Raw genomic sequence first — 115,343 nt, 5'->3', positions numbered from 1 at the left:
TATTTATAATAAATAAAATAAACAACACTATTACACTAAAAAAATTTATACCTGTAAAGTAAAACTCTTTTAATACAGGATTAAATGCTAAAGGTTATTGGTAAAATGTTGGTTTAATCAGTCGAAGACAGGTAAAAGCAAAGCGATTCATTTTTTCCCTACAGCAGAATGGCTAAACCGCTAACTTTTAAAACAGCATGTTAATCATTGCGAGACTCCCAGGTCGTAAGTGATTACTTGTCTGACGGTTCTAAACCGTCTGACAAGAGTTACCGCTGAAAAAAAGTTATTATCCTATGAATTAAGGCAAAGTTTCAAACTTAAAACCAATGCTACTACCGGCATATACGCCTTTGGGGAGTTCTATGCTTATTTCAGATTGATCCTCATCAACTTGGTTTTCTATGCTTACCTTGGGATGATCACTGCTATAACCATTTTGTTCGTAATCGTACTTGGTACCCCTGACCGCATTCCCAAATATTAATGAAGACAGGCTATTAGGCCGGTTGTACAATTTTGCTATCATGCAGGGACGGTCCTTTTTGGGAAGGAATCCACTGAATCCCCTGAATTCGTTCATTTTTTCAGGGATAGAATGACCGAACGCTATGATTTCTCCAGGGCAGTGACCGATGGAAAGTACTATTATATCCAATACTTTATGCCCCACAGACCCAGGGGCAGGGATTCCTGGTACGGCTACCAGGTGCAAGCCAATTGGCGGGCCTATGAGGCGGCTTATGAGGCTGGGAATACCAATGAAATTCAATCCCTATTTTACGAACCCAAACCCCTGGAACAATTCTTTGATACAGGAGCAGACCCCTGGCAGGTAGATAGCCTTGTCGAACAGTCGGCCTCCAAAGCCAGGGTGAAAAGCATGTCTGAAGAAATGGATCGCTGGATGGTGGAGACCCGGGATGTGGGACTGATTCCGGAGCTGGATTGGGCTATCCCCAGCGCATCATCGATGATGCCATTGCCCTATTTCCTAAGCGGCGAAAGGTGGGTTGAGGATGGCAAATAATGGCTGAATTTATTATATTTATTCCATGAATGCCAAAAAGGACGATACCGTCAAAGAACCGGATCTGGAATACACCAACCATTCCTATGCCGACTACTTGACCTGGCAGATGGAGGAAGTGGTAGAATTAATCAGAGGGAAAATTTTTAAAAAAGCAGCTGCTGCCCCGAAAAGGATTCACCAAAAAGTATCTGTCGAATTATCCTATCGATTGGCAGGGTTTTTAAAAGGAAAAATATGCGAGGTTTATTCCGCACCCTTTGATGTCCGATTCCCGAAAAAATCTAAAGAGGATAAGGAAATCCACGATGTGGTACAGCCGGATATCTGCGTGATTTGCGATACCGAAAAACTGGATGAGCGGGGCTGTATCGGAGCCCCCGACCTGATCGTGGAAATTCTATCCCCCGGTAATAGTAAAGTCGAACTGAAATATAAATTTAATCTCTACGAGTCCAACGGTGTCTGGGAATATTGGATCATCCACCCCGAGACGCAGGATTTGCTTATCTACAGCCTTGTCGACGGAAAATACATCCCCTCACGGCTTTTTACTTCAGGAGATGTGGTGGAATCCAAGGTGATCAAGAGGTTTAAACTGGATTTGGAGGAGTTTTTTGGGGGTATTGAGTAGTTTTTAATACCAATGCTTATATGGCTTAAGCCAAACTTGTGGATCCTGCGGAAGTTATTGACAAATCTACCAATGATAAATATATTGGCATATGACCTGGGATAAGCTGGTACCCAACCAGAAATCCAACTGGTTTTGGGTACTTATGGAGCGTAATTCCATAGATAAATGAATCCTCTATTGATTCTTGCACCATAAACATTTAGTATTGAATTTGAACCGCTAAGGTAATGCGATTTTAATTACGAGTAATTTTAAGAAAATGAAGAAACCGATTTTTAAACCCTATTTAACATTTATTTTCATCCCATTTTTTTTAGTTATCAGCCATTCGCTTTATGCACAGGATCTAATGCGTGGCGATTATTGGAAACAACAGGTAATAGACGATGTACTGGAACCCTGGACTAACTTTGCCCGGGACAAGGAATTTGGATCGTTCCACACCCTTCTCGATAAAGATTGGAAAGTAGGGGAAAAGCAGGAGAAATATCCGGGCATGATCGCGCGGCATCTTTTTTCCTATGCAGTGGGCTACCATGTAACAGGAGATGAAAATTACCTCGAACTGGCTCAGGAAACCTTTGATTATTTAATCAAACACGGCTGGGATCACCAATACGGTGGCTGGTTCCATGAACTGGATCGCTCAGGAAATGCCGTTTCTATGGACAAGGATATGTTCATGCACGCCTATGCCATTACTGGCCTGGCCATGTATTATATCGTAACCCGGGATAAAGAGGTGAAACATTACCTGGACAAAAGTATCGACATTATGGAAAACCATGCCTGGGATAATGAAAATGACGGTGGTTATTTCCGAAGATTGAATCGAGACTTCCGTATCCAAAACTCGAATAAGGTTTTTTCTCCCCAATTGGCACCTGTTTCGGGTTATTTACTCTACCTATACGCTGCTACGCGGGAGGAAAAGTACCTACAGAAAAGTGAACAACTACTGGAGATGACTTTGTCCCAGATGAAGGATAGAAAAAGCGGCTGGATTATGGAGGGCTACGATCGAAATTGGAATTCCCTTCAACAAAGGAACGAAATGATGAATACAGGCCATAATGTGGAAGTGGCCTGGATGCTTATGCGCCTGTATGCGCTTACCGGAAAAGAAAACTATAAGGAGGAGGCCTTAAGACTGAACGGGCATCTTTTAAAATACGCTTTTGACAAAGACGCTGGGATTTGGTACCATAAACTCAGAGTTGACAATCCGGAAAGTCATAGCGATGACAGCCCTTGGTGGGTGCAAGCCTATGGCAATATGTTTCAACTGTACCTTTACGCCCTTTTTGGCGAGGAAGAATCCTTGAGTAATTTTAAAAGGGGCGCTTCTTTCTGGAACAATAACTTTATTGATAAACAAAAAGGTGGAACCTATTTGAGTGTGGATAAACAAGGTAATTTTATCAACAGCAGTAAAGGGGTGGTGACAAAAACTTCCTATCATGCTGTAGAAAACGGATTCTTGAACATGCTCTACCTGGATTATTGGGTCAATGAGCAGCCTGTTACCCTGTTTTATCACATCAATTCAGCGACTACTGAAAAGCTGTTTCCCTTGTTATTGGAGGATCTCAATTACGATATAAAAAAAGTACGGATTGACGGCAAGCGCTGGAACAAAATAGATCAAGATCGAGGAAGCATCCGTTTACCAAAACGAGGAAATTATACCATGGAAGTGGTTTTGCAAAAAAAGCAGGCTAAAGCCAGGAATTAAGCGCTGCTTTTCGGAAATGCGTTGATTTTCCTTTTGCTGCACCGCTTGTAAAAATGAAACGTTGATTCGTCGAATACCGCAAATAGCCTATTTAATTCAGGTTTTTCTGGAAAATGGATTACAGGGGTCAAAGACGACCTTGCTTGTCCCAAATCTTTATCAATCCCTTGTCTTTTCCCAGCAGGGGATCGGCTTCTGGTAAAGGGACTTGCGCAATGTTTTGATCCGCTTTTGGCCGTTCTCCCTTTTCTCCTTTTAGCAGGTCCGGACTCCTGCCATTGGGATAGGCACCCACTACCGTAAATTGATTGTCGTGACTTAGGCACTTATGGCCCACACCCGCGGGAATGATGATGACATCTCCCGGTTTCACCTTCACCTTTTCACCTTTTTCTCCGCCCAGCAGAATGAGAGCCTGTCCACTATAGACTCCCAATACTTCGTGTGTATTGCTGTGGTAGTGGTGAAAATCATATACGCCCCATCGCCAGCTGTTGGTCCAATTGTTGGAAGCAAATGTTTCTTCCAGCCACCTTGCCGCTTGTTCTCCCTTTTCTTCTAACATATTCTGATAGAGTAAAAGGGGGAGCGCGCTGTTAGGGATAACACCGTCGTCTTGAAAATATAGCTTTTTTGGCGGAAACAAAGCTAGATTTTTTTAATGAAGAAATGCTTAATTTAAGATTTCAGGTACTTTTTTACAAATTCAATGCCAGTGAAAATGCATTTGAGCCTGTTTATGAAAAATTTGGGGCAATTGGTTGTTAACCCGTTGGGCGATCTTTCCTGGAATTGCAGGAAAACAAAATTAATTCCGCTATTAGCGACTTTTTTCTAGGTAATTTGTAACTTTCACTAGTGCAACTTATGCGATAATTTGCAACAGCAAGTCGGAAGAATATCCTGGAAGAGCCCGAGTGCCTTTTTTATGGGAAGGGTATTTGGCCATTGTCTTGCTATCCGGAGAAAAAAAGATACGTACCTACTGTTTGTTAAAAAAACCTGAATGAGAAAACACCACCCAAAAAGCCTGACCTTACCTTTTCTTCTTTGCTACCTGTTTTTACTCGCCTGTTCCCCAAAGGAGTCAGAAAAATCAACGCATACCCAACAGGCCAACCGCCTCAATAACCACCAGGATTGGGGCATTTACAGGGGCCATTCCTCGGGGATCCAATATTCCGACCTTGACCAAATCCATACCGGAAACGTTCAGGATCTCGAAAAAGTCTGGGAATACCAGCACGGCAATCCCGTGGGACCGGGCATGTATGCCAATCCCATCATTATAGACGGTCTGCTTTATTTCACCACGCCGGAAGTAAATGCCGTCGCATTGGATGCCACCACAGGAGAGGAAGTGTGGGTATTCCGTCCAAATCAGTACCGGGAAGACGAACGCCCCTTTCGGGGTAGAAATAGAGGCCTTACTTATTGGGAAGACGAAAAGGGAGAAAATAAACGCATCCTGAACTTCGTAAAGGACCGGGTCTACGCCATCGACCCCCTTACCGGTACCCTTATCACGACTTTTGGCGAAAACGGCTGGATTGATTTGCGCAAAAACCTGCCCCAGGACCCGGAAGAAGTAGACTTTGAGGCCACCACCCAGGGCATGGTGTATAAAGACATGCTCATCATCGGAGGAAGAACGCCCGAAGGAGCTCCCTCCACCCCCGGAGACGTGCGGGGCTACGATGCCCTTACCGGGGAGTTTCGATGGATCTTTCATACCATTCCCCAGCCGGGGGAATTTGGGTACGATACCTGGAAATTTGAAGATGGCGTAAGCTATGGCGGTACCAATCCCTGGGGCGGGCTAACCGTGGATGAGGAAAGGGGCTGGGTTTTCCTGGCCACCGGTTCCCCTGCGCCGGATTTTATCTACGGGGGCATGCGCAAGGGGGAAAACCTTTTTGCCAATTGCGTGATCGCCCTCGATGCCAGCACCGGCAAGCGCATCTGGCATTACCAAACCCTGCGTCACGACATCTGGGATTACGACCTGCCTCCAGCCCCCATATTGGCCACCGTCACGGCAGAGGGTACGGCCCGGGACATCGTGGTACAACTGACCAAGCAGGGATTTACCTTTGTTCTGGATAGGGAAACCGGCGAACCGGTGTTTCCGGTAGTTGATCTGCCCGTGCCTCCCTCGAAGGTGCCTGGGGAAGAAGCCTGGCCCACCCAACCCTTTCCGCTAAAACCACCTCCACTCAACCGGACCAGCCTTCGCGAAGCGGACCTGAGTAACATTACGCCCGAAACCCGGGAATATGTTTTAAATATCTTTCGACAGCATGAAACCGGCTCTCTGTATACCCCGGCCTCCCGGGCAGGGGTAATCACCATGCCCGGTCATCAGGGCGGTGCCGAATGGGGTGGTGCGGCTTTTGATCCGGCCACCAATGTCCTTTACGTGAATATTAACGAGGCACCCACCATCCATAGCCTGGTGCCAGTGACCGATAACCTGGATACGGCAACGGCCTCGCCGCTCCAGCGCGGAAAAATGATTTACAATACTTCCTGTACCGCCTGCCACGGGCTAAACAAGGTAGGGAATCCTCCCTTATTTCCACCTCTTCAAAACCTGGAGCTCAGCCGGGATTCCATCAAATCCGTATTGCGCTATGGCCGGGGCATGATGCCCGCTTTTGGCCAGTTTTCGGATAGGCAGCTGGATGACCTAATCGCATACCTGCAGCACAGTGCCGAAGACCCAAAAGAAACTCCGGCTGGAACCGGTACTTCCAATACCAGCCGGGCACCCCGCTACGCCAATGTAGCCCCCTTCTTTGTAGACCAGAATGGCTATCCCGCCATCGCTCCGCCTTGGGGAACCCTTAACGCCGTAGACCTGGATAAGGGTGAAATCCTGTGGAAGGTCCCGCTGGGGGAATACCCCGAATTGGTGGCCAAAGGCATTCGAAACACCGGGGCCAAAAGTTTTGGTGGTCCGGTGGCAACTGCCGGGAACCTGGTATTTATTGCAGGAACGCCCGATGAAAAGATCCGGGCCTTTGATACCTTTTCCGGTCAGGTACTCTGGGAATACCAACTCCCCGCAGGAGGCTATGCCACCCCCAGTGTCTACCAGGTAGAGGGAAAACAATACCTGGTCATTACTGCCGGCGGGGGAGGGAAAAACGGCACCCCCCACGGAGATTCGGTCATTGCCTTTGCCCTGCCCGATTGATGGACTCCCGAGGTTACTACCACCATAAACCCAAAAAAAATGATGACTATACCACGCATTGCTTCCTTCTTACTGCTCCTGTTTGCAACCGTCCTGCCTCCATTTGCCTTATTGGCTCAGGAACCGGTCTGGCAATCCCTTTTCAACGGCAAGGACCTTAGCGGCTGGACCGAATTAAATGGAGCCCATAACTGGGAGGTGAAAGAGGGGATGATTGTCGGGAGTACCGTTCCGGGCCAACCCAATGGATTTTTGTGCACCGATAAGGAATTTGGTGATTTTGTGCTCGAGCTCGAGGTATCCGTGGATACGCTGATGAACAATTCAGGCATTCAATTTCGATCTCAGAGTTATCCCGAATACAAAAACGGCCGGGTGCACGGCTATCAGATGGAAGTCGATCCCAAGCCCCAGCAGTGGAGCGGGGCCATCTACGAAGAAGGGGCCGAGCGCGGATGGATTTACCCGCCGGAAAAAATGGGCCCGGAAGCAAAGGCCGCTTTCAAACGGGACGATAAAAACGGTTACCAATGGAACCATTACCGCATAGAAGCAGTGGGCCCGATACTTCGAACATGGGTAAACGGTGTACCCGTAGCCCAGCTGGAAGACGACCGCTACCTCCGGGGCTTTATCGGTCTGCAGCTGCATGCCAACAATGAAAACGATCCGCAGGGAAGTTTTTCCATCCGGTTTCGTAACATCCGCATACAGCAGGGAAACCTGGAAATCACACCAATGGAGGGGGAGGTGCCGGTGGTCAACCTGCTGCCTTCCTCTGAGGAGCCCCGGGCCGGGAATCCCCTTTCCCTTCGTATCGAACAGGATCGGCAGCCAGGTCGTATCGCCGTCCATGCGGGAGACAAAACAGCACCCATCCTGACCCAATGGGCAAAACCGGAAGAACGGCCCTACCTGCATCCCATTCTGGTTCCGGACGGTAAGGGGGAGATGACCGAATACCGACCGGACCACCATCCCCACCAAACGGGCATTTACTGGGGCTTAAAGCGGGTAAACGAGCGCGATTTCTTTATGAACTGGAACCGGGATTATTGGCGACGGGTATCGGCAGACGTTCTTCAGGACGATGCGGAAAGGGTTCGTTGGCAAACCGTGTACGAGATGCTGGACGAGGAAGGAAACGTACTGATGGTAGAAACCCAAAACTGGTCCCTGCAGGCCTATGCCGATCGTTACCTGTTGGACCTGGAATGGCAGGGGGAGGCCAAAATGGATGTAGTGATGGGCAAATTCTATGTGGGCGGTCTTTTTGTTCGCATGCCCTGGGTGCCGGAGACGGTGGGAGAGATTGTAAGTGCCTCAGGACACGAGGGCATGGAATTGGAAGGGCAGCGGGCCATTTGGAGCGATATTGGGATAAAGTTGGACGGGCGGGAGGACTTTGCCCGGATTGCCATTTTGGATCATCCGGACAACGCCACCTTCCCCACACCCTGGCGTGTAGACAGCCAAATGGGTCTGGGACCTTCCCGGCAAATACTGGGTGACTGGGGCCTTGCCGCCGGTGAATCGGAAACCATCCGCTACCGCCTGCTGATGTATACCGGTACCGAGGACAAGGCCCTAAAGGCGGAAGTCTGGAAGGGTTTTTTTGGAGGGGAGTAATAAAGATCAGTATTCGGAGGTATTTAAAATGCTATAGCATAGTTTAAAGAGAAGTGAAAATTTCAATATTTTTTATGTAAAAATTTGATTATTATTTATTATTTTACTACTTTATTTCCATCATTTTGTCAATATAATAAACAAATTCACCATTTTATATTTATAAGGGTTTTTTAGGGTTTGCCACCCAACGTCGGCGATGTGAAAGTTAAAAACGACATAAAACAAGTGAGTAGCCAGGTAATTTACGAGCCTGATTGGTCTTATTTTTATTTAAATCTTACTAACATGAAAACTATTGTTAAACTAATCTTAGTTTTGCCTATGATGGTGTTTTGGTCTTGTGGTGATTTTATGGAAGAAGATATTAATTCTAATTTCCAAGATTCAATTGATTCTCAAAATCATGTAAAGAATTTTAAAAATCTTTCTCCAGAAGATCCTTTAGTTATTAGTGCATTAAGTTCTTTAAATCAAAAATCAAAGGATAAGAATCCGTCAAGTATATCATTGAGAGTTTCAAATAATTTAGGCGATGTTGGATTGTTTGAATATGAAAATGGTAGGTCAGCAGTCTCTTTCACCTTTAAAGACGATAATGAAGAGGTGTTCGTACAAGTCTTGGATTCCGGAAAAGAATCTGATTTTATTTTGGCTAATTTTAATGAATATAGTGCTAAAAATAAAAGTAGACCTTCAATTTCATTCAGATCATTAAATACCGGAAATCAGTTTATCTATAATTCAGAAAAGTTGGGATTAAATTCAGACGGTCCGAGTTTGAAAGGATGGGGAAATTGTATGGATAGCGCTATAGATAAGCTTTTTGATGATTGGGATAATGACCCAGTTGGAACGTTTGGGTGTTGGGTGTTAAGTCCCTTTTGTGTAGTTGGAGATGGATTAGGATGTGCCATTAAAGAAATCAGTAAATAGATTATGAAACCGTTATTAGTTACTTTGGGATTATCTGCGCTAGGAGTCATTGTTTTTGCTTCTTTAAAAGTCCTTTCTGAACACTATTTGTACGGCTGGGGAATTTTATTTAGTGCCTTTGTTTTTATAGGTACATTGATTTATTGGTTTATTTTGGTAAACAGGAAAAAGCAGCAAAGTTAATTCAAGGTTGTGCCCTAACTTGGTAATACCAAATACTAAATTTTTGGTTAAACCCCATTAGGTTGGTGGATTTAGAGCCAAAAAAATAACAGGTCCAATTTTTTGGACCTGTTATTAATGAAAATTTTTTAGATGGGATGTGAATAAACCAATTATTCAGGTTTTATTCCTGCCCATCCTGCCCAGCAACCATTTAAAGCCATAATAGCTTATATAAAACCATCCGATTCCAGCGCCTATGGAGGTATAAAAACCGATTTCAAAGGGGTTAAACGATCCGTACGATCCAAATGCCATAAATAAAAGGGCCATGCCAATACTTCCGATTATAAATCGATTTCTTAGTATTCTGTTTTTGAAGGAAATGTTCATGATTTGAGTGGGCTAGCTAAACGCTGCATGGGGCTTCCTTCCAAGTGTGAATTGTTTGGAAGGAAACTTTTATTCTTTTGATCGGTTGGTTGCTACATCCTGTCCAATTACATAGTAAATCTAATAAGCAATCACTAAAAAATTAACCCCCAATTCTGTTTATAAATGGGCCCGCTATATTGAATGTTGGTTCTAAGTTGAACCGAATTATCATTCCAGAAGCGTGCAACCATTTGTATTATTTCAGTTGGATTTCAACCCCTATCGTGCTGGATTTGCTGTGGGAAGTAGCCTTCAGGAGGCGAACCGATCTGGTAGTATCCTTTTTAGTGAAGGTTTGGCCCTCCACTTTTAGGAATGGATTAACCGCACATTGCTATTATAGCAACCGGTTTTTGACTCACTCCGAAAGGTGTTCATTTTTCGATGTATCTCCTTGATTTTATCTTAATTCACCAGGCTAATTTCCTTTTCCCTGAATCCCTACCCCTTCCTTCCCTTCATCTCCAGCTGCATGTCCCTAACCGCCCGGACCAGTTGCTGCAGGTCGGTTTCGGGCTCGGGGATTTCTTTGCTGGTGTAGGCATGAAATTTCCAGATCTCCGCTACCTCGCCCACAGGCACGGTGTAGGGCTCAAAGATCGGGTTTAGGGAGCGTAGCAGCAGCTGCCCTGCGGCCTGTACCGTCACCAACTTAAATACAAAATCCTGCTGCCCACTCAGTATCACCACGCAGGGGCTATCCGGCTTTAGGGCCGTCCAGTCGTCCTGGTACCTCGTGATGATGTCGCTTCCCCCCGGAATGGGCAACATGGAATCCCCCACGGTGGGGAAAATCCGGTAGGTACCCTGCCGGGGAAGGTTGGGTAGGGAAAATCGGGGAAGGGAGGCAATAAACTCGGGATCGTTGTATCCGGAAAGGTAGCCTGCTTTGGCTTTGATGGGCACGTATTCCACGTTTTCCTGGTTGCCTTTGTCCACGCTGATGGCCAACACCCGCAGGTTGCCGCCCCGCATGTACACGTCGTTTCCGGCTTCCAGCTCCCGCAATTTCAGCTCCCCCAGCGTACGCAGGTCTATCCTTATCAGGCTGTCGATGCTGATACCGAAATAACTGGAAATGACCAGAAAATCCTCCGGGGAGGGCGCCTTGGTCTGCCCGGATTCCAGGGCATTGAGTTTGGAACGGGTTAGTTCCAGTTCGGCTGCCAGCCCTTGCTGGGTCAAGCCCTTCCGCTCCCGGAGAAATTTCAGGTTACCTGGAAAAAAGTTTTTTGACTTTTTCATTGAAGTTTGCTAGTATTAGAGTCAACGATTTGACACGAATCGTGTCAAATATAGGCATTCTGTGAAAACGATGAAAGGAAATAGTGATAAAATGGACCGGCTGCGGGCGTTAAAGCAGGAAATCATGGCCCTGGAAGGATACCTTCCCCCAAAAGGGCAGCAACCGGATTCCAGGCTGCAGCTGGGTCCCTTGCATGCGGCTTTCCCGGGCGGAGTATTTCCCCTGGCCGCCAACCACGAATTTATCAGTCGTACCCCATCCGAGGCGGCTTCCACCCAGGGCTTTTTGGCCGTGCTTCTGGGCATGCTGCTGCAAAAAGGTGGATTTTGCCTTTGGCTGGGGACCCGCCCACAGGTCTTTCCTCCTGCCCTGAAGCGTTTTGGGGTAGCCCCCGAACGGGTAGTGTTTGTGAACGTACCCAGGGAAAAAGACCTGCTGTGGACACTGGAGCAGGCCCTCAGTTGCGAAGCCCTGGTAGCGGTGGTCGGGGAAATCAGGGAGTTGGGTTTCTCCGAATCCCAGCGCCTGCAATTGGCAGTAGAGCGGAGCCGTGTCACCGGCTTCGTGCACCGCCATCAGCCCCGTAGTCTGCATGCCCTGGCCTGTGCTACCCGCTGGAAGGTGGCCCCGGTTCCGACACCCATGCCGACGGGCATGCCGGGACTGGGCGTTCCTACCTGGAAGGTAGGCTTGATGAAGGTCCGAAACGGAAGACCGGGCGACTGGCAGCTGCAATGGGACGGGCAGGGTTTTCAGGAAGTTTTCCGGGAGGAGAAGCGGCAAGCAATTACCCAAAACAGCAGAAAGTATGCCTAAGCGTTTTCTATCCCTCTGGTTTTGTCACCTGACCACGGACCGGATGGCCATTCGACATCCGGAACTCCGGGGAAAGCCCTTCGTATTGGCCGGCAACGAACGGGGTCGGGCCATCGTGCAGGCTAGCAGTCGGGAAGCCTTTGCACGGGGCATTCGTCCGGGAAGGGCCGTGGCAGATGCCCGGGCCATTTTTCCAGATATAGTGGTCTTTCCCGACAGGCCCGGTTGGGGAAAGCGGCTCCTCTACCGGCTGGCCGAGTGGTGCTTGCGGTACACTCCGCTTCCCGCTGCCGATCCTCCTTCCGGACTGATGCTGGATATTTCGGGTTGTCCACATCTCTGGGGAGGCGAATCTGCCTACCTGAAGGACCTGGTATCCGCCCTGGAAGGCAAAGGCTACCGGGTACGGGCTGCCATCGCCGATACCATTGGGGTGGCCTGGGCATTGGCCCGGTATGGCGAGCAGGGCGGCATAGCCGAAGTGGGAGGGCAGCGGGAAGCCTTGCTGCCCTTGCCTCCGGCTGCTCTTCGCCTGGAATCGCGGATACTGGAGGGGCTGGAAAAACTGGGTTTCCGGCAAATCCAGCAGTTTATCGACCTGCCGGCGGCTACCTTGCGCAGGCGATTTGGGGAGGGGCTGCTGCTTCGGTTGGGGCAGGCCCTGGGTAGGGAAGAGGAAGCCTTTCAACCGGTACAGCCCCGGGTTCCCTTCGAAGAGCAGTTGCCCTGCCTGGAGCCCATTCGCACGGCCAAAGGCATCGAAATCGCTCTCCAAAAGTTGCTGGACACCCTCTGTCAGCGCCTGAGCAGGGAAGGGAAGGGGCTGCGCAAGGCGGTATTCAAAGGTCTGCGGGTAGACGGAAAAACGGTGGGAATCACCATTGGCACCGGCCGGGCTTCCCACAATCCGATGCACCTTTTCCGACTCTTTGCCCTGAAAATCCCCTTGTTGGAGCCAGCCTTGGGCATTGAGTTGTTTACCCTCGAAGGCTTGTTGGTAGAAAAGGTTCGGCTTCCACAGGAGCAGTTCTGGCATCGCTCGGGGGACCCGGCAGCAGTAGCAGAACTCCTGGACAGGGTAGCTGCTAAGTTGGGTTCGGGCCGCATACATCGGTACCTGCCTCAGGAGCGGCATTGGCCGGAACATTCGGTGCGGCCTGCGCTTTCCTTTGACGAAAAACCCGATACGGGCTGGCCCGATTTGGTACGTCCCCTGCACCTGCTGCCTGTACCCGAACCCATTACGGTCATGGTACCCTTGCCCGATTACCCTCCGGTGCATTTTAAGCATAAGGGCAAGCTGGTTCGCGTGGTTTGTGCCGATGGACCGGAGCGCATCGAGCAGGAATGGTGGCTGCAAACCGGGCCGCCCCGGGATTATTACTGTGTGGAAGATACGGAAGGGGGCAGGTACTGGCTTTTTCGGCTGGGACTTTACGGAAAAGGGGAACCCCAATGGTTTTTGCACGGCTATTTTTCCTGACCCGGGACAATTTATCAAACCTATTGATCCAGACAAATCATGCAAGAAACCGCCTATAGCGAATTGCAAGTGACCTCCAACTTCTCCTTTCTGCGGGGAGGATCGCATCCGGAAGAATTGGTGCAGCGGGCCATTCAGCTGGGGTACGAAGCCCTGGCCCTGACCGACAGAAACACCCTGGCGGGAATTGTCCGGGCACACGCGGCAGCCAGGGAATCCGGCCTGCGCTTCATTCCGGCCTGCCGCCTGGACTTGCTGGATGGTCCCAGCCTGTTGGCCTATCCCAAAGACCGGGACGCGTACGGGCGCCTATCTTCCCTGCTTACCCTGGGCAATCTTCGGGCAGAGAAGGGGATCTGTCACCTGTACAAAGCGGATGTATACGCCTATGCCCGGGATAGTGTTTTTATTGCAGTCCCTCCAACTAGCCTGAATGCCAACCTGGATTTTGAGCCGGCCTTTTATTCTTCCCTGGAAGAATACCGGGAGGCCCTGGGCGACAGCCTTTACCTGGCCGCCGCTTTTGCCTACAATGGCAGCGATCAGAAGCGGCTGTTTCGGATGGCGCAGCTGGAGCAAAGCCTGGGAATTCCCCTGGTGGCGGTCAACGATGTGCACTACCATGCTCCGGGCAGAAGAGCGCTGCAGGACGTGCTGACCTGCATCCGGGAAAAGTGTACCATTCAAAATGCCGGATTTCGCCTGCATCCCAATGCCGAGCGGTACTTGAAATCCCGGGAAGAAATGTACCGTCTGTTTCGGGAGTACCCGGCTGCTCTTCGCCGGGCGGTGGAAATTGCCGCCTCCTGTGAGTTTTCCCTGGATCAGTTGACCTACCAATACCCCGAGGAAATCAGCAGTGAAGGACGCAGTCCACAGGAGGAGTTGGAATTGCGTACCTGGGAGGGAGCCCGGGGCAGTTTCGGGGAGCAAATCTCCGAAGCCCTTCGGAATACCATCCGGCAGGAGTTGGAATTCATTGCACGGAAAGACTACGCCTCCTATTTTCTGACCGTATACGACCTGGTGCGTTTTGCCCGGAAGCGGGGTATCCTCTGTCAGGGGCGGGGTTCGGCAGCCAATTCGGTGGTTTGCTATTGCCTGGGCATCACTTCGGTGGACCCCTCCAAGTTCAAGTTGCTGTTTGCCCGCTTTATGTCCGATGCCCGGAACGAGCCCCCGGATATCGACGTGGATTTTGAGCACGAACGCCGGGAGGAGGTGATGCAGTACATTTACGAAAAGTACGGACGGGACCGGGCGGGCATTGTGGCCACCGTCACCCGACTGCATTGGAAGGGAGCAGTGCGGGACCTGGGCAAAGCCATGGGCTTGTCGTTGGATGCGGTGGACCGGCTTGCCAAGTCAGGGCACGAACTGACCAAAGAATGGCTGCAAGGCGAGAAAGTTTCCTCTCAGGGATTTGATCCCCGGGATTCCCATTTGCGAAAGACGCTGCTCCTCACCCGGCAGTACATGGGGTTTCCCCGGCAGTTGGGCCAGCATACCGGGGGCTTTGTGATCACCCGGGATCAGCTCTCCAACCTCTGTCCGGTACTGCATGCGAAGATGGAAAACCGGACCTGCATCGAATGGGACAAAGACGACATCGATGCCCTGGGTTTTCTGAAAGTGGACGTGCTGGCATTGGGCATGTTGACCTGCATACGCAAGGCGTTTGACCTGGTCCGGTCCCATTACGGACCACAGCTTACCCTGGCCAATATTCCACAGGACGATCCCCAGGTATATGAGATGATTAGTCATGCGGATACCCTGGGGGTTTTCCAGATTGAGAGTCGCGCGCAGATGTCCATGCTGCCTCGTTTGAGGCCCAAGACCTTTTACGATTTGGTAATTGAAGTGGCGATTGTACGGCCAGGACCAATTCAGGGAGACATGGTGCATCCCTACCTCAAACGGCGCAGGGGAGAAGAGCCGGTGGAATATCCCTCCCGGGAGTTGGAGGAAATTCTGGGCCGGACGCTTGGGGTGCCCCTGTTTCAGGAGCAGGCCATGGAGATTGCCATCGTGGCGGCAGGCTTCACCCCGGCGGAAGCAGACGGACTGCGGCGAAGCATGGCGACCTTCAAGGCGCATGGGCTGGTGAGTCAGTACGAGAAAAAGCTGGTGGGGGGCATGGTGGCCCGGGGCTACCAAGAGGATTTTGCCAGGCGGGTGTTTCGTCAGCTGGAAGGATTTGGCAGTTACGGTTTTCCTGAGAGCCATGCGGCCAGTTTTGCCCTGCTGGTGTACGTTTCCTGTTGGCTGAAGTACCACTATCCGGATGTTTTCGCTACGGCCCTGCTCAATAGCCAACCCATGGGTTTTTACCGACCGGCACAGATCGTTACCGATGCCCGCAAGCACGGAGTGGAAGTAAGGCCGGTGGATGTAAACCGCTCCTTTTGGGACCACGTGTTTGAGGAAAAATCCGGTCAGTACCTGTCCATTCGTCTGGGATTCCGGCAGGTGAAGGGATTGAATCAATCCGACATGCAGCTGCTGGTGGAGCAGCGGAAGAAACCCTATGACCATATCACCGACCTGATCAATGCCGGGGTCCCCAAGTCAGCCCTGGAGCGCCTGGCTGATGCCGATGCCTTTCGATCCCAGGGCCTCGACCGCAGGCAAGCCCTTTGGGAAGTGTTGGCCCTTCAGGGAAGGCCCATCGGTGTGTTTACGGGGCAGGTGCAGGAGACGCCCCAGGAAAAGGAGGTGTCCCTGCCAGCCATCCCCCCCATGGAGCAGGTACTTAGGGATTATGCCGCCACTACTCTTTCCCTGAAATCTCACCCCTTAAGCCTTTTGCGCGACCAATTGGATCAGTTGCGCGTAAGCCCCACGGCCCATTTGGGGAAAATGAAGGACGGGGCTTTTGTCAAGGTTTGCGGCCTGATTACCGTAAGGCAGCGACCAGGTACGGCCAAGGGGGTGCTTTTCATTACCGTTGAAGACGAGACCGGTTTTGCCAACCTGGTGGTTTGGGCCAAAACCTTTGAGAAATACCGATCCGTTATCCTGCAGTCCAAACTGCTGATGGTGTCCGGGAAACTACAAATAGAAGGAGAGGTAATCCACGTGGTGGTGCGCGCTTGTCATAACCTAAACAAGCTGCTGCAACCCAGTTCGGTGGAACAAAACCGCAGGTCGACAGGGAAGGGAGAAGCAGGCGGGGAAGTTTCCCAAACCTCTACTGGAGAAAAGGGGCAACAGGGGGAACTGTTTCCCTCCAGAGATTTCAAGTGAGGGGGGTTAATTAATCCCTTACACCCATAAGTCAGTTCTTGTTTTGGGAAATAACAAAAACTCCCTATGACAGGATATGGAGGGGTGTTTTGTTTTTTTTTTACCTGATTTTTATCATACATTGACCTGACCTTTGCAACGGCTTTTCTCAGGAAAGTTGATGAATTTGGGAGATGAAAGCAATGTATGGCACTACTGAATAAACTGAACACCCCTTTCTTTCAGGAAGTAGGAGAAATAGCCCGATTTACGGGCCGTTTTTTCCGGGAAGTCAGCAAGCCCCGGCAGGAGTGGGAGGAGTTTGTGAACCAAAGCTATTTTATTGGTTACAAGACCTTTACCCTCGTGGGTATCACCGCTTTTATCATGGGTCTGGTTTTGACCATTCAGTCACGCCCTACCTTGATGGAGTTTGGGGCGGCGTCTATGCTTCCATCCATGGTGTCTGTTTCGCTGGTCCGGGAGATCGCACCCGTAATTACAGCCTTGATTTGTGCGGGTAAAATAGGCTCTGGAATTGGGGCGGAACTGGGGTCGATGCGTGTGACCGAGCAGATAGATGCGATGGAGGTCTCGGGAACCAATCCCTTCAAATACCTGGTGGTTACCCGCGTTTTGGCCTCTACGGTCATGGTGCCCATTCTTTCCAGTTTGGCCATTGCGATTTCATTGTATGGAGGGTATTTGGGAGCGAATCTGAAAGGGGATGTCAGTTGGCCCTTGTATTGGTACCAGGCCTACAAAGTATTGATTTTTGGGGATTTTGTACCGGCTATGGTCAAGACAATCTTCTTTGGATTTGCCATTGGTATCGTCGGCTGCTACAAAGGCTATCATTCCCAAAAGGGAACCGAAGGAGTAGGACGATCTGCCACCACGGCAGTGATTGTGGCTTCGCTTTTGGTGTTTATTTTGGATTTGATCGCGGTGCAAGTTGCCGATGTCCTGGGACTTACCTGATTTTATGGCAAAGGGCGACTCCATCATCGAGGTAAATAACTTGAACAAATCCTTTGGGCAGCATCACGTGCTTCGGGATTTTTCACTTACTCTTTCTGAGGGAGAGAATCTGGTGATCCTCGGAAAGTCGGGTTCCGGGAAATCCGTTTTGATCAAATGCATTATCCGATTGATCGAACCGGACAGTGGTAGAATCACTATTCTCGATCAGGATATTAGTCTGCTGGATCAGGACGAAATGGATTTGCTTCGCGCCGATGTGGGCTTTTTATTCCAAAGCAATGCACTTTACGACTCCATGACGGTTCGAAAAAATCTCGAATTTCCTCTTCGCCGGCATTGGACGAAGGAGGAGCGTGCCAAAAACGCCGAATCGGCGGTAAAAGAAGCATTGGAGGACGTGGGTTTATTGCATACCATCGATATGATGCCTGCCGAACTCTCCGGAGGGATGCGGAAGCGGATTGCTTTGGCCCGGACAATCATTCTCAAGCCAAAGGTTATCCTATATGATGAACCGACAACAGGTTTGGACCCGATAACCGGTAGAGAAATCAGTGTATTGATGAACCGGATTCAAGAAAAGTACAATACCGCTTCCATCATCATATCGCACGACATGAATTGTATCCGAATGACTGCCAACCGAATCATCATGCTGATTGAAGGGAAAAATTATGCGGAAGGAACATTTGAAAACTTAATTAAAAACCGCGACCCCAAAGTGAGGGAATTCTTCGAAGGACTATGAGTACTGACAAAAAAATATCCAATGCAAAGCTAGGAGCTCTCGTGATTGCTGGTTTACTGTTTCTCGTCTTTTCGCTCTATATGATCGGGAGGAATCAGAACATCCTGGGAACATCCATGCACATCTATGTAGAAATGCAGGAGGTGAACGGGTTACTTCCTGGAAACAATGTGCTGTACAAGGGGATGAATGTAGGCACCGTAAGTGATATCAATGTATTGGATGAAAATACGATACAGGTGGGCCTATTGATTCGTAACAAAATGACTCCCTTCATTCTCAAAAATGCCCGAACCACCATCAATACCGACGGACTGATCGGTAACAAAATCTTGCAAATACACCCGCAGGAAGGAGATGCCTTGCCGATTGAAGAGGGAGATGTCTTGATTCCCCTGGAACAAATCGGAACAGAGGACATGCTTCGGCAACTCAATAGTTCGGGAGATTACCTGCAAAACACGCTGATGAATCTATCTGAAATCACTGAAAAGATCAATCAAAACCAGGGTCTTTGGAATACGCTTTCAGATACGCTAATGTTGGAGGAGATGAAAGGTGCTGTTCGTGCTTTCCGACGTGCAGGAGATCAGGCTACTCAGATGTCCTTGACAGGGAAGGAATTGCTGAAAAACATCGAAAATGGAGATGGATTAGCAGGTACCTTGGTTTCGGATACGGTGCTGACAGCAAGAGTGGAGCAAAGCCTGGAGCAGATCGAATCGACCACGGCTGAGACACAGGGGCTCCTTCAGCAGCTCAATCAGCTGGTCGAGGGAGTGAAAGCTGGCGAGGGAACTGCGGGCTTGATTTTGGAGGACTCGCTGTTCCGGGCTACCCTGATGCAGACACTGATCAATCTGGAGTCCAGCACCGAGAAGTTCAATACCAATATGGAAGCCATGCGGTCGAATTTTTTATTCAGAAGATACTTCAAAAAGCTGGAAAAAGAGGAGAAGAAAGCGACAATTCAGGATTGATTGGACGTCACGTTTCAGGTAGTTCGTGCCTATGTGCGCGATAATTTCCACTTGGTGCGTACTTTTTTTCCAGTAGAGCGGGTTTAAAGCAACAGGCGTAAAAGAATATCTGGTTTGATCAAATTACGATGCCCTGATTTACCATGTTTAATTAACAAATACGTTAATGGCATGGTAATTGGACCGTTTTTAGTCCTGCCCGATTGGATATTTCCAATCGGTAAGGAATGGAATCAATTATTAACCAAACTATTTTGTAACATGCCAACTTTAAATGACAAGTTCGTAGCTATTTTGACCGAAACCGGATTTGAGGAGAGTGAATTGAAAAGCCCCAAACAAGCTTTGGAGGAAGTCGGAGCTACTGTTCATGTGATTTCGCCAGCAAAGTCTATCAAAGGTTGGAAAGGCGGCAACTGGACAGAGGAAGTGAAAATAGACAAGCCATTAAGTGATGCCAACCCCGCCGATTACCATGCATTAATGATTCCCGGAGGGGTGATCAATCCCGACAAATTGCGGACCAACAAGGAAGCGATTGATTTTATTCAGTCCTTTTTTGAAGCAGGCAAGCCGATAGGTGCCATTTGCCACGGTCCACAGGTGTTGATCGAAACAGGTGCATTGGAAGGAAGGGAAATGACTTCCTGGCCCTCTATCAAAACCGACCTGATCAATGCCGGAGTAGCCTGGACAGACAGCGAATGTGTTTGCGATTCGGCCCTGGTGACTGCCCGTAAACCGGAGGACCTGCCTGCTTTCAATAAGAAGCTCATAGAAGAGATTCGTGAGGGAGTTCATGAAGAGCAGAAAACCTTGTAATCACCAGCTGGATATTAATATCAAGAGCGCCTGCCTTATTAAAACGGCAGGCGTTTTGCATTTTGAATGAAATATGAAAAATTTATTCCTATACCTGCTGGTATTTTTGTGCCTGTCCTGCCAGGGAACAAAAATAGAACAATTCCTGAGATCCGGTAGCCCCTATGACAAATACCTGCAGGACCTTAAAGCTTCAAGTCTGAAAGGCAATTCTATGGTCAGGGATTGGGAAGGAGTAGGAGTGCGGTCACTAGCTGATTCCAATAGGGTGGAACTTCCCTATAGGGAGTTGACCCAGTTTGATCCGGCTGTGCCGGAGGCAGCTTCTTTTTTGTTTTCGGCCAGTGAGGGGCAGGAAATTACGGTAGATTTGAAGTTACTTTCGGATACCACCGCTACCTGGTTTATGGATTTATTTCAGGTGAATGGAAGTGACGACCTGGAGGATTTGAAACCTGAGGGGAAAGAAAATACCATCAGGTATCCGGTAAGGTCGGAAGGGAGCTACCTGCTTCGACTACAACCCGAGTTATTGAAGGGAGGTTTGGTAGAGTTGTCCATTAGTTATGCTGCCACCCTGAGTTTTCCCTTATTGGAAAAGAGCCATTTGAATATTGCCAGTTTTTTCGGGGATCCAAGAGAGGGGGGTAGAAGAAAACATGAAGGGGTGGATGTATTCGCAAACAGAGGTACACCGGTACTGGCGGTCAGCAAGGGAAGGGTTTCCCGGGTGGGTAATAACCGATTGGGAGGAAAGACCGTAAGGATTTCATCAGGAAGGTATTCCTTTTATTATGCCCATCTTGATAGCCAGCTGGTGGCCGCAGGCACCAAGGTAAAACCTGGTGATACGCTGGGTACGGTGGGCAATACCGGCAACGCCCGCACCACGGCACCTCACCTGCATTTTGGAATTTATGCCCGGGGATGGAAGAGCATGGATCCGATTTATTTCTTTCAGGATGCACCAGAATTGCCAAAGTTACCAAAGGCTGACTCAGTATTATTCAATAATTGGGCAAGGGTAAAGGGGGAGCTGGTCAATCTGCGACAAGGCCCCAGCACCCGCAGTTTGGTTTTGGACAAGTTGGGAAAGCGAGAAGTATTTAGAATTGAGGGTAAAACCGCAGGCTGGTTAAGAATCAGGTTGCCAGATCAGCGGCAGGGCTTCCTGGCAGAAAATCTGGCAGAGGATATAGAAAGCCCCCTGGAGGAGCGGACACTTCAAGATTCGGATTGGTTAAAAGTAAATTGGAGGTCCTCAGAATTTCAACATCCCTCATTTTCAGGAAAGGCAGAAGTGTTGGGTAGCTTCGGGCAATTTGACCTGGTGACTGCCGAAAATGGTATCCAACTATGGGTTAAAAACCAAACGGCCCTGACTGATTTATAGGGGTTTTTAATTTTACCAAAACAATAATATGTAGATAAAATAGCTTGAGGCGTTTTTTCCTTTCATGGTACCTGTCATGAACAGGTGGGTTTAATTGGGAGCTTGGATTCCAAGTATTATTTTTAAATTTTCTACTATTTTGCCTATCTTCATTCCTTCAAAATGTTGATTGACATCCATTTGATAATGGTTTGGAATAGATGACTTCCTTAATCCAATGGTAAATTAAGCCCCATATGAAAACCCTTAGTTGCTACTCTTATTGCTTGCTATTACTTATTATCGCTGCGTCGGCTTGCCAGACAGAGCAGGAAGAAGAAAAATCCCCGCCCAACATCGTATTTATCATGAGCGATGACCACGCCTATCAGGCCATCAGTGCCTACAGCGATCAATTGATCCAGACGCCAAACATTGATCGGATAGCCAATGAGGGGGCGCTTTTTACAAGGGCCTCCGTCACCAATTCCATTTGTGCCCCCAGCCGGGCGGTGTTGCTTACCGGCAAACACAGTTTTGTGAATGGCAAAATAGACAATATGGCGGCTTTTAACTGGGAGCAGGACAACTTCCCCAAGTTGCTGCAGGCCAATGGTTACCAGACCGCCATGATAGGCAAGATTCATATGGATGGGATTCCCCAAGGCTTTGATTTTTCCATGGTGCTGCCGGGGCAGGGACATTATTACAACCCCGACTTTTTGATAGAAGGAGAGACGGTAAGAAAAGAAGGGTATGTGACCGATATCATCACAGATACCACCCTGGATTGGTTGCAAAATACCAGGGATCCGGAAAAGCCCTTTTGTGTGCTGTACCACCACAAGGCACCCCATCGGGAATGGGAACCCGCACCCAGGCACTATAAGGAATTTACCCAAAGGCAATTTGAGGAGCCTGCCACCTTATTCGATGATTACGAAGGCAGGGGTACGGCTGCCAAAGAAGCAGAAATGAATATTCTGGATCACATGAACTGGGCCGGAGACTCCAAACTTTACCCGGAGACCATAGAAGAATTAGGCATCAGCCCCACGGTGGTAGGTCCAAACAATAACAGTTGGGACATTCAAGCCTTTGAAAGGACCATCGGCAGGATGAACGAAGCCCAACGGGCCGAATGGGATGAGGTGTATGGGCCTATCAACGAGGATTTTAAAGAAAGGTATTCCAATATGTCCGAGGAGGAACTGATGAAATGGAGGTATCAACGGTACATGCAGGATTACCTGGGTACCATTGCAGCGGTGGATGAAGGGGTAGGCAGGGTGCTGGATTACCTGGATGAATCCGGGCTGGCCGAAAATACCATTGTGGTGTACACCTCCGATCAGGGTTTTTACCTGGGTGAACACGGTTGGTTTGACAAGCGCTTCATGTACGAAGAGTCCCTGCGCATGCCGCTGATGGTCCGTTATCCGCCAGAAATTGAGCCGGGTACGGTGATAGATGCGCTGGTGCAGAACCTCGATTTTGCGCCTACCTTTCTGGACTATACGGGGGTGGCTATTCCGGAGGACATGCAAGGGGAGTCCTTTAGGGGCTTGCTGAATGGTGAACGGGAAGATTGGCGGGATGCCGTTTATTATACCTATTACGAATACCCTTCTGTACACATGGTGAAGCGTCACTATGGAGTGGCGACAGACCGGTATAAATTGATGCATTTTTACTACGACATAGACGAATGGGAGTTATATGACCTGCAGGAGGATCCCAATGAGATGGAAAACCTCTACAACAACCCTGAATATGAAGAGGTACAAAATGAATTGCACCGCAAACTGGAAGCCTTGCGGGAGCAGTATGGCGACTCCGATGAGCTGAACCAGCAGTTTATTGACCGATACCTGAACCAATAGAATGGAAGATTGGCCATAGCTTATTTTCTTAAAAGATTAAAAATCAGTATATTAAAACCATGAATTCCAAAAAGAAGGACCCAGTCAATGAGCCGAATTTGGAATATGACAACTATTCCTATGCCGATTACCTGACTTGGCAGATGGAGGAAGTGGTGGAATCGAAGGTGATCAAAGGGTTTGCACTGGATTTGGAGGAGTTTTTTGGAGATATTGAATAATATAAATATTCAATTTCTAATCTTGTTACAATATTATTTAGTTAAGATTCATTTCGGTCAACAACTTTTCCAAAGTTAGTTCCTGACCGTCGGGAAAAATTATAATAAGTGAAAAACTTTGGAAAAGTTTCTTTGAATCCGGTTAGTAAAACCTGTTCATTCCTTGCTGAGGTTCTAGCCATAAGCCACTATATTGACCAATACATCTTATTTGATTTCCGCAAAAAATGCTTCCAGGTCCAATTCAAACTCCGGTACAGTAGAAGACTTTGCTGTATCTCCGGAAGTCATCAGACGGGAACTGTGGTATTTGCCTTGGGTCAGGGTGTAAATCAATAATGTCTGTCCGGCTGCATCCATTAGCCAATATTCCTTTACCCCGGATTCTTCGTAAACCTCGTATTTATGTTGGAGTTCTAGCTGTTTGTTTCCCGGAGAGAGTACCTCCACCACTAGATCAGGTGCACCGATGCAGCCTCTGTCATCCAATTTGTCGAGGTCACAGACCACGCAGATATCCGGTTGTACGACAGTAAATATTTTATCATCTTTTTTGGATTGGACAGGAAGCCGGACATCAAAAGGGGCAATGTAGGCCTGGCACTTTTTGCCCTTCAAAAACAGGTTTAATTCTGTATAGAGGTCTCCCGTTAGTCGTTGATGAATCCTGTTTGGAGCTGCGGAATCTTTTTTGAAAACTTTACCCTTGATCAGTTCGACCATTTCTTCTATATCCCAGGACAGGTAATCCGTATAGGTATACCGCCCATAACTTAAATCCGGTACTTTAACGGAAGGTTTGGCCTTTTCTTTTTCCATACCTGAATATAACAAATTGGAAGCAATTTTTTTCATGGATCAAAAAAATCTCGCTTACAGTTGCTGGTCTAAATGTTTCAAATAATTATATGTACTTTGAATTCCCCAATCGGATGGACGATCACCTGTCCAGGAATTGTATGAAATCTGTTCTAATAAGGGGAAGCAGGTAAAGTAGGCGAGCAGTATTTTCCTTATTGGAGATTATATCCTGTTTTCATGGCTTCGATCTATTTTTTTCTGATGGAAATGCCCTGCCAATGGCCACCTATCAACATGACCATTATGAAGCCATCACAGGAGGCCCTGATTTTATGCATGTCCTTTTGCAATTATACCATCGGTATTAAAATATCCCCACCCTAAATAAATTATCGAAATCACTGTGGCCAGGGCGCTTTTTCCGAAATCAGTTTTTTCTCTACCAACTCCTCCCAAAAGCCCTTAGGAATTTTTACTTTCATGGCTTCCACATTCGCCTTCGCCTGATCGGGATAGCGGGTCCCGGGGATGACTGCCGATACTACATCCGGGGCCGCAGAAAACTGCAAGGCGGCAGAGATCAGGTCTATCCCATGCCGTTTGGCAATTTCGGTCATCTGACGCCTTTTCTCCTTAAACCCTTCCGGCATCTCCCCCCAGTAATTGTACCGGTCTATGCCAGCCAGGAATCCGGCGTTCAAGGGAGCACCCACCACAATGTCCACTCCTTTTTCGGCACAGGCAGGAAACAAACGCTCCAGGGCATCTTCATGGTACATGAGCGAGTACTGGGTCGCAGAAAGGCAGACATCCGGATCGGCCACTTTGAGGGTTTCCAGTATGGGTTCGATGCGATTGACTCCCAGGCCCCAACCTTTGATCAGGCCTTCTTCCCGCATTTTCGTCAGTTCGGGCATAGCCCCTTCGGCAGCTACTTTGAAGTGCTCTTTCCAATTGATGTCTCCATTTTCGGGAGAAAGGTCGTGTATAAAAACAATGTCAATGCTGTTGATGCCCAGCCGCTGCAGGCTGTCTTCTACGGACCTGCGCACACCGGAAGCACTGTAGTCGTATTCGTAGTCAAAGGGCGAGGCATCTTTCCAGGAATTGTTTCCGGGTGCCTGCCTTGCGGCTTTTAATAGTCTGCCTACTTTAGTGGCCAGTATATAATCTTCCCGCTTTTGATTGTGAAGAAAACGTCCAAACCGCCTTTCGCTAAGTCCCAGTCCGTACCAGGGGGAAGTATCAAAAAACCGCACCCCGGCCTCCCAGGCACCTTCCAGCGCCAATTGGGCCTGTTCATCCGTGGTAGGTCTGAAACCATTGCCTATGGCCACACCCCCCAGGCCAAAGTTGGCCGGAAGAGGGACCTTGTCAAATTTTGCTTTCGAATTCATAGCTGCTGTCGTGTTAATATTAAATCCGGGCAAGATGGAAGCCATACCGGAGAATGCTCCCAATTGCAGGGATTTATAGATGAAATTTCTTCTGCTGTTCATAAGGTATGGTGTAAAGTCCGGCAATCCGCCGGAATTTTTGATCAGTGGCTCCTATTTGAACCCGAAATTGGCAGATTGGATGTATGTTTTCCAGTTCTTTATGGAAATCCGCATACATCCTATCGTAATTATCAGCTTAAATTTACTTGATTTTTGGTTGAAGGGCAACCTTAATCCACTCAAATGCCTGCCAATTTTCTTTGCCATTCACTAGGGAGTCGTTTTATTTGGGTGGGAATTGGATAAGATCATTAGGGAGGTGGATAAAAGCAGGGTTTATTTTTAAGAAGTAGGGAAACCTTCTGGTAGGTAAATGCTTTTGTCCAAAAAGCAGCTAATTCTTTTTATATTCACGGATTAATCCCGGGTCATTTTCAGTCCTGGCAGGTTTTTAAAACCTTCCAGGGCTTTCAAGCTATGCAAATCAATAAAAAATGAAACGAAGAGAAATGATAGCCAGAATGGGAGCGATATCCGTAGGATTGACCGCCCCCCAACTTTCCAAAGGGGAAGTTCTGGCAGCACCTTTTAAAATCAACCAGCAGAAAATTGAAACCAATGTGCTGATAGTCGGAGGAGGTACCGCCGGCGTTATTGCCGCCATACAGGCAGGCAGGGCAGGAGCCAAAACCACTCTGATTGAAAGTGGCAGTCAACTGGGAGGAACTACTACTACCGGAGGGGTATCCTTCCCTGGAATATTCCATGCCTGGGGAAAGCAGATTATCGGAGGAATAGGATGGGAACTGGTGATGGAAGCGGTAAAACTAAACGATGATATCCTGCCCAATTTCTCCATCATTCCCAACAATGATACCATTCGCCATTGGAGACATCAGGTAACTGTAAATAAAGCCCTTTATGCCCTGCTGGCAGAGGAAAAGTGCACGGAAGCTGGAGTGGACATTCACTTTTATGCAACGCCTACAACCATTAATTTCACCAACGGAAAATGGACGGTTAAAACAGTCGGAAAAGGAGTTGCCAATGAAATCATTTGTGATCAGATCATCGATTGTTCCGGTAATGCCGCCGCCGCCTCCATAGCAGGATTTGACTTATTGAGAGAGAAAGATACCCAACCAGGATCATTTATCTTTCGGATTGGGGGTTACGATTTCGATTCGCTGGACCTTTCCAAGATCCCGAAAGAATACCATGGGAGACTCAGGCAGAATATGCTCATCAACGACGAGGTGAAGGTGGATTCCTCAGTGAATAATTTCCCTCCTACTGTACCCTACAATTATGTCTATGTGCATGGGGCCGACTCGTCCACAGCGGCCTTACATACAAAAGCCAATATAGAGGGCAGGGCTTCCCTTTTGGAGCTGATCAGGACATTGAGAACTTTCCCGGGCTGTGAAAAATTAAAATTAATGGATGCCCAAACTGAAACTGCTGTGAGGGAGACCTTCAGGATAGATGGACTTTATAAGGTCACCCATGAAGACTATGTTTCTGGAAAAGTATTCCCCGATTCCTTGTCTTACTCGTTTTATCCAATAGATTTACACCGAAACGGGGAATCCATTTACCAGGAGTTTCTGAAAGAGGATGTGGTAGCTACCATACCCCTGCGGGCGTTGATTCCCAAAAGCAGCCGCAATTTCCTGGTGGCCGGGCGTTGTCTGAGTAGCGACCGGCTGGCCAATTCTGCGCTGAGGGTGCAGGCATCTTGCATGGGAATGGGACAGGTAGCGGCAGCGGCGGCTGTTTTGGCCATCAAATACCAGGTTACACCGGCTGAAGTCCCCCTGGATGCGTTAAAAAATTTACTGAGAGAACATGGGGGGATTGTGCCGGAGGCCTGAGCATTACTTACAAATCAACGATAAATGATCCATTGGATAAAGGGATTTTTGATCGGACTTTCATTGATCCTGTTTTTTTACGAAAAAGAAGAGGATATCCGGTATTTTCAACCTGCGACCATACCCATAGCGGATTCCTCCCGGTTGATCACTGTATCCATCAACGATTCCTTGTACCGGCAAGAAATGACTCCGAAAGAGGGTGCAGCAGGTATTCCCCTGAATTATTTTATGGACCTGCATACAGGGGTATGTTATGATAACACGTGCCGTCCCTTGAAAATACGGGTTTACTGGAACATCACAGGCAGGTACCTGGGTTTTGAACTGCTGGATGGGGAGTACCTGAGCAAGTACGACCATGAACCCTTCCTTCCGCCGGAATACGGGCAATTACACCGGCTGCTGGCTGACCCCTTCCTGCCCCTGGGTAATTATTCCTTTGAAAATTTGGTAACCAATACAGCTGAAACCGACAGTTCAATAGATGGTGTATCGGGTGCTACGGCAAAGGATGTGCTGGAGTATGTCGTACCCGGTGCTGCCTATACTACCCATAAACTATACCAGGTAGTCCATGGTCCGGTCCAACAGCAGGTCATGGAGCTGACAGAAAAACAACTTGATCCGTATTTGTTTACCGAAATCCTTCAAAGTACGGATCAAAGTGATCGGACCTGGGCATTGGAACGGCTTGCTTTACTTACCAAACTGGATGATTCGGTGATTGATGCCTTTATCGGAATACTCCTTGAAGAAGAATATTTCCAGTCCTACCTATTACTGAAATCACTTACTATTGAACAGTTGGAATCGGAGGATTTACAACTTCAGCTTTTCAAGCTTATTGGTGAAGTGGACGCTGGTATTGAAAACATGATTTTTGATCAATTGACAGTGGCACCCCATTTAAATCCGGTAATGGTGGAAAATTCAATTGCTTTCTTACCAAAATTGAATGGTCCGCAGCTGGTAAAGCTACTGAAGTTATATTCAGACCATGGGATTAATTCAGCCAATTTAAATGAAGCACTAGGCGGAATGATACCCCATGAAAACAGTTTTGTGGAGCGGCAGGTACTGCAGTTTCTGGAGAAGCAAGGCAGGAGTCCTGATCATTAAAGGGATACTTGTTGTATAGGGGAGACAGTTGGCTTTTTCTATTGTGGGAGTTAAATCGCTTACAGCTCCACCAATTTAAGTAAAATCCTGTTGGTCTAGATTTTTTAGAATTTTGCTTTTATTAACTGGTAAAAATACGATACTTTATCGTATATTCGTAAAAAGTTAATAATATGAAAGTTACAGCCATTATTCCTGACGAGTTGATAGCGGAAGCCATGGAATTATCCAAGGCAGATACAATCACAGAAACGGTAAAAATCGCTTTAATTGCTTACATCAGAACCCAAAAAATCAAGCAATTGGGAGCCACGGTTTTGAATGAACCATTGGCGTTTAGGTACGCTGCGAAGGAAATACGGGACTTGAATCGCGAATGAGAGGTGTTGTGTTCGATACCTCCATCTGGATTGAATACCTGAAGGGAAATCCCAGATACTTTACTGTTTGCCAGGAACTTCTTGAGCATGGCAGGGTGTTTGGCCTTGAGCTTATTTTTGCCGAACTGTTGCAAGGTGCAAAAAGCAAAAGAGAGGTAAATGTTATTCTGGAATATGCATCTTTGGTTCCTACTTTGGATGAACCTTTTTTGGTGATGGCATCAGGTTTACTTTCTTATCATTCTGGCTTGGTTCATCATGGAGTAGGAATAATCGATGCGATAATTTTTAATGCAGTACAGAAAAACGAACTCCAACTCTGGACGTTGGATAATAAATTGAAGCAAGTTGTAGGGTATGATTTGTTGTTTAATCCTTAAAGCTTATCTTCTTCAATCTGGGGACTGGGCCTGTCGAAGTCCAATCCCACTCAATCTTTTTCCTTCAATCTCTAATGAAGCTGTACGAATTATACCCGTTGGCTAACTGGTCATTTGGCCTCAAAGGAAAATACTTAAGTCATAATATAAAACTCCTTACTTGATTTTTCCGAATTTTTCATTCAATTTAAAATCATGGAAGCCAATCCACTATCCTTTTTTCATCCCAGGGAACTGCATAGCAATACGAGTGTCCTGACCATGACAGCCTATGTACTCAATGGTTTGATGGTATATTTGAACTGGCCCCACTGGGTGGGTTACCTGTCATTACTTATTTTGACTGTTAATATCATCCTGATAGGCATGCTTTTTTACCAGGTATTGAATGACGAAGAAGAAAAAAATAGGCGCAGAAATTGGTTATTTGCTATTTTAAGGACAGTTATAAACCTGGTACTCTTGTTTTTGGTGCTTTACCACATGGAATTTATCTGAATGTTGCCTGTAATGAAAAAAATCGACCCTGTTTTATCCTGTTTTATTTTCCAACTTGTTTTAAACATGGGCTTGTTACAGGCCAAGCAAGCGTCACCACCTAATATCCTGATGATTTCCGTGGACGATCTCAACGATTTTATCGGCGGTATGGGCCATCCGGATGCCCATACACCCAACCTGGACCGCCTGATAGCCCGGGGGCTGTTGTTTGCCAATGCCCAGTGTCAGGCCCCCATGTGCAGCCCGTCCAGAACGGCCATTATGACCGGTTTAAGGACTTCTACCACAGGTATTTATGGGTTTATCGGGGACAACCAAATCAAGGAAACGATACCTTTGCCAAAGTGGCACTTTGGAATAGAGCCACTCTTTCCCCATTGATCTTTGCCGGCCCCGGTATCCCAAAAAATCAGCGGGTGGATGCGCCGGTGGATTTGTTTTCCATTTATCCCACCCTTACAGACCTGGCCAAACTCCCCAATCCCCAACATATGGAAGCCAAAAGCATCTATCCCCTCTTAAAAGACCCCAAAGGTAAATGGGAAACTCCTGCCATCACCACATGGGCCCGAAACAACCATGCGGCTGTCAGCCGGGAGTATCGCTACATCCGCTATGAGGATGGTTCCGAAGAATTGTATGACCTGAATGAGGATCCAAACGAGTGGTACAATGTGGCTGGAGAAGGAAAATATTCATCCATCAAATCGGAGTTGGCGCAGTATCTCCCCCAAATAAATGTAAAATGGGTAGAGGCATCCCGCTATGACAACAATGACTATTTTCGAAAACAAAAAGCGGAGCAAAGTGAATAGGGATTCAGTAATTATAGCTTTGGAAGCAGGATATGATCTATCAGGAGTTAATGAACAGCTTGGTTTAAACCCTTTTTATACTTTCCGTTAAACCTTACTACCTGTTGCCTTAGGTCGCCGAAAGCCAATCCCGTCATCTTTCTTAATCTTCTTCAATCTCTCTGAACCCAGCACCTGCGGCACCTGAGCGGGTCAGTCTGAAAAATAGCAGCCCAAAATGGCAGCTTGTCCAAAGTCAAAACTTACAATCTGAAAAAAATAATCCAACTTTTGCTATAAAGGCAACCAAAACCAGCTATTATTTTTCCAAAAATTGGCCTAAACTTTATTTTTTAGATTAACTTGGGTCTTAAATCCTTATCCAATTATCCAAAAAACCCATGGACCTAGTCTTTTCCTTTTTCAGTAATTTTGGTGAACGATCTATTTTGGTGTATTGGATTCGGTTAGTGTTTTTAATCAATTTATTTTTAGTAACTAAACCCGAAATCCAGGCGCAACAAACCAACAAAATCAAAGTCTTAATTGTGGATGGATTTAGCAACCACGATTGGCAACAAACTTCGGCCGTTACCCGATGGATTTTGGAAGAAAGCGGTTTGTTTAAAGTTGACATCAGCACATTTCCTGAAGACAGGATGGCAAGGCAATCCTGGCTTCCAACATTTGACCAATATGCCGTGGTCATTCAAAACACCAATAATATCCACAATTCAGATTTAAGGTGGTCCATAGAAGCCGAAAAGGCTTTGGAAAAATACGTGCGGCAGGGAGGTGGATTATATATCCTTCATTCGGCCAACAATGCATTTGCCCATTGGGAAGCTTACAATGAAATGATAGGGCTGGGTTGGAGATCCCAGTCGGTGGGTATGGCATTGGAAATTGATGCTAAAGGAGATTTAAAACGATACCTTCCTGGTGAGGGAAGAGGCACCGGGCATGGTGACCGTTTTAATGCCCTTATCCAAATTTTAAACAGACACCCCATCAATCAGGGATATCCGGATACCTGGCAGACGGTAAATACTGAAGTTTATTACTTTCCCCGAGGTGATGCTAAGAATATTGAGGTACTGTCTTATGCTTATGATAGCACCAGTACCCACCAAAACTGGCCGGTAGAATGGGTGGTGGATTATGGAAAGGGAAAAGTGTATAATTCCAGTTTGGGTCATCTTTGGGAAGGGGAAACCTATCCCCCGGCTTACCGCTGCGCAGGTTATCAAACTACTCTGGTTCGGGTCACTGAATGGCTGGCAACAGGCAAGGTGGATTTTCCGATCCCCCCTGATTTTCCTACAGCTGATTCACCTAGCCTGAGGCCCCGGGAAGCCTTCCATCAAAGAAAAACAGAAACGCCATAGCAATCTTAAATCAACCCGCTAAAAATGAAGTACTTTTTATTTTCCTTGTTAAGTTTGTTGTTGTGTAACTGCATATATGCGCAGGATTTTGAAATACAGCCTACAGCCAACTTTGATCAGGTAAGAACTGGAATTCCCAAGGGAAAAATAGATACCATACAATATGCCTCAAAAACGGTGGATACCGTCCGCAGGGCTTTCGTCTACTTGCCCCCAGGTTATTCCGAAACAAGGAAATATCCTGTTTTATATTTATTGCATGGCATTGGAGGAGATGAGGAAGAGTGGCTAAGAGGAGGGAGGCCACATGTTATTTTGGATAACCTCTATGCCGATGGAAAAATAGAACCCATGATCGTAGTATTGCCCAACGGCCGGGCGATGAAGGATGATCGTGCTGCGGGAAATGTGATGGCCCCTGATAAAGTAGAGGCCTTTGCGACTTTTGAAAAAGACCTGTTGAATGATCTCATCCCTTTTATGGAAGAAAACTACCAGGCCAAAAAAGACCGGGAGAGTAGGGCCATTGCCGGTTTGTCCATGGGAGGAGGGCAATCTCTTAATTTTGGCCTTGGTAACCTGGATACTTTTGCCTGGGTAGGCAGTTTTTCAGCCGCCCCGAATACCAAAGCGCCTGATGAATTGATTCCCGACCCTGAAGCAGTTGGGGATTTAATAAAGGTTTTGTGGCTCTCCTGCGGAGATGGAGACCGGCTTTTGCGATTCAGTGAGCGCACCCATGAGTACCTTGACCAACATAATATTCCCCATATTTATTACATCGAACCCGGTGGACATGATTTTAAAGTATGGAAAAGTGGGCTCTACCTTTTTTCCCAATTGCTCTTTAAACCGGTGGCCCCATCGGTTTTCGGAAGTTATGAGGTTTCAAACTGATTTAGTTTTAATTAAGGAAGGTATCTTAACCATTAAACTCCTTCAAATTTCCTTTCAACCTATCGCCTGTGGTGCCAGAGCTCGCCGAAGGCCAATCTCCTTAAATCCTCCCCCTCAAACCGGTGCCTGAGCCTGTCGAAGGTCAATCCCCTACAACTGCTTCAGCGGATTCACCAAAGGCTTCCCCAACTCCGGAATGGATATTTCAAACCTCTACAACTGCTTTAAAGGGTTGATCAATGGTTTTCCAAATTCCGGAATCTGTATTTCGAATCGATCCTCGTCCTGCACCTCGATCCCATCGGCAAAGCTTGCCACAGCCGTACCAAAATAATGCACATGTACATCCCCGGGTTGCCGGAAAAGCTCATATTTGAAATGGTGGTGTTCCAGGTTGGCTATATTGTGACTCATGTTGGCATTTCCTGTTAGAAAATTCTTTTGCCAGACCACTTTACTTCCCCTTTTTATCGCACTTACTCCCTCCAGGTGATCCGGCAGTTCGCTAATCAGCACCTCAGGACCGTATGCACTGGCCCGGAGTTTGGAATGAGCCAGGTAAAGGTAATTGATTTTTTCCATTTTGTGGTCTGAAAACTCATTGCCCAGGGCGAAGCCCACCCGAAAAGGATTGCCATCGGGGTCAATAACGTAGAGTCCTGCCAGTTCGGGTTCTTCTCCGCCATCCAGGGCAAAGGAAGGGGAGACCAGGGGATGACCGGAGGGTACCACACATAAGCCGTTGCCCTTGTAAAACCACTCGGGTTGCACGCCGGGTTCGCCATCCACCATTTTGCCACCTTCCAGCCCCATCTGAAACATTTTCATGGAATCGGTCAGTTCATCGGGCGCTGCACTTTCCAGTTTCTGGTGCATCTTGTCCCGGGAGGCGGCAGATCCCAGGTGGGTCAGTCCTGTTCCAGTAATCCACGACCGATAAGGGTCTGGATGCGCCAGGGGCAGCAGGATTTGGTTATTGGAGATCAGGGGCTCATAGGGCACCTTTTCCTTGCCTACCAATGCTTCAACCAGTTCAATGAGGGACTTGCCCGTATCAAAGGCCTTATGGGCCAAGGCATAGGTGCTTTTAATATCCTTTAAAACACGAAGATGATCCCCGTCTACCAGTCCTACCTGGGAGGTGTTGTCCTTATTTTTAAATTGTACGATTCTCAATGTTTTATGGATTTAGGGTTAGAAAAGGGAGAAGTTAGCATGGTCAGGGATAAAAGACAAGAAAATAGGCATCTAAACGGATTTCTCAATTCGGAAAAAGGAGCGGCTGTTTCTCCTAAACAGAAATTTTCCGATTACCCAACGTCTGATTACCAAAGAAACTATTTTCGTTCCCCAGCCCATCAATCTGGTTCCTGTGGTGCCTGAGCCCGTCGAAGGCAGCCTGCCGAAGGGCAATCTAATTCAATCCCCCTTCGAATTCAACCCCTCCAAATAAGCCGTAAGATGTGCCACATCGCTTTCATTCATGTCCAATTCACCAGGTTCCGGCATGATGCTGCGGGCAAACCGCTTCCGGGAGGCAATATCTTCGGAAGGTATATTGTAGGCTTCATTTTGCATGCCTTCCAGTACCACAATGGGCCCATCTGCCTGAAGGAACCCGGCAGCTACCGTTCCATTTTTTAAGGTAATCAGCCACATTTCATAGCCAAAAGCTACCCCTGCACTGGGATGGATGATGGCATCCAATAAGCCCTCCTGGTCCAGTTTGGCTCCGATCATGCTCAGGTCAGGACCAATGTTCCGGCCTTCCTCACCAATGCGGTGACAGGTGGTGCATTTGCCCTGATAAACCAGCTTTCCTTTGGCAGGATCGCCTTCCAGGGCTGTAATTTCCGATACGGATAGCGCATCAGGTTTGGAGGCATGGGTGAAATAATCTCCCGCCAGTACCCGTGTGGCTTGCTCCGGATTTTGGAAGATATCCGGGCTGATTTCCGTTATCAGGTCTTCCGAAAGGGCCTTTTTCTCTGCCAGGGCCAGCAACATGATGCCCCCGATACGGTCACCTGCCATGGCTTTTCCTGCCTTGATTTTTTCGGCTTTGGAAGTAGTAGTATTTTCCAGAATGGCTTTTAGTGCCAGCATCTCTTCCTGAATTTCCGGGCTGAGATTGGCTTCCAGCTCCGGTATTTCCATGGCAAAGGCATTCCATTCATTGTTTCTGCGGTAGCGCAGCCACCACAAGGCCCGGTCTTTTACCCCCATCATATCAGATGCGGCTAATTCCTGCATGGCATTGACCGCTTCCTGCTCATGGATAAAACCAAGTGCAGCTACCGATTGCTGGCGCTGGGCAGCGGACAGTTCTGGGGAAAGGGCCCTTTCTTTTAAGCTTTCGATGGCTTGATTCGGATGCAGGCGCCATATCAGGTCGGCATATCCGGGTTTCCAGTTTAGGGCATCACCTCCCAATTCTTGCTGCAATACCGGGAAAATTGTTTCTTCCTTTCCCTCCATGGCCAGGCCCAGTGCTTCCACATAATACCTGTCATTGCCTTCATGTTGGGATGCCAACTCCACCAGGGTCTCTTCTACTTCATGCTGAGGCATATCCTGAAGGGCCAGCGCCACTTCACGGCGAACTGCCGGAGATGGATCGCTGCTCAATTGACGGGCATGGGGTAAAAAATCAACCTTTGCCTGACGCAAAGCACGGAAAGCGGTTATCCTTAGGTCCGGATTGTCGGCATCCAACTGACTTTCAACGGCCGCTATTCCTGCCTCACCCATCGTTGCCAACAGCCATATGGCACGCGCCCGATGGTAGGGATTTTCATCGTTCAAAATTTCCTTTACCGCATCTACAGCTGCGTCTCCTTTTTCAGCCAACAGCGCAAAACCCGCATTTCGCACATTAACGGCAGGATTCAATAGTGCTGCTATTTGCCCTTGCGTGCTGTTCAGGTCGATTTCAGGTTTGGGCAGGTTTTTACCCTTGGGGGTAATGCGGTAAATTCTTCCATAGCCGGTACTGTCGATCATGCGATGGCCTCCCACCATTCCATCGTACCAATCGGCCACATAGATGGCTCCGTCCGTGCCCACCAGCACATCACTGGGCCGAAACCATTTAGACTTATCTTCATCTGTGGACCGGCTTTGTGCTTCTTCCACCTCTTCTTCCCTGAGGGAGGTGATCAGATTATGGCGTTTTAGTTTAAATCCGGCTCCCGTTGGTTCAGGTTTGTAGGCTAAAATCACATTACGGCCGGCCTCGCCTGCAAGTAAGGTACCGCGATATTTTTCTCCCATTAAATCACTTTCGTAAAAGGTAACTCCGGTAGGCGATCCTGCACCCGTACTGTCTCCCATTGGGATGACTCCCGGATCATCCTGGTGCCAGTGAGCGGTTACGGTGGACTGACCCGGTCGGCGGTCTGCCTGCCATCGCCGTGATCCATCCGCATTGAAATAGCCCATATTGCCCCCTTCCATCAGCCAGGAAACCCGTACGCCTTTATTTCCGTCGTCGTCGTTGTCATTTTGCCACATATTCCCGTAAGAATCCAGGGCTAACTCATAGGAGTTTCGAAAATTATGGCCCAGCACTTTCATGCCGGTGCCGTCCGGATTGACCCGCAAGGCAATGCCGCCTACCCACATTTTTCCATCGTCGCTGACCATGCCCGGTTTGTTATCCTTCATATGCGGAGAACCCCCATTGTACAAGCTTCCGGAGCGGAGTGTCCAGCCGCTTTTATCCGTCACAATATGTGGCCCTGCATTGCCGGCATTGAAGTAATAGTTACCGTCGGGTCCGGCCACCACTGCATGCAGGCCGTGGTCATGGTCCAATCCCCCAAAGCCTGTTAAAAACACTTCTTTTTTATCCGGTTTATCATTCCCGTTTTCGTCGGTATAAATGATAATGGAGGGACCACTGGAAACGATGACTTTGTTGCCAATAACCGAGATGCCCAATGGGGCGGTCAGGTCCCTGTCCTGCACGAATACTTTGGAAGTTTCCGCTTTTCCATCTCCGTCTTTATCTTCCAGAATCATCACCCGATCCCCTGCTTCATGGTTTTTGAATTTTTCCGGATCATTTCGGAACAAGCGGTAATTTAACGCTTCGGTCACCCAAATTCGGCCCCGGGCATCCACATCCATATTGGTAGGATTAAAAAACTGGGGCGATTCTGCCCATAGGGTGGCTTCCAAATCTTCCGGTAAATACAATTGGGTACTGTCTGAATAATATTTTTCACTCAGGGAAAAAGGAGTTTTCGGTTCCTCTTTTTTACAGCTGAAAGTGAACAAGGAAGTGACCAGAAGGGTCATTCCATATAAGACTTTTTGAAAGATTGATGGGCTTGAAGTAAGCAAATTATTAGGCATGTTGGGTGAAATTTAATTGGCCAATTGAGGGCGTTTATACCATGATTAGTTTACAATTAGCTTTAAAAGTAACAAAAAATGAAATCAAAGGAAAGTATTGTTTTTTCAGATCGTCACGATTTTTATTCTTTTGGAAACAAATGGTAATTGAGCCCGAAAGAGATGCCCATCAGGTGATACCGATGCTCCTCGCCACCAATAGGTTGGATTCCTTTCCAATATTCCCCTTCCAGATAGGTGGAAAACCGTTTGCCTATTTCATAGCTAAAACCCAAACCACCCTGAAGATAGGACAGTTGCCAGGTATCTGGAGGAAGCGAAGTGGAAATGCCTAATGATGAGGCAAATATTGGCTTATTGTAAACAAAGTTTTGATCGCCAATATGATGGACAAGAAGTCCAACTTTGAAATTCATCCCAAAATTACCCATGATCTTTTGATGGTACTGCAGGGAAAGGGGCAAGAGCAGCTGTCTGGTTTCAATCTTTATGTTTTCAACCGTATAGGTTACCTCCGACCAATCGGGGAAATGCACCAGGTTTTCAGTCGGATAGTCCTCCCCAACCGCAATGTAATTAACGGTATTGCCACCCATCACCCCCGCAGATAAAGACCATTTTTGGTTGACCACCAGTGCTATTTTCACACCCGGGAATCGCCAGGAAAATAATTCTTCCGAATAGGGTAAGCGCGTGGAACTGAAGCCATCTACCGGATACAACCAACTGACAACCGGACCTACCGTTACATCCCAATGCAGTGGTTCTTTAATTTGGTTAAAGTCGCCTGTACCTTTTACGACGCTGGAAGGAGGGATCAATGTTTGGTCATCAATTTTCAGCAAATGGCGCATCAGCTCCGGATCGCTGTAATGATACTGGTGTCTGCTTTGGGAGTGCTGCTTCATCGCTTTCCATTTCACACCCTGCTGATCAGGGAAAATTGGAATAGGTTCTTTCCTTTCAAGAGTACTGTTTATTGTTCTGGTTTTTCCTGCCACCGGCAGGCTATTGGAATCCACCGGTTTTTCCCTTTTCTTTTTTAAGTCGGCTGGATCAGCCTGTTCCTTTTTGGCCAGTTTTTCTTTTCTGGAGCTATCCATTACCGATGGAAACCCCTTGGGTTCCGCTACCAAGGGGGAAGGTAGTGCTGGGGATTGACTTTCTGCTAATGAAAGGTTTTCCCCTGGTATTTCCGCGGTGAAGGAGGGATATAAAAGGTAAAGGCCCAGTATAACGATACCTGAAATGGCAGCAAAACCCCACCAGGATTTCCACCAGTAGTTTTTGCTTAATTGAGGAGCAAAATCAGCCCAGGCTTTTTCGGTAAACACAGGACGATAAGCTTCTAGTTTATCTTTAAATATGCGATCCATTTTATCCTTTTCCATAGGTCTGATGCGTTGAATTGGTAATAGTGGCCAATGCCTGCTGAAGTTTTAGCCTTGCCTTGGAGAGATTAGATTTGGAAGTACCGATGGAAATTCCAAGTTTTTCAGCAATTTCCTTGTGGCTGAAAGCTTCTACCACATATAGGGTAAAGACCATCCGATAGGCCGGAGGGAGGCATTGCACCAATTTAAGGATATCTTCAGCATGCAATTGGGATAGGGTCTTTTCAGCATCCGGCCGGTCTACCTCCTGCACGATTTCCACATGTTGGTCATTGTATTTTTTATTTTTCCGATAATGATCAATAGCCGTATTAATTAAGATTTTTCTTAACCAGCCGGCAAAGGATAGGTCAGGTGAATACCGCTTGATCTGCGTGAAAACTTTCAGGAACCCGTCGTTCAGAATTTCTTTGGCTTCTTCAGGACCGGATGAAAAGCGAGCGCAAATACCCATGGCGTAGGGATAGGTATGTTTGAATAGCTCATATTGTGCTTGGGATTGGCCCTGACAGCATTGGTCGATGATTTTTTTTAGTTTAGGGGAATCGTGCAGGTTCATATGTAACTACCTCACGTTAAAAAGGAATGGAGGGGTTGCCTGAGGGACAAAATAAGTTATGATTGCGCCATTGAATGCCATAGGAAGGAATAAAAGTGTTCAAGAAAATATACAGAAACATGCTATCCGTGGAAAAAGAGAAATTCTAAAATAGTTGTTTTCATTTTAAAAAATTAAAATAAATGATTATTATCCTGATCAAACAGGACTAATTACCATACCTCATGACAAAACGCAGAGAATTTTTGAAGAAAACCGCTTTTAGTTCGGCAGGAATTACCATTGGCGGTTTGGGATTCAGTGCAAAAAGTTATGCCTCCATTATAGGTTCGAATGAGCGCATTAACCTTGCCCAAATTGGAATCCGAAACCAGGGTACCGTACATATCAACAATTATTGCAACCTGAAGGACAGTCACAATGTGGTTTTAAAGGTGCTTTGCGATACTGATGAAGCACTCTTTGATTCCAAATCCAGGATAGTTGCCGATAAGACCGGTACCAGGCCTGAGCTGGAATGGGATATAAGGAAGGTGTTGGAAAACAAAGAAATCGACGCGGTATCTATGGCTACACCCAATCACTGGCATGCCTTGGGGACTGTTTGGGCCTGTCAGTCAGGAAAGCATGTCTATGTGGAAAAGCCTGCATCCCATAACCTATGGGAAGGTAGAAAGATGGTGGAAGCTGCCCAAAAGACTGGGTTGACGGTGCAGGTGGGGTTGACCAACAGGGCCTATAATAATGTAAGGGAAGCCATGCAGTTCCTTCATGAAGGAGGTATCGGAAAGCTATACATGGCCCGTGCGCTTACGTACAAATTACGCAATTCCTACGGCACCGCAAAAGATTCCAAGCCCCCGGCCAATTTCCATTACGACCTTTGGTTGGGCCCGGCACCTTACCGCCCCTACAATGAGAAGCGCAGTCACTATAACTGGCATTGGTTCTGGGATACGGGAAACGGCGATTCGGGAAACACAGGTACCCACCAGCTGGACATTGCACGTTGGGGACTTCAGAAGCATGAACATCCCGAAACCATTTATTCCATGGGAGGATTATACGGGTTCAATCAGGATGAATGCCAGCCCGACAACTGCACCCCCGGCACCATGGTTTATGGAGATGTGGAAACCTATGGGCATGACAAGAGCATGCAGGAAACCCCCAATATCCAAACTGCCTTGTTTAAATATTCAGATGGGACCCTTCTTGAATATGAGGCCCGGGGCAGGTATACCAACCAGGAGGGGAGCGACGGCAAGGAAGTGGGTAACCTCTTTTACGGATCGGAGGGTTGGCTGGAAATCGCCGGTAATAGCTGGAGAGCGTTCCATCAGGGGGAATCCCAACCATTTGCCAGCTCAAAAGACAGCAGTTCTGCGCAGGAGGCCACGCTGTTCTCCAATTTCATTGAATCAATCCGTTCCGGGAATCAAAAGCTGCTACAGTGTGATATGCGGGAAGGTTTTTACTCCAGCGCCTTGCCCTTGCTGGCCAATATTTCCTACCGGGTAAAGCGTGAACTGAAATTTATGGGAGATTATGAAAAGTTTGCCAACGATTCCGAGGCGGATACCTTACTTTCCAGGATATACCGGGAGCCTTATTCCATTCCTATTCCGCTTTGATAGATCAATCTTTACATATAGTTATTTACATTCGGAATTTTGGAGCTTTTCAATTTCGCATCATTTTCTCTGGCCGTTCCAATCGACGGTGTTGCCAATTTTAAAGTAAAAACCTTGATTTTACTCTCCTGAATTATCTGGATATAGCGTATATTTAGCTATTTGAATGATTTAATTCCAATTGAAATGTTTCTAATACAAAAAAATAAAACAATGTTAAGAAAAAAGAAAATATTTACTACCCTGTTTATCCTCCTGATGATCAGCGTGGACAGCCTCCTTGCACAAGGCAACCGACCCATTTTCGAGGAAATGCCGGGTATGGTTTCCTATACCTACCGGGATAGCTTTTCCAAAGACGTGGCTGCCACCCTGGACACCTTGCAGGCCATGGGCATCAAAGACATGGAATTTTCCAACCTCTTTGGTAAAACCGCTGCTGAATTGAGGCAATTGCTAGATGAGCGGGACATGTTTTGCTCTTCTTTTGGGGTCGGTTATCCAGACTTGGTCAATAAAACACAAGAGGTGGCGGAGAATACCAAGACCCTGGGTGCTAAATTTGTCCGTGTGGCCTGGATACCCCATGAGGCACCTTTTGGACTTTCCGATGCCGAAAAAGCCATTGCGGATTTTAACAAAGCAGGAAAAATTTTAAAGGAAGAGCATGACCTGACCTTTTGTTACCATAACCATGGATACGAATTTTATCCCCATGAAAATGGGACCCTTTTCGACTACATGATGGAGCAGACCGATCCGGAATATGTAAGCTATGAAATAGATATCCTGTGGACTTTTTTCCCCGGTGCAGACCCTGCCGCTCTGATCAATAAATACCCCGACCGCTTTAAATTGATGCATCTGAAAGACCTTAAAAAAGGCGTGGAGGGGAACATGTCAGGAGGTACCCCGAAAGAAAATGACGTGGTGCTGGGTACGGGCCAACTGGACCTTCCCGCCATACTTAAAGCAGCAAAGGAAGCGGGCATTGAGCATTTCTACATAGAAGATGAAAGCCCGATATATTACCAGCAGGTGCCCAAATCCATGGCATTTTTACAGGGTTTGAGGTATTGACTTTACCAAATTACCGTCAAGAAATCTTCTTGAATGGAAAATCCGTATTGCCTTGTGTCAATCCAGCAAACGGGACCATGACAGCCAATCTGGTTTCGCGATGGAGAAGGTTTTGATCGTGTTGATTAGCAGGGTATATCCGGACTCAAAATTTGAATGCTTGATTTTAGCCGTTTAATTGGCTAACTTCAAGAAGGTAAATTATTGGATACCATGGCAACTGAAGTAGTGAAGCGCTTGATCAATGTGGATGAATATTACAAAATGGCTGAAGTTGGGATTCTAAAGCCTGAAGACCGTGTAGAACTTATAAACGGCGAAATATTTAAAATGAGCCCAATAGGAAGCAGGCATGCAGCAATAGTTAATTATTGCGCAAAGGTAATGAATCAGCTTTTCGATGGAGAAGCTATTGTTAGAATTCAAAATCCGATTAGAATTGGTCATGACAATGAGCCTGAACCAGATATTTCCCTACTAAAATTTAGGCCGGATTATTATACTTCAGCACATCCCAGGCCTGCCGATGTATTGGTACTCATTGAAGTTGCCGGTTCTTCCATCAAGTTTGACAGGGAAGTGAAAGCTCCGCTGTATGCTGCACATGGCATTCCGGAATGCTGGATAATTGATCTGGTAAACAATCAAATCGAATTCCTTTCCAAACCACAGGGGGATACCTACACCGAAACTCGGGTTTTTGTGCCTGGTGATGAGGTATGGCTAATAGGTAAAAGATTCTCTGTGAAAGAGTTGCTTATTTTATAGTAAAGTAATATAGGATATAAATTGAAAAAGTTGAATAGGGGACTTTTTCCTTTCTGGAAAAGCTTAGGCATAAAGATTTTTATTTGGTTGGAGGTAATGCATTGTCGTTGTTGTCTGGCCATCGGGTTTCTGTGTAACTCGATTTATGCTTCGAAGATCCTTTTTAATTAAAATATTTGTGGTTCAAAAATTGCTTATATTATATCAAACTTGAACCATGAAACTTTTCCAATGCAAGCATTGCCTGAAGCCCGCCTATTTTGAGAACACAAAATGCAGCCATTGCGGAACCCTATTGGGGTTTGATCCCGAAAAATTGGATTTGGTAGCCCTTTTCGAACAGGGAGGCCGTGCTCCCTTGATTGATTCAGCAGGTAATCCGTTTAGGTATTGTCTGAATCGACAGCATGAGGGATGCAATTGGTTGATTCCAATGGCTTCCACTGACGGTTATTGCCAGGCTTGTGTCCTTAACCAGATCATTCCGGATCTTTCAAACCCAGCATACAAAAAACGGTGGCAAACCATAGAAAATGCCAAACACAGGCTCTTGTATGCGATTTTGAGGTGGAATCTACCCTTTAGTTCAAAGGCACTGAACCCTGCAAGTGGTCTGGGATTTGAATTTAAGGCAGCGGGAGAAAATGAACCGGTGATAACAGGGCATGCCTCTGGCGTTATCACCATGAATATTGCAGAGGCAGATGATGTAGAAAGAGCAATGGCCAAAAAACAAATGGATGAGGTGTACCGTACTGTTTTAGGTCATTTCCGACATGAAATCGGTCATTATTTTTGGGATATTTTGATTAGCGGATCGGATAATTTGTCTGGTTTCAGGGATTTGTTCGGGGATGAAAGGGCTTCCTATCAGCAAGCACTTGAAAAGCATTATCAAAAATCTGGTCCAAATGGTTGGCAGGAAAATTATATTTCAGCCTATGCGAGTGCTCATCCATGGGAAGATTGGGCTGAAACCTGGGCTCACTACCTCCATATAGTAGATACTTTGGAGACAGCCTACTCATTTGGTTTGACTTTAGCCCCCAGACTTTCTACAGGTGTTCCCCTTATGTCCAGTTCAATTACCAAAGACGCCTACTGTTGTTCGGATTTTGAACAAATAATTGATCAGTGGATTCCACTTTCTCTGGCATTAAATAGTTTGAATCGAAGTATGGGACTACAGGATAGCTATCCCTTTGTGATCAATCCAGAGGTAAAACTAAAATTGACATTTGTCCATCAGGTCATTCAGGGTTTGTCTCAACGTTTCAGGCTATCCTGATAATAGCCTTTTATAGGTTCATTTTTGAAAAAGGGGGTATGTTTCAGAAAGTAAAGCGTTAAATCCATTTAGAAAGTATGTAGAATCAAATGCATTTTCGCTGATACCAGTGGTAAACTGATGTATATAAAAAATTTATCTTTTATTTTTATTAAAATGATGAAATATAATTTTTAAATTCCCTGATTATTTTATTTTTACTGAATAAAATTATTTCTAAGGAATGAAGCATCTCAAATATTTTTTTCTTTGGTTCATTTTAATTTTGGTCTCCTGTATCCCGCAGGAAAATGGGCCGCAGCAACAAATAGACCTCGGTTTTAAAGCCATTTCTAATGTGGCTTATGGTGATCATGACCGGCAGGTGTATGACATTTATTTGCCCGCAAATAGAAATGAAAATACTTCTACCATTTTATTGATCCACGGTGGAGGATGGATGGAAGGAGATAAGTCCGATATGAATCCTTTCAGGGACTTTTTACGGGATCAATTGCCAGGTTATGCCGTGGTGAATATGAATTACAGGTTGGCCGATCAATTCCATTCGCCCTACCCCATGCAATTGGAGGATATTACTTCGGTGATCAGCCATTTGGAAAGTAACCGGAACGATTACCAGATTGGAGAAAAGGTGGGCTTTGTAGGAGCTAGTGCAGGGGGGCATTTGGCCCTTCTTTGGAGTTATACCCAAGATGTAAAGGAACAAGTGAAAATGGTTTGCAGCATAGTGGGCCCTACAAACCTGCAGGACGAAGCCTACCTGAATACCCAAAACCCAGAACTCAAAGAAATGCTTGACCTATTTGGCGATGATGAAGAATTGCTCAGGGCGGCAAGTCCCCTTTTTCAGCTGCATGACAAAGCTCCCCCAACCATCCTTTTTTATGGGGGGAAGGATCCCCTTATCCCTAATAGTCAGGGTATTTCTCTCAAAGAACGGCTGGAAGAATTACAGGTAATCCATGAATTTCATTTTTATCCCAATGAAGGGCATGGTTGGATTGGGCTTAACCTATTGGACGCTTCTTTAAAGCTTAAGATATTTATAGAAAAGAACTTTTAAGAAAATAGTATTTTTTTTATGTGTTTATAATTGTTTTTAGTGGCCATAACTTGTCCCGATTTATCGGGATAGCCTATCCCGACTCTAAGGTGAAACTCGCAAGCTCCCAGCACAGCTATCTGGGTTATCGTGGCATTCCACGCTTTAAAATTCTTTTCATGCCTGTTTGCCTGGGGCAGGCTCACTTTTAAATCTTGAAATTCATTTGAGTTCCCCAATGATTCTTATCCAAAATTCATTCAGTTTTGAAATTTAGATTTCTCCTGAATGATTTTTACAGGTATAGGTTGTACATCCCATGAATTAAAGCATTCATTTTATTTGAAAAAAATCACTTAAAAAATTTTGCTTGTAAATTCTTTATTCAACTTAAAATGATGGGTGGTGAAAATGATGGTTAATATTGGTTTTGAGATAAATGAATGGTCTCAAAAGTTTTTATTCCTTTTAAATTTTGATAATTTGAAATTTGAAAGAAACCAAAGGCTATCGCATGAGATACAGTTTAATCATTTTTTTATTCTTTTTTAACGCAATAAATACCATTGGTGGTGAAGATTCTTTGAGTAGAAGCAGCAATAGCATTCCCTTATATCTGGGGCATGATTACGGCAATGATAAAAGCACACTTGAACTTCTTCAACAACCGCAACAGGCATTAAAACGGGATACAACCTGGTTAAAAATTGGAGGAGCTTTTCGGTTAAACAATCTATATACCCACTATGAAGGACAGACTTTTCCGTTGGGCACCTTTCTGAGAAATGAATGGACATGGGATACCTGGAGACTCAATGTGGATGCCTATAGTGAGGGTATACAGCTTTCCTTTGAATACCGTTTTTACCCCACTTTCAATACCCATTTTTTAAAATACGGCTGGCTGGGTTATCGCTTTACAGAAAATACCCACCTTAAATTGGGTATTACTCAGGTCCCTTTTGGTTTATTGCCCTATGCCTCCCATAGCTGGTGGTTTCAGTTGCCTTACTATCTCGGGCTGGAGGATGACCACCAAATGGGATTTCATTTGTCTCATAAGGCCGATACCTGGCAACTGGATGGGGCCTATTTTTTACTATCGGAACCCAGAGGGACCAATGAAGCTACTTTTGGCGCTTTTTCTACCGCCAGGTATTCCTATGATGTGGTACCTGTTCCTGGAAATTCCAATATTGAGCGCCATCAGGTAAACCTTAGGGCAGCTAAGAATTGGTCAGATCATGAAACGGGCCTATCCGTTCAGTGGCACGAGTTGTATAACATGCAAAGCGGTCATTCCGGATCCCATTGGGCAGCTGCGGTTCACCATGATGGAAATTGGGGACCCTGGAACCTGAAGGCAGAAGCCATTTACTATACCTACAGTGATGTGAGGAACGATGCAGGAGAGGTGTTGGATGTTGTACAGATGGGGGCCTATGGTTTCGGGACTTATGACGTGGCCAACAGTGCGGCACTTTATGTCTTGGGCCTGGCCTATGACATTCCACTGGAATGGGGACCCATAAGGCATATCCAATTATACAATGATTATACCCTGATGCAAAAATTCACATCGGGACCTGCCGGGGAATACCGAAAATCGCAACAGAATGTATTTGGAGCCCTGGTATCAGCCGGTCAGGTATATGCGTATTTTGATGTGGCCATGGGCTATAATCACCCCTGGTTAACCAATGCTTTTGGAGGAAATGCATTGGGGACAGGTAGGGGAATGGATTACAGGCAACCTGTATCAGCACTCAACCCAACTGCTTCTGATCCAGGTTGGAATACACGTTTGAACATAAATATTGGTTATTATTTCTAAATAAAAGATTTTATGAAAAATAAATACTTCGACATTCATGCGCCGGTATTTTGGCCTTCGGTAGCTTTGATCATCTTGTTTATAACGGTCACGCTTTGGGTGGGAGAACCCATGGAATTGATCTTTGCCTCCAGTAAGACCTTTATTACAGATAAGACAGGCTGGATTTTTATTATCGCAGTAAATGCCTTTATAGTCTTCTGTTTTTACCTCGGATTTAGCAAGTTTGGATCCATTCGTCTGGGAGGCAAGGAAGCCCAACCGGAATTTTCTACAGGAGCCTGGTTTGCCATGCTTTTCAGTGCCGGTATGGGTATCGGGCTTTTATTTTGGGGGGTAGCCGAGCCGGTTTACCATTATGCCATACCGCCATATGGGGAGGCTTATTCATTGGAAGCCGCCAAAAGGGCAATGAATCTCACCTTCTTGCATTGGGGCTTCCATGCATGGGCCATTTACGCCGTGGTGGGCCTATCGTTGGCCTTCTTTGCCTATAACCGAAAGTTACCTCTCACCATTCGTTCTGTGTTTTACCCCTTGTTGGGAGAAAGGATGAACGGATGGATGGGCAACGTTATTGATGTTCTGGCCGTACTGGCCACGCTTTTTGGTCTGGCTACTTCTCTGGGACTGGGCGTACAACAGATCAGCGGTGGCTTATTTTACCTTTTCGATATTCCCAATACCATTACTACGCAGGTGTTGCTGATCGCAGGAATTACCTTGGTGGCTACTATTTCGGTGGTTTCGGGTATCGACAAAGGAGTGAAATTTCTTAGTCAGTGGAACGTCCGAATAGCAGCGATTTTACTGATTTTTGTTTTGATTATGGGACCTACATTGTTTGTCTTTCGTTCGTTTGTCCAGAATATGGGCAACTATTTGGGAAGCATATTGGAAGTATCTACCTGGACGGAAGCCTATCGGGATAATGGCTGGCAAGGGGATTGGACCGTGTTTTATTGGGCCTGGTGGATTTCCTGGTCTCCTTTTGTTGGCATGTTTATTGCTAGGGTTTCCCGAGGCCGGACGATTCGGGAATTTATTTTTGGGGTATTGCTAGTTCCTTCTTTATTGACCTTTTTATGGCTTACGGCGATGGGTGGAACGGCGATTTTTCTGGACATGCAGGAACAAGTGCTTTCGGGGACTCATATCTTAGCGGAAACCATTACGGGGGATGTTTCGATCGCCATGTTCGTTTTTCTTGAAAATTTCCCGTTTAGCGGAATCGGTTCTGTTATTGGCATTTTGCTGGTAACCAGTTTTTTCGTTACCTCTTCTGATTCTGGATCGTTAGTGATAGACAGCATTACTGCGGGAGGTAAACTGGATGCTCCGGTGGGACAACGAATTTTCTGGGCTACGACGGAGGGAACGGTGGCTGCGGTATTGCTTATTGGAGGCGGGCTGACAGCCCTTCAAACCGCCGCGATCACTACGGGTTTGCCGTTTTTGCTGATATTGGTTATCATGTGTTATTCTTTACAGAAGGGATTGAGTCAGGAATATGCCCGCCTCAGCCAATATGATAAAGATTTGGATCGTAAGTCTTACGAAAAAAGGTTGTCGGATGTGATTATGAAGAAACTGGAAAAAGAAAAGAAGTCATGAAAAAACTAAAGAAAATAGGGTTGTTTATTGACCTGTCCGATCTGGATGAACTGCTGTTGCAATACATCCAGCAACTGGATGAAAAATTTGATTTTGAGCAGCTGACCTTGATTCATTTTGTCGCTCTGGAAGAAATCTCCAAAGAAATAGGGGATATGTTGCCTTATTTGGATAAATCACTGGATGAAATCCTGGAAGAGGAGGCCCTGGAAAAAGTAGAAGCCGTTTTCAACGAAAGGAAAAGCAGCATCAACGTCAAAGTCTATTCCGGGGGACAACTGGATCAGCTGGTGGAATGGGTAGATGCCCAGAAATATGACCTGGTGTTATTGGGAAAAAAATCGGTACATGGAGGGACAGGTATATTTAGCAGTAAGGTGGTTCGACTAACTTCCTCCAATACCCTTTTTATTCCGGAAACTTCCAAGGCTTCCATTCAAAAAATTGTGTTGCCTCTTGATTTCTCAGATTATTCTGAAAGCCTGGCTGAAATGGTAAAAACCTTGTCTCAGCATACGGGAGCAATCGTATTGCCAATGCATGTTTTAAAAGTGGGCATGCAGTATTTTCCTTATATTCGTAAACCCTCTGAATTTCAGGAGGCGCTCGAAAAGAAAGCCATTTCAAATTATGCGAAACTTAAGAAGAAAACCGGGTTAGCCGAAGATTTGGAAATAATCAAAGGCCAGGATGTACCGGTGAGCAGAAGTATTTATGACTATGCTATACGGAAAGGAGCAGACCTGATCGTGTTGGGAAATAAAGGAAAAACAGATGACGATACCCTGTTGATTGGATCTGTGGCCGAACGTTTAATTGCCTCGGATAAGCATTTGCCGATTTTGATTGTTAAATAAAAGTACGGTTTGCAGAATAGTTTTATAGTTTTGTGTAGCAATTGAATTTTCACTTTCAAATGGACGTATGCAAGCCGATATAAAAATAGCTGTGCTGATAGACGCAGACAATGTTCCTTCCAATCAGGTAAAAGAGATGATGGAGGAAGTGGCCAAATATGGTAATCCCACCATCAAACGAATTTATGGGGACTGGACCAAGCCACAGTTGGGGAAGTGGAAGACTGTATTACTTGAAAATGCCATCAATCCCATCCAGCAATATGGCTATACTTCCGGCAAAAATGCCACCGATTCCGCCATGATCATAGATGCCATGGATATTTTGTATGCGTCAAGGGTTGACGGTTTCTGTCTCGTTTCAAGTGACAGCGATTTTACCAAGTTGGCCACCAGACTCAGAGAGGCCGGATTAATGGTGATCGGGATGGGGGAGAAGAAAACGCCTGATCCTTTTATTGTAGCCTGTGATAAATTCATTTACCTTGAAATTTTACAAAAAGATGGGGATGGTCCTGAGGACAATAAGGAAAGAACCAAGTCCAGGCCCCAGGTCGACAAAATCAATCCAAAGCTTATCCGACTGATCGCATCTACCATTTCCGATTTGGCCGATGATGACGGTTGGGCATTTATGGGAGATGTAGGCAATCTCTTGCAGAAAAAACAACCCAATTTTGATTCAAGGAATTACGGTTTTCAAAAATTGACACCACTGATAAGCTCCATCAACAAATTTGAGATAGAACAGCGGGAAAATCAAAAAGGAAAATACAAATTAATCTATGTACGAAACAAAGGCTGAGCTTATTCTTCCGGGGCCAATTTGGGTAAGGTAAACAAAAAGGTGGAACCCTCATCAGGTGTTGATTTTACCCAGATTTTACCCCCCAGGTTGGTGATGATTTTTTTCACAATCGCCAGTCCCATCCCGGTTCCCTGGTAGGTTTCCCGTTGATGCAGCCTTTGGAACAGTATGAAAATTTTTTAAAAATAGGCTTGGTCTATGCCAATACCATTGTCCTCTACCTGAAAAAGCCACTCATTTTCTTTTTCTTCAACTGAAATGTGAATTTTCGGAGGCAGGTTTGGTTTGGAATATTTCAAGGCATTGCCAATGAGATTTTGAAGCAATAGAAAATAAAAGCTGGAATGTCCTGTGATGGTGGGTAAGGGATCAGCTGTGACCACTGCCTTTAATTGCCTGATTTCAGGCTGAAAGGTTAATTTTATTTCTTCCAGTATTTTATTAAAATCCACAGACTCAGGTTTGCTGTTTACTTTGTTGACCCGGGAATAAGCCAATAAATCCAAAATCAACTGGCGCATGCGCTGCGCCCCATCTACGGCATAATGGATGTAGGTTTTAGCTTTCGGATCAAGTAGGTGTGCATATTTTTTTTCCAGCAATTGGAGAAAACCTGTTACCATGCGTAAGGGTTCCTGCAGGTCGTGGGATGCCACATAGGTGAAATGCTCCAGTTCTGCATTTTTGGTTTCCACTTCCGCCAGTGTTTCTTTTAGCTTTTCTTTTTGCCCTTTTAAGGCTGTTTCCAATAGGTATTGTTCTTCCAGGCTTTCACCTAATCCCTTAAAGAGTTTTGGTATTAAAACAGAGAATACCGCACTTAAAAAAATAAGGTTGGAAGAAATGGCGATCCAGGATTGAACGTCAACGGTTGAAGTAAAATAAGACTGCTGAATTCCTTCCTGATAGATCAACCATCCAAAGAAAATGCAGGTAAGGATATTCAGATAAAAACTGATGAAGGCATATTTTACTGGTAAAACCAATATCATAAAAACAGAAATCGCCAGCAGGTATAACAAACCAGGGCCAAAATTTCCCAAATAATAAATCAGGATGATACCAACGCCATAGGTGATGCCTATGAAGATCCATTTTCTGAGCGTCAAGGGAATTCCAGGAACATGGGCAAGGATAAGAAAGGTCAATACCGCCAGGCAATCAAAAATAAATAGTCCTTTAAATTCCGAAATATAGGTGAGGTAAAGGCCTGGAATAAGGGCAATGGCACATAAGGGAATCACCAATGCTAGTGCGTACACAAAAAGATAATCTCTCCAATAGCTTAGCGATCCGGGTTTTTGATGGGGGAAAAGACAGGTATTAAAAATATGGAGGCGATATTTTTCCCATATTTGAACCTTTGGGACTTTATCTAAAGGTTGCTTTTTTTCCATTGAAATCGCTTACCGTCATTGAAGGTAAAAAATAAAGATTCGCAGCTCTTGCAATTATTTTTTCAAAATTACCCAATTAATATGGCTTCTCTATAAAAACCCAGCCATTTCTTAATCGGAAGTCCCTTCAATGGTTTCATTTTTGCTCTTTAAATCTTTTATTAATGGCTGGCTTGTGAAAATGCTGCATTATATTTCATTTTTGTACCTTATATAAAAACAATCCTGTGAAAAGTAAAGTCGGAATCTATTCCCTTTTGTTGGCCATAGCAGGTTTTATTTCTCTGGAAATAGCCCTTCACCTGAAATGGCTGGAAGGACCATTTTGGCGGATTTTGACCACCGGCTTTGAGGCAGGGACCATAGGTGGACTGGCAGACTGGTTTGCGGTAAGTGCCTTATTCTATGAAATCAGGATACCTTATGTTCGCCGGCATACCAATATCATCGTAAAAAACAGGGAAAAATTAACAGAGGGTATTGTCGAATTGGTAACCACCAAATGGCTTTCTCCTGAGGTTCTTCAGGAGAGGTTAGCCAATGTGCAGATTGCCAACTCCCTGTTGAAGTCATTGGAAACCAGGGAAAATGTGGTCAAGCTCCTGGATTTTATCCGGCTGATATTTCTTCGGTTTGCGGGAGAATTGGATCACCCCAAATTGCCGGTTATTTTGCAAAAGTTTCTCAAGGGGCAGGTTCATAGTATCGACCTGGCAAGTCCTTTGGGAAAGTGGCTTCGCGAAGCCATCTCTGGCAACAAGCACCATGAGCTGGTGAGCATGGCGTTAAACCAGTTTTCCCTGTCCATCCATGAACCTGAGACCAGGCTGCTTGTTTTGAAAAAGCTAAAAGGAGCTCTGGAGGCTTATGCCAAAAGGGATTGGGTAAAAAAATCTGCCGTTTGGCTGGGGCAAAGAACAGGTGGAATAGACCCGGACCTGCTTACTGACAGGATTCTTGATCTCGCACTGCTGATGGTAGAGGAGACCAAGGATGATCCCCATCATCCCCTACGCCGGAAACTGGACCAGTACCTGTTGGAATTTGCACAGAATCTGGAAAATGGGGACGAACAAACCCTGGCTTATATTGCACATTTAAAGCAGAATTGGGTATTGAATGACAGGACCAAAGGTATCCTCAGTGGTATTTTGCTGCAATTGAAAGGAAATGTAGCAGATCAGTTGAAAAGTACTGATACACCTTTGATGCAATTTATTCAGAAGCAACTTATCCGTTTTTTGGAAGAACTCAGGGAGGACAAAGGAAGCCGTTTCCAATTGGACCAGTGGATCAGGGCAAGTGTAAGTCAACTGGTCCATCAATACCATCATGAACTGGGAAACATGGTCAGGAGCAGTTTGGGAAAGTTGGAAGATAAAGAAATCATGCTTCAGATTAAAGAAAAGGTAGGCAATGACCTGCAGTATATCCGATTAAACGGGGCGGTTGTAGGAGGGATGGTAGGTTTATTGATTGCTACCGTCAGGTGGCTGCTGCTCTAACTTCCATATATTGAGCTTTTAATAGATACTATGTACAGTATATTTTGAAACAATTATGGGGGTCAGATTCTGATTTGTTTTTTGATAAAGCATGAAATGCTTATTTTTATCTGTAGATATTCTTTTTTTAATCCCACATTCGCCATGAGTCAAAAAACCAATAAAATTTTAGAAATGCCGCCTGCTGCGGTGCAAACTGAAATCAACGCATTAAATCAGGTGCTGGACCTTGAACTGCCTTTTAAGAAGCTGGATCATAACGTATTGATAGCTACCTGGAATATTCGTTCTTTTGGGGATTTAACGGAAAAATGGGAGGCTGGATCGGATGATTCCCCCAAAAGAGACTTGCACTCCTTACTGGCCATTGCCCAGATCATTTCTAGATTTGATATTGTAGCCGTTCAGGAAATCAAAGGAAATATCAAGGCTTTCCGTCATATGCTTAAAGTTTTGGGAAATAACTGGAGCTTCATTCTGACCGATGTCTCAGGTGGAAGTGAAGGTAATGGGGAGCGGCTTGGTTTTCTGTTTGATACCCGAAAAGTCAAACTTTCCGGTCTGGCCTGTGAATTGGTGGTTCCTAATGAAAAGACAAATAAAATTAAAGAAGGGGCCTTTTCAAGGCAGTTTGCCAGAACACCCTATGCCGTGGGGTTCAAGGTGGAAGACAAGACCTTTGTGTTAGTGAGCATGCATGTTTTGTATGGAAAAGTCCTTTCCGCCAGGGAGGATGAATTGAAGGCCATTGCGGAATGGATGAAGGATTGGGCCACCAATATGCAGTCATTTGACCAAAGCCTGGTTTTATTGGGAGATTTCAACATAGATCGGATGGGGGATCCCCGTTATGAGGCCTTTGTTTCCACAGGTCTTACCGTTCCGGAAGACCTGAGGCAAATTCGGAGGACCCTTCTTGACAATCAGACCAAATTTTATTCCCAGATCGCCTGGTTTGAAAACCATTACCATATCCCCCAACTTTCCATCAAATATGAAGCTGGTGGTGTTTTTGATTTTGGTCCCCATTTATTGAAGGATAGGGACTTATCCCCGTTTCAAATGTCATGGAGGATTTCGGATCATTTGCCATTATGGGCGGAGTTTTCAACCAAAAGCTGAATTTTTAATAAGTTTCGATATATTTACATGAGACATACCATTGAACAGATGCATTTGTGCCATTTTATTCTTGCTGTTTTTTTGTTTATCTGCTCCTGTGGGCAAAAACCAATGGAGGACCCAGGTCCCCTTAGGATCAACCATATCCAGGTGATTGGAAGCCACAATAGCTACAAAGAAGCTATCCCTTCTGTCATTATGGAACAGATCAGTTCGGAGAATCCCAGCTTGGCCGAAGGCTTGGATTACAGCCATCCAGGTATCTGGCAGCAACTGGACATGGGATTGCGGCTGCTGGAATTGGATGTGTACCATGATCCGGAAGGAGGTAGGTTCAGTAATCCACTTGGATTGTCCATGACCGGGGATGCAATAGATCCGGATTTTGATACCCCTGGATTCAAGGTTTTTCATGTACAGGACATTGATTACAGGAGCCACTATCCTTTATTGAAAGATTACCTGGAGGAATTGAAAAACTGGTCCACACTTCATCCGAATCATTTCCCCGTTTTTATTACGCTAAATGCCAAGGATCAGAATTACCCGGAAAGAGGTTTGACAGAGACCCTGCCTTTTGACGAACAGGCCTTTCTGTCCCTGGATCAGGTTATTTTAGAACATCTGGGAGAGGAAAACCTCATCAGGCCAAAGGATGTAATCGGAAACCAAACAGATCTGAGGACGGCAATAGCCACTACAGGCTGGCCTGAATTGGAAGCCGCAAAGGGAAAATTTGTCTGGATACTCGATGAAAAGGATAAAAAGCGAAATGCCTATTTATCCAATCCTGAAACAGAAGGAAGTGGTGTTTTTTTTGTTACCGTGCCGGAAGATCATCCCATGGCAGGAATATTTATTCTCAATGACCCATTGAATCAGGAAGCTCAAATCAAGGACCTGGTGGCTAAGGGATACATTGTTAGAACCAGAGCAGATGCGGATACCAGGGAAGCAAGGGAAAATGATACCCGAAGGAGAGAAAAAGCCTTTCAGACTGGAGCCCAACTGATCAGTACCGACTACTATCTTCCTGATCAAAGGTGGGAGGGTAATTATCAGGTTGCATTTCAAAATAACACCTATAGCAGGATCAATCCTTTCAATGCGGAAACTAAACTGGAAAACCCGGCCTTCCAAGAAGAGAGCAGGCAGGTGACTGCTTTGGACCCACAGACCTTTTCATTAGCTGAGGCTCAATTAGACCCCTTGGTGATAGACGTTCGTACACAGGCAGAAGTTGATGAAGGGATGATTTCCGGAGCAAGTCACATTGATTTTCTACAGGATGACTTTCCAGAAAGAATAGAAGAGCTTGATAAAAACAGGCCTGTTCTGGTATATTGCAAAGTGGGTGGCAGATCGGCCAAAGCAGCAGAGCAGCTGATAGATGCCGGTTTTAAAAAGGTATACCACCTGGAAGGGGGAATTGATATATGGAAATCCAGGGGGTTTCCGGTGAGTCAATGAGGTGACTTACCCGAGAAAAAATTTCTAAAGAAAGCACATGAAATTAAAAATAGTTGAAGAAGATCCCTGGCTGGAGGCGTATAAGGAAGAGATATACCAAAGATGGGTAAGGTTTCAATTGGCGAAAGAAGAATTGGTAAACGTAGCCGGAAGCCTTTCAGCCTTTGCCAGCGGGCATGAATATTTTGGGATGAATTTTGATGCCCACCGGCACGGTTGGGTATACAGGGAATGGGCCCCGGAGGCCGATGGCTTGTTTTTGATCGGAGAATTTAACGGTTGGGACCGGTCTAGCCATCCACTTGAAAAGGATCAGTGGGGAGTCTGGGAGATCTTTTTGCCCTTTGAGTCTTACAAGGAGCGAATTGTCCATGAGGGCTTGATAAAAGTTCATGTGCAGGGTGGTGGTACTTCCCGTGACCGCATACCGGCATACATTCGGCGGGTAGTTCAGGATGATGTCAACAAGGACTTTTCGGGTCAACTCTGGTTTCCTGATTTGCCCTTTGAATGGACAGATCATGATTTTTTTCCGGCTTACCAAAAGGAAGGACCCCTGATTTATGAATGCCATGTTGGCATGGGACAGGAGGAGGAAGCCGTAGGTACTTACCTGGAATTTGCAGATAAAATATTGCCCCGGATAAAAAGACTGGGCTATAATGCCATTCAGTTGATGGCAGTAATGGAGCATCCCTATTACGGCTCATTTGGTTACCACGTGTCTAATTTTTTCTGTCCGTCCAGCAGGTTCGGTACTCCGGAAGCGCTGAAATACCTGGTCAATAAAGCCCATAACCTGGGGTTGGCAGTGATCATGGATGTGGTCCATTCCCATGCGGTTCAAAATGTATCCGAGGGGCTGAATGAATTTGACGGCTCGGACCATCACTATTTCCATGCCGGGCCCAGGGGTTATCATGAAGTATGGGACTCCAAGCTTTTTGACTATGGAAAATGGGAGGTAAAGCGGTTTTTACTTTCCAATCTGAAGTATTGGTTGGAGGAGTTCCATTTTGATGGGTTTCGTTTTGATGGGGTTACTTCCATGCTTTATTTCCATCACGGATTGATCACCTTCGACCATTTTGAGAAGTATTTTCATAAGGATGTGGATTGGGATGCCATCATTTATTTACAATTGGCCAATGCCTTGATTCACGAAGTGAAATCCGGTGCCATTTCCATCGCAGAGGAAGTCAGTGGCATGCCGGGATTATGCAGGGATCCGGAGGAAGGAGGAGTTGGTTTTGATTACCGCATGGCCATGGGTATTCCGGATTTTTATATCAAAACATTGAAAGAAAAGCAGGATGAAGAATGGGACATATTGGAATTCTGGAAGGAATTAAGTGACCGGAGATACAGGGAAAAAACCATAGCCTATGCAGAATCCCATGATCAGGCATTGGTGGGTGATAAATCCATCGCTTTCTGGCTGATGGATAAGGAAATGTATTTTCACATGCAGGTAGAGGATGAAAACATCATCATAGATAGGGGCATTGCCTTGCATAAGCTTTTTCGGTTGTTTACCAGTAGCCTTGGAGGGGAAGGATACCTCAACTTTATGGGAAATGAATTTGGTCATCCGGAGTGGATCGATTTCCCCAGGGAGGGCAATAACTGGAGTTACCAATACGCCCGCAGGCAGTGGAGTCTGGCCGAAGATCCTAAACTCAAGTACCGTTTTTTGGAAAATTGGGACAAAGCCATGGTCCATATGCTGAAAAAACATCAAATCCTGCCCAGCTCTTTCGCAGAACAACTCCACGCGGATCCCAAAAATAAAATTTTGATGTACCAAAGGGGAGGATTGATTTTCGCTATTTCTTTTAACCCCCAGGATTCCATACCCGATTATAAATTCAGGGCACCTTTGATGGGAAAATACCGGCTGATTTTGAATTCAGATGATGGGGAATTTGGCGGCTTTGGAAGAATTGATGGAGAGATGACCTATTTTACCGACCAAAACCAAATGCTTAGCATTTACATGACCAACCGGACCGCATTGGTTTTTGATAGGATTGATTGATTTCCAATTATTATTTGGCTGAAACACAAAAGATTGGAAAAATAGGAAATAAGTATTGGTCTTGTATCTTTTTTACCTAATATTGCGGTCAGATTGTAGAAAGGTAGCCTATGGCAATGAATATCGTGATCGCAGGAGCAGGGGATATGGGATATCACCTGGCAGAACAGCTTTGTTACGAAAACAAAAACATCATTCTGATCGATTTGGACAAAGATGTATTGGACAATATTGGTTCCCGATTAGATGTAATGACCATAGAGGGAGACTCGGCGTCAATAGAAATATTGAAAAAGGCCAATATTCACCATGCGGAGCTGATGCTGGCGGTTACTACCTCTGAGAAAACCAATATTTGTGCGGCGGTACTTGCCAAGCAATTGGGAGCCAAAAAAGTCATTGCCAGGGTCCGAAACCATGATTACCTGTATCCGGAAAACAAGGTTTATTTTGAAAACCTGGGCATTGATTCCATCATTTCTCCCTCCATGTTATGCAGTAAGGAGATTTCACGTCTGATAAAACGCTCTACTTTTTCCGATGTGATAGAATTTGAAGGGGGTAAGCTTAGTGTTGTGGGCATTACCCTGGAATACGATTCTCCCCTGGTGAATAAAAGGTTATCGGATGCTGCTACCGATCCTATTTTTCAAGATATTCGTATCATTGCCATCGTGCGTGACCACCGGACCCTCATACCAAGGGGGGATACCTACATCCGGAATAACGACCACGTCTTTTTTATTTCCAATAACAAGTCGGTAGATACGGTAAAGGATTTGGTACAGCACAAAGAGAAAGAAATTCATGATGTCATGCTGATAGGGGGAGACGACCTGGCTTATTCTACAGCAAAAGAGTTAGAACAAGATTATGGCATTACCCTTATTCATAATGACAAGGAACGCTGTAAGTGGCTGGCCGAAAGGCTGGATTCTACCTTGGTAATTCACGGAGATTACAAAAACATCAACTTACTGATTGAGGAGGGATTGGAAACCATGGATGGATTCCTGGCTTTAACCAATAGCTCCGAAACCAATATCATTACCAGCCTGAGTGCCAAAAACCATGGTGTTTATAAAACCATCGCCCATGTGGATACACGGGAATACATCCATATTTCGCATAGCATAGGGGTGGATTCCCTGATCAATAAAAAACTGGTGGCAGCCAATCACGTAAGTCGCTACCTGACTAAAGGAAAAGTGGAGGCCGTGTCTGGAATTCATGGCGTGGAAGCGGAATTTGTACAATATTTGGTTACGAAAAATAGCCGCCTGACCAGGAAAAATCTTAAATCCCTTCATTTCCCGAATTCAGCTATAGTGGCAGGAGTGATCCGTGGAGAAGAAGTGTTTATTCCTGATGGAGAATTCCAGTTGAGGCTGAATGACAAAGCCATCGTTTTGGCCCTTCCTGAAGCCAAGCCCGTTTTGGAAAAATTATTCAATTGACCATGATCCATTACAAGGCCATTTTAAAAGTAATGGGAGGACTGATGATGCTTCTTGGGGTCTTGATGTTCCCCAGTATCGCTTTTTCCTACTATTACCGTAGTGGTGATCAGATCACGCTGATAGGTTCAGCTTTGATTTGCCTCGCTGTTGGTGGCACCTTCTTTTTTTCCTTTGCCAAGCAGGATCAGAATATACGAAAGCGGGAAGGGTACATGATCGTAGCCATGAGCTGGATAATCATGTCCGTATTTGGTATGATGCCTTATATTTTCAGCGGAAGTATCCCTGTAGTATCCGATGCTATTTTTGAAACTGTTTCCGGGTTTACTACTACCGGTGCTTCGATTCTTACAGATATAGAGCGATTGCCTGCTGGAATTTTGCTTTGGAGAAGCATGACCCAATGGATCGGTGGCTTGGGAATTATCGTATTGACGGTAGCCATTTTCCCGCTTTTAGGTATTGGGGGGATAGAACTTTTTGTGGCAGAATCTCCAGGACCTACCTCGGATAAAGTACATCCCCGCATCCGGGAAACGGCCAAGCGCCTCTGGTTTATCTATGCTGGATTGACCGTAGTACTGGTATTGTTGTATTATGTGGAGGGCATGTCTTTTTTTGATGCCATGAACCATGCATTGACAACCATGTCAACGGGAGGATTTTCTACCAAAAATGCAAGTATGGCATATTTTGATAGTCCCTTGATCCAGTATACGGCCATCCTGTTTATGTTCCTGGCAGGCACCAACTTTACCCTTCTGTATTTTGCCTTCAAAGGCAGATTCAAAAGAATTTGGGGGAGTGATGAATTCAGGGCTTATTTGATTTCTCTGATCCTATTGGTAGTAGGGATCGCAGGGGCCATATACTACCTCCTGCCCGGAAATGTGGAAGAAATTTTTCGGGAAGCCATGTTTCAGGTGGTTTCCCTGATTACTACCACAGGTTATGTGACCGCTGACTACACGGCTTACAGCAACGGATTGACCATCATATTCTTCATGATGCTATTTATGGGAGCCTGCGCAGGTTCTACCAGTGGGGGGATCAAGTTTATCAGGCATTTGTCCTTTGTAAAAAACTCCACTCTTGAATTCAAGCGCATAGTACATCCCCGTGCGGTGGTGCCCTTAAAAATCAATGGAGAGCGGGTTACCGGCAAAGTTATCACACATATCATGAATTTTTTACTCCTCTACCTGATGATATTTGTCCTGGGATCCATAGTGATGTCCATAGCCGGCTACGACATGATTACTTCCTTTGGGGCAGTCGCTACTTCCCTGGGTAATGTGGGTCCGGCCATCGGTAGGGTAGGTCCCGTGGATAATTTTGCCTTTTTTTCCCCCTTTGCGAAATTATTTCTCAGTTTTTTGATGTTATTGGGTAGATTAGAATTGTTTACCATTTTGGTGCTATTTACGCCCTATTTCTGGCGAGCCAATTAAAAACCAATCGAGCTGATGAAACCTAGCATAATTGCTGTATTTACTGCCCCTGAACTGGGCTATAAAGGAAACCCTGCTGCCGTCGTTACTTCCCCATCGGCATTGAGTGAGCAGGAAATGCAGGAGCAAGCCTCAAAAATCGGTATGCCTGCTACTGCTTTCCTTTTTCAGGATACCGAAGGAAATCAGCAGGTCCGGTGGTTTGCCCCGGATGAGGAAATCGGTCTTTGTGGTCACGGGGCAGCGGCAGCGGGGGTGTATCTGGCAGGTGTAAATCAAATGGATGAAATCAGGCTTCACTACGAGGGAGGGACCATTCTGGTAAGAGTTTCAGGTGATCGGTTTTCTATGAAGTTACAGGCCATCCCAACACTTGAAAAAATAGCTCCGCCACAAGCTATACTGGATGGTCTCGGAGTGCCGGTTTTAGAAATGTACCAAACAGCCAACAAGTACCTGATCCTGGCGGATTCAGAGGCTTCGGTAGCCCAAATGCAACCAGATTTCGCCCGCCTGAGACAATCGGATATTTTTGGATATGCCGTTTCTGCTAAAGGAGAGAAAGTAGACTTTGTAAGCCGCACCCTGGTTCCCCATGTACAGCAGCTGGAAGACCATGCCACGGGTTCATCTCATGCCCTGCTTGTACCTTATTGGTCGGGTAGATTGAATAAGAATTCCCTGGTTTCCCACCAGCTAAGCCCCAGAGGAGGACGATTCTTTGCTGAGATGGCCGGGAATGAAGTTATCCTGACAGGGACGTATGAAGTAGAAAAATAGGTTTTGGCTGACAGTATGTCAGCAAATCAGACCAACTTTTGATTATTTGAATATTTGATGGAAATATTCTAATTAAATCAATTTTCCCTTGTTTTTCAATATAATTTTTTTTCCTTGGTATAATTATTGCTTTTTTATTTTGCAATGTTTTTTCAAATCGAATTTCAACCAAATTAAAATATAATGGAATACCGAAAAATTCTCATCAAATATGGTGGGAATGCAATGGTCAATGAGAAATTAAAAGCAGCCATTGCTCAAAAAATTAAATCCTTGCATGACCATGGAACCCAGGTGATTTTGGTTCATGGAGGAGGTCCTTTCATCAATAAATCTTTGGAAGAAGCGGGCATTGAATCCCAATTTTTTGATGGTCACCGCCATACCAGCCCAGAGGCTTTGGGATGCATAGAAAAAACCCTGAAAGGAGAAGTAAACAGCTCATTGGTTAATTTACTCAACAGGCAGGGCTTGCAGGCTGTAGGCCTTTCCGGAAAAGATGGTAAACTGGCGATTGCCGAGAAAAGATGGCACCAGGTACGCAATGAAGCCGGTGAAGAAAGTCAGGTAGACCTGGGGCAGGTAGGTGATGTGAAGGTGGTCAATCCTTTACTATTAAATATTTTGCTCGATAATGGCTTTACTCCAGTGGTTACCTGCATTGCCTCAGACGAGCATGGCAATGATTTCAATATCAATGGAGATGTATTTGCCGGTAAGATTGCTGCGGCTTTGGAAGTAGATGCGTATATTGTACTCACAGATGTGGATGGTCTCTATCTCGATTTTCCGGATCCAGCTTCTATTCTCAGGGAGGTAGACCTGGAAACTGTTCCCAAATATTATGGAAAAGCCATAAAGGGTGGAATGATACCTAAAATTGAATCCTGCGTGGCTGCCCTGAAAGCCGGAGTGAAGCAAGCTGTAATTTTAAATGGCACCCAACCAGATCAAATTTCAGAATATATCATCAATCAAAAAACAATAGGAACAACCATAACTCAATAAACATGCAGATTTCTAATGAATATTTATATGAGGAAGACAAAAAACATTACTTACCTACTTTTAAGCGCTTTCCTTTAGCACTTATTAAAGGTAAAGGAAGCCGGGTTTGGGATGCAGATGGGAAGGAGTATATAGACATGCTGGCAGGTATTGCCGTAAATAACCTGGGGCACTGTCATCCCAAGGTAGTGAGCGCCATTCAGGACCAGGCAGCCGAATTGATGCATATTTCCAATTTCTTCGTCAGTCCTCCTCAGGTGGCACTTAGTAAACTCCTGGTAGACCTGAGTAAGTTAGCCCATGTGTTTTTAACCAATAGTGGGGCAGAATCAGTGGAGGGAGCGATCAAGATTGCGAGAAAATACGCTTCAAAACAGAAAAAAGGAGGAGAGATCATTTCCATGAAAACCTCCTTTCATGGCCGAACCTTAGCCACCATTGCTACCGGACAGGCAAAATATCAAAAAGGTTTTGCGCCGATTCCCACAGGCTTTGTTCAGGTAGATTTCAATGACATTGAAGCCCTGGAAAAGGCCATCACTCCGGATACCGCAGCAGTTATCCTGGAACCTGTGCAAGGAGAAGGAGGAATTATACCGGCAGATAAAGCTTATCTCCAGAAAGTGAGAAAACTGTGCGATGAAAATGACATCTTATTGATTTTTGATGAAATCCAGTGTGGCATTGGCCGGACAGGTCACCTTTTTGCCAAGGATCATTTTGGGGTACAACCGGATATCATGACTTTGGCCAAAGGCCTGGGTGGAGGAATGCCGGTAGGTGCTTTCCTTTGTAACGAAAAAGTGGGAGCAGCGATAGACTATGGAGACCATGGAACCACTTTTGGAGGCAACCCCCTTGCTTCGGCTGCTGCCCTCGCTACCATCAAAACCATACTGGAAGAAAACCTTTGCCAGGCAGCAAAGGAGAAAGGTGACTGGTTAATGGGCATCGTCCGCTCCTGGTCAAAAGATCATCCCATGATCAAAGAAGTGAGAGGCATAGGGTTGATGATAGGCATTCAGCTGGACAGACCGGCAGCGCCTATTGTAAAAGCACTGATGGATGATGGGGTCATTGCCAATGCTACGGCAGAGTCTGTCTTGCGTCTGGTTCCCCCACTGAATATTCCAGAAGAAGATTTGGTGAAGGTGTTGGACAAGTTAAAAGCAATCATATTATCCATAGAGCAAGATGAAAAATAATACATACAAAGTCAGTATCATTGGTGCTTCCGGTTATACAGGTTCCGAACTGGCCCGGATACTGGTCAATCATCCGGAGGTAGAGATCATCAATATTACTTCTGAATCCCATCAAGGCAAAAAATTCTCTGATCTTCACGGACAATTTTCGGGAATTTTAGATCTGGTACTGGTCAGTGCCAACGAGGTGGATGTCGCAGGTTTAAATGTGATTTTTCTTGCCCTTCCTCATGGTGTTTCTATGGAGTTCGTAAAGAAGTGGCAAGATTCCGGAATAAAAATCATTGATTTATCAGGAGATTTCAGGCTTTCTACACCTGAAGTATATGAGGATTGGTACAAAAAAGACCATACCTTTCCGGAAGGATTTGAGCAGGCGGTATATGGCATGCCTGAATTGCATGAAGAAAGGATCAGGAAGGCATCGTTGGTGGCCAATCCAGGCTGTTACCCAACTGCCTCCATACTCGGCCTTGCACCTTTATTTCAAACAGGAAAGGTGGATCCCAAAGGAGCCATCATTGATGCCAAGTCAGGAATAACAGGGGCGGGAGTGAAAGCCAGTAATACGACCCATTTCTCAAATGTAAATGATAATTTTAAAGCTTATGGTATTGGCAATCACCGGCATACGGTGGAAATCCAGGAACAGCTTTCATTTTTACTGAAAAAATCGGTTTATTTACAGTTTACCCCGCACTTGTTACCAGTAGACCGGGGGATTTTGGCAACAGCCTACATGAGCATTGAAGGAGAGATGAGCCAGGAAAAGCTTGATAAAATGTATCAGGATTTTTACAGAAACAAGCCATTTGTGAGGCTGAGAAATCAGGCTCCTTCCATCAAGGAAGTTAGGGGTAGCAATTATGCTGATATTTATCCCTTTTGGGATGACCGGACCAAAAGAGCTATTGTAGTTACTGCGATTGATAACCTGGTGAAAGGGGCTGCCGGACAAGCCGTACACAATATGAATTTAATGTTGGGGATGGAGGAATCCACCGGTTTGAATCAGGTACCCATGCAACCATAAAAGCACAGATAAAATGATAAAAAATATTACCAGTGTAAAGGGGATTAAGTGTTGGGGAGCACACTCGGGAATTAAATCTATGAGAAGGGATTTGGCACTGATCTATTCTGAAGTTCCCGCAGCGGCGGCTGCTACCCTAACCCAAAACAAAGTGCAGGCAGAGCCCATTAAGGTGACCAAACGAAACCTGAAAAATAACAGGGCCCAGGTCATCGTCTGCAATGCAGGGAATGCCAATGCCTGTACAGGTGAACAGGGACGCAGAGGAGCAGAAGCCATGGCAAATACCCTGGCGGAGGCCCTGAATATATCACCCGAAGATGTGATTGTTGCCTCTACCGGACTGATTGGGGAGCCATTTCCAACGGAAGAAGTTGTAGAAGGCATCAAATCCACTGTTCCCAAATTATCTAATGATCCCAAAGCAGGCTCTTTTTTAGCCAACGCCATTTTGACGACCGATACCTTTGCCAAGGAAGGTTTTGTGGATTTTGACTGGGAAGGAAATACCATTGCCATTGGGGGAATAGCGAAGGGCTCGGGTATGATCCATCCAAATATGGCTACCATGCTGTGTTTTTTGGCTACAGATATTTCCATTGACGAAAAGCTGCTGCAAAAAACCCTGAAGTATTGCGTTGACCGCTCTTTCAATATGATTACGGTAGATGGAGATACTTCTACGAATGACATGGTAGCCATTCTGGCCAATGGAATGGCAGGAAATAAGAAAGTGACCAGTGAATCAGACCCATTGTTTGTGACTTTTAAGGAAAAGCTTCAGGAAATTCTAATTCACCTGGCAAAGCTAATTGTTTCTGATGGTGAGGGTGCGTCTAAATTTATTGAATACAAGGTTACCAAGGCCATTTCAGAAAATGTAGCGATGAAATTGGTAAGGGCCATTTCAGATTCAACTTTGGTGAAAACAGCCATGTTTGGCAGGGATCCCAATTGGGGAAGGATCATCGCTGCCTGTGGAAATGCAGGCATCAGCTTTAATTATAAAAAGGCTAATCTTTACCTGGGTGATGCAAATAATCAGGTTTTGGTATTGGAAAGGGGGACACCCACGTCCTTTGACAAAAACCACATGAAAAAACTGCTCAGGGAATCCCACATTAAAATTCGTCTGGAAATCAATACTGGCAAGCAGGAGGCCGTAGGTTGGGGATCTGACCTTACCACAGATTATGTGATGTTTAATTCTGTGTATACAACCTGAGATTTTAACTTTATCATGTCGTGAAATCGACACGATTAAAATCATCATTAAACATACAGGGCAATGATTATTTTAATCGTCAAAGATTCCATCTGACCATTAAAAATCCAATTATAAACAGATGAAATCGAGCATGTCGCTAGCGACACACGGAGAGATGACTGTCAACCATGCGAGATTCCATGTGACCATTAAAGAACAAATTATAGACACATGAAATACAGCGGCCGGTAGCCATATATATAGTTGCTACCGGCCGCTGTATTTTTATGACAAGCATTTTTTATCAGAGACCAAAGGGGATGATATAAGCCGCCCGTATCCCCAGGAAGGCCATCTGAAAGGGGGATGGTCCTGCATGCTGGTACCGCAAACTCAATTCGACATTGTTTAGCATATAGCCCAATTCTGCGGCAAAGGAAAACTCAATATTACTTTCTGAGTAGCTGTTGGGCTCATTTTTGTAGTGGTTGATAAACAGCGTACCGCCCACTTGGGGTTCGAAGAAAAAAGGTTCAAAATTCAACCGGTAGCCAGCCAAAACAGGGATAAGATGAAGTGACAGGTTTTCCCCGGTAGGTAAAATATAAGCCGGATCCAATGGGAAATACAGGTAGTTGCCAGTCAGGGAAACCTGCCCATTCAAACCCAGCCCATAAAGCCCTTTGATGGAGGCTCCAAATCCTGCCGGGAATTGGGTTTGGTAATATTCATTCAGGGTTATCCCTGCATCGAATCCAAGATTAATTTGGTTAACGCCTTCCTGGGCCATGCTTTTCCAGGAAAGCAACATGAAAAGGACAGCTATAAAGGTTTGTTTGATCATGTCTTAGGTATAGAATGGTAAATGATAATGATTCAAATTTAAAGATACAAAAAATTGGGTATTTGTTCCCTTGACCATGGATGATAAGGTATGTACTCCAAATGAAACCGTTTTTTTGTTAAATTGGTAAGGAGGAGAAATAATTTCAAAAAATATTTTTTATCTTAAGGGGGTTTAGTACCTGATACTCCATGCATCGAACCCGGGATACCTTAATGACCATATTGGCTGTAATTGGTTTGTTATTTTCTTGTAATCAAAAAGAAAAACAAGTCGGTTCTGAATGGGAGGTACCGGAAAGTGCGCTTATGCTTACCAACCCTTTGCCCCCTGCAGAAGCACATCTGACTGAAGGACAAGCACTTTTTCAACTGTATTGTAGCTCTTGTCATGGAGTCTCGGGAAGTGGAGATGGCCCGGCCGGTCAGGCGATGGGAAATCAACCTGCTGATTTGCGCGCTGATAATGTTCAATCTCAATCTGATGGTCAGCTGTTTTATAAGTTGACCTCAGGAAAAGGAGTCATGCCCTCCTTCAAGGAGGTTTTGTCTGAAATGCAGCGTTGGCAGTTGGTAGGGCATATCAGGAATCTTGAGCATCTGGCCAAAGTAAACGATTCCATCCATTCTCCTCAGGCTTTAGATCAGGAAATTGAGATTGACCACTGGGCAAAAGTGGCTCCGGGAGCCGTAAGGATTTGGCAAAGCCAGGGTGGTAAATACCTGTGGTACGCCACCTTGAAAGGGGAAGTTTATCGCATCGCTACGGAACTTCCTCAGGTGCCAGTAAAGGTTTTGGATCTGGAAGACCACGGAATACTTCGGTTACAGGGAGCAACCATGTGGAAAGGGCAGCTTTATTTAAGCGGAAACACCCGTGTGAATGACAATAAAGGGACCGAAGGAAGGATGGTGCGGGTGTATTGGGACGAGGAAGGTCAAAAGGTCGTAGAAGTAGTTTTTACTACGGAAGCATACGGAACCACCAATACCCCATTTGATCATGGTTGGTCGGCTTTACAGGTAAGCAGGGATGGAGGATCTATTTTTGTCGTGAGTGGAAGTCGTACCGATCATGGTGAAGTTCAGGATAACCTGGGGGCCTACCCCCATTCCAGGGATGAGGCCCTCACAGCCAAAATTTTCCGCATCCCCATTGATAGTAAGGACCTTTTTCTTCCAAACAACAGGGACGAACTGGTCCGTAGGGGCTTCCTTTTTGCAGAGGGTATACGAAATGCTTTCGACCTGGCACTGGATGGGGAGGGCCGTTTATTCGCTGTGGTAAATTCAGGAGACTACGATCAGAATGAAGATATGATTTGGGTAAGGGAAGGGCACCATTATGGCTATCCCTGGGTAATGGGAGGCATGCACACACCCCAGCAATTTGCGGATTGGGAACCTGATCCGGAAAAGGATCCCTTTTTAAACCCGGGTGCTGCTGCCTGGCCGGATGATTTTTACAATGATCCTGACTTCCCTGAAAGGCCTGCAGGTGTAATATTTAGTCCGGGCTTTGTGAATTATGGTCCGGATGCGGATAAATTCAGAGATACTCTTTCCGGAAAAATTCAGGATGCTTCTGATTTGGGGATAGGTATGACTACCTTCACTCCCCATTCTTCTCCCCTGGGTTTGGTCTTCGATACCAAAGGAGAGCTTCCGGGAAGATTTAAAAACAAAGCGCTGGTTTTGAGGTATACCAATGGGAAGCGTTCGGTCCTGATGCAGCCTTTCACAAATAACGGCGAAGACTTATTGCTGCTGGACCTGGAATACGATGATAATGAGAACAATTTTAGCCTTCACAGTTATCGGGTTGCTGAGGGTTTTTCCCAACCAGTAGATGCGGTTCTTTTGGGTGGTGCCCTGTATGTTTTGGAATATGGTGGCAGGGAAAAAGGGGGCAATATATGGAAACTTGCTTTTCATTAAATTGAAAATATTATGTTGTTACTGAAGTTATGGATTGCCTGTATAGGACTGTTTTTGACCGGCAGTCCGGTCCTTGCTCAGTCGAATGAGCCACCCAATGTGTTGTTCATTGCCGTAGATGACCTTAACGATTGGGTAGGGGCACTGAAGGGACAAGTATCCTGAGGAAGGAGACAGCGTAAGGAATGATTATAAAGTGGCCTCATGGGCAGAGAAAAAGTTGGGTAAATTGAAGCAAGATGGCGGTGGACAACCATTCTTTATGCCTGTAGGATTCTTTTTGCCCCATGTACCCTTATTTGCTACCAGAAAGTAGTTTGATTTATATCCGCTATGCCAATGGGGCTGAAGAAGTGTAGGACCATGAAAATGACCCGGAGGAACACCATAACCTGGCAGGGATGGAAGCGTATGCTGAAGTAAAGGCAGGAGATGCCAGGTGGGTCATAAAAAATGACAGTCCCCATGCACCCGGAAGCAAACACCGGAAATTAGAAAAGGTCAATGGAGAATGGTTTTGGGAAGAGAATCTGATCATTGAAGAGGAATTGATCAAGTAATTAGAAGAATATTTTTTTTGACTCTGAAATAATCTCACATACAGAATATAATATTGTTAATTGATACCGCTTTTCCAGGTATAAAATTAGATAATTCGTAATTTTTTGAGGTAAAAATTTAATTAAAATAAATTTTTATAAAAAGAACACCTTTCTTTTCTAAAATAATTTTTTTCTCTATCTTTGTATTATTAAATCAGAGGGATTTAAGACATGTAAAGCCTTTTAAAGGGTCTGGCGGTGAAGTTTTTCATGGAAGGTTCGAATCCTTCTTTTACAACTTGGTTATTTTGGGTTTATTGTTAATTGACTTAAGCTATGAAATTCTATTTCATAGCTTATTTTTTTGCGTTAGTAACTAAACAAATAATTAATTCTAACATGGCTTTTTCCTTTCCTGTGAAACGGGAGGATTAATTACTGATTCACTGGCGCGAACTAAAAGAAAAGATCATATTTTTTACTGATTTTGGTCATGTTTTTGTAAGTTGGCTCTCTATACCTTTGAGGTATCAAAATTGAAAAAAACAGTATTTTATAAACAAAATATTGTTTTTTATTGACCTAAACCACATTATTATGTATATAATCTCCAAAAAATTGGTATTGGCAGCTTTGATTTTTGTGGGGCTGTTCAGCCAACAAGCCTTTACCCAACAATCCTATAAAATTTCCGGTAAACCTGAAATGAAAGTGTCCGGCACTTCTACCCTTCATGACTGGGACATGGTGTCCTCAGATGTTCAGGGGAATGCTTCGATGAGAATTTCTGCCGGAAAGGTTACTAGCATCGGTTCGGCTAGATTTACCATGCCCGTAGCTTCTCTCAAAAGCGGTAAAAACCAAATGGACAACAATGCCTACAAGGCGCTGAATGAAGGAGATCACCCGAATATTACCTTTACCCTGCTAGAAGCCAATCAGGATGGCGGAAATGACTGGAAAGCTTCCGGGAGACTTCAGATTGCCGGAGAAACCCGTACCGTTCCTTTTCTTTTAAGCCTCTCTCCTGATGGATCCGAAGTCAAGGTAAGGGGCTCGGCAAAAATAAAACTGACTGATTTTGGTGTGGATCCACCTACCGCTGTTTTTGGAACGATCAAAACAGGCGATGACATGAGCATTACAATTGAAATGAATCTTAACCCAGTAAATTAAAACTTTTATTATCATGAAAAGCAAAATTATATTAGTAGCAGCAGCAATTTTGTGGTCCTTTACCAGCATGGCCCAGCAGCGAGACATGCAATTTTGGAGACCTTATGACCAACGAGGAATCAATGTATTTGAAACCGGGAAAGCTGATACAGTGGCTTTTGATGGGGTCAGGGTAAGAATAGGAGGGGCGTTTGCTCAGCAGTTCCAATCCCTGAGTCACGAAAACACGGCAAGTCCGGTAATGAATGAAAATGGTGTCAATACCAATCAATTGATGGATATTGGTTCTGGATTTAACCTGGCCACGGCCAATTTGAACATTGATGTGGCACTGGCAGATGGAATTCGGCTTAATCTTATTACCTACCTTTCTTCCAGACACCACCCTGAAACCTGGGTTAAAGGAGGTTACCTGCAGTTTGACAAACTCCAATTTCTAAACAGCTCCTTTTTCGATCAAGTCATGGAGAAGGTAACCATTAAGGTTGGTCATATGGAAATCAACTATGGAGATTCCCACTACAGGAGATCAGACAATGGAAATGCCGTTTACAATCCATTTGTAGGCAACTACATCATGGATGCTTTTGCTACCGAGATAGGTGCAGAGGTTATTTATCAAGACAATGGGTTTTTGGCGGTAGCCTCTATGACTGGTGGTGAGATCCAGGGAGGAGTCACCAATCCCAGCCGAAGAAAGCCTTCTTTTATAGGTAAATTGGGTTATGATAAAACCCTTGACGATGAAGTAAGGCTAAGATTAACCGGATCTGTTTATACCACTGCTGGTTCGGTAAACAATACCCTCTGGTCTGGTGACAGGGCAGGATCCAGGTATTACCTGGCCATGGAAAATACCCTGGCTTCCACTGCCGGTAATTTTACTTCAGGTAGGTTTAATCCGGGTATGAGGGATAACGTCACAGCACTGGTGCTAAATCCATTTGTGAAGTTCCAGGGTCTGGAATTATTTGGCACCTTGGAGCAGTCCAAAGGAAAGGCTGCCAATGAAACTGAGGACAGGACCTGGAACCAGGTAGGCGTAGATGCGGTATACCGGTTTGGAGCCATGGACAAATTTTACCTGGCAGGAAGGTACAATCAGGTGGGAGGTGAGATGGCCAATGGCCTGGAGCCCGGCATCAACAGGGTGCAAGTCGGTGGAGGCTGGTTTATTACCAAAAATATTTTAGCGAAATTGGAATATGTGAGCCAGAATTATCAGGACTTTGCCGTTGCCGATATCAGAAACGGTGGAAAATTCAACGGCCTGATGATTGAAGGTGTTATAGGTTTTTAATCTTTAATAAGTCACAAGATCATGCGTATCGCCAGTCTTTTGTTGTGTTGTATCCTTTGGATGGGAAGCCTTCAGAAAGAAGCTTTTGTCATCCAGCATAAAGAAATTACCGTAAAGGGAAAAACTTCTATAGGTGATTTTGAATGCAGTTACGGCAAAGAACAGACTGGCGATACCTTGTATTTGGGAGCCATTCCTACCGCTGGTTCCAGCCTTGATTTCAATATTCCTGTAAAGGAATTCGGCTGCGGAAATTTTATATTGAATGGGGATTTTCGCAGGACCTTGAAGGCCGACGAATACCCGCTTTGTGAAGTCAGGGTTCTCCGTCTTTTCAGGGGACAATCCAACCTTTACGGTGATTTGGCCATTAACCTGGCGGGTAAGGGTTTGAGGTTAGATAGAGTATTGTTTGACAGGAATCAGTCCGTTTTGGAAGGTAAAGTACAGCTGTCTTTTGAGGAGCTGGATCTGGAAGCACCAAGCCGGCTGGGAGGATTGGTAAGTGTGGAGGAAGCCATAGATCTAGAGATCAAATTGCACATGAGTCCCGGGTAGGTCAAAAAGAATGGCTATTCCTTATTTTTCCCCAGGCTAAACTGGTAGTCTTCCGGTGTACCCTTTACATGTATATTGACAAATCTAACTTTTTTATTTTCATCCCGATAGACGATGTTATCTTCCTGATCGGGGTTGATTTCATTCTTATTCCTGCCTCCAAAAAGGGAGCGGAAACCAACCTGGGTGACCATTCCCAGGGGTACCCTGATAAAATAATCCATGCTTAAATCCAACCCCTGCCTTCCTGACAGCTCTATGAAGCCCAGGCTCGAATTGACTGTCATATTGGGAATCAGCAACATGCCGTCCTTGATGTCAAAAGTGTTTTGCAAGGTGTCAAAACGAACCAGATTCAAATTCTTGTCCTTAAAATAGGAAGACATGGCCTGTAGGGGAGTGAAATTTACCAGACTTCCCTGGATTACAGTCAGGTCCATATGGGCTTCGCTCTTCTCTATAATAGGGGTCAGGTCAGGGTGAACCAGGAATTTGCTGGTAATGGTACCACTCACTTTCCCGTGCAGGTTTTCATTGATCATCAAGTCCTGCCCAAAGTTATCGAACTTGATCATGAGCTTGTCAATGTCCAGAAGATCAGCGGTCAGATCGCTGTGAAAATAAATGTGCTTCGGATCCGAACCGTTAAAATAGCCTTTCATTCCCATTTTGCCATCTGCTGTTTGTAGGGAAAGACTGTCCACATACAGGTAATGGTCACGGGTACTTCTCATGCTGGCTTTTACATTTTCCAGCCAAAAGGTGTGGTAATTCATTTTTTTGATATCGGCTGTAAAAATCATGTCTGAAAATGGAAGATCAAAAATATTAAATGTATCCTCATGACTTTTTGGATCCTTTTCATTCGGATCATAGGCCATCAAGGCGTCCAAATCCAAACTTGCTGCCCGTAAATCGAAGGTATTGGAATGCTCCCTTTGGAGGCTATCTGCCCCCATATAATAGTTCATATCGATTCTGAAGTCGCTTTCACCCATTTTACCTCCAAAATCCTGAATGTTAAGCTTTCCAGCTTCAAAATGAAGCTTTCCTGAAAAATCATCTATTTTCAGAGGATGTAAGTTAAGTTTTGCATCCAGGTGGGACAATCGCAAGTCTGCTGCCCTGAAGGTGGTATCGTACCATAAATCCAGATTACCTTCCAGGGAAAAATCTTTTAATTCTTCTTCCAGGTAATCCTCCGGAAGGTAATTTACCCCATTATAGGTGAGCAAATCCTTGATTTTGAAGTGATTGGAGCTGAAATCAAAGGTAAACTGAGACAAACCTTTTTTGACAGGTTGAAACCACTTCGGATAATGCTGCAATAATCCAGAAAAGTGGAAATCACTACCATCAATCTCTCCGGTGAAATCATTTACCTCCAGATCATTTTCAGAAATCGATACCTTGACATCAAAGTCATGAAAAACATGCGGGTAGTGCTTAAGTTTGGCATAAAAATCAAGTACCTCGAAATTCCCTTCCGGCAGGTAGGTAAATTGCTTCAATTTCCGGGCATTGGTATGGAAGGCAACTTTCATTTTTAGGTCATTGATGATTTCACCGGATGGCGACATCAGGCTGCTGTCAAAAGAAAGCAATTCGGGGAGGTTGATTTCATTGGAGGAAGCAGAAAACCCAAAACTTATGTTTTCGTCAAAGCCATGAAATAAGGAAGTAAAATCACTCAATTCACCATCGAAACTGAAGTCAGAGTTTCCTAGTAAAAAGGAAAGGTTGTGCAATGAAACCATCCCATCTTTCATGATGGCATGCCCATTGGCTTCTGTTACAGGTAGGGGATATCCGGGAATGTTAAAGGACAGGTTTTGAATCGTGAGTTCGCTATCCATGCCTTCTTTGAGTTTTGCAAGACTTAGATTGGGTTCATTCATATCCATAATTTCGTCCAGATCCATGTCCAGCTTGATTTTACCTTTCAATTGCCTAAGGCCTTCTATCTCAAAGAAATCTCCAATAAACTCCAGGTCCAATTCTGTTTTTAGTTTGGCCTTTATATAGGGGTCTTCAAAGTTTCTGATTACAAGTTGCCCGTCAAAAACACCCTCATCCGGTTTGGCATAAAACTGTTGTAACCGGAATTCGCTGGTTTTAAGGTTTCTTTCCGCTCCGTTGGTGAAAAAGCCTGAGAAATTTAATTCATCCACTTTTTTGTCGGCACTTGGATTAACAAAATAGGCATTTTCACAACCGAACTCTACACTGACCAAAGGGAAGTGTCCGCTTGCAGCCTTGCCCTTAATGGTGCCTAAAAAGTATATTTGACCTTCACTGTCGTATTTTTTCAGGGTTTCGCCTATTGTTTCTGGCGCAAAGGCAGCAAAAAGGGAAAAATCCGGCTTTTCTCCATAAATTTTCAAGTCGGTAAAGAAATCTTTGTCAAAATCAACTGTACCATCCAGGCTGAATTGTGCTCCTTGCAGTTCAAGTTTGGATGGTAATATGGTGAGCAAGGATTTCGTTTGGTCAAAATCCATCTGCCAATCAATGTTGACCGGCTTTTGATAGAAAAAAGAAGCTTGACCAGCCTGACTGTAGTCCAGTATGACTTTGCTTTCAACCCCTAAAGAATAATGGTTTTCCATCAGGGAAATGCTGCCCTTTAATTGTTCAACCTGAACTTCCACTTTGGTGGAGTCCAGCTGATCCAGATAGGCCAGACGCATATTGCTGAGGCTTACTTCCTGCAAGTCAACTTCGATCGAACCCTCCCCTGAAGATGTGCTTTCTTCATTCAATTGTTTAGCTTCGAGCAAATTGATATTTCCTGTCTGGTCTTTAATCAGATCAAGGTGACCGTTTTTCACTTTCAGGCTTTTGATGGCCAGATCGCCAAAAATCACATTAAAAATATCAAAGCCTATGTAAATTTCCTCGGCCTGATATAAAGGATTACTGGAAGCGTTCTTCTCCTCAAAGAAACGAATGCCTTTACCTTCAATGGAAATATATGGGAAAGAAGCGAAAGGAGATAGACTGATGGCATCAATCTCCAGGCGGCCTTTGAAGGTTTCGTTTAATGATTGAACAACTTCCCTTGAAATCTTATCCTGTTTGAAATAAATGATCCCTACACCAGCAAAGAAAACAATGATTGGGATGGACACAACTGCACAAAGTATTGACTTTTTCCTGTTACTCACCTGATTTAACTTTTAAAAAATGTAACGCAATATTACTTAATTTAGTTAAAAATCAATGGCTGCAAATTGAAAAATAATCAGAAATAGGTAGTTTAAATCGGAATATGTATTAGGTTTCGTTAGGAAGGCTGAAATCGCAAGAAGATCAGGCAAATTGGAAACTATCACCGCTATGGTGAAGTAGAAAACTGCAACGAAGTGACTGATTTTGAAGTAATTTCAGTCAGTAATAGAATTCCTAATGCATATTTCGGGTTTAAAGCCCTATCAGGACAAAAGTCTTAAAAAAACGGGAAGCAATAGATTCATCTCATTTCCCCCAGGTAGGGAAACCAGCTGGCAATTTATAGTTGAAATAATTTTTGATCCATTTTTTAAAAAACAATGTGACTGAATCAGGAAGGCAGGTGAATTTTATAATACAGGTTCAATTTCTTCTATTTGTGGTTTATTCCTTTTCCGTGTAAAATCCAGGTTATGATAAATACTGAAACGGATAATATCCCGATTGTTTAAATCAAAGCCCCTTTCCCTCTGTTGGATACTTTTCATGAAGCCTGCCTGAAGCTGAAACTTTTCGTTGATCACATATCCCAATCCCAGAAAGAGCCGGTTATCTTCAAAGTAATTGTAGAGTATTGGCTTTCCGGCCTGGATAAAGATTTCATTATATCCGGAAAAAAACAAGGTTTTGTCTTGTAATTTCGGTTTATTAATGGGGATATAGGTAGATATTTTGTATCGAAACCTATGGGTAAGCTTAAATGGAGAGTCTACTATGTAGTCTCTTTTCCATCGTTGTTCGGTTCTGATTTGGTGGTAAATTTTTACCCTGCCCATACTTTGTATAAACAAAAATTGTTGCCAAAACCTGAATTGATTCACCACCTTGTCAATCTGCTCTTCACTGCTGTATTGGTCCTCAGGAGCCCAGTAAAAGGGTGTAACAATCCCACCGGTCACTTCGAATTTTTCATTTACCAAATAAGACAAGCCAAATCTCAGGTAGATCTGGGCCATGTTATTGATCAGCTTATCTCTTCGTCTCATATGGTACTCCCCATAATAAAAAAGTTTTTCACCAATCTTATATTTGGTATAGAGACCCAACCACAATCCGGATTGCCTGTGATATTCCTTTTCCAAAGAAGGATTGTCCTGAGCCTGATTCTCCATATATTGTCCTGAGGAAAATTGGGCCCACAAACAAAATATCAATGTCCCTATCAGGTACAGGCTATATTTTTTACCGGTTGATTTCATTATCATTTCCTTGATCATTCTGGCAATGGCCATTTTTCTAAAGTCCTTAATTAGTTGGAAGGAGCCATCTGAACGGTAGTTCTTTTTTATAAATCCAATAGTGCAGCTATTCGGTTGGGGTTATTGCTTCTGCCTATTTTGCGTTCCAGACTTTTGGTTGAAACTTCACGGAGTGCTGTCATTTTTTGTTGGAGCGATTCTATTTGGTTGATATGTTCAATGATACGCGTATAATCGCTTTCCTGAACCAATTGCTTTACATAATGATCGAATAGCTTGACGGCACCTGCTTCGTAAAGCCTCTCTTTAGCCCTGGCTTTGTAGCGGGTATAGGTAAAGGGGTCAAAAGTCTCTTCTTTATACAATTCATCAAGATTTTCATTCCTTGGAAATATAGCTGCCAGTGCAGGGTACAAGGTTTCCATTTCATTTAAAAAGTCCAATAATATTTTCCCCTGATCAGATTTTACCTCGGAGTTATCAGCCTCTGCATAGGTCTTCAGCAATTCATTGAATCCGTTATTCAGAAAATTATCGCTGATATCGTCAAAAAATTGTTTTTCTTCTTCATTGATCGCTTTATGATTTTGATACAAGGTTTCTACCAATGCTCGCTGTTCAGATATTTCTTCTTCTAAGGCCAGCAGCCTTGAATTCACCTCCAGGGTATGCAGTTCTTCATTAGCGAATGAAGCCAGCTGGGTGGTTAAATTCAGTTCAGCGTCCAGATAGCTGTCTACCACCTCCAGAAAGCCTGATTTACCCCCGTATCCAACATCCATATTCAATATTTGACGTTTTTGTTGCTCTCCATAGGTGTAGCCAATGACCTCCATCGGAGAAAGGAAATTTATTCCTCCACGAGTGAAATTTTCCAAATCATAATATCGAATGTCATCAGAATTTATCAGGCCTATAAATTCTTTCATTTGATCTAATTTCCTTCTTCGGTTCTTAAAATAGGCATTGGTAAATGCGAGAGAGTCACTTTTCTCTGCGTTAAGTTCCAGGGCATTTAAAGCAGCATATTTGGAGACAGAATCTTCAAGGCTTTCATACTTTTCCAGTATAGTGGATAATAGCCTCTCCTGATTTCCATCTAAGTTGTATTCAAACCTCCTCGTAAAAAAGGGATATCTCTCACCATCTAATGGGTCAGGTGAAACATCATCATATTGCAACAGCCTGGAAATAAAACTATCAATAAAGGCGTTGCCTGCCTGTTGAATTTTTAGCTGTGGTCTATCCGATTGGAAGCCATCATTATAGGGTAGGCCAAAATTTTTATTGGCAATTTTGAAGGAATTTGCATCGCCTTCCTGTAACCGCCGCAATTTACCTATGGTTTCATAAAAGATTACCTCATCTATTCCTTCTCCGGATTCAAGATTTCTTCGTCTGATGCCGAGTAGAAATCCATTTTCGTAATTTCGTACTTCTGATACCAGCACCTCCTTATCCAGGTAGACCAAAGACCACTCTCCATCCATAAATCCCTCTGTATTGATTTCACCACGGATCAATTGGGTAAAATCTCCTTCGAAATTTCTGTAATCTATGTTTTCAACTATTTTCCCATCCGAAAAGCTGATTCCAGTAGCATCAGCTTTGGGTGCCAATTCCCCATCAACGAACACATTCTCTTTAAAAGTCCAGACCCCTGTTTTTATGCCTTCCTCATAGACGGCTTCTACATATACTTCCTCACTGATCAGGCTGTGGATAAGCTCAAAGTCCACTACGTCTTCAATGATGATCTGGTGCTTTTCCTCGTCAAAAATCCAGGTACCTGATCGTTTGTTCCTATCATGCTCGCCTGTTACCTGAAATTTATACAATATGGTTTGATCTAAACTGTCTTTTTCCTGATAGTCAAACCGGAAGAACCCATCCATGACCTGGTCCTGATCATTTTCATCTAAGAATTCATAAGTAGCCAGACCCTCTATTTCCTGAAAAGTATAGGGGCCTTCGTAAACGCTTCTGTCCTGGGCAAAGAGAGTTTCGCCCGAAATAACTAAAACTGAAAAAAGGAGAAAAAATATTCTCATGCAAATGATTCAATTAATGAAAGGGAATAGAAATGGATCAATTATGGGTTCCTTTTACTTCCTATCAAATAACCTGCCATTATGATCACTCGAAATAAAAAGAGGGCCGAAGCCCCTATTTTATTCATATCCCAGAATTTTCATCATATCCGAACTCTCCTGTTCGGGCGCGAATAACCGGTGATGCACAGATCCGTCTGGTCCCCGGTCAATGATGATATGTTTTGGAGCAGGTATAAGGCAATGTTGTATGCCTCCATACCCTCCAAGGGATTCCTGATAGGCACCGGTATGGAAAAAGCCAATGTATTGCTGATTACCTTGCTCTAACTTTGGAAGGTAAATGTTAAATTGATGGGCTTCAGAGTTATAATAGTCCATGCTGTCGCAGGTAAGCCCTCCCAAAGAAATGTTATGGTATTCCTTGTTCCAGTTGTTGATGGCCAGCATGATGTATTTTTGGTTTAACCCCCAGCTATCAGGCAGCTGGGTGATAAAGGAACCATCTATCATGTACCACAATTCTTTGTCATTTTGCAGTTTTTCATCAAGAATCGAATAAATCACTGCACCGCTTTCTCCTACAGTATAACTGCCAAACTCAGTGAAAATATTGGGCTCTACCGTGTTGTTTTTGGCGCACATCCATTTGATATTCTTGATGATCTGATCGGCCATGTACTGGTAATCATAGTCAAAAAAAACATTGGTTTTAATGGGCCAGCCACCCCCCACGTCCATGGTATCCAGTTCCGGGGCCACCTTCTTCAATTCCACATATTTTTGTATAAAACGAGTCAATTCAGACCAGTAGTATGCCGTATCCCTTATACCCGAATTGATAAAAAAATGAAGCATTTTGAGGCTTACATTGGGATTGTCTTTTATTTTTTCTTCGTAAAGCTTGATGATGTCATGGTACCTTACACCCAACCTGGAGGTATAAAAACCAAATTTTGGTTCCTCATCTGCTGCTATCCTAATGCCAACTTTGAAGGGCACTTTGACATGCTCCAAATAATAATCGATTTCAGTTAAGTTGTCCAATACTGGAATGCAGTTGGTAAACCCCTCATTGAGTAATTCGGAAACATATTGCTTATAAAGTTCCCGTTTGAATCCATTACAAACAATGTAGATTTCCTTATTGATTTTTCCCTGTTTGTACAGGTTTTTCACCAGGGGGATATCAAAGGTGGAACTTGTCTCAATATGTGCCCCGTTTTTTAGGGCTTCGTCTACCACAAAACTAAAATGAGATGACTTGGTGCAATAACAATAGGTGTAGCTGCCCTTATAGGCATGGGTTTGCATGGCATTCCCGAAAAATGTTTTGGCATTCTGAATGTTTTCGGAAATCTTGGGCAAGTAAGTCAGCTTCAAAGGAGTTCCATACTCCTTTATAATCTCCATCAGGTTTACCCCGTTGAATTGTAGTTGGTTATCGGCTACATTAAATTCTTTGGTAGGAAAGTCAAAAGTTTGCTGAATCAGGTCTATATAGTTATTCATAATTCCTGCTTGTAATTACTATTTGGTCTAAGGAAGGTCCAAAAATTGCACGAAAATCTGATTAATCAAACCATTTTTTAGGGAAAAAAGTAATGGGTAAAAATCTTCAGCTTAAACTCTTGAAAAGCATTTCATTTTCCTTATGTTGCCTGATTTTCGTTTTTAAAAGTTTGCTCAGTGCTTTCCTGAAATGAATTTCTTTGTCTAGTGTTCCAAAGATGTAATGCAAAAAAGCAGATATTTCTTTTTTGGCAGCGGCCTTATAGTAAAAGGTAAAGTTCTTTTTATTGTGATTATTGGTTAAAAATGCTACCGGACTTTTGTATAATTCAGCTAATCCCCTTAATAATCCATAAAGGGAAGCCCATTTTTCTGATAACTCGAAACAAATGGCCTCAAATCCATCAGGGTTTTCGTTCATTGATGATACCAGGCGTATGCCGAATTGATCAAAATTCATTTCTGCAAGCTCCTCCTTCTTGTTGTACATTTCCATTTCCTCTACCATCTTCTTTTTGCTTTTATAGCACTGATTATTGTTTGTTCCCTACACATACTTATACCAGATTGCGCATAAAAAGTTTTGATTTTGAATAATTTATGGAGATTTTTAAAGTCAAACCGGTACTTTTTTTTAAATCAGCTTGAAAATTAATCAGTTCTGTCTAAGCAATAAAATAAGACTAAAATCTAAACCAATACTTCCTTTTCCCCATGGGTATTTTTTTCACCTTTGAATGGCTAATATTCCAATAATCACCAGGCCATTTACCAGCCTAAAACACAATCTTAAAATAGAAGGAGAAAAAACGAAAAGAAATTATTCAGCACGGATGGGCATTTCCAACCGTATTTTATCCCAACGTAATGAAATGCCTCCCTGATCATCGTTTTCTGGGAGGATTTCAAAGCTGGTTTTCTGTACCTTGTCTTCCAATGCTATAGGGGTGGCTTCCATGCGTAAAGCATCCTTTGATTATAGCAAAAGTATTATTTTTATGGTTTTTTTATGGGTATTTCGATATAGAAAGTTGTTCCTTTATTTTCCTCACTCTCAAACCAAATATTTCCCCCATGGGCAGTGATGATTTGTTTGGAAATGGCAAGGCCCATTCCAAAAGGCTTTTCCCCTTCTGTTCCGGATCTTTTCCCGTCCGTGTACCATTCAAACACCTTGTTTTTTATTTCCTCAGGAATGCCAATTCCTTCATCCTTTATCAGGATCAGCACCTTATCGAATTTTTTCTTCATGCTTACCCGAATGGATTTGCCTTTTGGGCTGAATTTGATTGCATTAGCGATCAGATTGCTTATCACCCGCCAAAGTTTTTCCCTGCTGACATAGGCTGTAACAGGTGTGGTATCCAGTAGAATCTTTTGATTCTTTTCCTGAGCTTTGTGTTGCAGCAATTCCACGCAGTAATTCAGGATACGGTCGATTTCTACCGGTTCCCTGGAAAGTGATTCGGAATTTTTATTGGATTGCATCATTTCAGATACCAGGTTCAGGGAATTAATACAGGAGGTTTTGATGTGTTCCAGAAGCACCCTGTTCTCTCCTTTTATTTGTTCATCTGATAACAGGATATCTGACATCATGACCATGCTGCTAATCGGATTTCTCAGGTCATGTGCTACCATGTACATGATTTTCGTATTTTCGGTCTGGCTTTGCTCCAAAGCCCCCAGGGTTTCCTGCAATTCTATGTTTTGCTGGCTGATTACCTTGTTGATGTTTTTTGATCTCTTCAAACCCTGCCATGCAAGGGCCAGGAAAATAACCAGTAAAACGGTAAATCCTGCGGCCGTACCCAGATAGATGTTTTTGATCTGATTATCCCTGTTTACAATAGAAAGCTGGTATTGCTGCGCTGCGTTTTCATAGGATGCTTCCATATCCACAACCCTGAGTTCTTCATCGACTTTTTCAATAGAATCCTGTAAATGATGGTAGGCCTTTACATACAGGTAAGCACTGTCAGATGTTCCCAATTTTTGGAAAAAGGCTTCTTTTACCCGGTTCAGCTGAATAAGAGTAATGATGTGGCTGCGGTTTTTGACTTCGGCATCGGTAAGTTCCCCATCCAATTGATTGAGGTAGGTGCGGGCTTCATTTAATCTATTCTGACGGATTAAAAGTTCCGTTAATTTTACTTTCGCTGTTTGGGCATCTCTCCTGTCAAATTCGGGTTTGGAATTGATTGCAATGCTTCTTTTTAATAATTTTTCAGCTTCCTGATCTTTTCCCAATTTGCCCAGTGTTCCCCCAAGATTTCCAAAATAGACCCCCTTTGCCAGGCTGATAAAGGCTTTTTCTCCTGGGTACTTTTTTTCGGCATTTTCAAGAAAGTCAATCCCCTTCCTGTAATGGGATACGGCACTATCCAATTTTCCCATTTTTTCAAAACTCAGGGCCAGGGTATTGCGGTACATTTGAGGGAAATAAAGATTCTGGTCCAGCATGCCATTGCCCCAACAGTCCTTGTTTTCCTGTATAGCTTGTTGGAAATAGGGAATACTTTCCTCAAATTGAACTTGATCATATCGAAAAAGACCCATTTGATAGGTGAGGTTGCTAATCAGGCAATTGCTTAAGTGTTGAAGGGCAAATTTCCTGCCCTCATAATAGCTTTCAAAGGCATTGCTAAATTGTTTTTTAGCTTTGTACAGATCTCCTTCCAGGAATTTAGTTAATGCATATTCCCTTTTATAGATGGTGCTTTTTTCCTTCAGTACCCAAAACATGCTGTCCAGGTACTGCTGAGAAATTGCCAGGTCCACGTCATAATTCAGGTAAATTTTACTTAGAAAATTATACTTCTCCCATAAGTCTAAAGGGCTTTTATTTTCCATTTGCTGATAGGCACTATCCAGGTAATTTAAGGAATTCCTGAATTGCCCACTATTGAGCAGGTTACTTGATTTGTCGAGAATTTGTGAGGTGGTTTCCGATAAAGGTTGGTAGGAAGCTTCCTTCTCCGAACAACCTGCAAAAATATGGAGGCAGGTCATTGTGACAATACCATATAAAAAGTATTTAAAGCCAAAAAATTGTTGCCGGGAAAATTTTTGCATAGGGTTTCAAAATAATCTAAAAATCCTTGAAAAGCCTAATTTTCAGAACCTAAAAGTGTATGCCAATTTAACGGTCGTTTGTATTTCCATTGGGGTGAGCCTGTCCATGTACCTTTGCCAATTGTGGTTGTGGACGATAAAAAAGGTGTTTCCAGGATTGATGACCCAGATAAACCGGCTATTGGTACCTAACCTCTCGGTCACATTATCATATTGAATATTGAAATTAATGGAAACCCAAGGTGAAAAATCATAACTGCTGTTGAGTCTCAGCAAATGGGTTTTGAAACTTCCCTGCTCCAAGTCTACCTTGCTGTGTATGTAGCTCATGGTCATGTTTAATCCTACAATGGGCCTCATAAAAATATCGGCCTCCAAACTGGATTGTCTGCCTGTCCAAAAGCCAATGTTTGTCCAGGTAGCAGAGCCCCCGACCTTTCTGAAGGGCGCTGAAATGGCTTCAATGGCATAACCCCTGTTTTGGTACCTGCCTTCGGGGATAAGATAGGTCCCGTCCCTTAAGATATCAAAAGTAAAATCCAGAAATTCATAATTGTGTAAGGCGGAAAAATTAAGGATATCTCCGGATTCAAACCGTAATCCCAATACCCTTATTTGATGGTTTACAGTAGCCGGTTCCCAATTCATCATCATCAGGTATTCGAAATCATATTCCCAACTTAACTCCCTCAAGACCTTGCTATTCTTCATCAATGGGTTATAGGTGAGGGTGGGTTGCAACCTTCTGAATCCAACCCTGGGAACAAAACCGACTGCTGGATTATACTGAACCCCAAATTCCCGATAGGATACATGGGCATCCCAGGGCTGATTGGGGAAATTAAACCGGAACCCCCTCACAGATCGGTCAAGTACGCTGCTGCTATCATTGAAGAAAGTGGGGGTATGACCTACAAAAAAGGTTTCAAACTGAAAATTTTTGTTGCCTAGAAATTTCGAAGTACTCAAGCTGATGTCTGCACCAAATGTCTCCCTTACAGGTAAACTGTCTCCCTCGGTTTCCCTCCGGGTATAAATAGCGCCTATCGTACTTTCACTTGAAATGTTTTGAAGAACACGGGCAACAGTAAAGTTCTCTCCCGGTAAAGCTCCGGCATCACCGGTTTTCACATGAATCATGCCGATATCCGTGTTGTTCACCCGTCCGATTAGCCTGCCTCCATACCGGATAGGGATGGATCTTCCATCTTGTAGTCCAATCCGCCTGCTGAAATAAGGGTTGGGATTACTGGATGGGGCAAACTGGAAGACATTGGCCCCCTGAAGGAAAAAGTCTCTTCTTTCCGGTAAAAGAATGGGAAAACGGGTAAGGTTTACCTGCCTGTCATCTACCTCTGCTTCTGCAAAATCAGTGTTAACAGTTATCCCTGCTTTTAAATTTGGGTTGATATTATAATTCAATTCTCCACCGGCATTGAATGTGCGCTGCTGACTCATGGGATTTTCCGGGTCGATCCGGGTTTGAGACCTTGATGCTATGGCATAGGGAATGGCTTCCAGCCCCAAACCCTGGTTGATTTGCGATAGACCTGTCAGTTTTCCGGCATCCTGCGGCCTTTCTATTCCCTGATTTCTTCTGTGACCCTGCCAAAGGGTAATTTCATTTTTTCTACGAATGGTTCTTAGAAAATTGATGCCCCATGTTTCATTATTTGGGTTAAAATTCAGCGTCATGAATGGAATCCTAAACTCCGCTACCCATCCCTGTTCATCTTTGGTTACCCATACCCGCCATACTCCGTTCCAGTCCCTGTTGATTTGGGCCCCCTGTCCTGTTCGTAGAATGCCATCACCCATCATGCCCAGGGGATTGGTTTCAAAGTAAAATGCTGACCGCTGGTCATCATAGGTGTCCAGGATAAATGCAAAAAAATCATCTGTGTCCAGATCGGCATCCCTTCTTCTCTGATAGGCTTTTATCTTATCTGGCTGACTGTCATAAAGCCTGACGCCGATGTATAGATTTTTCTCATCATATGCGACCTGTACAGCAGTTTGCTCAGAGGCCAGTTGCCCCTCCAGCGGTTCCTGCTGTCGGAAAGAAGTGGCTGTAGCTACCTTCGTCCAAAAAGTTTCATCCAGTCTACCATCCAGTACAGGGATTTCGTCGGTAGCCAACCTGTAGGCTTTTATTTCTCCCGTATCCTGGGCCCAAAGGTTTGATGATAAAAATAACAAAAGGATAGAAATACTTACACGACTTGAATACATATCTTTTATTTGTACCGCAAAATAGAACATTTGTATCTGCCTTCGAGCATGTTTTTTTATGAAAGGTTTCGGGTCAGATCAATACAAGGACAGGAAATGGCTATAGCTCACTTAACCTAAAAATAAAAGGGGAAGATTTCGGGACTCAATCATTGTCTTGCAGGATCAATTGACTTTCTGTTTGCAGTAATTGAAACACTTGCTCTTTGAAAATTTTTAACTTTCGGTTGTATTCCTTCTCATCCTCAATTAAAGAAAGGTAATAATAAGCCCCTTCAATCACTACGAATATTTTCTCTGCCAATAGGGCCGTGTCTCCCCTGGAAAAAACAGGGTCATTATCCAGAATGGATTTTAAGGTGTTCCTGAGCTTCAGGTGCAATTTCTTGTATTCCTTCTTGATGGTTTCATCCCGAAACGTCATGGCATAACAACTAAAAAAAACACCATCGTCAAAAAGCAAATTCCATTCCCTGGAAAATAACCGGTTGACCAGTAAGTCAGGATAAACTTTATGGTCCTTTTCAAATTTGTTGATGATGGGTTTGTAGATCAGCTGATACTGATGGAGAATGTGCGCAATCAATCCCAGGACCAAAAGCCGCTTATTAGGAAAGTAATGCATGATCAAACTCGGGGGCATGCCCAGGTGTTTTCCAATTTTAGCGATCGAAACATTTTCCATTCCTTCCAGGCGGGATAAATCATAAAATCCTGAAATGATTTCCTTTTTTCTTTCCTCTCTAATGGTAGATTTCATTTATCTATAATTTTTCTTAAGGGTACCGACTTGTCCCGTATCGGAAGGTCGGGAAAGTCCTTCCCGGATTTCTTCGGGAAGATCGCGCATGTCCCTCGTCCCTCGATAGGTCTCGGGCTGTCGGAACTATAGGTGGCGTAATATGTACGGCCTTTGTCATGCTCGATTTTATACCTTTTTGAAATAAAAAGACTAATTTAGGCATAAAAGTAATCTTTATAACAGTTTTTTTTTAATTTTGATTTATTTAATATTGAATGAATATTCAATAAACGAAAAGTAACACGGGTTTAATATTGAGGTAATAGTAGCACCTTAACTTGCCGTTCGAATCAGTAAATATTTTATCACCAATACCCAAATAGTACATGGAAAAAGTTTTACAACAATTCAAAAGCATCAACAAGAAAGCAGGTTTGTTAACCTTGCTGCTGAGTTTGATGATGACCTGGACAGCCCTGGCCCAGATTACGGTCAGCGGTGTTGTCAAAGATGGGGTGGAAGATTTGCCATTACCAGGAGTCTCCGTATATCAAAAAGGAGGAAATAATGTCAGTATCACAGATATTGACGGAGCTTACAATATTGAGGTGGCATCTTCTCAATCTGAGCTTGTTTTTTCCTTTATCGGTTTTGAGACACAAAATATCATCGTAGGCGACCGTACGACCATTGATGTAACCCTTTCGGCAGAAGAAACGCTACTAGAACAAGTAGTAGTAGTCGGATACGGTACCCAAAAGAAAATCAACCTGACCGGTGCAGTCGATCAGGTATCCGGAGAGGACATCATCAACCGGCCCGTTGCCAATGTCATGCAAGGCTTACAGGGAGCCAGCCCCGGTTTGAACATCACCTATTCCGGAGGCCGTCCCGGCACCGTTCCGGATATCAATATTCGGGGTTTTACCTCCATCAACGGGGGAGGTCCTCTGATCGTGATCGACGGCATCGCCGTAGCTGACGAAGATTTGCTTCGGTTAAATCCGGCAGATATTGAGTCGTTTTCTGTATTGAGAGATGCGGCTTCTGCAGCGATCTATGGCGCAAGGGCAGCATTCGGAGTGGTGCTGATCACTACCAAGCAAGGCGGTAGTAAACAGAAAATATCCTACAATAGCAATTTCTCCTGGGGAAAGCCTACCGTGCTTCCCGGGCCGGTGACCGATCCTTACATCTATTCCCGAGTCATGGACCAGGCTACCAGCAATACGCCCTGGAATTATATTAATTTCAATGACTTTCATTATCAGTGGGCCAGAGAACGTTCCGCGGATCCCAGCGTGGAAGACGTGCGTGTAGATCCCAATAACCCCAACCAATGGGCTTATATGGGGAATAATGACTGGTACGGGTACTATTTTAACGATGCCAGTTTCTCTACCAATCAAAGTATGTCCATCAGCGGGAGTTCCAATAACGAGAACCTGCCCATGACCTATTATGTGTCCGGGGACTATACCCGTGAAAACGGTATGAATAAGCTTCAGCCCGATAATTGGGACCGCTATTCCCTTCGAGCGCGGGTAACAGCGACCCCTAAGAAATGGTTGAAACTGGATAATAACCTGAATATTTACCAAACCAAACGGGCAGAGTCTACCAATGACATCACGGACATTTATTACCTCACGCCAATAGAAGTGGCCGAAAACCCTGATGGAACCTGGGCCAACACCGATGCCGGTAGACTGGCTGCCCGTCTGGTAGATGGAGGCAGGAACCGCGAAGACATGTTTGGGTTTCATAATATACTCCGTGCCACCGGTACGTTCCTTAACGGCGACCTGACCGTAACGGGAAATGGGAGTTTTAAGCGGGAGCAGTGGATTTATGGCTGGAACGAAACAAAATTTGAGATCGGTTTTGGTCCGGATGATGTGCGCACCGAAGGGGGAGATGGCCTGGTGGCCGAGAGAAATGGCAACCTTCAAAACACCATTTTTGATTTGTATGGCAATTACACCAAGACCTTTGGGGACCATTCCATCAATGTATTGGCAGGATATAACCAGGAAAGCTATACTTATTCCTCCGTGGAATCAGAAAGAAGGGTATTGATATCTTCCTCCCTTCCTTATTTGGGCTTGACCACAGGGGATTCCTTTATCCGTCCCGGATACAGCTCCTATGCGACGCAAAGTGTGTTTGGTAGGGCCAATTATACTTATGACAACAAGTACATTCTGGAATTCAATGGCCGCTATGATGGTTCTTCCCGATTTCCAAGTTCTAACCGATGGGGCTTTTTCCCCTCCATTTCAGGAGCCTGGATTATCAGTGACGAAGGGTTCTTTCAGGACATGGCCATGGGAGCGGCTCCTACACTCAAGTTAAGAGGTTCTTATGGAAGCCTGGGCAACCAAAACGTGTCTAATTTTGGCTATTTACAGGCACTACCCACAGGGCTTTCCGATTACCTGATTGGTGGTGACCGGCAAGTGGTGGTGAACAGTGCTCCGGAACTGGCCGTGGATCCCAATTTCTATACCTGGGAAAGGGTCATTACCACCAATTTCGGAGTGGATTTGGGCCTTTGGGAGGATAAATTCTTCGCTACTTTTGATTACTTTATCCGGGATACCAAAGACATGTTGACCAATCCGGTGGAATTACCGGGCGTATTGGGCACCTCGCCTCCTCAGCAAAATGCGGCAGACCTGCAAACCAAAGGATGGGAACTGACCCTTAACTACAGAAATCAGTTTGGCAATTATGACAATCCGATACAGTTTAACTCCAAGTTTTTCGTTTCCGATTCCAGATCATGGATTACCCGGTTTGAGAACGAGCAGGGCTTGCTTTCCAATTACCGTGTCGGACAGGAAGTAGGAGAAATCTGGGGGTTGGTCAATGATGGGTTTTTCAGTACTGAAGATGAAATCAGTCAGTTGGATCAAACCGCCATTGTTCCCTGGGGTGCGCTGGATATTGTTCCCGGATGGCCAAGATATGTTGACTTAAACAATGATGGTAAAATAGAGCAGGGCATTACGGAAGCTGATTCCAAAGACCTTTCCATCATTGGAAACAGCCGACCCCGGTACCAATTGGGTGCTAACCTGAGTGTGTCCTGGAAAGGTTTTGACATGTCCATGTTCTTGCAAGGAGTAGGTCGTCAGGATTATTACCCTCAGCACTACCTTTTCTGGGGTCCCTATCAGCAGCCTTATGCCAATATTTATCCCTGGAACCTGGATTTCTACCGGGGACAGGCCGATGGTGAAGCACTGCGGGCCCAGCACAGTCAATCTTACCTGGATGCCGGTTTAGCGGATCAAAACCTGGATTCCAGGTATCCGGTGCTGCAATCCTGGCTGGCGGATAATAATTATGGTTCCGGATTGGATATACCGCAAACCGGCTATTTACTAAATGCCGCTTATGTAAGGGTGAAAAACCTGACCGTTGGTTACTCGGTTCCACAGGAAATCGCTGCCAAAATCAATGCCAGCAGGATCCGGTTTTTTGTGACAGGAGAAAACCTGTATGAGTTTTCATCCATCAAGTCCTTTGTGGACCCTGAGTCAGTCAACAACGGTTATGGTTGGTCTTATCCTTTTCAGAGAAGGTATTCATTCGGTGTAAACATTGACTTGTAAAGTAGAAACAACATGAAAAAATATAGTATTTACCTATTGGCACTTAACCTGTTCTTTTTCTCTTCCTGCGATGAAGAGTTTATGGACAGGTATCCCCAGACATCTATTTCCCCGGAAGAGTTCTTTAAGACGGAGGAAGATTTGAGATTATATGTGGATGGATTGCTTTCCATGCCTGGCATGTATGAATACCAGGCAGATCAAAGCAGTGATAATATGGCTACTACAGGGGCCATTGAAATCAAGAGCATGATGACCGGAACACCCAATTCCCAGAACATTACCGGTGGCTGGGACTGGGGCAGGCTGAGAAACATCAATTATTTTCTGGAAAACAGCCCCAATGCCGATGCAAGTATGGAAGCCATTCAACATTATGAGGGATTGGCCCGGTATTACAGGGCAGTCTTTTATTTTAATATGGTGAAGAGATATTCTGATGTACCCTGGTACGATCGGTTGCTCTCTCCTTCGGATGAAGACCTTTTTAAAGGAAGGGACTCCAGGGAAACGGTAGTGAGTGGGATCATGGATGATCTGGAATTTGCTGCTGCCCATGTCCGGGAGCAGGTTCCCAGCGGTACCCCGGGAAACTGGGCTGTGAAGGCTTTTTATGCCAGGGCAGCGCTTTATGAGGGTACTTTCAGGAAGTATCACGAGGAATTGGGACTTCAAAACACGGCAGGGGATTTTCTAACAGTAGCCAGAGACGTATCCAAAGAAATCATGGATTCAGGTAATTTTTCCCTGTACCAAACCGGAAATCCTGAAAATGATTACAAAGTCTTGTTCAATAGCCAGGATTTATCCGGTAATCCGGAAATAATTCTCTTCAATCCATATGACCTGAACAAGGACCGGAGCAGTGATATCAATTATACTGTTTTCGGCACCTATGAGCAATCTCCTTCCAGGGATTTGGTACAAACCTACCTGATGCAGGATGGATCGAGGTTTACGGATATGCCGGGATATGAAACCCTTTCCTATGTTACCGAATTTCAGGATCGGGATCCAAGAATGGCCCAGACCCTGGTTTACCCCGGGTGGGTAAGGTCACCGGAGCCAGATGCTTTTATTCCAATTATGAACAGGAATTTCACCGGTTATTTCCAGCAGAAGGGTTACAACAATACCACGGATAATGTGGCCTTGGGAAGTTTGGATTTTCCTGTATACCGATATGCAGAGGTATTGCTTACCTATGCAGAGGCCATGGCGGAATTGGGAAGTCTTACACAGGCAGACCTGGATGCCTCTGTCAACCTACTGAGGCAAAGGGCAGGTATGCCGGATTTGATGCTAACAGAGGCCAATGCCCAGCCGGACCTTTTCCTTAGTCAAAAATACCCTCAAGTGACCGGCCCCATGACCGGCGCAATTCTGGAGATCAGAAGAGAAAGAAGGGTGGAATTTGCCCTGGAAGGCTACAGGTATGATGATTTGATGCGTTGGGCATCCGGCAAGCTTTTGGAAAATATTCCTGAAGGCATGTATTTCCCTGGTTTGGGAAAATATGATATGACCGGGGATGGCGTTGAAGACATTATCCTTATTGGCAAGGATGAAGATGTGCCTTCTGATCCCGATAAGGAAACCAACGAACTGGGCAAAATGCTGATTTATTACAAAGCAGGCACAGTAGATGACAATGTAACCGTTTACCTTGAAAATGGGGCCCAGGGAGGTACTTTGGTGACAGAAACGGCCGATAGGAATTTCATGGAGCCCAAATACTATTACAGGCCCATACCCTTACAACAAGTTACCTTAAATCCCAACCTGGAACAGATTTTTGGCTGGGAATAAAATCACAAACGATGATGGAGAAGTTGCCTGAAATATTTTTCAGGCAACTTTTTTATATTTTCAAACGGGGAGTGGCAGCATACCTTTCTGACCCCTTCAATTTAAATCCATTTACCATTTGATTAAACAATTGAGTAAATACAAATTGAGCGTGACGAGGATCTCAGGCTTTAGGCTTCCCAAATAGCTATCGGGGGGAGGAACGGGCGAAATTCCCAGACTGCCGATCAGGAAGACATTTGAACACAAAGAAACAAATATAAACACATGAAATCGACACGATTAAAATCATCATTAAACACACAGGGCAATGATTATTTTAATCGTCAAAGATTCCATGTGACCACTAAAAGACAATTATAAACACATGAAATCCATGCATATCAAGACCATATTGGTAACCCTCTTATTTTTAGGGAGCACTTTTGACTTATTCGCTCAGGAAAGAAAAGCCATCTTCATTATCCTGGATGGTATTCAGCGGGAGTTATTGAAGAAAAACCCAACTCCAAATATGGATGAGATTGCCGGTAGAGGGGGCTATCATGAAGCCTATGTGGGAGGAGAAGCAGGGGGGTATTCCGAGACCCCGACCATTTCTGCTGTCGGGTACAATAGTTTGCTCACTGGTGTGTGGGTAAACAAGCACAATGTAAAAGGAAACGGCATCCGCCAACCCAATTATCATTACTGGACCATTTTCAGACATTTCAAGGAGTCCTATCCCCATAGAACTTCAGCCGTATATTCCACCTGGCTGGACAACAGGACCAAACTGGTTGGAGAGAATCTGGAAGCTACCGGACATTTGCAGTTGGATTATCATTTTGACGGCTTGGAGGTAGATACCCTGGGTTATCCCCATGACGAAGAAAGCGAATACATCAAAAAAATAGATCAGGAAGTGGCAGCTTATGCGGCTACAGATATTGCCCAAAAGGCACCAGACCTTACCTGGGTTTACCTGCAATACACAGACAATATGGGGCATAGTTTTGGTGCCAGTCCGGAAATGGATTTGGGCATTCAGGAAGCAGACAGGCAGGTGGGAATGATTTGGTCGGCCATAAAGGAACGCGAAGAAAAGTTTGATGAAGAATGGCTGATTACCATCACCACCGATCATGGCAGGGGAGAAGGAGGATTTCATCATGGGGGACAAACTGAAGAGGAAAGGGCTACCTGGATCATTTCCAATCAATCTTTCAATGAAATCGCCAGCAACACACCTGGAATTGTAGATTTATTCCCCACGATTGCGAACTATATGCATATTGGCATTCCAAAAAACCAGGCCATGGAAGTGGATGGAGTTTCCCTATTGGGAGAAGCGTATGCCTCCCACCTCAAAGGTACACTTAATGGGAACCTGTTGAACCTGAACTGGAAGGACTACGGTACCGGAGAGAAAGTTAAAATATGGGCTACCCCTACCAACCAATTCAGGTATGGCAATTCAGACCTTTACCGTTTATTGGGCGAGGCAGATTTGGCGAAAGAGACAGTAGAACTGGATTTGAAAATGAAATACGATAACCTTAAGGTAGTTTTGGAACTTCCCGAAGGCTACATGAATGTATGGCTGAAAAACCAGGATTAGCACGTTTCTTCAAAATGGCATACCATTTATGTAAATAAAGTAATATGTTTGGTGTTTAAGGGCTTAAATTGGCCTTTGAACACCAAATCTTATGAAAAAACTAATTTTATATCATTTAATATTTTTTTCAACTAATTTTATTGCACTACCTCAAGATCAGGAGCTTGTGGGTATGTACGCTGTAAAGGTAGAAGGGCCACTTAGCATTGATGGTGAATTAAACGAAAAAGTTTGGCAGGAAGATGGTTGGATTGACGATTTTATCCAGACTTTTCCCACAGATACCTTGCCGGCAATCGCCAAAACAAAGGTTAAAATCGCCTATGACGATAAGTTCCTGTACATTGCGGCCATCATGCTTAGTCCGGAACCAAGGGAGGATTACGTAAGCACCTCCCTGAGACGCGATTTTAGGGGCAACCAGAATGATGGGATCAGCTTTGTGATTGACACTTTTAATGATAAAACCAATGGCTATATCTTTGGTGTAAATCCCTATGGCGTGCAGCGGGAAGCCATGATGGGAAATGGAGGCTTACAGCCTACAGATTTTAACCTGGCCTGGGACAACAAATGGTATTCTGAAGCAGTCATATTGGAGGACCGCTGGGTGGCAGAGATAGCCATTCCCTTTTCTACCTTGCGCTATAAGGATGCCACGGACAATTGGAACGTAAACATTTACCGGATCGACAGCAAGTATTCCGAAAAAACTACCTGGACGCCCATACCCCGAAACTTTAATGTGACCCACATGGCTTTTTCCAGGAATTTATATTTCCCGGAACCATTACCGAAGTCAGGGGGGAATTATTCCCTGATCCCATATGCTGCCATGGCTACCTCAACCAACTCGCTGGAAGGTTACAGTGAACCTTTGAAACCTGCCTTTGGGGGAGACGCTAAAATCGGCCTGGGCCCGGCGATGAACCTGGACCTGACAGTCAATCCGGACTTTTCCCAGGTGGAAGTGGATGAGCAGGTGACCAATCTGGATCGCTTTGAGATTTTCTTTCCGGAACGCCGGCAGTTTTTCCTGGAGAATGTTGACCTGTTTGCCGATTTTGGGACAGACCGCATCAGGCCGTTTTTCTCCCGCCGAATTGGCGTAGACCGGGATGAATCCACCGGACAAAACGTGCAGAACCAGATCCTTTATGGGGCCAGGCTGAGTGGAAAACTGACCGATGACTGGCGGATCGGAGCCATGAATATGCAAACGGGCAGCGATCCTTTGAGGGGGATTAGTGGAAAAAATTTCTCTGTAGCCGCCCTCCAAAAGAAAGTCTTCAATCGTTCCAATGTAGGAGTCATGCTGATCAACCGGGAAACCGTAGACATGGAGAGGGGAGGGGCCAACCTGCAAGGAGGAGATTACAACCGCCTGGCCGGAATAGATTACAATCTTTTTTCCAAAGACAACCGCTGGAGCGGAAAATTCTTTTATCACCGGACCTTTGAAAAGGGGGTACAGGGGGATACCGGCACCGGACATGCCCGCCTGGCTTTCGATGACGTGAACTTCAATGCAGGTCTGGCCTATTCTTATGTGGGAGAAAACTATAATCCCCTCGTGGGCTATACCCCCCGCACCGGATATCAGCGGGTAGCTCCCGAGATAGGTTATACCTTTTTTCCGGATTCTGAGCGGGTCAACAGGCACGGCCCCGGGTTTTTATCCGAAACCTTGTGGAATTCAGCCCTGGGGGTGACAGATGAGTTGCATACCCTCAATTACCAGGTACAGTTTCATTCTTTTGCCGAAGTAACCCTAAGTGCCAACAACCAATATACCTACCTGTTTTTCCCCTTTGACCCCACCCGTACTGGAGGAGAACCTTTGGCGGATGGAACGGCTTACAGGTACAATTACCTGGGCATTGACTTTCGTACAGACCCCAGAAAATCACTGGCCCTCCGTGGTACCGGGCAGATCGGACAGTATTATAGCGGCACCATGACCAATTTTACCGGGATGGCCGAATGGCGTATCGGCTACCGTGCCAATATTACCATGAACCTGAGTTATAGCCGTATCCGGCTGCCTGAACCGCAAAATGATGCCGATTTGTTTTTGATTGGCCCTAGGGTAGACCTTACTTTTACCCGAAGCCTTTTCTGGACCACCTTTATCCAATACAACAACCAGATCGACAATATCAACATCAACACCCGGATTCAATGGCGCTATGCCCCGGTATCGGACCTTTTTGTGGTATATACGGATAATTATTTTCCCGACACCTTCGCTTCCAAACAACGGGCCTTTGTGATGAAGTTGAATTATTGGCTGAATTTATAAATAGGCTGCAAATCGGATGTCGTCCGGATCTACCGGCACGGTGAGTATTCCCCCTGGTTGTACCAGGGTCCGGCGCCAAAAGTGGTGGGACAGCGTATCCTGGCTGAAATTCTTTGCCCGCTGAAAGATCTCCAGTTGCCAATTAAAATGGACCGCCTCAGCTTGATTCTTTGGCCGAAACAATTAATTTAGAGAATGAAACCGAAGATCCCGTCTAAATCAAACCTTTATGAAACGCCTAGGAATCACGCTAACTGTCCTTTTGGTATCCTTGATAAGCTTACAGTGTCAACCAAAGAAAAATAATAAAAGCCTGGACACACTTCCTCCGGCAGTACTGGAAACGATTGAAAAACGCATCGCAGACGGGATCACCCCGGGAATGGCCATTGCCCTGATCGATTCTTCCGGCACCACTTTTCATCATTTCGGGAAGACCGCTGCGGACGGCAGCCCGGTGGATGACCATACCATTTTTGAAATCGGGTCCATATCCAAGGTGTTTACCGGAACCATGCTCGCGCAGCAGGTGCTGGATGGAGATATCAAATTGGAAGACGAGGTCAATCGCTTTTTACCGGAGGGGGTAACCGCCGCTACGAAGGGCGCCGCTGAAATTACCATTGGGCACCTGGCCGACCATACCTCCGGCTTTCCTCGCATGCCGGATAATTTTGCGCCTTCCAATCCCAACAATCCCTTTACCGACTACACGGAGGAGCAGCTATATGCCTTTATTTCGAGCTATGAGCCCACCCGGGAAGTAGGAGCTGCCTACGAGTATTCCAATTTTGCACAGGGGCTGCTGGGGCACATCCTTGCCCAAAACAAAGACATGAGCTATGAGGACTTGATGGTGCAGGTCATTGCCGATCCACTGGAACTGGGAGATACCCGTATCCAGCTTACGGACCGCATGCAGGAGCACCTGGCGCTTGGGCACAGTGGGGGAGCGGTGGTCGAAAACTGGGACATTCCCACCCTGGCCGGTGCCGGTGCCATTAGAAGCTCCGCTGCCGATATGGCCAGGTTTATAGCAGCCAATTTGGGGTACATCGACAGTGAGCTGGCAGCTGCCATGGAACTTTCTCACAAAGTCCGGCATCGCAAGGCTGGTGAGATGAAAGTAGGTCTGGGTTGGCATATCAAGGAAGGGAAGGAAGGGGATGTCATCTGGCACAACGGGGGTACGGGTGGGTACCGTACCTTTGTGGGATTTGTGAAAGAAATGGGACTTGGGGTGGTACTGCTTACCAATTCCTCTACCGGGTCTGATGATATTGGCTTTCACCTGCTCGATCCGGGATCCAAATTGGCAGACCTCAAATCTGGAACTCAGGCCGTGGATGTAGCCGAATCCACGCTGGAGGAATACGTGGGGGTGTACGAGCTGGCCCCGGATTTTTCCATTACGATTAGCAGGGAGGGGAAGCAGCTGTATTTGCAGGCCACCGCTCAGCCCCGGCTGCAACTCTTTGCCGAAAGCGATTCCCTGTTTTACCTGACAGTGGTGGAGGCAAAGGTATCCTTTGAACGGAAAGACGGTGTGGTGGAAAGCCTTACTCTCTTTCAGGGAGGAAGCGAAACCCCGGGGAAGAAAGTGAAATAAATCGGTTTTTATTCATTACTTAAAGCACAGATTTATTGAAGTTTACGCAAAAAAATCCCTCCCGACACTGATCGGGAGAGGCTCAGCCTCCCTTTGGCATTTGCTGAAATGGAGATCTGCTGCTGACCGCAGATATTTTTATCGGGCTGAAGGACGGCAAGGCTTTGGAATTCCAGCACACCCGAATGCGCACAAATCCCTCCGCCGCGGCGGAGGGAAAGGTTTTTTTTCGAGCCCATCCCGACCATTCGAACCTACACAAACCACCAACCCTTTCGTATCCCCAGCTACCTACACAAGTTGCTACCAGGTAACCGAATTAAAACCCAGGTATTTTTCGGTCATCAGCATAAAATGGCTTATATTTAAAAAAGTATACCGTATACATAAAATATAGCTGATTGGATCATGTTGAAAAAAGCTTTTTCTTTCGTTTTTGTAGGATTACTGATCCTCCCATCCTTTTCTATAGCTCAAATCCAAAATTCCCCGTTCAAAAAGGGAGCCTTGCTACAAATCGATCAATGGCAGGTAAACGATATCGTCTTTTCCGCCAAAATCGATCCCGGCACCAATCCCTTTGACATCACATTCGGGGCCATTTATACCGGACCCGATGGGCAGGTCCTGGATCTTACCGGCTTTTACAATGGCGGAAACGAATGGATCAGCCGCTTTTCGGCTGCCGAGCAAGGCACCTGGCACTTTGTCACCTATTCCTCCGAACCCAAACTCAGTGGACGGACCGGGGAACTACAGGTGCAACCCAACTCCCGGCCCGAGCAAAAAGGAGCGGTGGGCATCGATCCGGAAAATCCCCAGGCCTTTGCCTACGAGAACGGCGATCCCCATTTTATGCTGGCATTTGAACTGGATTGGCTGTTTGCCCTGGACTACGGCAACGAAGCAGGCCTGCCCAACACCGAGCAACTATTGGATCAGGTCAAAGCAAACGGATTCAATCATGTGGTGGCAAATATCTACGCCTACGATGTGGGTTGGGGAGTGGCCGAGGATGTGCCGGAAAAGTACTTCTACGGCAAACCACCCTATACCGCCTGGGAAGGCAGCAATGAAAACCCCGATTTTAGTCGCCTGAACCTGGACCTTTTTCAGCATTGGGACCGGGTGCTGGCCAGCATGCAACGCAAAGGGTTGGATGCCCACTTGATGATTTATGTCTGGAACAAATTGGTCAACTGGCCGGAAATGTACTCCCATGGGGACAACCTGTATTTTGACTACATCATTCACCGCTACCAGGCCTTTTCCAACGTGATCTGGGATGTTTCCAAAGAAGCACTGGATTACGAGCGGGCCGATCCGCCCTACATTCAGGAACGGATTCGCCGGATTCGGGAAAAGGACCGATACAACCGATTGATCACCGTGCACGATTACGAATTCAATTCCCGTTACGGGGAGCTGGTGGATTTTATTTCCATTCAGAGTTGGCGTTCCAATCTGTATTCCCTGATGCTGGAGGGAAGGGCCGTTCATGCCGGTAAGCCGGTGGTCAACATCGAACACGGGGGCTACGAAACTGGCCCCTACCAAACATTTGTCGGCAATTATACCAGCCCCGAAACCTGCCTGGTGCGGACCTACGAATGCGTATTTGCCGGGGTGTACGGTTCCTATTACTGGCAGAACAGCTCCTGGAACATCGTGGTCCACGATCCTTTTGCGGAGGGACAGGATTTTGAGCCGCCGCGGTTTGACTACTACAAGCACCTCGCCGGCCTGTTTACCCGATACAACTTCAACGAGCTGCAACCCAGCTATCCCAAGATTACTACCAATAGCCGGGTAGGAACGGACAACCTGGCCACCAATGGCTATGCGTTAAGCAATGGGGAGGGCTTGTACCTGATGTTTATTTCCAAAGACAGCGAGCGGGTCAATGCAGTGCTTCCCAAGCCGGACAGTGGAAAGATGAAAATCACCTGGTTCAATATTTTCACCGGCGAGTACCGGGAGCAAGGCAGCAGGAACTGGTCCGGCTGGATGGAACTGATCAGTCCCTGGCAGTATACCGATTCGGTGGTCATTGTGGAGGAGGGGTGAACGTGCCACTAATCAACACAAATGGCATTACCTTTTAAGGTGAAAAAATTTGGCCGGATTTTTTTTAGAAATATAGTAGACGACAAAATAGGGATAGAATTATTTTTGGTACTGAAATGATGTAATGTTGCATCAACAATTCCAGTAAAGAATAAAACCATGGCAAGACAGCGTATTTCTTTAACCAAACCAAACGACGATTGGCTCAAAGCCCAGGTCGATAGGGAAGAGTATTCCAGCAAAAGTGAGCTCGTCAACGATTTAATCCGACAAGCACGTGAACAACAAAGGCAGATTGGAGAAGAATTCTACCCTGTTAGGGTCGTGCCGTGGAATGGATGTACGTATTGCTATAAACCTATGATCCCTTTGGGATCGGGTAGTGAATGGGCATTGTGGATGGACGTTCCTCAAAAGATTTGGCTTTGGCAATGCTTGTAGCGTTTGGCAGGATGAATATTGGACAAGGTAAGACCTCGGAGAGGTCGCATGTTTATAGCCTGGATGCGATAGGAGAAACTCACGACCCCATCGGGGTCGTATTTTTCGGGATCACAATGGTTTTGGAACCTCCTTCAAATTTCGGCCAAAAAGTGTTCGGAATTTTGTTTGCTTTTTGGTTAAATCTTAGGCCATTGCAAATGGCTTAAAACAGTTTACGAGTGCAAAGGAGGTAAGAGATAGTTGGATGTAGTGGATTCTACACCCAGGTGGGGCATTGGATCATTCTCCATGATACGGTTAAAGTTGATTTGGTCTGAAAAGAAAACCAGTGATTATTTATCTTTTATTTTTCGAATTTCATCAGCTAAAACAGGAATGTTCTTTTGAATTATTGCCCACAACATCTCAGGTTCAATCGAGTCATAAGCGTGCGAAATAATGTTTCTTAATCCGATGATGTTTTTAGAAGCGGTAATTTGGAGGGCTGGGTTGATCTCCATCATTTTCCTTGTCGCTTCTCCGATGATCTCTAAATCCCGCTCAACTGCCCGCTGCAAAATGATATCATCAGAAAAATTTCGGAAGTCGTTTTGGGTTTTTTGCTTAATAGATTCAATCTCCTCAATAACGCTTTCAATATCTAGCATGTATTTGAGTAGTTTAGGCTGCATACAATTTCACTTTTGACTTAAGAACCTGTTCTTTTAGTACGGGGTTCTTAAGTGATTTGCTGGACACAAGATCTACTTTTCTACTAAGAATTTCTTGAAGCTGATCTAACAAAGAAAAGTAGTTGTCGGCATATTCCAAGACATCAATATCATCGGAAAATTCAACCAGCAGGTCTATATCGCTCTCTTCATGTATGGTATTTTTTGCAGCTGATCCAAATACAGAAATAGCCTCAACGTGATGTTGCTTACACGCTGCAATTATTTCATCTAGTTTATTTTGAATCAATTCAGTCATATTTCAAAGATAGGTGAAATTTAAAATATTACCTACGACCTCCTTCACAGGTACTGCAATCAATGTACCGGTCTAAGGTCTCGCCAAAGCCGAAAAGGATAGATTTATTGAAGCGATCCAATTTTATTGTTGAATGCCCATCATTTTTGGGAAAGGTAGAACGGAGGAGAATTCGACCCGATTGGGGTCGTGCCGTGGAATTAATGTACGTATTGCTATAAACCTATGATCCCTCTGGGATCGGGTAGTGAATGGGCATTGTGGATGGACGTTACCCAACAGATTTTACTTGGGCAATGCTTGGTAGCGTTGGATGGTAAGGGGTTGATAAGCGAAGACCTCGGAGAGGTCACATGTTTATAGCACGAAGCGATAGGAATAACCCAAGACCCCAGCGGGGTCGTATTTTTTGTGAACACAATGGTTTTGGAGCTGATAGCATCTATTTCAGAATTGAAAACAATGCGGTAGAAATCATGGCTATAATTGGCAGGCAGGATTTGGATGAAAATTCAATTTGGTATCAATACGGTCCATATCTTCGTCTGCCTTGACAGGCAAAACGTAATTAGCCATGCTGTTTTACATCGGTTTTTCCCAGCGTTCTTTTTTTGGCAAATTTCACGATCTCTTCTGCAGTCCTGATATTAGAACGGACACCACTCTCGAGCCCTTCCTGAATGGCCGCTTTGGTAATCAAAAACTCCCTGTTGTGCTCCTCATCTTTGCGAACCAAATACCGTAGGTATTCAGGTTCGGTTTTATACCCACCCTGCTTTACGGCCAAATCAATATACCGATCTAAGGTCTCTCCAAAATCGATTGTTTTTCTACCCATATCTGCTGCAATTATGCTGTAAAATTATCGCCTTTTTGGTGTAATCCCAAGGAAGCCGAAAAATATAGGTTCGTCGGAAGGCATGCAAACTAGCCGGTATTTGTGAGCATTGCATGCAATCGGGCTGAAGGACGGTAAGGCTTTTGAATTCCGTAAATTTCAACTCAACGCTTCGCTCCGGGAAAAGTGTCTTCGTTTGATTCGTTCTATTTTTTGGGGTATATTCACCATTGGTTTTTTCGACTTTTGGTTAATTAAAATAGGAATGGAACACAAGCAGCACCACTGGCATACACAAAGCTACAAGCAGGTAGCAGAAGCGCTGAAAACCAACCTGCAACAGGGCCTTTCGCCCGATGAGGTACAGGCACGTTTGCAGCAGTACGGGGAAAACCGGATCACCACCAAAAAAAGCCAGAGCAGCCTCGTTCGCTTTTTGCTTCAATTTCACCAACCCCTGATTTATATTTTGCTGGGCGCTACCGCCCTCACCTTGCTCCTGGAGGAATACACCGATGCCGCCGTCATATTTGCCGTGGTGCTGATCAACTCCATCATTGGTTATGTACAGGAAACCAAGGCCCTGAAGGCCATCGATGCGCTATCCAAAAGCATGAGCACACGGGCCACCGTCATTCGTGACGGCAGGCAGTCAGAAATAAACAGCCTGGGCCTGGTTCCCGGGGATATCGTGTTGGTGCAGCCGGGGGATAAAATCCCCGCCGACCTGCGCCTGTTCGCCGTCAAAAACCTGCAGGTGGACGAATCGGCCCTGACCGGAGAGTCGGTGGCCACCGAAAAAAATCCGGAGTCCACAGCTGGGGATGCCCTGCTGGGTGATCGCCACAACATGGGCTTTGCCACCACGGTAGTGACCTACGGAACGGGGAAGGGCCTGGTAGTGGCTACCGGTGACCGCACGGAGGTAGGCAAGATCAACCAATCCATCGCTTCTGCGGAAGAACTGGATACCCCCCTGACCCTTAAAATCAAAAAATTCAGTCATACTTTACTTTGGGTCATTTTGAGCCTGGCCCTGCTGATCCTTGCCCTGGCCTACCTGCGGGGAGAGAGCCTGGCCGATGCCTTTATGGTGGCCGTGGCACTGATGGTGGGTGCCATACCCGAGGGCCTTCCGGCAGCGGTGACCATCATGCTGGCCATTGGCGTGGCCCAGATGGCCAAAAGGCGGGCCATTATCCGCAAACTGGTAGCGGTGGAAACCTTGGGCAGCGCCAACGTGATCTGCTCGGATAAAACCGGAACGCTCACCGAAAACCAAATGACGGTTCAAAAAATCCTGGCCGGCTGGGAGGCTTTTGAGCTTACCGGGATAGGCTACAATCCGGAAGGAAACGTGCTTTTTAACGGGCAAACGGTGGGCCTTTCCGAAAAGCCGGCCTTGCAGCAGGTGCTGACCGCAGGGCTGCTTTGCTCCAATAGCCGCATTGTGGAAGAAGGGGAGCGGTGGACGGTGGAGGGCGATCCCACCGAGGCAGCGCTGATCAGTGCCGCCGAAAAAGCCGGTATCTCCCGGCAGCAAATCGATCCGCAATATCCCCGCCTGGACGAGGTTCCCTTTCAATCCGAAAACCAATACATGGGCAGCCTGCACCGGCACGAAGATCAGACGGTGATTTTCTTAAAGGGATCGGTGGAGTCGGTGCTCCGCTGTGCGGATCGGGCGCTGGACAAAACCGGAGAAATCGTTCCCCTAGATTTTTCCGCTGTTCAGCAGGCCGCCGATCAATTGGCTGCAGAAGGCCTGCGGGTCCTGGCCTTTGCCTTCAAAATCAGCGAGCCTGACCAACGGCAACTGGACCAGCAGGACCTGTCCGAAGGCATGGTCTTTACCGGACTTCAGGGCATGATTGATCCGCCGAGAAAAGAAGCGGTAGATGCCGTATCTCTTTGTCAGCAGGCTGGCATACAGGTAAAAATGATCACCGGCGACCATGCCCTTACCGCAGCCAACATCGCCGAGCAACTTGGGATCCGGGGCCAAACCGAAAACGGAAGACTCCTGGCCCTTACCGGGCTGGAACTGCAGGGATTCTCGGACGAGGAATTGCAGGAAGTGGCCGGAGCGGTGGCGGTCTTTGCCCGGGTCAGCCCGGATCAGAAGCTCCGGCTGGTAAAAGCCCTGCAGGCCAGTGGCAAGGTGGTGGCCATGACCGGTGACGGCGTCAACGACGGGCCGGCCTTAAAGCAGGCCAATATCGGAATAGCCATGGGTATTACAGGTACAGAAGTTGCCAAAGATGCTTCCGATATGTTGCTTACAGATGACAATTTCGCTTCCATTGAGGCCGCAGTGGAAGAGGGAAGGGGGGTCTTGGACAACCTGACCAAGTTTATTGTATGGACCCTTCCGACCAACCTGGGAGAGGCCCTGGTCATCCTTGCCAGCATTGCCTTTAGTACCCAATTGCCGCTGGCCCCGGTGCAGATTCTCTGGATCAACATGACCACTGCCGTGTTGCTGGGCTTGATGCTTACCTTCGAACCCAAGGAAAAGGGCATCATGGACCGACCCCCCGTCCCCTCGGACAAACCCATCCTTACCTTTCCCCTGATCATGCGGACTCTCTTGGTCGGGACCTTGCTGATGCTCAGTTCGTTTTTGCTGTTTCGTTACGAGTTATCCCTGGGAGCCAGCCTGGCCGAAGCCCAGACGGTGGCCACCACGGTATTTATCGTGCTGGAAGGCTTCTACCTGTTTAACTGCCGCTCTTTGCGAAGATCGGTCCGCGAAATCGGCTGGTTTTCCAACAAATGGGTGTATGTGGGGGCCTTCACCATGTTGCTGCTCCAACTTGTATTTATTCATGCGCCGGTGATGAATGCCTTGTTCCACTCGGCCCCCATTGGCCTGGATTCCTGGATTAGGGTGTTGGGGGCAGGTGTGGGCCTGTTTGTGCTGGTGTCCCTTGAAAAAACCATCCGAAGAAAATATACGAAATCGGAGGACTTTTAATGGGGTTGATCCTCAAAGTATTTATTAAAAAGATGCTGGTGAACAAAACGCCGTAAAGGAAGAACGTTCAAACGGCACTGGCAATAGTTATCGCAGATGAGCGGGATTTTGCTGTGGAAAAAGAGCCACTGATCCAGTACTTGCATAAAGCCGTGGAGTTGGGAGCAGACCATTTCGAAGGAAGGGAATCCTTGTCCTTCGGCAAGTTGTCCAAACAAGAGTGGAACAACCTATTTTACAAGCACCTGGACAAGCACCTGACCCAATTTGGGGTTCCCCAAGCATAAAAATTGAACATGTGATATGGGCTTGTATATTGGCCTTTTTTATTTACTATCCATTCTGGTGTCAAGCCTACACCTACGGGTAGTCCTTTGGTTTTTGAGCTATTTAAACGTTACAGAAAGCCTTAAACAGCTATTTTCGGGCTCATTGTTCATGAATAAATAACTTTGGTATGTTAAAAAAATTGTGGGGTGAAATTGCACGACATTTAAATCATGAGATCTATTTTGGAAGAAAAAATTATCAGGCTTTGATTCTGTTCATTTATTAAGACATTTATTCTTCAGGTTAAACCTACTGTAAATCAGTCACTTGATATATGTTTTGACAATTTGTAAATCTTCCTAAGGTGAGAAGTTCAAAAATTCAATCAAACTTTGGGTTGGTATTAGAAAGAAAGTGGGCATTAGTTGGAATGAGCTTTATTTTGATGCTGTTTACCGGGCAATCCGCTATTGTATTGGTGATGAAAAAAAGGAGATAGATACGGAGTACGCCGTAGGTAATGATGCATCATCACTATATTTGTAATGTCATCCTAATAGTATAGTAGTGAGTCCTTTGGAGTTAGGTGTGGAAATTTTGAGGCTATAAAATATGATAAGGCATTATGAAAAAACATGAATCCCAGGATTATAACGTTATCCAACAAGAGCTGAAACTTCATGATGCAGCCATGGAGTCTACGAGTTGTGGTATCTCTATTTCGGATGCACGTAAACCGGATATGCCGTTGATTTATGTGAATCGGGCTTTTTGTGAAATGAGTGGTTATTTGGAGGAGGAGGTTGTGGGCAAGAACTGTCGATTCCTTCAGGGTGAAAATCGTGATCAGAAAGCCAGGTATATTATTCGGGAGGCGCTGGATTCAGGTAATCACTGCCAGGTACTGATAAAAAATTTCCGTAAAGACGGCACTTTTTTCTGGAATGACTTAATCATTTCTCCGATTCGAGACAAAGAGGGCCAGCTTACTCATTTTGTTGGCGTTCAAAACGATGTAACAGACAGGGAGGAGGTGCGTAGGGAAACGGCCGCCAAGCAAATTGAGCTGGAAAAGACCCTGGAGACGCTTAAGGAAACGCAATCGATGCTGATCCATTCGGAGAAGATGAACGCATTAGGGCAGATGGTGGCCGGGGTTGCACACGAAATAAATAATCCAGTGGCTTTTGTTGCAAGCAATATGCATGCGCTCAAACAGATGGCTGAAGACCTGAAAGATGCTTATGAACAATTAAATATGGCTGTTGACACCTCCGGCAATGAGGATTTGAAAGTAATGGCCAGGAAACTTAGCCAAGAGGCAGATGTGGACTTTATCTCGGAGGATCTTGATGATTTGATTAATAGTTCAATCGACGGGTTGAAGAGAGTCAAGGGTATTGTTGGGAGCCTACGTAATTTCTCCAGGCTGGATGAAGCAGACGAGAAGATCGCATCAATGAAAGAGTGTATCGAGAGTACGCTGGAGATTGCAGGGTCCGTTGTTAGGAATCGTTTGGTAATAGACTGTCAGCTTAATGATCTCACCCCGATTAAATGCCGCCCGTCTGAATTGAATCAGGTTTTCCTTAACCTGATCATGAATGCGGCTCAGGCGGTGAAAGAGGATGGCCGCCTCGAAATTAAAGGTTCAGAAACGACAGATGCGCTGATTTTAACCTTTACGGACAATGGTATCGGGATGGATGCGGATACTCAAGAGAAAATCTTCAATCCTTTTTTTACGACAAAGCCAGTAGGCGAAGGAACCGGTTTGGGACTGTCGATTGCCTACAAGATTATCTCAGATGGCCATAATGGAAAAATCACCGTTGACAGTGAAGTTGGAAAAGGAACCTCCTTCACCATCAGTTTACCTAAAAACGCATGAACTCATGAATGAAAATAGCACTGAAATCGATAAAAATAGGGACAAGGACGACAACTTACTTATCATTGACGATGAACCTTCGATACTCAGTTCATTGAGACGGCAATTTCGCAGAAATTACCAGGTTCATATCGCCCACAGTGCCAAGGAAGGACTCGAATTGATGAAAGCACATCCAATTCAGGTCATTATTTCCGACCAGCGGATGCCGGGTATGAACGGTTCAGCTTTTTTTAATGAAGTAAAAAATGACTATCCGGAGGCCATTCGCCTTTTGTTGACTGGATATGCCGATATCCAGTCAGTAATTGAAGCCATAAATGAGGGGAATATCTTTCGATATATTTCCAAGCCCTGGGATCCCCTTGAGCTTGATACAATCGTTCGCGAAGCCTTTGAGCGACACAATTTAATTGTTCGTAATAAGGAGCTTGTGAACCAATTGCAGGAAGCAAACAAGGATCTCGAGAAGCGGGTCAAAGCACGCACCATTGAACTGACTAAGCTCAACAAGGAGAAGGACCATATGATTGGTATGGTGGCTCATGATCTCAGAGGACCCCTTGGAACCATCAAGATGTGCCATGATGTGATTGCCGAAGATTCGACTGATACCGCAACAAGGAAAGAGTTTCTTAAACTTATAGATGAGCTAGCTGAGAAATCACTGCGATTGATTGATGATCTGCTTGATGTTTCTGCAATCGAGACGGGGCAGCTTGTTCTTGAGAAAAAAGTAGTGCCTTTAAAAGGATTTCTTGACAAGGTGATACGGTTGAACCGGCGGTCTGCGGAGAAGAAAGACATTCTGCTTGAATTGCAATTCGATGGTCCGGATTCGTGGACCTTCGACCCCCAACGGGTCGAACAGGTTCTGGATAATTTGCTAAGCAATGCAATTAAGTATTCGCATAGGGATACAACGGTGCGATTGGTGGTCGAATTGGAGGAAGGTCAGCTATACTTCCGCGTTTTTGATCAAGGCCAGGGTATTCGCGAAGAAGACATGGACAAACTTTTCTCTGCTTTTCAAAAAACCAGTACCTTACCGACCGGCTCTGAGAAAAGTACCGGGCTAGGACTTTCTATTTGCAAACGAATCGTAGCGTTGCACGGGGGAAACATTCAGGCGCAGAGCATATTTGGCGAAGGTTCATGTTTCAGCTTTTATTTGCCCGAAGACAATCAGGCAATCTAGTTGTCAAGTTTCATGGATTGCCTCTCACTGCGGAAGATGCGCTTCTTTGCGGCCTTGCTGTGAAACCCTTTGCAATTTATTTCTAATTTGGAAATTTTCAATTGTGCAAGACCCATTTCGATTCTTAACCCTAACTTTCAATCTCCGGACCACATATTATTTAACCATTTGGAAATTTTTTTTCCATTTTATTTATTGCGGTTGAGCGGTTTGATTTATGGGTCGGCACCCTTACAAATACGTTAAATTGAAACCAATTAAACTTAAGATGGCTTTTCCCACTATTTTCGACAAAGAAGTAACAGCGGAGCTGATCCGGAGGATTGACTCCCTGACACCCAGTACCCAGCCACAATGGGGAAAAATGAGTGTGGCTCAAATGCTGGCGCATTGCAACGTCACCTATGAGATGGCTTATGAAAACAAGCATCCCAAACCCAATTTCTTCATGGGATTAATCCTCAAAGCCTTTGTCAAAAAAATGGTGGTGAACGAAACCCCTTACAAAAAGAATGTTCAAACGGCACCGGCGTTTATCATCGCAGATGAGCGGGATTTTGAGGAAGAGAAAGTACGACTGATCCAGTACTTGCACAAAACCGTAGCGTTGGGAGAAAGTCATTTTGATGGAAAGGAATCCCTGTCCTTCGGTAAATTGTCCAAAGACGAATGGAACAATATGTTTTACAAGCACCTGGACCACCACCTGACCCAATTTGGGGTGTGAAGGTGCCGCACCGTAGGAGATTCCATTCGGGTTTACCGCCGTTTCCTGAAAACGATTTGGCCACCCTTAACTAATTGATCCGCCAGGCTCTATGGAAAAGAAAGGTCTCAAAAAATACGCATTCGTAGGTTTTACCTGGCTTTTTGTTGCTGCGGGCATAGTAGGGATAGCGAGCTGGCAGGGCCTGCATACCTTCGTGTTTGCTTGGGTAGTAAATTTCCTGTTAATGACAGCCTTAATGGCCTACACCGAAACCTTCCAACCCCCACTGCAATCAAGCTATTTTGCAACCAAAAAATTGCATCATGTCAGCATGGTAAGGAAATTACTTCAGGGAATTACATCCCTGACAAAAACCCGTTGAGTTGGCATAGATAATTAATACTTGAATGATATACTAAAAATATATACTTTTATGGTATAAAAATATCATGAAGAATATATCCCTTAAAATTGACGACCTGGTATTTCGTGAAACCGAAAAAATACGTGAGCGAATGAAGCAACCCAGGAATCGTTACATTAACGAAGCAATCGCCTTTTACAATAAATTTCAACGTAAGCAGCTTCTTGAGAAGAAGTTGAAAATTGAATCAAACCTGGTAAAAGCGGATTCGATGGAAATCCTCAGGGATTTTGAAGCCATTGATTATGGCGATTAAGAAATTTGAAATCTGGGTTGCAGACCTGAATCCTCAAATAGGAACTGAACCGGTAAAGAAAATGCCCGTTTTGGTCATTCAAACAAACCTTCTTAATAAAATCCCTCATCCATATACGGTTGTTTGTCCAATCACAACAAACGTGCGAGAAGATGTGGAGATTTTAAGGGTTCATTTGAATAAGGGTGTTTCAAATCTGAATCAACCCTGTGATATTATGATTGACCAGGTTAGGGCAATAGATAATAGAAGGCTTACCAAAAGGTTGGGTACATTACCAGATGAATTAACGGTTCAGGTTAGGGAAAATATTCGTATTGTCCTTGATCTTGACTAAGAATAACTACCAAGGATTTTACAGAAAATCCGGCCGATCCGGCCCATCATAAGGCGCAGCTCCAACTTTTTCCCCTGAACTTTTATCTACCTCCAACAATTTAGGATCACTTGTTTCAGGGGCCAGGATCAGGCCGTAGTGCCGGCCCATCCAGTAATCCCGGATAAAGCCCACCGGCTCCATGATGCGCTTGCTGTTTTGACCGCCATCCAAGACAATGGCCCTTCTGGCACCTCGGGTGACCGCCGCTTCCCGGGGGGAAATGGCTTTTACCCCACCTTCATAGGAAGTGTAGCCCTCTTCCACAAATAAATCATCCCGGTGGGAATTGCGGAAATTGTGTTCGATAGCGTCCAGGGTCCATTCCCGCAGGTGTTGTACCGCAGCATCCAAATCCGCATCATTGCCGGTCATGGCAGCGTAGGTAAAGTTAAACCAGGGAATCTTCTCCATGCGCTTGATTTCAAAAGTACGCTCCAGGCTTCTCAGGTAAAAGGAGCGTAGTATGGGATCTTTCTCATAGCGCAGCAAGGTATTGTAGGCTTCAAAGGCCAGGTTGTCATCCCAGGGCGCAATCTGGGAAGGAGGGAAGGTGTTTTTTTGCTTGATGGTATTTTCCGCATAGCCCCAGTCTACCAATTGCTGGTATCCCTTCTTGAAGCGTTCTTCCCCGGTCAGGGCATAGGTGGAATAGGAAAAAGCCAATGCTTCCAGCCCATTCACGCCCCGGTCGGACCAGCCGTAGGGGCGCAGCAGGTACTCCGGATTCCAGCGCCCCCAACGGGTGGGTTGCCCATCCGCATCGATCAGCACCCAGTTGTTTTCCATGATGTATCCGGCGATGCGGCGCATGTGTTCTTTGGCCAGTTCTTTTTCTTTGCCGTCAGCCGCCAGATCATGAAACAATGAAACGCTGTAGAAATGGGCGATGATCTCGTCGCTGGAGGCATCGCCTTTCCAGTACCATAAACTGTCTGCCGTGGCATTCCATTTGGCTGGCAAGCCTCCGGAGCCCCGTTGGCCCATGGCGCCTTTATCTCCTTTGCGGGACCAGATGGATCGGGCGATCAGGCCATCGATTGGCGTGATCCGTTCCAGCCACAACATGGCCTGGAAGGCATCCACCGCTTCTTTCCTTGCCGTTTCCTCTCCGGTAGCGGCGTATTTGTAGCTCATTGCCGAAAGGTAGGTGGCCGTATGGGCACCATCGTTATCACTGATTTCACGTACCCATTCCCCCTGGTAATCCCGGATGGTGTGAATAAAGCCCATGCGCTTATGGCCCCAATTCTCCAACCAGTATTCGTAGTGGTCGGCCTTTTTCCTCAGGGTAAACGGTTCGTAGCGGATCATCCCAATGCCGCCTTCCGTGGCCACCAGTACTTCGTTTTTGGCCACGGCTATGTCGTTGACCCGATTGTCCGGCAGCCAGTGGTCGGCACCGAAATAATGCCAGTCCTCCTCTAGCATCCGTATCGCTCCCCTGGGCGTGCCGATCCATACATCCCGGTCAAACCCTTGCACCAATTGCCGGGTTTCTTCCACCGGAAGTCCATCGGCTCCCTGGATGGATTGCAGGGAAGCACCCCGGAGAACACCTAATCCCCGGTCCGTGCTGATAAACAGCCTGCTGCCCATGGAAAGCAGTTCACCAGTATTTTTGGAGGGCAGATTGCCCCAGTCGATCAGGTGCTCGTTGACTACCTTGCCGGAAAGCTGCACCAGTTGCCCGGGTCGAAGGACATGCAGGGTACCGCTGTAACTGGCAATGGAGGTAATGGGACCCAATTTCACCGGATCGGCCAGTAGCTGGGTGCCATCCTCCATCAGCATGGTTACGTCACTGGACAGGTAGCCCCCATTGGGCTCAATATCGGTCAATTTTCCTTGTTCATATACATATATGGCATCCCGGGTGGCTGCGTGCACCTTGCCCAGATGCAGGCAGACATCCACAAAGTTGTCATCACTGAGTTTCTCCCAGGAATTGCCGGCAAAGCGGTAAAACCCGGAGGAAGCCATCACCCAGGCCGAATGGTCCAATACCTCCAACTTGCTTATTCCCGCCGGACCCTCGGATACCGGCTGGAGCCCGTCCGCTTTCAATTCCTGAAGTTTTCCATCCAAAACGGCATAGGAACGGCCAGATAAAATGGCTACCTGTGTAACGGCTGATGGGGTAGTAAGGATTTCACTTTTTTCCTGGAGGAATACCTTATCGGCTACCGGTTCCCAGAGGGTTTGCTGGGCCGCCAGGGGCAAAACAAAGACAGATAAAAGAAGACCAAAAGAATAGAATTTCAGCGATTGAATCATGGAATAAATTTTTGTGATTGGGTCTGCGACGATGCGCTCTATATCCTATACCGTTTCTTTCAGAAAAGGGCCATTCGGAAGACTCGAATCCTGATAGACGGTGGCTACCGGTAGGTGAATCAGAACCGGTGCGACTTGATGCAAGAAAGGTAAAACCCAGAAAAAATTATGTATGGCAGGGTATTCGGATGGACTTTGCTCATACAGGCTTTATCAGTCAATTGATCCAGGTTAAGGCTTTACCGGATATTAGCTTTGATTGATTTAGTTGTCGTGCCCTCCGGCTTCGTTCAGAGCATTGGATAAATAATAGGTGCCCGCCACCACCACACTATCTTTAAATAGGGCTTCGTTTGGGTTCATGATGGCGGTGTAGCCCATGGCTTCGATTCCGGTTCGAACCTGCTTTCGTTGATAAACTTTCCCTTCCTGCTTGCTATCCTGTAATACAAAAAGGAAGGTTTCGCTTCCTTCATGGACAATAGATCCGGAAGGTACGGTCCATACAGAATCTTGGCTCACTACTATATAACTATTGATATACATTCCCGGCAGGAAGGAATCATTTTCAGTATCCAAATGCGCATGCACCTGCACAAACCGGCCTTTGGGATCTATGGTATTTCCTTTTCGGTAAACGTGCCCGTAAAACAATTGCTCTTTAAAATCAGGTAAGGTAAAGGTCACCGCCTGTCCCTCCATCACCCTGGGAATATCCTGTTCCAATACGTTCATCTCCACATGCAGGTGTTCGCTGTTGATCACCTCCATCAGCACCTCATGCGGCGCACTGTGCTGCCCGACAGATGTTTGCAAAGCGGAAATTTTACCCGAAATCGGGCTTTTTAAAAGCACTTTTGACTGTAGGTTACCCTGTTCCAGGGAAGAAATGTCCGCTCCCATCAGTTTCAGGTTGTTTTGAAGGGCGGATTTTTTGGCCCTGGCTGCCTGAAATGCCGCCCGGGCTTCTTCCAGTTCTTTTTGGGAAGAGATGTTATCCTCCCGCAAGCTTTGTTTTCGTTCAAAATCGCTTTCCAGGTTGGCGAGGCTGCTGAGGGTTTCCAGGTATTCCTGCTGCATGGATACAAATTCAGGGCTGGAAGCGGTGATTACTACCTGGCCTTTGCTAACGGGATCGCCCACAATAAAGTGGATTTTTTCGACAAAGACCGTGGTAAAGGAGTTGATGGTGGCTTTGTACTGGGGAGGGGAGTCGATAAATCCGGGTGCTTTCACCAGGTTGGTCAGGGGCTGTTTGACGAAAGTTCCGCGACGTATGCCCGTAATGACCTCTTGTTCGGGAGTCAACTGAACCGTTGCTTCCCTGTGTTCCATGGATTCCTCATTTCCTTCCGTGGTACGTGTATCCTCCTTGCAAGCCATCAGTCCGCTCACAAGTAGTAATAGGAGGAAAAGGTTCGATAGTTTGATATTCAGCTCTCCGGCTGGCGTTCTCGTTTTACTCAATATCATGGCAGGTTAAAATAGTGAATGTCAATAAGGGTTTGATGGTATTCGTTCAAGAGATCCAGGTGATCCATTTGGATTTCGCTGGCATATTCCAGGCTGCGGATGTACTCCAGGTAATCAATTTCCCCCTGGTCAAAACTTCTATGAGCCGTGTTGATGATTTCTTCCGCCATCGGTAGCCCCTCCTGGTTATAGTAATCCAACTCTTTGAGGTGCATTTCCAGCCTGGTTTTTTTCTGGTTTATGGCTGATTCCCAGCGGATACCAAAATCATTGATTTTGTTTTGCGATTGGTAGACGGACAGGCGGGCGGATTGTACCCTTGCCCGGGAGGGTCCAAACCACAGGGGAACCTGTATGCCTGCCTGATAACCGAAAAAACCGCTGACGCCATCAACTTTCTGGAACATGTACTGTACATAGAATCCGGGGAGCAATTTGTTTTGCATCTGATTCTTTTCCGCTTCAAAACGTTCTTTTTGATGCATCAAATAGCCGTAAGAAGGATGATTTTCCAGGTCGGGGAATTCGGCGAATGCCATGGTCAGCGGAGGGCTCTTGAGCTGCAATGTATCCGGGGACTGTACCACTTCCTGAATTTGCCGGTACACAATTTGGATTTCCTGCTCCAGTTGAGAATAAGCCATACGGACTTTTTCAGACCGGGCTCTAGCCATGACCATGGCCAGTCGGTTGGTCGTGCCAGCGGCATACCGCTTTTCGGAGGCCTTATACAGTTCTTGATACAGGGAATCAAATCCATAATATTGTTCCTTCTTTTTGACCAGGTACTCCAACTGGTAACAAGCTTTATACAGTTGTTTTTTCAGGTTTAGGGTCTTGATGTCATACAGATCCTCTGTGATTAGGCTTTCCTTTTCCAGTGCCTTTTTTCGGGAAACATAGACTCCGGGAAAATCAATGTACTGTTGGAACCCGAAAGAGTTTACCCCATCTCCCTCCAGGTTTCTTTGGTTTTCCTCCGTTCCGATAAAGAATAGGGATGGGGCAATATCCCAGGCAGTTTTGGTTTGGACCTGACTGTTTTCCAATGATATTCTGGCGGCGGCCAATTCAAAATTATTTTCCAGTGCCATGGACCAGGCCGCTTCCGGATCTATAGGGCCCTCCTGGGCAGGGCTTAGAAAGGGAATCCCAAGCAGTATCGCCAGTGCCGTCAGCGCTTTGCCGGGGCGAAAGCCCTGAACTTTCTTCGATTTTACTACATAATAGACCACCGGCAAGACGATCAGGGTAAGAAAAAATGCGGTGATCAGCCCACCTATTACTACCGTGGCGATGGGCCGCTGCACCTCCGCTCCTGCAGAAGTGGATAGCGCCATGGGAATAAATCCCAGGATATCGGTGGATGCAGTCAAAAGTACCGGCCGCAAACGGTTTTTACAGCCCTTCAGGATTCTTTTGCGTATATCGGTTTCTCCGCTAGTTTCCAGGTCATTGAGGTAACTGATCAACACAATGCCGTTGAGCACTGCGATGCCAAACAAAGCAATAAAACCGATACCTGCGGAAATACTAAAGGGCATGCCCCTTATCCACAGCGCCACAATTCCACCGATTACCGCCAGAGGGATGGACAAGAATACCATGATCGTCTCAGAAACAGAATGAAAGGTAAAGTAAAGCATAATGGCAATCAACAACAAGGCAAGCGGCACCACCTTGATCAGGCGGTCCCGGGCCTGGTTCAGGTTTTCAAACTGCCCCCCATAGGCGATGGAATAGCCCGTGGGCAAACCCAACTCAGCATCCAGCAATGCCTGCACATCGGTGACAATG

Annotated in this window: 90 protein-coding genes and 2 pseudogenes (1 of these 92 only partly in view); 65 read left to right on the top strand and 27 right to left on the bottom strand. The window is 45.4% G+C overall.

Annotation, left to right across the window (positions count from 1 at the left end; genetic code table 11):
- Nucleotides 1-301 precede the first annotated feature (301 nt).
- On the bottom strand, nt 302-583 hold the full coding sequence (locus GL182_RS07115; protein WP_163378945.1) for a hypothetical protein: 282 nt from the start codon (nt 581-583) through the stop codon (nt 302-304).
- Between the two features lie 15 nt (nt 584-598).
- Here GL182_RS07115 and GL182_RS07110 point away from each other — a divergent pair, with 15 nt between their 5' ends.
- The 3 genes from GL182_RS07110 (at nt 599) to GL182_RS07100 (ending at nt 3,402) form a co-directional block, all read left to right on the top strand.
- The gene (locus tag GL182_RS07110; protein WP_163378944.1) at nt 599-1,030 is read left to right on the top strand and encodes a hypothetical protein; all 432 of its coding nucleotides are present in this window, start codon (nt 599-601) and stop codon (nt 1,028-1,030) included.
- A gap of 25 nt (nt 1,031-1,055) precedes the next feature.
- A complete protein-coding gene (locus GL182_RS07105) occupies nt 1,056-1,664 on the top strand; it encodes a Uma2 family endonuclease (protein ID WP_163378943.1) in 609 nt (202 codons plus the stop codon).
- 262 nt (nt 1,665-1,926) lie between these two features.
- On the top strand, nt 1,927-3,402 hold the full coding sequence (locus GL182_RS07100) for an AGE family epimerase/isomerase (RefSeq protein ID WP_163378942.1): 1,476 nt from the start codon (nt 1,927-1,929) through the stop codon (nt 3,400-3,402).
- A 127-nt stretch (nt 3,403-3,529) separates the two neighbouring features.
- Here GL182_RS07100 and GL182_RS07095 read toward each other — a convergent pair whose 3' ends face one another.
- A complete protein-coding gene (locus GL182_RS07095; RefSeq protein ID WP_163378941.1) occupies nt 3,530-3,967 on the bottom strand; it encodes a cupin domain-containing protein in 438 nt (145 codons plus the stop codon).
- Between the two features lie 441 nt (nt 3,968-4,408).
- On the opposite strand from GL182_RS07095, the gene GL182_RS07090 reads away from it, so the two are divergent.
- The 3 genes from GL182_RS07090 (at nt 4,409) to GL182_RS07080 (ending at nt 9,166) form a co-directional block, all read left to right on the top strand.
- The gene (locus GL182_RS07090) at nt 4,409-6,601 is read left to right on the top strand and encodes a PQQ-binding-like beta-propeller repeat protein (RefSeq protein ID WP_163378940.1); all 2,193 of its coding nucleotides are present in this window, start codon (nt 4,409-4,411) and stop codon (nt 6,599-6,601) included.
- A gap of 39 nt (nt 6,602-6,640) precedes the next feature.
- The gene (locus GL182_RS07085; RefSeq protein WP_163378939.1) at nt 6,641-8,230 is read left to right on the top strand and encodes a family 16 glycoside hydrolase; all 1,590 of its coding nucleotides are present in this window, start codon (nt 6,641-6,643) and stop codon (nt 8,228-8,230) included.
- Between the two features lie 288 nt (nt 8,231-8,518).
- Nucleotides 8,519-9,166: a hypothetical protein gene (locus GL182_RS07080; protein WP_163378938.1), complete on the top strand. Its 648-nt coding sequence runs from the start codon at nt 8,519-8,521 to the stop codon at nt 9,164-9,166.
- Between the two features lie 1,038 nt (nt 9,167-10,204).
- Here the strand turns inward: GL182_RS07080 and GL182_RS07075 are convergent.
- Nucleotides 10,205-11,008: an XRE family transcriptional regulator gene (locus GL182_RS07075; protein ID WP_163378937.1), complete on the bottom strand. Its 804-nt coding sequence runs from the start codon at nt 11,006-11,008 to the stop codon at nt 10,205-10,207.
- 70 nt (nt 11,009-11,078) lie between these two features.
- Here GL182_RS07075 and GL182_RS07070 point away from each other — a divergent pair, with 70 nt between their 5' ends.
- The 10 genes and pseudogenes from GL182_RS07070 to GL182_RS24440 all read left to right on the top strand — a co-directional run.
- Entirely contained in the window at nt 11,079-11,825 is a 747-nt protein-coding gene (locus GL182_RS07070) for an ImuA family protein (protein WP_163379146.1), read from the top strand.
- Nucleotides 11,818-13,308, top strand: a complete 1,491-nt coding sequence (locus tag GL182_RS07065) for a Y-family DNA polymerase (protein ID WP_163378936.1) — start codon at nt 11,818-11,820, stop codon at nt 13,306-13,308. Before GL182_RS07070 ends, GL182_RS07065 begins: the two co-directional genes overlap by 8 nt.
- A 39-nt stretch (nt 13,309-13,347) precedes the next feature.
- Nucleotides 13,348-16,557, top strand: coding sequence for an error-prone DNA polymerase (locus tag GL182_RS07060; RefSeq protein ID WP_163378935.1), 3,210 nt, complete (start codon nt 13,348-13,350; stop codon nt 16,555-16,557).
- Between the two features lie 186 nt (nt 16,558-16,743).
- On the top strand, nt 16,744-17,517 hold the full coding sequence (locus GL182_RS07055) for an MlaE family ABC transporter permease (RefSeq protein ID WP_163378934.1): 774 nt from the start codon (nt 16,744-16,746) through the stop codon (nt 17,515-17,517).
- A 4-nt stretch (nt 17,518-17,521) separates the two neighbouring features.
- The gene (locus GL182_RS07050) at nt 17,522-18,268 is read left to right on the top strand and encodes an ABC transporter ATP-binding protein (protein WP_163378933.1); all 747 of its coding nucleotides are present in this window, start codon (nt 17,522-17,524) and stop codon (nt 18,266-18,268) included.
- Nucleotides 18,265-19,248 carry an MlaD family protein gene (locus GL182_RS07045; RefSeq protein WP_163378932.1) on the top strand — a complete coding sequence of 328 codons (984 nt, stop codon included), beginning with the start codon at nt 18,265-18,267 and terminating at the stop codon, nt 19,246-19,248. Before GL182_RS07050 ends, GL182_RS07045 begins: the two co-directional genes overlap by 4 nt.
- 261 nt (nt 19,249-19,509) lie before the next feature.
- Nucleotides 19,510-20,070 carry a type 1 glutamine amidotransferase domain-containing protein gene (locus GL182_RS07040; protein ID WP_163378931.1) on the top strand — a complete coding sequence of 187 codons (561 nt, stop codon included), beginning with the start codon at nt 19,510-19,512 and terminating at the stop codon, nt 20,068-20,070.
- 73 nt (nt 20,071-20,143) lie between these two features.
- Nucleotides 20,144-21,463 (top strand): peptidoglycan DD-metalloendopeptidase family protein, encoded by a 1,320-nt coding sequence (locus tag GL182_RS07035; RefSeq protein ID WP_163378930.1) that lies wholly within the window; start codon nt 20,144-20,146, stop codon nt 21,461-21,463.
- 236 nt (nt 21,464-21,699) lie between these two features.
- Nucleotides 21,700-23,325 carry a sulfatase gene (locus tag GL182_RS07030; RefSeq protein WP_163378929.1) on the top strand — a complete coding sequence of 542 codons (1,626 nt, stop codon included), beginning with the start codon at nt 21,700-21,702 and terminating at the stop codon, nt 23,323-23,325.
- Nucleotides 23,326-23,384: 59 nt separating this feature from the next.
- A pseudogene (locus GL182_RS24440) lies at nt 23,385-23,504 on the top strand (Uma2 family endonuclease); the annotation flags it as partial.
- A gap of 249 nt (nt 23,505-23,753) precedes the next feature.
- On the opposite strand, the gene GL182_RS07020 reads toward GL182_RS24440, so the two are convergent.
- Both GL182_RS07020 and GL182_RS07015 read right to left on the bottom strand, forming a co-directional pair.
- Nucleotides 23,754-24,365, bottom strand: coding sequence for a Uma2 family endonuclease (locus GL182_RS07020; protein ID WP_163378928.1), 612 nt, complete (start codon nt 24,363-24,365; stop codon nt 23,754-23,756).
- Between the two features lie 380 nt (nt 24,366-24,745).
- Nucleotides 24,746-25,846 carry an aldo/keto reductase gene (locus GL182_RS07015; protein WP_163378927.1) on the bottom strand — a complete coding sequence of 367 codons (1,101 nt, stop codon included), beginning with the start codon at nt 25,844-25,846 and terminating at the stop codon, nt 24,746-24,748.
- A 434-nt stretch (nt 25,847-26,280) separates the two neighbouring features.
- Between GL182_RS07015 and GL182_RS07010 the strand changes: the two genes are divergently transcribed.
- The 9 genes from GL182_RS07010 to GL182_RS06975 all read left to right on the top strand — a co-directional run bounded on the left by GL182_RS07010 (nt 26,281) and on the right by GL182_RS06975 (nt 33,122).
- Nucleotides 26,281-27,660, top strand: a complete 1,380-nt coding sequence (locus GL182_RS07010; RefSeq protein ID WP_163378926.1) for an FAD-dependent oxidoreductase — start codon at nt 26,281-26,283, stop codon at nt 27,658-27,660.
- Between the two features lie 24 nt (nt 27,661-27,684).
- A complete protein-coding gene (locus GL182_RS07005) occupies nt 27,685-28,782 on the top strand; it encodes a hypothetical protein (protein ID WP_163378925.1) in 1,098 nt (365 codons plus the stop codon).
- Between the two features lie 173 nt (nt 28,783-28,955).
- Nucleotides 28,956-29,162, top strand: coding sequence for a type II toxin-antitoxin system VapB family antitoxin (locus GL182_RS07000; RefSeq protein ID WP_162417542.1), 207 nt, complete (start codon nt 28,956-28,958; stop codon nt 29,160-29,162).
- Nucleotides 29,159-29,542: a PIN domain-containing protein gene (locus GL182_RS06995; protein WP_163378924.1), complete on the top strand. Its 384-nt coding sequence runs from the start codon at nt 29,159-29,161 to the stop codon at nt 29,540-29,542. The genes GL182_RS07000 and GL182_RS06995 overlap by 4 nt, the downstream gene beginning before the upstream one ends.
- 195 nt (nt 29,543-29,737) lie before the next feature.
- Nucleotides 29,738-30,040, top strand: coding sequence for a hypothetical protein (locus GL182_RS06990; protein WP_163378923.1), 303 nt, complete (start codon nt 29,738-29,740; stop codon nt 30,038-30,040).
- A gap of 12 nt (nt 30,041-30,052) precedes the next feature.
- Nucleotides 30,053-30,424: a sulfatase-like hydrolase/transferase gene (locus tag GL182_RS24050; protein ID WP_205603597.1), complete on the top strand. Its 372-nt coding sequence runs from the start codon at nt 30,053-30,055 to the stop codon at nt 30,422-30,424.
- A complete protein-coding gene (locus GL182_RS24045; protein ID WP_205603596.1) occupies nt 30,388-30,858 on the top strand; it encodes a sulfatase/phosphatase domain-containing protein in 471 nt (156 codons plus the stop codon). Before GL182_RS24050 ends, GL182_RS24045 begins: the two co-directional genes overlap by 37 nt.
- Nucleotides 30,859-31,238: 380 nt before the next feature.
- Nucleotides 31,239-32,225, top strand: coding sequence for a ThuA domain-containing protein (locus tag GL182_RS06980; RefSeq protein WP_163378922.1), 987 nt, complete (start codon nt 31,239-31,241; stop codon nt 32,223-32,225).
- A 24-nt stretch (nt 32,226-32,249) separates the two neighbouring features.
- Entirely contained in the window at nt 32,250-33,122 is an 873-nt protein-coding gene (locus GL182_RS06975; RefSeq protein ID WP_163378921.1) for an alpha/beta hydrolase, read from the top strand.
- 213 nt (nt 33,123-33,335) lie between these two features.
- Here GL182_RS06975 and araD1 read toward each other — a convergent pair whose 3' ends face one another.
- The 4 genes from araD1 to GL182_RS06955 form a co-directional block, all read right to left on the bottom strand.
- Entirely contained in the window at nt 33,336-34,298 is a 963-nt protein-coding gene (gene araD1 / locus GL182_RS06970; RefSeq protein WP_163378920.1) for an AraD1 family protein, read from the bottom strand.
- A gap of 243 nt (nt 34,299-34,541) precedes the next feature.
- On the bottom strand, nt 34,542-37,481 hold the full coding sequence (locus GL182_RS06965) for a PVC-type heme-binding CxxCH protein (RefSeq protein WP_163378919.1): 2,940 nt from the start codon (nt 37,479-37,481) through the stop codon (nt 34,542-34,544).
- A 122-nt stretch (nt 37,482-37,603) separates the two neighbouring features.
- Nucleotides 37,604-38,872 (bottom strand): hypothetical protein, encoded by a 1,269-nt coding sequence (locus tag GL182_RS06960; protein ID WP_163378918.1) that lies wholly within the window; start codon nt 38,870-38,872, stop codon nt 37,604-37,606.
- Nucleotides 38,859-39,434, bottom strand: coding sequence for an RNA polymerase sigma factor (locus GL182_RS06955; protein WP_163378917.1), 576 nt, complete (start codon nt 39,432-39,434; stop codon nt 38,859-38,861). The genes GL182_RS06960 and GL182_RS06955 overlap by 14 nt, the downstream gene beginning before the upstream one ends.
- Nucleotides 39,435-39,658: 224 nt before the next feature.
- Between GL182_RS06955 and GL182_RS06950 the strand changes: the two genes are divergently transcribed.
- The 9 genes from GL182_RS06950 (at nt 39,659) to GL182_RS06910 (ending at nt 50,359) form a co-directional block, all read left to right on the top strand.
- The gene (locus GL182_RS06950; RefSeq protein ID WP_163378916.1) at nt 39,659-41,068 is read left to right on the top strand and encodes a Gfo/Idh/MocA family protein; all 1,410 of its coding nucleotides are present in this window, start codon (nt 39,659-39,661) and stop codon (nt 41,066-41,068) included.
- Between the two features lie 213 nt (nt 41,069-41,281).
- Nucleotides 41,282-42,148, top strand: a complete 867-nt coding sequence (locus GL182_RS06945; protein ID WP_410492709.1) for a sugar phosphate isomerase/epimerase family protein — start codon at nt 41,282-41,284, stop codon at nt 42,146-42,148.
- Nucleotides 42,149-42,361: 213 nt separating this feature from the next.
- The gene (locus GL182_RS06940; protein ID WP_163378914.1) at nt 42,362-42,916 is read left to right on the top strand and encodes a Uma2 family endonuclease; all 555 of its coding nucleotides are present in this window, start codon (nt 42,362-42,364) and stop codon (nt 42,914-42,916) included.
- Nucleotides 42,917-43,133: 217 nt separating this feature from the next.
- Nucleotides 43,134-44,204 (top strand): putative zinc-binding metallopeptidase, encoded by a 1,071-nt coding sequence (locus GL182_RS06935; protein ID WP_163378913.1) that lies wholly within the window; start codon nt 43,134-43,136, stop codon nt 44,202-44,204.
- Nucleotides 44,205-44,427: 223 nt separating this feature from the next.
- Nucleotides 44,428-45,270, top strand: coding sequence for an alpha/beta hydrolase (locus GL182_RS06930; protein WP_163378912.1), 843 nt, complete (start codon nt 44,428-44,430; stop codon nt 45,268-45,270).
- A 493-nt stretch (nt 45,271-45,763) separates the two neighbouring features.
- Nucleotides 45,764-47,083, top strand: coding sequence for a hypothetical protein (locus GL182_RS06925; protein WP_163378911.1), 1,320 nt, complete (start codon nt 45,764-45,766; stop codon nt 47,081-47,083).
- Nucleotides 47,084-47,095: 12 nt separating this feature from the next.
- The gene (locus GL182_RS06920) at nt 47,096-48,697 is read left to right on the top strand and encodes a BCCT family transporter (protein WP_163378910.1); all 1,602 of its coding nucleotides are present in this window, start codon (nt 47,096-47,098) and stop codon (nt 48,695-48,697) included.
- Nucleotides 48,694-49,554 carry a universal stress protein gene (locus GL182_RS06915; RefSeq protein WP_163378909.1) on the top strand — a complete coding sequence of 287 codons (861 nt, stop codon included), beginning with the start codon at nt 48,694-48,696 and terminating at the stop codon, nt 49,552-49,554. Before GL182_RS06920 ends, GL182_RS06915 begins: the two co-directional genes overlap by 4 nt.
- Before the next feature lie 67 nt (nt 49,555-49,621).
- Nucleotides 49,622-50,359, top strand: a complete 738-nt coding sequence (locus GL182_RS06910; protein WP_163378908.1) for an NYN domain-containing protein — start codon at nt 49,622-49,624, stop codon at nt 50,357-50,359.
- A gap of 2 nt (nt 50,360-50,361) precedes the next feature.
- Here the strand turns inward: GL182_RS06910 and GL182_RS24385 are convergent.
- Nucleotides 50,362-51,759, bottom strand: a pseudogene (locus GL182_RS24385) (sensor histidine kinase).
- Between the two features lie 227 nt (nt 51,760-51,986).
- Here GL182_RS24385 and GL182_RS06895 point away from each other — a divergent pair.
- The 11 genes from GL182_RS06895 to argJ all read left to right on the top strand — a co-directional run bounded on the left by GL182_RS06895 (nt 51,987) and on the right by argJ (nt 66,056).
- Nucleotides 51,987-53,264 carry a DUF445 domain-containing protein gene (locus tag GL182_RS06895; protein ID WP_163378906.1) on the top strand — a complete coding sequence of 426 codons (1,278 nt, stop codon included), beginning with the start codon at nt 51,987-51,989 and terminating at the stop codon, nt 53,262-53,264.
- 144 nt (nt 53,265-53,408) lie between these two features.
- Complete coding sequence (locus GL182_RS06890; protein WP_163378905.1) at nt 53,409-54,386, top strand: endonuclease/exonuclease/phosphatase family protein; 978 nt, start codon at nt 53,409-53,411, stop codon at nt 54,384-54,386.
- A 111-nt stretch (nt 54,387-54,497) separates the two neighbouring features.
- The gene (locus tag GL182_RS06885; protein ID WP_163378904.1) at nt 54,498-55,856 is read left to right on the top strand and encodes a Ca2+-dependent phosphoinositide-specific phospholipase C; all 1,359 of its coding nucleotides are present in this window, start codon (nt 54,498-54,500) and stop codon (nt 55,854-55,856) included.
- Nucleotides 55,857-55,893: 37 nt separating this feature from the next.
- The gene (locus tag GL182_RS06880) at nt 55,894-57,894 is read left to right on the top strand and encodes an alpha-amylase family glycosyl hydrolase (RefSeq protein ID WP_163378903.1); all 2,001 of its coding nucleotides are present in this window, start codon (nt 55,894-55,896) and stop codon (nt 57,892-57,894) included.
- A gap of 110 nt (nt 57,895-58,004) precedes the next feature.
- Nucleotides 58,005-59,351, top strand: a complete 1,347-nt coding sequence (gene trkA / locus GL182_RS06875) for a Trk system potassium transporter TrkA (protein WP_163378902.1) — start codon at nt 58,005-58,007, stop codon at nt 59,349-59,351.
- Nucleotides 59,352-59,353: 2 nt separating this feature from the next.
- Complete coding sequence (locus tag GL182_RS06870) at nt 59,354-60,805, top strand: TrkH family potassium uptake protein (RefSeq protein WP_163378901.1); 1,452 nt, start codon at nt 59,354-59,356, stop codon at nt 60,803-60,805.
- A 15-nt stretch (nt 60,806-60,820) separates the two neighbouring features.
- Nucleotides 60,821-61,585: a PhzF family phenazine biosynthesis protein gene (locus tag GL182_RS06865; protein ID WP_163378900.1), complete on the top strand. Its 765-nt coding sequence runs from the start codon at nt 60,821-60,823 to the stop codon at nt 61,583-61,585.
- Between the two features lie 183 nt (nt 61,586-61,768).
- On the top strand, nt 61,769-62,593 hold the full coding sequence (gene argB, locus GL182_RS06860) for an acetylglutamate kinase (protein WP_163378899.1): 825 nt from the start codon (nt 61,769-61,771) through the stop codon (nt 62,591-62,593).
- A gap of 2 nt (nt 62,594-62,595) precedes the next feature.
- Nucleotides 62,596-63,798, top strand: a complete 1,203-nt coding sequence (locus GL182_RS06855; RefSeq protein ID WP_163378898.1) for an aspartate aminotransferase family protein — start codon at nt 62,596-62,598, stop codon at nt 63,796-63,798.
- Entirely contained in the window at nt 63,788-64,831 is a 1,044-nt protein-coding gene (argC, locus tag GL182_RS06850) for an N-acetyl-gamma-glutamyl-phosphate reductase (protein WP_163378897.1), read from the top strand. Before GL182_RS06855 ends, argC begins: the two co-directional genes overlap by 11 nt.
- Nucleotides 64,832-64,844: 13 nt before the next feature.
- Nucleotides 64,845-66,056 carry a bifunctional glutamate N-acetyltransferase/amino-acid acetyltransferase ArgJ gene (argJ, locus tag GL182_RS06845; protein WP_163378896.1) on the top strand — a complete coding sequence of 404 codons (1,212 nt, stop codon included), beginning with the start codon at nt 64,845-64,847 and terminating at the stop codon, nt 66,054-66,056.
- A 286-nt stretch (nt 66,057-66,342) separates the two neighbouring features.
- On the opposite strand, the gene GL182_RS06840 is transcribed toward argJ, so the two are convergent.
- A complete protein-coding gene (locus GL182_RS06840; protein ID WP_163378895.1) occupies nt 66,343-66,882 on the bottom strand; it encodes an outer membrane beta-barrel protein in 540 nt (179 codons plus the stop codon).
- Between the two features lie 191 nt (nt 66,883-67,073).
- Here GL182_RS06840 and GL182_RS06835 point away from each other — a divergent pair, with 191 nt between their 5' ends.
- The 6 genes from GL182_RS06835 to GL182_RS06810 all read left to right on the top strand — a co-directional run bounded on the left by GL182_RS06835 (nt 67,074) and on the right by GL182_RS06810 (nt 72,395).
- Nucleotides 67,074-68,819, top strand: a complete 1,746-nt coding sequence (locus GL182_RS06835) for a c-type cytochrome (RefSeq protein ID WP_240469714.1) — start codon at nt 67,074-67,076, stop codon at nt 68,817-68,819.
- Nucleotides 68,820-68,831: 12 nt separating this feature from the next.
- Nucleotides 68,832-68,984, top strand: a complete 153-nt coding sequence (locus tag GL182_RS06830) for a hypothetical protein (protein WP_163378894.1) — start codon at nt 68,832-68,834, stop codon at nt 68,982-68,984.
- Between the two features lie 236 nt (nt 68,985-69,220).
- On the top strand, nt 69,221-69,379 hold the full coding sequence (locus GL182_RS06825) for a hypothetical protein (protein WP_163378893.1): 159 nt from the start codon (nt 69,221-69,223) through the stop codon (nt 69,377-69,379).
- Between the two features lie 579 nt (nt 69,380-69,958).
- Complete coding sequence (locus GL182_RS06820) at nt 69,959-70,537, top strand: YceI family protein (protein WP_163378892.1); 579 nt, start codon at nt 69,959-69,961, stop codon at nt 70,535-70,537.
- A gap of 13 nt (nt 70,538-70,550) precedes the next feature.
- A complete protein-coding gene (locus GL182_RS06815; protein WP_163378891.1) occupies nt 70,551-71,837 on the top strand; it encodes a hypothetical protein in 1,287 nt (428 codons plus the stop codon).
- Between the two features lie 21 nt (nt 71,838-71,858).
- On the top strand, nt 71,859-72,395 hold the full coding sequence (locus GL182_RS06810; RefSeq protein WP_163378890.1) for a hypothetical protein: 537 nt from the start codon (nt 71,859-71,861) through the stop codon (nt 72,393-72,395).
- Nucleotides 72,396-72,409: 14 nt separating this feature from the next.
- Here the strand turns inward: GL182_RS06810 and GL182_RS06805 are convergent, their stop codons facing one another.
- The 9 genes from GL182_RS06805 to GL182_RS06765 form a co-directional block, all read right to left on the bottom strand.
- Nucleotides 72,410-75,562, bottom strand: a complete 3,153-nt coding sequence (locus GL182_RS06805; protein WP_163378889.1) for an AsmA-like C-terminal region-containing protein — start codon at nt 75,560-75,562, stop codon at nt 72,410-72,412.
- A gap of 414 nt (nt 75,563-75,976) precedes the next feature.
- A complete protein-coding gene (locus GL182_RS06800) occupies nt 75,977-76,858 on the bottom strand; it encodes a DUF2490 domain-containing protein (RefSeq protein WP_163378888.1) in 882 nt (293 codons plus the stop codon).
- A gap of 53 nt (nt 76,859-76,911) precedes the next feature.
- On the bottom strand, nt 76,912-78,876 hold the full coding sequence (locus GL182_RS06795; protein WP_163378887.1) for a hypothetical protein: 1,965 nt from the start codon (nt 78,874-78,876) through the stop codon (nt 76,912-76,914).
- Nucleotides 78,877-78,996: 120 nt separating this feature from the next.
- Nucleotides 78,997-80,388, bottom strand: coding sequence for an arginine decarboxylase (locus GL182_RS06790; RefSeq protein ID WP_163378886.1), 1,392 nt, complete (start codon nt 80,386-80,388; stop codon nt 78,997-78,999).
- Nucleotides 80,389-80,494: 106 nt separating this feature from the next.
- Nucleotides 80,495-80,896 (bottom strand): hypothetical protein, encoded by a 402-nt coding sequence (locus GL182_RS06785; protein WP_163378885.1) that lies wholly within the window; start codon nt 80,894-80,896, stop codon nt 80,495-80,497.
- Between the two features lie 312 nt (nt 80,897-81,208).
- The gene (locus GL182_RS06780; RefSeq protein WP_163378884.1) at nt 81,209-81,346 is read right to left on the bottom strand and encodes a hypothetical protein; all 138 of its coding nucleotides are present in this window, start codon (nt 81,344-81,346) and stop codon (nt 81,209-81,211) included.
- A 38-nt stretch (nt 81,347-81,384) separates the two neighbouring features.
- The gene (locus tag GL182_RS06775; RefSeq protein ID WP_163378883.1) at nt 81,385-83,463 is read right to left on the bottom strand and encodes a tetratricopeptide repeat-containing sensor histidine kinase; all 2,079 of its coding nucleotides are present in this window, start codon (nt 83,461-83,463) and stop codon (nt 81,385-81,387) included.
- A 42-nt stretch (nt 83,464-83,505) separates the two neighbouring features.
- Nucleotides 83,506-85,695 carry a carbohydrate binding family 9 domain-containing protein gene (locus GL182_RS06770; RefSeq protein ID WP_163378882.1) on the bottom strand — a complete coding sequence of 730 codons (2,190 nt, stop codon included), beginning with the start codon at nt 85,693-85,695 and terminating at the stop codon, nt 83,506-83,508.
- A gap of 145 nt (nt 85,696-85,840) precedes the next feature.
- Nucleotides 85,841-86,455 (bottom strand): TetR family transcriptional regulator, encoded by a 615-nt coding sequence (locus tag GL182_RS06765; protein ID WP_163378881.1) that lies wholly within the window; start codon nt 86,453-86,455, stop codon nt 85,841-85,843.
- A gap of 368 nt (nt 86,456-86,823) precedes the next feature.
- Between GL182_RS06765 and GL182_RS06760 the strand changes: the two genes are divergently transcribed.
- From GL182_RS06760 to GL182_RS06745, 4 genes are all read left to right on the top strand, one after another.
- Complete coding sequence (locus GL182_RS06760; RefSeq protein WP_163378880.1) at nt 86,824-90,057, top strand: SusC/RagA family TonB-linked outer membrane protein; 3,234 nt, start codon at nt 86,824-86,826, stop codon at nt 90,055-90,057.
- Between the two features lie 12 nt (nt 90,058-90,069).
- Entirely contained in the window at nt 90,070-91,866 is a 1,797-nt protein-coding gene (locus GL182_RS06755; RefSeq protein WP_163378879.1) for a RagB/SusD family nutrient uptake outer membrane protein, read from the top strand.
- Nucleotides 91,867-92,233: 367 nt separating this feature from the next.
- Nucleotides 92,234-93,466, top strand: coding sequence for an alkaline phosphatase family protein (locus tag GL182_RS06750; protein ID WP_240469713.1), 1,233 nt, complete (start codon nt 92,234-92,236; stop codon nt 93,464-93,466).
- A gap of 91 nt (nt 93,467-93,557) precedes the next feature.
- Nucleotides 93,558-95,768, top strand: coding sequence for a DUF5916 domain-containing protein (locus GL182_RS06745; RefSeq protein WP_163378878.1), 2,211 nt, complete (start codon nt 93,558-93,560; stop codon nt 95,766-95,768).
- Here GL182_RS06745 and GL182_RS06740 read toward each other — a convergent pair.
- Nucleotides 95,763-95,951, bottom strand: coding sequence for a hypothetical protein (locus GL182_RS06740; protein ID WP_163378877.1), 189 nt, complete (start codon nt 95,949-95,951; stop codon nt 95,763-95,765). The genes GL182_RS06745 and GL182_RS06740 overlap by 6 nt on opposite strands.
- A 46-nt stretch (nt 95,952-95,997) precedes the next feature.
- Here GL182_RS06740 and GL182_RS06735 point away from each other — a divergent pair, with 46 nt between their 5' ends.
- Together GL182_RS06735 and GL182_RS06730 are read left to right on the top strand one after the other, a co-directional pair.
- A complete protein-coding gene (locus GL182_RS06735; RefSeq protein WP_163378876.1) occupies nt 95,998-97,377 on the top strand; it encodes a serine hydrolase in 1,380 nt (459 codons plus the stop codon).
- 408 nt (nt 97,378-97,785) lie between these two features.
- The gene (locus GL182_RS06730) at nt 97,786-99,444 is read left to right on the top strand and encodes a DUF5060 domain-containing protein (protein ID WP_163378875.1); all 1,659 of its coding nucleotides are present in this window, start codon (nt 97,786-97,788) and stop codon (nt 99,442-99,444) included.
- A gap of 776 nt (nt 99,445-100,220) precedes the next feature.
- Here GL182_RS06730 and GL182_RS06720 read toward each other — a convergent pair.
- The 3 genes from GL182_RS06720 to GL182_RS06710 form a co-directional block, all read right to left on the bottom strand.
- Nucleotides 100,221-100,535: a DUF86 domain-containing protein gene (locus tag GL182_RS06720; protein ID WP_240469711.1), complete on the bottom strand. Its 315-nt coding sequence runs from the start codon at nt 100,533-100,535 to the stop codon at nt 100,221-100,223.
- A gap of 13 nt (nt 100,536-100,548) precedes the next feature.
- Nucleotides 100,549-100,857 (bottom strand): type VII toxin-antitoxin system MntA family adenylyltransferase antitoxin, encoded by a 309-nt coding sequence (mntA, locus tag GL182_RS06715; RefSeq protein WP_163378873.1) that lies wholly within the window; start codon nt 100,855-100,857, stop codon nt 100,549-100,551.
- A gap of 568 nt (nt 100,858-101,425) precedes the next feature.
- A complete protein-coding gene (locus GL182_RS06710) occupies nt 101,426-101,695 on the bottom strand; it encodes a type II toxin-antitoxin system ParD family antitoxin (protein WP_163378872.1) in 270 nt (89 codons plus the stop codon).
- Between the two features lie 265 nt (nt 101,696-101,960).
- On the opposite strand from GL182_RS06710, the gene GL182_RS06705 reads away from it, so the two are divergent.
- From GL182_RS06705 to GL182_RS06670, 8 genes are all read left to right on the top strand, one after another.
- Nucleotides 101,961-104,672: an HAD-IC family P-type ATPase gene (locus GL182_RS06705; RefSeq protein WP_163378871.1), complete on the top strand. Its 2,712-nt coding sequence runs from the start codon at nt 101,961-101,963 to the stop codon at nt 104,670-104,672.
- A gap of 113 nt (nt 104,673-104,785) precedes the next feature.
- Nucleotides 104,786-104,959: a hypothetical protein gene (locus GL182_RS06700; protein ID WP_163378870.1), complete on the top strand. Its 174-nt coding sequence runs from the start codon at nt 104,786-104,788 to the stop codon at nt 104,957-104,959.
- Between the two features lie 608 nt (nt 104,960-105,567).
- Nucleotides 105,568-106,833 (top strand): ATP-binding protein, encoded by a 1,266-nt coding sequence (locus tag GL182_RS06695; protein WP_163378869.1) that lies wholly within the window; start codon nt 105,568-105,570, stop codon nt 106,831-106,833.
- A 4-nt stretch (nt 106,834-106,837) separates the two neighbouring features.
- On the top strand, nt 106,838-108,031 hold the full coding sequence (locus tag GL182_RS06690; RefSeq protein ID WP_163378868.1) for a hybrid sensor histidine kinase/response regulator: 1,194 nt from the start codon (nt 106,838-106,840) through the stop codon (nt 108,029-108,031).
- A 247-nt stretch (nt 108,032-108,278) separates the two neighbouring features.
- Entirely contained in the window at nt 108,279-108,758 is a 480-nt protein-coding gene (locus GL182_RS06685) for a DUF1569 domain-containing protein (protein WP_317167790.1), read from the top strand.
- 91 nt (nt 108,759-108,849) lie between these two features.
- Nucleotides 108,850-109,122 (top strand): hypothetical protein, encoded by a 273-nt coding sequence (locus GL182_RS06680; RefSeq protein WP_163378867.1) that lies wholly within the window; start codon nt 108,850-108,852, stop codon nt 109,120-109,122.
- Between the two features lie 67 nt (nt 109,123-109,189).
- Nucleotides 109,190-109,420, top strand: a complete 231-nt coding sequence (locus GL182_RS06675; protein WP_163378866.1) for a hypothetical protein — start codon at nt 109,190-109,192, stop codon at nt 109,418-109,420.
- A complete protein-coding gene (locus GL182_RS06670) occupies nt 109,410-109,757 on the top strand; it encodes a type II toxin-antitoxin system PemK/MazF family toxin (RefSeq protein WP_163378865.1) in 348 nt (115 codons plus the stop codon). The genes GL182_RS06675 and GL182_RS06670 overlap by 11 nt, the downstream gene beginning before the upstream one ends.
- An 18-nt stretch (nt 109,758-109,775) precedes the next feature.
- Here the strand turns inward: GL182_RS06670 and GL182_RS06665 are convergent, their stop codons facing one another.
- The 3 genes from GL182_RS06665 to GL182_RS06655 all read right to left on the bottom strand — a co-directional run.
- Nucleotides 109,776-112,073: a hypothetical protein gene (locus GL182_RS06665; RefSeq protein WP_205603595.1), complete on the bottom strand. Its 2,298-nt coding sequence runs from the start codon at nt 112,071-112,073 to the stop codon at nt 109,776-109,778.
- Between the two features lie 264 nt (nt 112,074-112,337).
- The gene (locus GL182_RS06660; protein WP_163378864.1) at nt 112,338-113,540 is read right to left on the bottom strand and encodes an efflux RND transporter periplasmic adaptor subunit; all 1,203 of its coding nucleotides are present in this window, start codon (nt 113,538-113,540) and stop codon (nt 112,338-112,340) included.
- Nucleotides 113,541-113,542: 2 nt separating this feature from the next.
- Nucleotides 113,543-115,343, bottom strand: the 3' portion of a protein-coding gene (locus tag GL182_RS06655; protein WP_163378863.1) for a CusA/CzcA family heavy metal efflux RND transporter. The gene runs 2,516 nt beyond the window's last position; 1,801 of the gene's 4,317 nt are visible here — the last part of the coding sequence; its start codon lies off the right edge, out of view — the gene reads right to left on this strand; its stop codon occupies nt 113,543-113,545.

This window comes from Cyclobacterium sp. SYSU L10401, assembly GCF_010993705.1.
In the GTDB taxonomy this organism is placed as follows: domain Bacteria; phylum Bacteroidota; class Bacteroidia; order Cytophagales; family Cyclobacteriaceae; genus Cyclobacterium.
This window is presented reverse-complemented; position numbering and strand designations above follow the sequence as displayed.

Coding starts and splice junctions, on each gene's coding strand:
- GL182_RS06830 (WP_163378894.1), top strand. CDS start 68,832: ATGTTGTTACTGAAGTTATGGATTGCCTGTATAGGACTGTTTTTGACC.
- GL182_RS06790 (WP_163378886.1), bottom strand. CDS start 80,388: ATGAATAACTATATAGACCTGATTCAGCAAACTTTTGACTTTCCTACC.
- GL182_RS07075 (WP_163378937.1), bottom strand. CDS start 11,008: ATGAAAAAGTCAAAAAACTTTTTTCCAGGTAACCTGAAATTTCTCCGG.
- argJ (WP_163378896.1), top strand. CDS start 64,845: ATGATAAAAAATATTACCAGTGTAAAGGGGATTAAGTGTTGGGGAGCA.
- GL182_RS06935 (WP_163378913.1), top strand. CDS start 43,134: ATGAAACTTTTCCAATGCAAGCATTGCCTGAAGCCCGCCTATTTTGAG.
- GL182_RS07105 (WP_163378943.1), top strand. CDS start 1,056: ATGAATGCCAAAAAGGACGATACCGTCAAAGAACCGGATCTGGAATAC.
- GL182_RS06775 (WP_163378883.1), bottom strand. CDS start 83,463: ATGCAAAAATTTTCCCGGCAACAATTTTTTGGCTTTAAATACTTTTTA.
- GL182_RS06745 (WP_163378878.1), top strand. CDS start 93,558: ATGAAAAAACTAATTTTATATCATTTAATATTTTTTTCAACTAATTTT.
- GL182_RS06710 (WP_163378872.1), bottom strand. CDS start 101,695: ATGGGTAGAAAAACAATCGATTTTGGAGAGACCTTAGATCGGTATATT.
- GL182_RS06995 (WP_163378924.1), top strand. CDS start 29,159: ATGAGAGGTGTTGTGTTCGATACCTCCATCTGGATTGAATACCTGAAG.
- GL182_RS06975 (WP_163378921.1), top strand. CDS start 32,250: ATGAAGTACTTTTTATTTTCCTTGTTAAGTTTGTTGTTGTGTAACTGC.
- GL182_RS06780 (WP_163378884.1), bottom strand. CDS start 81,346: ATGGAAGCCACCCCTATAGCATTGGAAGACAAGGTACAGAAAACCAGC.
- GL182_RS07095 (WP_163378941.1), bottom strand. CDS start 3,967: ATGTTAGAAGAAAAGGGAGAACAAGCGGCAAGGTGGCTGGAAGAAACA.
- GL182_RS07010 (WP_163378926.1), top strand. CDS start 26,281: ATGAAACGAAGAGAAATGATAGCCAGAATGGGAGCGATATCCGTAGGA.
- trkA (WP_163378902.1), top strand. CDS start 58,005: ATGGCAATGAATATCGTGATCGCAGGAGCAGGGGATATGGGATATCAC.
- GL182_RS06955 (WP_163378917.1), bottom strand. CDS start 39,434: ATGAACCTGCACGATTCCCCTAAACTAAAAAAAATCATCGACCAATGC.
- GL182_RS06980 (WP_163378922.1), top strand. CDS start 31,239: ATGGACCTAGTCTTTTCCTTTTTCAGTAATTTTGGTGAACGATCTATT.
- GL182_RS07020 (WP_163378928.1), bottom strand. CDS start 24,365: ATGGAAAAAGAAAAGGCCAAACCTTCCGTTAAAGTACCGGATTTAAGT.
- GL182_RS06730 (WP_163378875.1), top strand. CDS start 97,786: ATGTTGAAAAAAGCTTTTTCTTTCGTTTTTGTAGGATTACTGATCCTC.
- GL182_RS06755 (WP_163378879.1), top strand. CDS start 90,070: ATGAAAAAATATAGTATTTACCTATTGGCACTTAACCTGTTCTTTTTC.
- GL182_RS06750 (WP_240469713.1), top strand. CDS start 92,234: ATGAAATCCATGCATATCAAGACCATATTGGTAACCCTCTTATTTTTA.
- GL182_RS06815 (WP_163378891.1), top strand. CDS start 70,551: ATGAAAAGCAAAATTATATTAGTAGCAGCAGCAATTTTGTGGTCCTTT.
- GL182_RS06920 (WP_163378910.1), top strand. CDS start 47,096: ATGAAAAATAAATACTTCGACATTCATGCGCCGGTATTTTGGCCTTCG.
- GL182_RS06675 (WP_163378866.1), top strand. CDS start 109,190: ATGAAGAATATATCCCTTAAAATTGACGACCTGGTATTTCGTGAAACC.
- GL182_RS06735 (WP_163378876.1), top strand. CDS start 95,998: ATGAAACGCCTAGGAATCACGCTAACTGTCCTTTTGGTATCCTTGATA.
- mntA (WP_163378873.1), bottom strand. CDS start 100,857: ATGACTGAATTGATTCAAAATAAACTAGATGAAATAATTGCAGCGTGT.
- GL182_RS07005 (WP_163378925.1), top strand. CDS start 27,685: ATGATCCATTGGATAAAGGGATTTTTGATCGGACTTTCATTGATCCTG.
- GL182_RS06705 (WP_163378871.1), top strand. CDS start 101,961: ATGGAACACAAGCAGCACCACTGGCATACACAAAGCTACAAGCAGGTA.
- GL182_RS06795 (WP_163378887.1), bottom strand. CDS start 78,876: ATGAGAATATTTTTTCTCCTTTTTTCAGTTTTAGTTATTTCGGGCGAA.
- GL182_RS06800 (WP_163378888.1), bottom strand. CDS start 76,858: ATGGCCATTGCCAGAATGATCAAGGAAATGATAATGAAATCAACCGGT.
- GL182_RS06765 (WP_163378881.1), bottom strand. CDS start 86,455: ATGAAATCTACCATTAGAGAGGAAAGAAAAAAGGAAATCATTTCAGGA.
- GL182_RS06910 (WP_163378908.1), top strand. CDS start 49,622: ATGCAAGCCGATATAAAAATAGCTGTGCTGATAGACGCAGACAATGTT.
- GL182_RS06770 (WP_163378882.1), bottom strand. CDS start 85,695: ATGTATTCAAGTCGTGTAAGTATTTCTATCCTTTTGTTATTTTTATCA.
- GL182_RS07015 (WP_163378927.1), bottom strand. CDS start 25,846: ATGAACAGCAGAAGAAATTTCATCTATAAATCCCTGCAATTGGGAGCA.
- GL182_RS07055 (WP_163378934.1), top strand. CDS start 16,744: ATGGCACTACTGAATAAACTGAACACCCCTTTCTTTCAGGAAGTAGGA.
- GL182_RS07030 (WP_163378929.1), top strand. CDS start 21,700: ATGAAAACCCTTAGTTGCTACTCTTATTGCTTGCTATTACTTATTATC.
- GL182_RS06690 (WP_163378868.1), top strand. CDS start 106,838: ATGAATGAAAATAGCACTGAAATCGATAAAAATAGGGACAAGGACGAC.
- GL182_RS06960 (WP_163378918.1), bottom strand. CDS start 38,872: ATGGAAAAGGATAAAATGGATCGCATATTTAAAGATAAACTAGAAGCT.
- GL182_RS06915 (WP_163378909.1), top strand. CDS start 48,694: ATGAAAAAACTAAAGAAAATAGGGTTGTTTATTGACCTGTCCGATCTG.
- GL182_RS06890 (WP_163378905.1), top strand. CDS start 53,409: ATGAGTCAAAAAACCAATAAAATTTTAGAAATGCCGCCTGCTGCGGTG.
- GL182_RS06945 (WP_410492709.1), top strand. CDS start 41,282: ATGTTAAGAAAAAAGAAAATATTTACTACCCTGTTTATCCTCCTGATG.
- GL182_RS07100 (WP_163378942.1), top strand. CDS start 1,927: ATGAAGAAACCGATTTTTAAACCCTATTTAACATTTATTTTCATCCCA.
- GL182_RS07050 (WP_163378933.1), top strand. CDS start 17,522: ATGGCAAAGGGCGACTCCATCATCGAGGTAAATAACTTGAACAAATCC.
- GL182_RS06990 (WP_163378923.1), top strand. CDS start 29,738: ATGGAAGCCAATCCACTATCCTTTTTTCATCCCAGGGAACTGCATAGC.
- GL182_RS06870 (WP_163378901.1), top strand. CDS start 59,354: ATGATCCATTACAAGGCCATTTTAAAAGTAATGGGAGGACTGATGATG.
- GL182_RS06825 (WP_163378893.1), top strand. CDS start 69,221: ATGGAAGCGTATGCTGAAGTAAAGGCAGGAGATGCCAGGTGGGTCATA.
- GL182_RS07040 (WP_163378931.1), top strand. CDS start 19,510: ATGCCAACTTTAAATGACAAGTTCGTAGCTATTTTGACCGAAACCGGA.
- GL182_RS06695 (WP_163378869.1), top strand. CDS start 105,568: ATGAAAAAACATGAATCCCAGGATTATAACGTTATCCAACAAGAGCTG.
- GL182_RS06840 (WP_163378895.1), bottom strand. CDS start 66,882: ATGATCAAACAAACCTTTATAGCTGTCCTTTTCATGTTGCTTTCCTGG.
- GL182_RS07085 (WP_163378939.1), top strand. CDS start 6,641: ATGATGACTATACCACGCATTGCTTCCTTCTTACTGCTCCTGTTTGCA.
- argB (WP_163378899.1), top strand. CDS start 61,769: ATGGAATACCGAAAAATTCTCATCAAATATGGTGGGAATGCAATGGTC.
- GL182_RS06930 (WP_163378912.1), top strand. CDS start 44,428: ATGAAGCATCTCAAATATTTTTTTCTTTGGTTCATTTTAATTTTGGTC.
- GL182_RS06665 (WP_205603595.1), bottom strand. CDS start 112,073: ATGATTCAATCGCTGAAATTCTATTCTTTTGGTCTTCTTTTATCTGTC.
- GL182_RS07045 (WP_163378932.1), top strand. CDS start 18,265: ATGAGTACTGACAAAAAAATATCCAATGCAAAGCTAGGAGCTCTCGTG.
- GL182_RS06865 (WP_163378900.1), top strand. CDS start 60,821: ATGAAACCTAGCATAATTGCTGTATTTACTGCCCCTGAACTGGGCTAT.
- GL182_RS06720 (WP_240469711.1), bottom strand. CDS start 100,535: ATGCTAGATATTGAAAGCGTTATTGAGGAGATTGAATCTATTAAGCAA.
- GL182_RS06760 (WP_163378880.1), top strand. CDS start 86,824: ATGGAAAAAGTTTTACAACAATTCAAAAGCATCAACAAGAAAGCAGGT.
- GL182_RS07060 (WP_163378935.1), top strand. CDS start 13,348: ATGCAAGAAACCGCCTATAGCGAATTGCAAGTGACCTCCAACTTCTCC.
- GL182_RS06680 (WP_163378867.1), top strand. CDS start 108,850: ATGGAAAAGAAAGGTCTCAAAAAATACGCATTCGTAGGTTTTACCTGG.
- GL182_RS06810 (WP_163378890.1), top strand. CDS start 71,859: ATGCGTATCGCCAGTCTTTTGTTGTGTTGTATCCTTTGGATGGGAAGC.
- GL182_RS06835 (WP_240469714.1), top strand. CDS start 67,074: ATGCATCGAACCCGGGATACCTTAATGACCATATTGGCTGTAATTGGT.
- argC (WP_163378897.1), top strand. CDS start 63,788: ATGAAAAATAATACATACAAAGTCAGTATCATTGGTGCTTCCGGTTAT.
- GL182_RS07035 (WP_163378930.1), top strand. CDS start 20,144: ATGAAAAATTTATTCCTATACCTGCTGGTATTTTTGTGCCTGTCCTGC.
- GL182_RS06965 (WP_163378919.1), bottom strand. CDS start 37,481: ATGCCTAATAATTTGCTTACTTCAAGCCCATCAATCTTTCAAAAAGTC.
- GL182_RS07000 (WP_162417542.1), top strand. CDS start 28,956: ATGAAAGTTACAGCCATTATTCCTGACGAGTTGATAGCGGAAGCCATG.
- GL182_RS07090 (WP_163378940.1), top strand. CDS start 4,409: ATGAGAAAACACCACCCAAAAAGCCTGACCTTACCTTTTCTTCTTTGC.
- GL182_RS06925 (WP_163378911.1), top strand. CDS start 45,764: ATGAGATACAGTTTAATCATTTTTTTATTCTTTTTTAACGCAATAAAT.
- GL182_RS06785 (WP_163378885.1), bottom strand. CDS start 80,896: ATGGTAGAGGAAATGGAAATGTACAACAAGAAGGAGGAGCTTGCAGAA.
- GL182_RS06885 (WP_163378904.1), top strand. CDS start 54,498: ATGGAGGACCCAGGTCCCCTTAGGATCAACCATATCCAGGTGATTGGA.
- GL182_RS06950 (WP_163378916.1), top strand. CDS start 39,659: ATGACAAAACGCAGAGAATTTTTGAAGAAAACCGCTTTTAGTTCGGCA.
- GL182_RS06670 (WP_163378865.1), top strand. CDS start 109,410: ATGGCGATTAAGAAATTTGAAATCTGGGTTGCAGACCTGAATCCTCAA.
- GL182_RS06820 (WP_163378892.1), top strand. CDS start 69,959: ATGTATATAATCTCCAAAAAATTGGTATTGGCAGCTTTGATTTTTGTG.
- GL182_RS06940 (WP_163378914.1), top strand. CDS start 42,362: ATGGCAACTGAAGTAGTGAAGCGCTTGATCAATGTGGATGAATATTAC.
- GL182_RS07115 (WP_163378945.1), bottom strand. CDS start 583: ATGAACGAATTCAGGGGATTCAGTGGATTCCTTCCCAAAAAGGACCGT.
- GL182_RS06880 (WP_163378903.1), top strand. CDS start 55,894: ATGAAATTAAAAATAGTTGAAGAAGATCCCTGGCTGGAGGCGTATAAG.
- GL182_RS06855 (WP_163378898.1), top strand. CDS start 62,596: ATGCAGATTTCTAATGAATATTTATATGAGGAAGACAAAAAACATTAC.
- GL182_RS07065 (WP_163378936.1), top strand. CDS start 11,818: ATGCCTAAGCGTTTTCTATCCCTCTGGTTTTGTCACCTGACCACGGAC.
- GL182_RS24050 (WP_205603597.1), top strand. CDS start 30,053: ATGAAAAAAATCGACCCTGTTTTATCCTGTTTTATTTTCCAACTTGTT.
- GL182_RS07070 (WP_163379146.1), top strand. CDS start 11,079: ATGAAAGGAAATAGTGATAAAATGGACCGGCTGCGGGCGTTAAAGCAG.
- GL182_RS07110 (WP_163378944.1), top strand. CDS start 599: ATGACCGAACGCTATGATTTCTCCAGGGCAGTGACCGATGGAAAGTAC.
- GL182_RS07080 (WP_163378938.1), top strand. CDS start 8,519: ATGAAAACTATTGTTAAACTAATCTTAGTTTTGCCTATGATGGTGTTT.